The organism is Parasphingorhabdus sp. (assembly GCF_039977335.1).
Lineage (GTDB): Bacteria > Pseudomonadota > Alphaproteobacteria > Sphingomonadales > Sphingomonadaceae > Parasphingorhabdus.
Genome location: NZ_JBDWDI010000004.1, coordinates 169,473 through 284,815 on the forward strand (window position 1 = coordinate 169,473; position 115,343 = coordinate 284,815).

Here is a 115,343-nt window from a genome sequence, read left to right on the forward strand (position 1 = left end):
TTTTTTGGGAGATTAACCAGCGTTATTGGCTGCGTCATGCCCTTAAACCAGGGATTACCGGTCTAGCTCAAATTAGAGGTTTTCGCGGTGCTACCGACCGCCAAGAGGATCTTGAGGCAAGACTCCAATCCGATCTGGAATATCTGGAAGGGTGGAGAATGTGGCGCGATGTCACGATATTGTTTGGCACCGCGAAGGTGCTCGTCCATCCGAATGCTTACTAGATAGAAGCGATTAACCAGATCAGCGCGGGATCATAGTTCGAAACTTGCCTACGCGTTCAGACCACCGTGTCAGCATTTTCGTCATTGGCGCCTCTATTCTCAAGTGGAATATATGTGATACGCAAACCGCTATGGCGGTAAATATGGCTGTCATGACCAAGATCGGTATGAACGAAAGTCCTGCTGCCTTTGACACAGTTATTAACAGTGTAATGATCAAGATATGCGCCAGATAGAGCGTATATGAGCTATCCCCCAAGGGCGACAACTTCTCTACAAATTGCGGAAGATGATATTGCTCCATGATCACAACACCCAATATCAGAAATGCGCTTGGGATTCCCCAAATAATGATGCTGGGGAGGCTCTCATAACCGATTGCCACGCCTGCTCCAAACAAGCCTAACGAACAGATGGTAGCAATTACGCCAATCCATCTCGGTAGTTTCCTATTTATGGTAAGATACCCAATCCACGCACCGAATATAAACTCGATCAAAAGGCTGCTGGTCAACATTGCCAGGGGCTGCTGGAATGGCCCCACAACGACACCAAAGACAATCATCAGAGAGAAAACGACCGATAACATGAATATGCCGCGGAAAAGCCCGAACAGCATGGCTACACCAAATATCAGATAAAAATACATTTCAAATGACAAAGTCCATGCTGGCCCAATGATCAATGGCGCGTTGCCGGGGATCAGCAACAATGCTGCTATCAGTTCATAAGCGGAAAAATCATAACCGGGCCCCATGATTGAATTTACCAGTATGTAGAGCGCGGCCAACAGCCAGTAAATTGGATAGATTCTGATGATCCGCTTTTTGAAGAAGCGTGGAGCATCAAAACTCTTGCCTGGGCGGGAATTGGTCAACACCATTATATATCCGCTTATGACGAAAAATATATGGACACCGACCGCACCGAAACCGAACAGATAGAGTTCGTAGCTATCGGCAGGTGAGGGTAGTAATCGACTAGAAATCGCAAGATGTGCATGGAAGAGAACGACCAAGCTTGCAGCGACAAAACGCAAAAACTGGATCGAATGAATTTTGCGCTTATCGTCTGGCATCGCTGTTCCCCACTAAGCGCCCTGAATCGAACTGCCCGATTTTGGCAGAAACTTTATATGCTCTAAGCGCTAAAGTTAAACACCTGCAACCCCAGCTTTTTAAACGTGCCAATATGGAAATTAGATAATATCGGCTTTACATAATGATGAGAACCGGAATCCAATGGCTAATTCTGGAATATTTCGTCGTAAGCGGGCGCAATTTTTCTCGCCGTATGGACGGATAGGTGATTGTGATCAAAAAACACGGCATCGCTTCCATCAACAATTGGGCAATTTTTCTTGTCACATAGCATTTCATGCGGCCAGATAAACCTAACCGGTTGTCTTTCGGAGAGTTCGGCAAACATAGCCAGAATGACTGCATGTCTGCTTTCATAACTTTCTAGAGAAATATTCTCATCGACATCCTGAAGACCCAAATTCCGAAGATAGAGCCTGTAAGGGACGTTGAAATTCGGTTCAGGGACTGGCCCAACAATATAGATTTTCTTCCCTTTGCCGATAAGCTCTTCAACAAGATTGGTGAAACCACGTATGAATATCTGTCGATTATCTTGATTTTGCGCTGCTTCACCCAACTCATCTTTCAGCAAAATCTGCACATCACCTTCTGCTGGGTTATGAGCCTCACCTATACGCCAATTCGTCCAACGCGATGAGAAAACTATGGTTTCCAACTCTTCGTTGCTACTAGCCATTTCTAGCATTTTGGCATTGTAATCGTCGCAAAATTGGTACGATGGGCTAGACGTCAATTCACTCGTCGCGCGAATGGTGAAATCCGAACCAGGGGGACAGTCCGCTGTCGCGGCAAAGAGAAAAGACTGGTTATTACCAAGTGCAGCACTTTCCATCGAGGTCGCCGTTACCATGGCATGGGAATCGCCCCAGAGCAGTACATTTGGAACTTGGCTTTTGTTTCCCAATAGACATGCGTCAACCGGATCAACGATGATATTGTCGAGGCTCATACAAGTTTTGGGATGCCTTGTTTCATCATCGCTGACGCGGACATATTTGTCGGACCGTTCGTCAAGCCGTGATGGCACTCCTTGATAGGCATAGATTGTGTAAGATGAGATAGTGACCAAAATCAGGCCCATCACGGCAACAGGAACGGCAAAGCTCTTGCTGTCGCTCTGCTGCCGTCTCCTCCTGAAAGGACGTTCGACAAACTTCAAAGACAGCAATGACAATACAAGTGACAGCATGCACACCAGCAATGCTTCCACTGTCCCAAGCTCGCCACCGCGGGCATAGATCGCAAAGGCCAGCAAGGGAAAGTGCCAAAGATATAATGAATAAGATGCTTGCCCGCACAGAGTAAAAGGCCGCGACGACAATAGTTGATGAATGAAACCGCCGCCTGTCTTTCCGCTCCAGATAATCAACGCGGCACCAATCGTCGGCGGTAATGCAGCAATACCAGGAAAAACAGTCTTATCGGTATAAGTAAAAATCGGGACGATGATTAATATCACCCCTAAGAAGGCAGCGCCTTTCTGTATCAGCGGGGACCTAATATCGCGAACAATGCCCAGTGCAAGCAGTGCTCCGATAAGGAGTTCCCAGGCTCGCGTTGGCAAAAGATAAAAGGTTGCGCTTTGTTTGTAGAAAACCAAAATCGATGCCGCCAAGAATGAAAGGACAGCGACGGCCGACAAGAGCGGTATTTTTTTGTAATGTGCCCTTGCCAAAAATATCATCAGTAATGGAAAGAATATGTAAAACTGCTCTTCCACTGCCAGCGACCAGGTATGCAACATCGGCGCTTCTATGGATTCCGTCGCAAAATAGTTGGTACTTTTCCAAAAATAGATGTTTGAAACAAAGAACGACGCCGCAACGATGCTTAAAGCCATGTCGCTGAATTCAGTGGGCCTCTGAAGAAAATAGCCAATCGCCAAGGAGGCCGCGAAAACAACAACCAGCGCCGGGAATATTCGCCTGATCCTCCTTTCATAAAAACTTATGATCGAAAATTGCTGTTTCTCGAGGTCTGACTGGATCACGGTGGTAATGAGAAAGCCCGAAATCACGAAGAAAACATCAACGCCGATAAAACCGCCGCTGAAACCGGCAATACCAGCGTGATATAATACCACTGGAACCACCGCTACCGTTCTCAGTCCATCAATATCCGCCCGGTAACGCATTGTTTTAAATTCCAATCTTACAATCGGGCACGGTATTATTTGACATGAGTTTTGAAAAGCAAAAACTACTGTTACAGCCTTTGAAAACAGGCATGTCCCGTTTGTAGACTGTCTGCCAAAGAACCTTATCTTTAGGTCACACAAAGGTGGAAGAGTTTTGGGGAGTAATGAAATGGCTGGCGGACAGGGTGGGATTCGAACCCACGGAGAGCTTGCACCCTCGCCGGTTTTCAAGACCGGTGCATTCGACCACTCTGCCACCTGTCCGCGCTAGCCGAAAGGCCTACTAGCGTCCTCCCTTCAAAAGCGCAAAGATTTTTATAGCGAAAAATCCTAACGTTATCAGACACGCCGATATCAAAAATCTGAACTGACTCGAAAAGCTATGTTATAGCGTGTCATCCGCCAGTTTATCAGATAGCTGGTTTCTGAATTGCGACATTTAGGGATTCCCCTGAGGTTGAGTTTGTGCGACAACATATTGAAGAAGGGAAGCTTTTTATGCGTTTCACCACTGCGATTGCTATTAGCGCACTTGCATTTCTGACTATACCGTCCAGCCCCAGCAACAATAGCGCTGTCGCGCAGTCGGCGACAGGCTTTGACAATTATATGCAAGAGGTTGGCCGTAAAGCCTTGCAACAGGGGGTCAGCCAGAGAACTTTGGACAGAGTTTTACCGAGCCTTTCCTATAACCCTCGTGTAATTCAGCTAGATCAATCGCAACCGGGCGGGCGCCCTAATAGTGCTATCCCACCGTTTGCACCGTATAAACGCCGTCATGTCGATGCTGCGAGGATTAACGGCGGACAAGCTAAATATCGCCAGCTCGTTTCAAAACTGACTGAGGTAGAACGCGAAACAGGTGTTCCCGGCTCAATGATCATGGCCATTTATGGGCATGAGACAAATTACGGACGGATTACTGGTAACTTCGATATACCTAGAGCGCTGGCGACATTGGCTTATGAAGGCCGTAGACGCACTTTGTTTGAAGCAGAGTTTTTGGCTGTGCTGAAGATGATCGATAATGGTGTTCCGCAATCTGCGATGAAGGGCAGTTGGGCAGGGGCAATGGGAAAACCCCAATTCCTTCCATCAGTATATCTCAAATTGGCAAAAGATGGCAGCGGCGATGGCTATGCCGACATCTGGAACAGCGAATATGATGCCGTCGCGTCAATCGCCAATTACTTCGTCAATGCCGGTTGGAGAAGAGGGGAGCCATGGGGAATTGCTGTTCGCGTCCCAACATCGCTCAATCGTTCAGCGGTTAAGAACAAAACGAAAGCTGTTCGATGCCCCCGCGTCCATGAACGCCATAGCCAATGGAAAAACATGGCAGAATGGCGATCGCTAGGTGTTGTTCCGACAACTGGGCGAAGGCTTAAAGATGCTACTATGGCAACGCTACTCGAGCCTGACGGCCCTGGAAAAACGGCATATCTACTCACCGGCAATTACCGTGTGATATTAGACTATAATTGTTCAAATTTTTATGGGTTATCAGTGGGGTTATTGGCAGATGAAATTCGCAGGTAAACTGTTTCAGGCAGTCACACTTACGGCCCTTCTCGCCAGTTGCGGAACAATTGATGGCGTCAATGACAATGCCGATAACCGAATGCCTCCCGCTCCTTCGGCATCGGACATTGCTGGCGTATCAGACTTTCCGGTAAAGATTGGAAACCCCTATAAGGTTGCCGGTAAAACCTATACGCCGGCAGATGCCGCTAGCTATGACGAAGTCGGCTATGCCAGTTGGTATGGACAGGAACTTGCGGGAAATTCAACGGCTAATGGCGAACTCTTCAATCCTGACGGGATTAGTGCTGCACACAAAACACTGCCTCTACCAACCTATGTAGAGGTTACAACTCTAGATACAGGTCGAACAATCCTTGTCCGGATAAATGACCGTGGGCCGTTTGCAAATGACCGCTTGATCGATTTATCACATGGTGCGGCCAAACGGCTTGGCATTGATCGTCAAGGCGTGGCCGGAGTGCGTGTCCGGAAAGTGAATCCCAACGAACAAGAACGTGCGGTGCTTCGTACCGGTGCTGCCGCGACACAGCGCATAGACACTCCCGATTCATTGCTATCCATCCTCAGGAAAAACCTCTCCAAACTCCCTACCGCTAAAACACCGGTACGGCAGGTGTCTGCTCCAACTGCTGCAGCGCCGGTCAATAACACCGGGGTTGGGGCTTCTTACGTTCCAACATCTGGCGGCACGCCTGTATCATCGGGCAATCAAGACGGTAAATTCATTGTCGAGCAGGCAGGACGGCCGACCGTCTCGCAGAAAAGGTCGCCTACAGCTAAAGCAGCGGCAATATCAGGTAAATATGTCGTGCAGGTTGCTGCCTTCTCGAATAAAAAACGTGCCGATGCGATGGCGCGGAAAATTGGTGCTAAAGTAGTGTCCGATGGAGCTCGCAATATATGGAGGGTTCGCTATGGGCCTTATGCCAATGCCAATGACGCCAAAGCGGGACTCGCACAGGCGCAAAAGCGCGGCTATAACGACGCGAGAATCCTGCGCGCAAATTAGTTCGGTGCAGGATGCCATATCTAATTTGAAACCGGGATATTGATGAACAAGATTTTTTGGGCTTCATTGCCACTTATTGCCGTTTCGTCTGCTGTTATAGCGGCACCTAAATATCAAACGGAAGCACCTATTGCTTATATGACTGACCTGTCGTCGGGTGCAATTTTGTTCGAGAAAAACGCTGACAAACAAATTCCGCCTGCATCCATGGCTAAAATGATGACGGTCTATGTGGCGTTTGATCAGATTGCCAAAGGCAAATTAAAACTGGATGAGAAGGTCAATATCCAACGCGCTACATGGCAGAAATGGCAAGGGCAGGGGTCAACCATGTTCCTTGGCGTGAATGACAAGCCGACGGTAAAAGATTTGCTTCACGGGGTCATTACCCTCTCGGGAAATGACTCCAGCGTTGTTCTTTCCGAAGCAATTGCCGGTACTGAAGAAAATTTTGCGGACATCATGACCAAAACCGCAAAACGCATCGGTATGAAAAATAGCCGGTTCGGGAACAGTACCGGTTGGCCTGACGAAGGCAAAACAATGGTGACCGCCCGGGACCTTGGTACGCTAGGCAAACGCCTTTCCGACGACTTTCCAAAGCTTTACAAAGATTTCTTTGGGCTGACGGAGTTTACGTGGGGCAAAACAAATAGTGGTGATCCGATAACGCAACCCAATCGCAATCCTCTACTCGGAAAGATTGCCGGCGCAGATGGCCTGAAAACTGGCCACACAGAAGAAGCTGGCTTTGGTTTTACCGGCTCAGCGGAACAAAATGGGCGACGGATCGTCTCTGTTCTGGCTGGGCTGAACACCTATGGTGGCAGAAGCAACGAATCCGTTAAGTTCATGAATTGGGGATTTAACGCTTGGGAGACAAAGGCGTTATTCAAAAAAGGTGCCAAAGTCCAAAGCGCAGACGTTCAGTTGGGCGATTCCTCCTCGGTTGATTTAGTCGCTCCAAAGGATCTTTTTACAACGTTACCAAAGGGTTCTGACAGTAATTTCTCGATGAAGGTGCGTTATAACGGGCCAATTAAAGCGCCCATCACAAAAGGTCAGCAGATAGCAACCTTGATTGTTTCTACCGGAGATGCAGGCACCCAATCCATGCCGCTGGTTGCGGCAGAAACAATAGATGAGGCTGGGTTTTTTGGGCGCGTCTGGGCTGGATTGAAATCATTATTTGGTCTGGGATAGAAGAATGACAGGTCGTTTCATAAGTCTAGAAGGCGGAGAGGGCACCGGTAAGTCCACGCAGGCAAAAGCCTTGGCCCAGTCTCTCGAAAGTAATGGTATTACGGTTCATCTCACTCGCGAACCCGGCGGCACTCCAGGCGCAGAGGTGATCCGCAACCTATTGCTGACTGGGCATGAAGATAAATGGAACATGCGGACCGAAGCATTGCTATTTGCCGCTGCACGGGCCGAACATTGTCAGTCATTGATAGAGCCGGCCCTTAAGAAGGGTGAGTGGATTATAAGTGATCGTTTCATCGACAGCAGCCGAGCCTATCAAAGCGTTAGCGGACAATTGAACGACGAAGACATTATGGCCTTGCACAAAGTGGGTAGTCGCGGCCTCATGCCTGATCGTACATTCATCCTTGATCTGCCCGAGGAAGTGGCTGCACGTCGCGCTGATGCCCGGGATCGCGGTGATAGCGACCGCATTGGTGGCCGCGATAGCGACTATCATCATTCTGTCATGGCAAAATTTCGCGAATATGCAGAAGATGAACCCAATCGTGTCAGATTGATCGATGCTGCAATGTCTCCGAAGGATGTTACAGCGAATTTGCTGCATAATCTAAGCGATTTGCTGGGTTGACGGCATGACGTCATTATTAGGCCATGACAAAGCACAGCGCATATTCCGCCAGTCTTTTGATAAAGGAACGCTGCACCATGCCTGGATATTGGCGGGATCAAAAGGGCTCGGAAAAGCAGGTTTTGCTAAACAAGCAGCCCAGTTTTTACTGGATTCTAACGCAGCGACTGTAGGTACCGGCGAAGGCTTTGATCTTGATGATATGAGCCAAAGTGCTAGACTCTTGGCCGCTGGTTCTCATCCAGATTTCAGGCTCGTACAACGCGGTGGAAAAACGGACAAAGAAGAGAAAAAAGCACGCGAAGACGGCCTAGCTTCTCTTGAGGAACATGAACTCAAACGCAACATCTCAATTGCTCAGATTCGAAATCTACAATCGCTATTTGCGACGCAAGCTTCAATTTCACGTTATCGCGTCGTTGTCATTGACGCGATTGATGATCTTGAGCGCGGCGGCGCCAATGCATTGCTCAAAAGCCTCGAGGAACCGCCAAAAGACACGGTATTTCTATTGGTTAGTCATACACCGGAACGCTTGCTTCCAACGATAAGGTCACGTTGTCAGATATTACGCTTTGATCCATTGAGCGATGATCAGATGCAGCAAGCCCTTTCCGCCGTAGCTCCAAAATTGGAACAGCCGGAGCTCGATGCCTTGATTGCCGCCGGCGAAGGTGCTCCAGGCAAAGCTCTGCAATATATTGACGCCGGCCTCGCTGAATTGGAGAATCTTGCGCGCGATATCATGCGAACCGGGGACAAGAATAACCAAATTAAGAGCGACTTAGCGCGTAAATTATCATTAAAAGCCGCAACGCCGCGGTATCAGGCTTTTTTATCCCGTGCTCCCAGCTTGATAGCGCAGCATATTAAGGCTGAAGGATCCAGAGCTGCAACCAGGGCTTCAGGTAAGGCCATCGACACTTGGCAGGAGGCGAGCAATTTGGCTGCTATGGCTATTCCGAAAGCACTTGATAGTCAGGCGGTGATATTTCGCCTCGGTAGCTTGATGGGATCGCTTGCCGAACCCGACATGCGCGCATAAAGAGAAGCGATATTCGGTAGTTTTTTGCCGGGATTCGAGAAAGCAATTCATGTCCAAGCCTTTTTACATCACGACTGCTATAAGCTACCCCAATGGTCCGCCGCATATTGGCCATGCTTATGAAGCCATTGCTACCGACGCAATTGCAAGGTTCCAGCGTCTGTCAGGACGTGACGTGCGCTTTCAGACGGGGACTGACGAGCACGGCTTGAAAATGGCGCAAGCTGCCGCAACAAAAGGTATCGCACCTCAAGAACTGGCCGATGAAATGGCTAATCAATTCATTGTGATGTGCGATAAACTTAACATCTCATACGATCAGTTTATCCGTACTACTGAAGTCGATCACCACAAAGCAAGTCAAGCTATTTGGCAGGCCATGGCGGACAAGGATGACCTTTATCTCGATAAATATGAGGGTTGGTATTCTGTTCGCGACGAAGCTTATTATGACGAAAGTGAGTTGATTGAGGTTGAAGGCGAGGGGGGAGCAAAAGAAAAGCTGTCACCCCAAGGCACGCCCGTTGAGTGGACTGTTGAAGAAAGTTGGTTTTTCCGGCTCTCCAAATATCAGGAGCCTTTGCTCAAACTCTTCAAAGACAATCCAGAATTTCTAAAACCGGATAGTCGCCGCAACGAGATGATCAAATTCGTTGAAGGCGGTTTGAACGATCTTTCTATATCCCGCACTAGTTTTGACTGGGGTGTGAAGGTTCCGGGCAGCGAAAATCATGTCATGTATGTTTGGGTCGATGCCTTGACCAACTATCTCACAGGGCTCGGTTTTCCGAAAAAAAACGACCTCTATCCCAAATATTGGAACGAGGGCGGCGATATCGCGCATATTATTGGTAAGGATATTGTGCGCTTCCATACCATTTACTGGCCGGCCTTCCTGATGAGCGCGAATTTGCCGCTTCCCAAGCAGGTATTCGGTCATGGTTTCCTGCTTAATCGCGGGCAGAAAATGTCAAAATCAGTCGGTAATGTGGTCGATCCGATCGCGTTGGCCGATGCTTTTGGCGTTGATCAATTACGCTATTTCCTGCTGTCAGAGGTCATTTTTGGCAAGGATGGCAGCTATTCCGCAGAAATGATCGTCACCAAGACCAATGCCGATCTTGCCAATAATTTCGGTAACCTCGCGCAACGCAGCCTGTCGATGATTGCCAAAAATTGCGAAGGCAAAGTGCCTGTAGCCGGTCCAAAAACCGAAGCAGAAGAACAGCTTATCGGTGATTTGACAGCTTGTTTCACCAATATGACGACGCTCATGGAAAATGGCGAATATCCCATCCATGCAGCTATTGATCTGCTCCGCGAGCGGCTTAGCGCGACCAATCAATATTTTGCCGATCAGGCGCCATGGGCGTTGCGCAAAACTGATCCTGGACGGGCCGATACGGTGCTATATTACACTGCGGAATCCATCCGTCAGCTGGCGATCATGCTGCGTTGGGTGATTCCGGAAAGCTGCGATAAAATGCTCGATCTATTGGCACAAGATGCTGATAAAAGAGACTTTAATCATATGACGAATGCTATTGAACCTGGTTTAGCACTGCCTACGCCTAGCGGGATATTCCCTCGCCTGGAAATGCCAGCGGCCGAAGGGGAGGGGTGATCGCCGATGCTTGTCGATAGTCACTGTCATCTCAACTATAAGGGCCTGATCGAAGAGCAGGGCGCTGTGCTCGATCGTGCCCGCGAAAGCGGTGTCACCGCTATGCTCAACATCTCTACCCGTGAGAGCGAATGGCGGGATATCGTTGCGACAGCGGAGCGTGAAAATGACGTCTGGTCCAGCATTGGCATTCATCCCCATGAAGCGGATGCACATCCCGATATTGATCTAGCGAAGCTCGTCGACGAAGCGCAGCACCAGCGTGTTGTTGCTATTGGAGAAACGGGCCTCGACTATTATTATGATCATAGCGACCGTGACCGCCAGAGGCAGAGCTTTCGTACCCATATTCACGCTGCGCGAGAAACCGGTTTACCAATTATCGTACACACTCGCGATGCTGAGGATGATACGGTTTCAATCATGGCAGAAGAAATGGAGCAGGGCGCTTATACTGGCGTCATCCACTGCTTTACTGCTAGTGAAGATTTCGCCCATAAGGCACTGAATTTGGGTCTTTACATTTCCATTTCCGGTATCGTGACATTTAAAAATGCCAAGGATCTCCAGTCCACAGCAGCGAAACTACCAATAGATCGCCTATTGGTGGAAACCGACGCCCCGTTTCTAGCGCCTGTTCCTCATCGCGGCAAGACCGGCGAGCCAGCCTTTGTAGCCGACACTGCGAAGTTTCTCGCCGAACTGCGGGGTGAAGATTATTCTGAGCTTTGCGAAACAACAGCACAAAACTTCTACCGCTTGTTCAACAAGGCGCACCCATAAACTTGTCGATGAAACTCACCATCCTAGGTTGTGGCACATCTTCTGGCGTACCGCGGATCGGTAATGATTGGGGCGATTGCGATCCCAATGAACCGAAAAACCGGCGGAGCAGGGTTTCTATCATCGTGGAAAGTCCCACAACACGCATCCTGGTAGACACATCGCCCGATCTGCGAAACCAATTTCTGGATTGTGATATAGACACAATTGATCATGTTATTTGGACTCACGATCATGCCGATCATTGTCACGGTATTGACGACTTGCGGCAGGTTTTTCAGAAGAAACGTGAACCAATCTCGGCTTATGCGCGTTCATTTGCTCTGGAAAGTCTTAAGCAACGCTTCGCCTATGCATTTGAAGGCCATAAATATTATCCGTCTATTTGCGACGGGCGCTTGCTGGAAACAGAAACAGAAATTGGTGATATCGTTGTTAAAACCGTCGATATGCCTCATGGCGGCATATCGTCCGCCGGATTATGCTTCGAGCATAACGGAAAATCTATTTCCTATGCGACAGACTTTGGTGAAGTTACTGATAATATGCGAGAAACGTTCAAGGGTAGTGATATCTTTGTAGTAGATGCTTTGCGTGAAAAGCCGCATCCAACCCATGCTCATTTAGATATGACGCTAGATTTTATAGGCGCAGTAAAGCCGAATTTAAGCTTACTCACGCATATGGACAAGTCGATGGATTATAAGCAACTCTGTTCGATATTACCCAAAGATATCCAACCCGCTTATGACGGACTTGTGATAGAGACATAGACGTGACGGAAGATCAAAATATCAATCTTGTTTTCGCGATCGGCGCGTTGGTGCTTGTTGCAAGTGCGCTATTTTCGCGTCGCATCGGCTTAGGTGAGATTGTCCGGTCTGTATTGAGTTGGATCGCCATATTTGCGATATTCATAGTGATCTTTTCTTATCAGCATGAGATAGTTGGCGTTTGGAACAAGGTAACTGGAGAATTGACCGGTGCCAATGACCAACAAGTCGTCGGCGATACATTGAAAATACGCCGGTCACCAGATGGCCATTATTGGGCGGATGCAGAAGTTAATGGGATGCCTGTTCGATTTTTGATAGATAGCGGCGCTACGACGACCGCCATGACACTCAAAACCGCGCAAGCAGCAAATATTGATATCAACGAAGGCGGTTTTCCGACTTATTTGAATACGGCGAACGGCACAGTAGAAGCACAGCGGGGCACCATTCAATCGTTACGCGTTGGGCCAATGACGGCATTGGAATTGCCGGTTGTAGTTGCTGAAGCGTTTGGAGATTCAAACGTACTCGGAATGAATTTTCTCTCTGAAATGAAAAGTTGGAGAGTAGAACAGGGAGAAATGATCCTAGAACCTCCCGCACGTTCACGACAGTAATAATTTAACATAATATATATTATCAACCTAATTGATATGTAGGACCTATTAGAAACGATACGGTTGCCCCTCACCCTTTGGTTCAACTTTTCCGTGGCTTTTTCGGACCATACTGAGATGTGGTGCAAACGAGCCTCCATCGCACAATCAAGGAAACAGCTAGTTGGCGACGGTTCTCGGATATATCCGAGCGGTTCGACACGCTGCTTAGCAATTCCCTAACGGTATCTATCTGGCCATCAACGCCCCATGTCTCTCTGAATGGTTCGGCTTGCCATATAAAAGTGAAAAACAGACCAGATATAGAGACATTTGAAGATGATCATGGACCACTGAAGGCCCTCAGCATTAGCTGTGTCGCACGCGGCTTGAGCGGTTGAAGCCAGATTGGTTGCCTTGCATGCGTCTAATGTCAGCGTGGGATCAATGCCAGACAAGAACGTCGAATTTAATATGGTCGAAAGCCCGCCGATAAGCGGTGGACCAAGGCCGTAGCCCAATAAATTGACAATGAATAACGTTATGGCCACTGCCGTCGCTCGCATCCGGCTATCCACTACGCCGCTAGGCACCGCATATAGCGGGCAAAGATACGTATATAGCAGCATCTGACCGACCATCATCAGCGGTACAGCTAGCCACAGAGACTCCGCCAAATAGCCAGTTACATGCATGGGTATGACCCCAATTAGAGCAAGCATCGGTATCCAGGCCAAAGCTTTTGGAAAACGCTCCGAAAATTTGTCCGCCAAAAAGCCAGACATATAGGTCCCGATCGAGGCCATGACCGCTAGCGCCATTGCGATTTTCACCGAAGCGTCAAATATCGACAATTCATGCGTGCGGATTAGGAAGGATACCAAAAACTGGCCAACACCATAGTTGACGAACGATGCGATGGTAACACCCATCGTCACATGCCAATAGGATGGCTTCTTTGACAAAATTTTGAGCACTTCGCCAAAGCCAACCTGATCTTTGTTCTGCATCTCAGGTGGATCGGTGTAGCCACGCGGCGGTTCCTTGATCGTCATTTTTACGAACATAGCGACGATAATGCCGGGAATGCCGACCACGACAAAGGCGACACGCCAACCTTCGATATTCTGCCAATCCAGAATATTTGCTGCCCATGTCCAGTTCCAGCTGGTCAGCAACGCACCGATGGTCGCACCATCCAGACTGCCGACAATAAAGCCGCCGAAGACATAGGCCACCATACCGCCGAGAGGAATGCCCAGCGCATAGACAGAAACCGCGGTTGAGCGTTCGGCTGGGACAAAATAGTCCGCGATGATGGAATTGGCTGGCGGTGAACAACCGGCTTCCCCAATGCTGACGCCAATACGGAAAATAAACAACGCAATAAAACTGGTTGCAAACCCGCATAAAACGGTCATCAGGCTCCAAAGCGCCACCGACGCAGCAATAATCCAGACCCGGTGATGTTTTTCCGAGAAACGAGCAATAGGAATGCCGACAAATGTATAAAGGATCGCAAAAGCGGGACCACCAAGCAGCCCCATCTGCCAATCCTCGACCCCGAATGTTTCCTTGATGGGTTCGGTGAGGATGTTGATTATCGTGCGGTCGATGAAGTTGAAGACGTAAACCGTCAACAAAATCCCCAATATATAATTCCGATAACTGCGGCTGCCATATCCCGTTTCGGGCGTTCCATGACTGTCAGTTTGAGAGATGCTGCTTGCTGTAGCTTCGGCCAAATTCCAACTCCTGCAATATTTCCCAACTGATAGTTATCTATGGGTTTTTTGCACGATACCGAATTTTCAACTATTGTATATTCTATTATCTATATCTGATTTCGGGACTAAGCGGACATCTGTCTTGGACACGAAAGTGTACAAGGGCAAATGACGAGAGCTCCACTCTACCCTGCCCTTTCAGCAATCAGATTCACTGCTCAAAAAGCTCTACAACAACAGTTCAATGATAGGGTTTGCGTCTGTTTTGCGCCTGTAAACTAGCACTTTCTTAATCGTCACAGCGCATAAAATTAAAACCACGGTTCACAAAGCTGTAATAATCATTATACCAGCGCACGTTTTGAAGGCCAATATCGCAGGGGGCAACTTTTTGGCTTTGCAATGGGTTCGATAGGTCACTTACCGGTCGGATGTGTTTTTCCCTAGAATTTTAACAGAAACCACAAGAGGGTTATTTGATTTATTTAAAAACGGGCGCATCGCTTGCGGTCATCGCAGCTTTGGGCTGTGCATCGGCGCAAGCTCAAGAAACAGTTTACAACGAAGAACAAAAGGGCGTACAGGAAATTGTAGTTACGGCGACAAAACGTAGCGCAGATTTGCAAGATGTTGCGGTCGCTGTGCAGGCTTTGGGTGAAGAAACACTCGATCAGCTGGGCGTTACGGTCTTTGACGATTATCTCCAACAACTACCCGGCGTTACAGCTGGCGGCGGCGGTCCTGGTCAGAGCACGATCTATATTCGCGGTCTGGCATCGACTACACCCAACCTGACAACCGCTGGCGTCGCCGGCCTGGCTCCCAACGTGGCGCTTTATCTTGACGAGCAGCCGGTATCACAGCCGGGCCGTAACCTTGATGTTTATGCAGCCGATTTGGAACGCGTTGAGGTCCTGTCCGGGCCGCAGGGCACGTTATTCGGCGCTAGCTCGCAAGCGGGCACGGTGCGTCTGATCACCAACAAACCTGTCATCGGGCAGTTCCAATTCAAAGCGAAAGCTGGCGTTTCGTTCACCAAAAGCGGTGACCCAAGCAATAATATCGAAGCGATGGTGAACATTCCTGTTACCGATCGTTTCGCCATTCGTGCCGTAGGTTATTATGACAACAAGGGTGGTTATATCGACAATGTTGCGGGCACTCGCAGCACCGCCGAAAGCGCGCGTTTTCGTGCCGCTGGAACCGTCCGCGACAATGGCGTTCCTGTGAATGCCAACCGCGGCGGTTTGCAAGCGGGTGCTGATCTAAGCAGCGTAAACTTCATACTGGCTGACAATAGCGCTCTGGCCGAGAAGAATTTCAACGACACCCAATATCTTGGCTTCCGGGTCAGCGGTAAATATGAATTTTCCGATGACTGGAGTCTGACCGTCGCTCATGCCCGTCAGGGTCTGGATTCCGACGGCGTTTTCTTTGAAGACCCTACGCTGGGTGATCTGGAAATCGAACGTTTTGAACGCGATGAGGTCGAAGATGATTTCAGCAATACCAGCTGGACACTGGAAGGCCGGATTGGCGCGTTGGAACTGGTTTACACCGGTGCTTATACCAAGCGTGAGACATCGCAGCGGGTTGATTATTCCGACTATCTGTTTGTTGGCCAATATCTGCCCTACTATATCTGTGACGGGTCGGTTTCCTATCCAGGCGCCGCTCCGACAGGCACCTGTCAGGCACCCAATTTGTTCGTGAATTCCCGTACAGAAACCGAAGCAATGACGCATGAACTGCGCTTCAATACGCCGGAAGATTATCCGATCCGGTTGACGGCTGGCGGTTTTTACAGCGATCTGGAGCTGTTGGAGTTAAACGACTTCACTTATCCCGGCAGCACGGCGATCGATTTGTTCGGTGGTTCTTTCCCGCCCAATTTCTCACAGCCCAATGCATTTATCTCGGATACCAACGCTTATCCTGCAGGAGTGATATTCCGTAACGATATCCGCCGGACCGACAAGCAATTCGGCATATTTGGCGAAGCAACCTATGATATTTCGGATCAGTTCGCTGTCACCCTTGGTGCGCGCTATTATGACGTTGAAGTGGATCTGGAAGGCAGTGCTAACTCGTCTTTCTGTAATTCGAGCGGCGTAGACGAAAATGCCTTTGGTACGAACATCAGCGATCTTTATGATGGCGATGGCAGCTTCACATTCATCGGCAGTTGTAATGATGCCTTGCGCCAAACTTTTACACTCGGCCAATCGGTAGCAGATATTCAAGCAGCCGGGTTAAGTGCAGCACAGGCGCAGCAAGTGTTCAATGCATTGAACGCACCTGACAAAGCGACGACCGACGGCTTTATCTTCAAGGCCAACCTGACATGGACGCCAACCGACGATTTGCTATTCTATGCAACTTACTCCGAAGGCTTTCGGCCTGGACTGTTAAACCGTCCCGGCGGTGCGCAAGGCCCTAATGGCTTTAATGTACCGTTCGTGTTGGATACCGATGATGTGACCAACTATGAAATTGGTTGGAAAACGTCATTGTTCGACAATCAGGTGCGCTTCAATGGTAATGCCTTCTTTGTGGATATTCAGAATCTGCAAACCACCATCCTCGATCCGTCGATCACCAACTTGTTCTTCTCGGACAATGCGGCAGACGCAGAAATTAAAGGTGTCGAGGCTGATATCACCATAGCGCCTTATTCTCTGGATGGTTTAACGGTCAGCGCGGCTTTCTCGATCTTGGATACTGAAATTACTGATGTTCTGACACCGACCAATGACGTGGTTGAAGGCCGCAGTCTCGCCTTTGCTCCTAGTTTTCAGGGTAATTTACGGGCCCGCTATGAATGGAATATCTTTGGTGATTGGACCGCTCATGTCCAGCCACAGGTCACCCACTCTGCATCGGCAGCGACTGACATTATCGAGATTAACCGGATTAATCTGGACAGCTGGACAACATTTGCTCTGTCCGCTGGTATCACCGATGACAAATGGTCGTTCGAGATATTCGGCGAAAACCTGACTGACGAACGGGCTGAGGTTAGCGGCAATTTCGTTAATGATCGCGCACGCATCATTGTCAATCGCCCGCTGACTGTGGGTGCACGGGTTTCCTTCACCTATTAAGGTACAATACAACCGGGGGAGGCTAACCAGTTGGTGGGTCTCCCCTTTTTTGAAGGACGATATGCCGCGATTATATGTATGAAACTGGTCTTGATATCGCCGAACAGCTCAAACAGGCGCGCGCTCATATATATGAGGGGCGTTTTGAAGCGGCGCTGCAATGCGCCGCGGCGGTATTGCAGGATGAAGCAGTAAATATCGACGCACTCTACATGAAAGCGGTTTGCGAACGCTATCTGGGGAAATATGACACAGCTCTGGCGAGCGTTGACCGGCTGAAAGGCTTATCGCCTGATTTTGGCCGCGCGTATCAGGAAGAGGGGCATATTTTCAAAGCCATGGGCGATGATGAAAGGGCCATGACCGCTTATCGTCGAGCCTGCCAGTGTAATCCCGCGCTGCAAGCCAGTTGGAAAGCGCAAGGCGATATTCTCGAAAGCTGGGGCCGGCGAGATGCCGCATCAGAAATGCGCGGACAGGAACAACGTATAGCTACCATGCCCAAACCCTTGGTCGCGGTGTCCCATCTTTTGCACGAGGGCAAGCTGATCAAAGCGGAAAATGCTTGCCGGCACTTCCTGCAAAAAAATCCCAAAAATGTTGAAGGGATGCGATTGCTGGCGGATATCGGCGCGCGTTTGGGTATCTTGGAGGATGCCGATTTTTTACTCGAAAGCGCGATTGAATTTGAACCTGATAACATTCAAGTGCGAATTGATTACATCCAGATCCTTCGCAAGCGTCAGAAATTTGCTGAAGCCCTTCAACAAAGCGAAGCGCTCTATCAGCGCGATCCTGAAAACCCGGTCTTCCAATCTCTTTTCGCGATCGAATCCATGCAGACCGGCGATTATCAACACGCTTTGGATTTGTTCGATAAAGTCTTGCAGAAGCTACCTGGCGATCCAGTCACTTTGACGTCCAGAGGACATGCGCTCAAAACTTTTGGCCGCCATGAGGAAGCCGTGCTCTCCTATCAAAAATCATTTGAATCAGACCCCGGCTATGGCGATGCCTATTATGGACTAGCCAACCTCAAGACCTATCACTTCAGAGACGAAGAACTCAGCCTGATGGAATCGCAGGAGCAGGGTAACCAGCTCAGCTATCAAAACCGTATCCATATCTGTTTTGCGTTAGGCAAAGCCTATGAGGACCGGAAGGATTATGACACATCCTTTGGCTATTATCAGCGCGGCAATGAACTGAAACGTGTGCAGTCGCGCTACGACGCCGATCAGATGACGGCGGAATTGAACAGCCAGATCAAAGCCTGCACGCCCGCATTGTTTGAACAGCAATCTGGTAAGGGACATGATGCACCCGATCCCATTTTCATATTGGGTCTGCCGCGTGCGGGCTCGACGTTGCTTGAGCAAATACTGGCATCGCACAGCCAGATTGATGGCACACTGGAACTGCCCAACATATTGTCCCTTGCGCACAGATTACGGCGACGGAAACAAGCGAGCAATGACTCGCTATATCCGGACAACCTCCAGGATCTCGATGCCGCTCAATTATGCGATATGGGCCAGGAGTTTATCGATAGCACCCGCATCCACCGGCAAGCTGCGCCCTATTTCATCGACAAAATGCCCAATAATTTTCGGCATATCGGCTTGATCAAACTGATTCTCCCGAACGCGAAAATCATTGATGCCCGGCGGGAACCCATGGCTTGCTGTTTTTCCGGTTTCAAGCAGCTGTTCGCAGAAGGTCAGGAATTCACCTACGGATTAAACGAAGTTGGCCGCTATTACAGCGATTATGTGCGCTTGATGGACCATTGGGAAATGGTGTTACCGGGCGCTGTGCTGCGCGTTCAGCATGAAGATGTTCTAGACGATCTGGAGGGGCAAGTGCGCCGGATGCTGGATTATCTCGGCCTGCCATTTGAACAGGCCTGTATCGACTTTTACAAGACGAAACGCGCGGTTCGTACCGCCAGTTCCGAACAGGTGCGCCAACCCATTACCAAAGCCAGCGTCGATCTATGGCGTTATTATGAATCACATTTGCAGCCGCTGAAAGAAGCGCTGGGACGCAATTATTTGGAGCCTCAACAGTGAGCGGAACGGAAACAGCAACGGCCAATGCGGCGGTGGATGTAATCGAGATTAATTATGAAACCGATTATGAAGCCGGTCAGGATAATGTAAATCCATTCGGGCTGGAGATGCATAATCCAGTGTTTTTTGTCAGCGCCGCGCTGACCATAGCATTTGTCGTGTTGACGCTGTCATTTCCGGAAACGGCCAAGACCGGACTAGAGGCGACTAAGGCTTGGACGCTGGAATATTTTGATTGGTTCTTTGTTATTGCGTCTAACTTCGTTCTGCTTTTCTGCGTTGCAGTTGCCCTCTCCCCCTTAGGTAAAATTCGTCTAGGTGGGTCAGAGGCTAAGACGGAATTTGGAACCGCATCCTGGATTGCTATGCTGTTCTCAGCTGGCATCGGTATCGGTATGGTTTTTTACGGTTCGGCCGAGCCTGTGGCCTATTATACAGATTGGGGCGGCACACCGCTTAACATGGAACCGCGTACGCCTGAGGCGATGCGCCTGGCGCTTGGTGCCACGGTGTTTCACTGGGGCCTGACACCTTGGGCCATTTATGCGGTTATTGGTCTGGCTCTCGCCTTTTTTGCCTTTAACAAGGGGCTGCCGCTGACCATTCGTTCCGCCTTTTATCCCCTATTGGGCGAACGCATCTGGGGCTGGCCCGGCCATTTTATTGATATTCTTGCAGTCATTGCAACCATGTTCGGGTTGGCCACATCTCTGGGCCTAGGCGCACAGCAAGCCGCGACCGGCCTATCGTTTCTATTTGGTATAGAGGCCAATTTAACCTCTCAATTGTTGCTGATCGCAGTCATTACCGGGCTGGCTATCGTTTCGGTCGTGCGCGGAATGGATGGCGGCATAAAATTGCTGAGCAACATCAACATGGTTCTGGCAGCTGCTCTGCTGGCCTTTGTTTTTGTCGCAGGGCCGACGCTGAAGATATTCACCGGCTTTGGTACCGCTATCGCAAGCTATGCCGAATATGCCATCCCGCTCAGCGATTGGACGAGCCGGGAAGACAAGGCCTGGTATCATGGCTGGACGATCTTCTATTGGGCCTGGTGGGTGAGCTGGTCTCCTTTTGTAGGCATGTTCATTGCGCGTATTTCCAGAGGCCGCACCATTAGGGAATTTTTGGCAGTGGTCCTCATCGTGCCTGTGATTGTCGCAATCATATGGTTCACAACATTTGGCGTGACAGCAATTGAGCAAATCAAAGACGGTATCGGTCAGTTGCCCGCCGGGATCAGCGAAGCGCCACTGGTGCTTTTCCAGATGCTCGAGAATATGCCAATACCGTATATCGCTTCTTCCCTTGCGATCATTTTGTTGATCGTATTTTTTGTGACCTCATCGGATTCCGGCTCGTTGGTCATTGATGCGATAACGGCTGGCGGCAAAACAGATGCTCACGTTTCACAACGTATTTTCTGGGCGATATTGCAAGGCTTGGTCGCGGCAGCATTACTGGTCGGCGGTGGTGCCAGTGCACTGGGAGCGATGCAGGCGGGAACGATTGCCAGCGGCCTGCCGTTCACACTCGTTTTACTCGTATGTTGCTACAGCCTGTTCAAGGGTTTGATGTCAGAATATGCTATCCTGAAAACCAGAAGCGGTGCCGTTTGACGAAAAGTTGATTTTTCGTCCCTCGTCACCTCTCGTTCGATAATTAGAATCAAACCTCTTTTTCTGCGATGGACCTGTGCCGAAACACATCATCTAACATCTTGAAAAAACCCGGCGTCGCCGCTCCTATTGCCGGGCTATTTTTTCTTGCGGAAAGCAGGCGTTCGATGACATGAGAAAACCTGTGTTCAAACGGACGCCAACAGTAATATCAGAATGGATAGCTCAGTGATTACTCGCCTCCTTGAAGTTATGCGGCGCCTACGCGATCCCAAAACCGGGTGTGAATGGGATACGGTTCAAACCTTTCAAACCATCGCGCCTTATACAATTGAAGAAGCCTATGAAGTTGCCGACGCTATTCAACGTAACGATATCGAAGCACTGAAAGACGAATTGGGAGACTTGCTGCTACAAGTCGTTTTTCATAGCCAGATCGCATCAGACGAAGGCCATTTCGTATTTGATGATGTGGTCGATGTAATATGCGAAAAAATGATCCGACGGCATCCGCACATATTTGGTGAAGCTCAAGATACTCCGGGTTGGGAAGAGATAAAAGCCAAAGAGCGATCGGAAACTGGGAATTCGAGCGCATTGGATGGTGTCGCATTGGCTCTCCCCGCCCTGTTACGTGCGCAAAAAATACAAAAACGTGCAGCACGAGTTGGCTTCGATTGGCCCGACAAGGTGCCAGTGAAAGCAAAATTGCTAGAAGAGCTTGATGAAGTGGAACAGGCTGAAACCAAAGAGCATATCCATGAAGAGATTGGAGACCTGCTCTTCTCGGCCGTTAACCTAGCGCGTCACTATGGTGTCGATGCAGAGCGGGCACTTACCGACGCTACAGGGAAATTCTCACAGCGGTTCAACAAGGTAGAAAGCTCTGTTACTCGAGATATGAAAGATATGTCGATTGATGAGCTGGAAGAAGAATGGCAAAAGGCGAAATCTTCATCCTAAAGCGCGTGAAATCGCCCCCAATTCCGATTGGACATTTGTACAGCTATAACCCAATTATCATTGGCTTGTTCCGATTCCAAAACGCGGCCATGTTCATGCAGCCATGCCAATCGCCTACCATCAGATACTGGCAGCGTAACTGTTTCAACATTATGATTGCGCGACAAATTTTCTGTCACCATTTCTATGAGTGCATCGATACCCTGCCCCGTTACGGCTGACATAAGGCAGACATTGTCAGGTATATGCTCTGGTAATTTAACTGATTCCGGATCATCAGTATCGATCAAATCAATCTTGTTCCAAGCTTCGATGATCGGGGCCCCCTCCCCATCTTGCAACTCGACCCCTAATTCCATCAATATTTGTTCGACATCACTCGCCTGCCCATCGCTGGAAGAGTGCGAGATATCTCTTACATGGATAATCACGTCCGCCGCAGTCACTTCTTCGAGCGTGGCTCGGAAGGCTGCTACCAATTGCGTGGGTAGATCAGATACAAATCCCACTGTGTCAGACATTATTGCCTTGTCATAACCTGGCAAAGGAAATTGACGCATTGTTGGATCCAGAGTCGCGAACAACAAGTCCTCCGCAAATACATCGGCACCAGTCAAACGATTGAAAAGGGTAGACTTGCCTGCATTTGTATATCCTACAAGCGCTATGACCGGCCATGGTGCTTTCTGACGTCGTGATCGATGCAACGTCCGGGTTTTTCTCAAATGAGAGAGGTCTTTGCGCAATTTGGCCATACGATCTCGGATCATCCTGCGGTCCGATTCGATCTGGGTCTCGCCCGGACCTCCTAGAAAGCCGAAACCACCACGCTGCCGTTCCAAGTGGGTCCAGCTACGTACCAAGCGCCCGGCTTGATAATCGAGATGCGCCAATTCCACCTGCAGGCGTCCTTCAGCAGTTGCCGCTCTGGCGCCAAAAATCTCTAGAATCAGGCCAGTTCGGTCGATTACTTTGACCTTCAACTCTTCTTCGAGATTGCGTTGCTGTATCGCACTTAGAGTGCCATCAACAATCAGTATATTGGCGTTTTCCTGCGCCAATATGGTCTTGATTTGTCCGACCTGTCCGGACCCGAACAAAGTTCCTGGTTTTGGCGCGCGAACTGTAAAATATCGCGCAGATGTCGTTTCCAAACCGATTGCTAGAGCAAGGCCAACAGCTTCCTCTAACCTGTAATCCAGAGCATTTTGATTAAGCGCTCCTAAATCAGGATGAACAATGACAGCGAGATCTTTGGTCCCATCCAGCTCGTTTTTTTCAAATGGTATCAATGGGAGCCGTCATCTGTGTTGTTGTAATCGGCCAAATTGATAGCACCGCTAGGTTGAATTGTAGATATGGCATGCTTGTAGACCAGTTGCGCGAGACCTTCTCGTTCCAGCAATATACAGAACAGGTCATATGCTGCCACTTCACCCTGAAGCATCACACCGTTCACAAGGAACATTGTCACGGGATCATTGCTGTCGCGAACAGCTGTCAGAAACACTTCCTGCAAAACGCCGTTTTTGGCTTTGGCGCGCTCCATCAGATCAGAAAACGCCTGCATGTCGAGGCTTTGCGATGGCATGATAGTAGAGATGGCATGTTTGTAGACCAATTGTGATTGACCATCGCGACGCAACAGCACAGAAAAATTATCAAACCAAGTGACAATGCCCTGTAATTTTACACCCTTTACCAAAAACATCGTTACCGGCATTTTTGATTTACGGAGAGAATTTAAGAAGAGATCTTGTAAGTTATTTGATTTATCGGTCATTTTTGACTTCCGGTTTTTGGCAGCGCGAAGGCCGCAGACAGTTTCTAAATTGCGGCCTTAGGTCGTTGGGGGAGCCGCGTAACAGACATATATGAATTCGTTGCTGAAGCTACAACAGCAATCGGACAACAGGCTATTCGACGCTCTGTTTCTTTTTCGCTGCCAACCCTAGGATTTTGAGCTTTCTGTGTAACGCAGAGCGTTCCATCCCAATAAAATTGGCCGTTTTGGATATATTTCCAGAGAATCTTCTAATCTGGACTTTCAGATACTCTCGCTCAAAACTTTCCCGTGCTTCCCGCAACGGAGAGCCCATTAATGATGCGACGCCCTGATCCAAATCATCGTCATTACCCAATATTTCCGGCGGCAACATCTCAACTTCAATTTTGGCAAAATTGTCTTTGGGCGCCAAAATGATTGTTCGTTCTATGACATTACGCAATTGGCGAACATTGCCGGGCCAATCGCAAGCCTGCAGTGCGGCCATGGCTTCCGTAGAAATTTCTGGCGGGTTCAGGCGCTGGTCAGCGGCAAAACGGGCTGAATAGTGCTCTACCAATGTAGGGATATCTTCACGACGTTGGTTAAGGGGAGGCAATTCGACTGGTACCACATTCAGCCGGTAGAAAAGGTCTTCACGAAAACGTTTTTCCTGAATCTCTTCATCGAGATTCCGCGACGTTGCCGATACTACTCTTACATCTACCTTTACGCGTTGGGTACCACCGAGCCGAACGAAACTCTGCTCGGTCAAGACGCGTAGAATCTTGCCTTGGGTGTCCAGCGGCATGTCAGCGACTTCATCAATGAACAATGTTCCGCCATGAGCTTCCTCCAGCAAACCAATTTTTTCGACAACACCGCTTTTCTCGGTTCCAAATAGCTCCTCTTCAACACTTTCCGGAGACAAGCGAGCTGCACTGATCGTCACAAATGGCGCATTGGCACGCGTGCTCCAATTGTGCATCAGGCGTCCGGCAACTTCCTTGCCAACACCTGCCGGTCCGGAAATGAGCAACCGACTGCCCGTACCGGCAACCCGCTTCAGCGTCGCGCGCACGGCATTGACTGCAGGACTATTACCCGTGAGCTCATCGGCAAACCCGACCCGCGCTTTCAATATCTCATTCTCGCGGCGCAGACTTTCGGTCTCAGTAGCTCTCGCAACCAAGTGCATGAGATGCTCTGCTTCAAACGGCTTTTCGATAAAGTCTACCGCACCCTGAGAAATCGCTGCCACGGCCGTATCAATATTTCCATGTCCGGAAATCACAATAACTGGTAATTTTGCATCTATTTTCTTGATCTCAGTCAGAAGCTCGAGCCCGTCCAGACGAGAACCTCTCAACCAGACGTCGAGCAACACGAGAGACGGCTTGCGCTCCTTAACTGCTGCCAGCGCAGAATCGCTATCGCCCGCCACTCGGGTTTCATAGCCATCATCCTCTAAAACACCGGATATTAACTCACGAATATCCGGTTCATCATCAACAATCAGTATATCTAATGCCATATCTTCGACCTCTAAATTGGGGGTAATTTATCTGCTTGCGGACGCTTGCTGTCCTTTGTTGGGCTTGCTGTTCCGATGGATTGTTTCGACTGACCTACAGTCGAGCTATCTTGTATTGAGCCGTCTGCCAGACGCTCCAGCTTCTCGGGACTAAGCGTTATTGTGACACGCGTGCCACTCCCCTCGTCCACCGGCTGAGAGTCCGTGAAGGCGATCGTGCCAAAATGCTCTTCTATAATTTTCTTCACTATGGCTAAGCCAAGACCCGTGCCCTTATCTCGAGTCGTCATATAAGGTTCTACAATACGTTCACGTTCGTCAGGCAGACCGATACCATTATCATCCAATTGGATTTCTATATCGCCTTCACGTCGACGGACAGCCATGTTTATCCGACCATCTTCATATGAGAAGTCAGCATTTCCTTCTGCCTTTTGTTCAATGGCTTCGACAGCATTCTTGACGATGTTCGTCAGCGCTTGCCCTAACTGTCTGCGATCGCATACCAAGGACGACTTTTGATCGTCCGCTTCAAACCGGAATTGAATTTTGGGATGAGCAACTTCTTGCAAGAAGACTGCTTGTTTTACGATATCAGCAATGTTTTCTTCGCGAAAAACAGGTTTTGGCATCCGGGCAAAAGAAGAAAACTCATCAACAATATTCCGCAAGTCACCAACTTGACGAACAATTGTACCGGTTAACTGAGAGAAAACTGGGGCGCCTTCATCAATATTTTTTCCGAAGCGCCTCTGTAGTCTCTCAGCCGCCAGCTGTATGGGCGTAAGCGGATTCTTAATTTCATGCGCTATCCTACGTGCCACGTCTGACCAGGCAGCCCGGCGCTGATCCAAAAGCCGTTGCGTAATATCTTCGAACGTAATCACGTGACCCGACGTTCCACTGACAATTTTGACCTCCAGAGTGCGAACTTCATTGCTCGACGAAAACTGGATGATCGAATTTTCAACGCCATCGTCAATCAGGGCGGCAAACTCAGGCGCGACTTCAGATATTTGCGATTCAAGAAGATTTTCATTTTGTCTAGCAAGCAAAGCCTGTGCGCGAGAATTAAACAAACTAACACGCCCCGATTGATCCAGACTAATTATGCCAGCAGTTACAGATTCCAGTACTGTTTCGATAAAGGCACGCCGACTACCCAATTGTTCATTGGCTGTTAGCAAGGCTGTTGTTTGGGTCTCCAAGCGCTCCGTCATCCGGTTAAACGCCCTGCCCAACGTGCCTATCTCGTCCTTCTCAACAGGTGCAGGTACTCGGGTTGCCAAATCTCCTTCCGTGATCCGCTTTGCGGCATGAACCAATTCGCCTACCGGCCTCACCATTCGGTCGGCAACAGCAAGTGCAATCCATAACGCAAAACCAACAATGAAGAGAGACACTAGAAACAATGCGATGTTGAACTGCAGCTGCAGGCTACGGGAACGGGTGAACAGATTATCATAATCCTCAAGGACGGACTGCGCCCGCTCCCATTGACTAAGGGCCAACATATCTGAGTCACGCGCGGCATAGAGAAAAATACGCGAATCCAAATCCAGTGCCGTCACTGCTTCGATCTTGTTTGGCTTTGCAGTAACCACATAATTCTGCCCATTGAGCAACTGGCCAATAACATCCTCAGATATCTTTGTGTCTTGGTCTCCGTCGTCAGGGTTCACTGCTGCTGCTGTGCGTGCAACATCATCTTGGCCATATTGTATAATCGCAGATTCATTTAACTTTCGGGTAAGCACCTGAAAGGAATAGTTTTCTGCAAATTCAGGATGATTGATACCTTTTTCGGCCAGAAAGCTGCGCAGGTCACTTGCCATGGTGATAGTTTCTTCGCCGACATCTTTCCTGTTCTGATCGTAATATCCACGTGCCAGACTGTTGGCATTTTCCAACATTCCTCGCGCACGGTCGGAAAACCAAAATTCGACACCATATTGAAAAAGCAACGATGCAAAGATCACCACCAGCAACATTGGGATGCTGGCCACTAGAGAAAACAGAGCAACGAGGCGCACGTGCAAACGGCCACTGCTTCCGACCGCTGATTTTGCCGCCCTGCCCTTGGCCATCCGCCGACCCAGCAATACCAGAAGAATGATTGCTGGAATTAGATTTGCTACCAGCAAAGCCGCTGTCAGAGGGGGCGAGATAAAATCGGTTCGACCCGATTGAGAACTTAAAAGAGCATAGCTTCCCGCTGCCATAGCGAGAAAAACAAATATCACGCTCCACTCAACCCGTTTCATCGCTTTATCATCTTCAGAGAGAAGCGATAACCTCCTCAGCCACGCTGGAGATCGCTTTTCAAGAGTGGGCTGCGGAACATTCATTGTTGCCTTGATACAACAGATTCGTTGTAAAAACAGCACAAATGGAGCAAAAATGTCACGCTTTAGCGCATGAAAGAGTCAGTTCATCGCGATTGCGCTGGGTCAATGTCATACTCGGTCAGTTTTTTCCGCAAGGTGTTTCGGTTGATACCGAGCAAGCTAGCTGCCTTGATCTGATTGCCATTTGCTTTGCGTAATATTTCTTCCAACACCGGGCGTTCAAATTTCTCCAAAGCCCTCATATAAAGAGAAGTATTTTGATCTTTTTCCGCCATCAAGTCACCCAAAATTGCTTTCACACGATCCGAGAATCCGGATTCTGTAATCTGACCTTGTTCATCGCTTTGTTCGGATTGTATGATCTGCCTTACAGCTGTTTCGGAAAGCTCTTCTTCGCGAGCAGTGACGACAAGTCGATATATAAGGTTTTTCAGTTCTCTGACATTTCCTCGCCAACTATGGCGGGACAGCAACTCCATACCATCAGTTGTCAAAACCTTCTTTGGAAGGCCATCGGAAACGGCAAGATTGAGGAAATGATTAGCCAATGCTGGAACATCGCTGACTCGATCACGCAGCGGTGGTAATTCTATGGGCACGACGTTGATCCGATAATACAGATCTTCTCGGAATTTACCGTCTTCAATGAGTTTTACGAAATCCTGATTGGTTGCCGCAATTATCCGAACATCGAGTTTGATCGTCCCCCTGCCGCCTACTCGATTAATCTCGCCGGACTGCAAAGCCCGCAACAACCTTGTCTGAGCATGCATTGGCATATCGCCAATCTCGTCCAGAAAAAGTGTCCCCCCCTGCGCTTGTTCAAATTTACCTGCAGCGCTGCTCACAGCGCCGGTGAATGCACCTTTTTCGTGACCAAATAATTCAGCTTCGATAAGGTCCGTGGGAATCGCAGCCATATTAACCGGGATAAATGGTCCGGCTTTACGATGCCCCAAAGTATGAATAGCCTCAGCAACTAACTCTTTACCGGTGCCAGATTCACCCAAAATGAGTACTGAAAGATCGTTGCGCAAGAGCCTAGCGATCATTCGGTAAACCTCTTGCATCGCTGGACTACGGCCAACCAATGGAAGATTATCTTCCTCTAAGTTTTCTGTCGAAAGTCCGGAACTGCGCGGTTTCATAGCTTGTTGCACAACCTCGACCAGTTCATCGAGATCAAAGGGTTTGGGAAAATATTCAAACGCGCCCGTTTCGGATGCACGGACTGCAGTATTCAAAGTATTTTGGGCAGATATTACGATTATGGGTAGATCTGGATCTCGCGCCTTCACGGCGTCCAAAGTAGCAATCCCGTCTTCTTCACCCAAACCGACATCTGTGACCAGTAGGTCATATTTGCCGCTAGCAAGCAGTGCATCTCGATCCCCAACCGATTTGCAACTGTCAACGGCCATGCCTTCAGCCTTTAATGCGGTCGAAATAATATGACTGACTGACGGATCATCTTCGACCAATAAAACGGTTTGCTTAACCATCGAACTATCCTTGCTTCGCTACCGGTAAAAACAGTATGAACTGAGTATCCTTTGCATCGCCTGCCCGTTCATAGCGTACCCGTCCGTTCATATCGCTCATCAATTTCCGAACCAACGCCAATCCAAGCCCCTGCCCTTCCCTTTTGGTGGACACAAAAGGAGAAAAAATTTCTTGCTCAAGCTCCTTGGGAACTCCCGGGCCATTATCTTTGATAATGATCTCCACTGGTAACCGGAACATTTGCTCTGAACCATGAACGGAAAGGGAAGCTCCAAAACTATAACGGGTGGTGACCTCTATACTAGAGGTTTCGATGTCTTTTGTGGCGTCTACTGCATTGGACAAAAGGTTTGTTAAAACCTGCATCATCGCATCAGGGTCTACTAGAACCTCAGGTAAGGACGGATCAAACCGGTCCTTTATCTCAATGTCTCCGCCATAAGCGGTGACGATCGATTGTCTGGCGCGGTCAATCAAAGAATGTATGTTAACGGCCTCTACATTAGCAGGTTGTTTGGTAGAAAGACTCTGCATCCGATCTAGTAATTTTGCGATCCGCTCAACTTCACCCTTTATCATATGGGTTAACGGCCTCTGATCCTCTGCAAGGGAACGATCCAAAAGTTGTGCCGCACCTTTTATGGCAGCAAGCGGGTTCTTGATCTCATGTCCCAAAATATCAGGAGCACGCACCGAAAACGGCTCTTGCTCGCTCGACGGCTTTTCAGCAATAGGCCCGCCTGCTGGGAGCGGGGCAATTGAAACAATGCGCCAGCGTTGATCGGCTGGCACCGTGTGAATATCAAAGTTCACAAGTCCAGCGTCGCGGCCCTTCAAACTGATAGGAATGCGACGCGCTGCCATATTCGCATCCTTGTCAACCAAGGCTTTGACCAAGCGATCATCATGAAACTGAATGTGATCCGAAACATGTGCGCCAATCAAATGCCTGGCACTTTGACCCAAAAAGCTCTCCGCAACAGGGTTCACTTTTGCAATCTGATGATGCTCATCAATGATCAGTAATGCGTCTGGTAAGCCAGCAAATATCTGTTCTGCCGACGGCAAGTCCGTCATCAGGCAGCCGCTTTTTCGAGCCAAGGAGCGTAAAAGTCTCGCAACATGGCAAGTACTTTTGATGCATCCATTTCCTTATTTGCTTGGTTCCGGAAATCCGCGGATCCCGGAAGTCCCTTGGTGTACCAGCCAATATGTTTGCGCGCGACTTTCACGCCGATATCTTCTCCATAAAGATCCAGCATGGCACGATAATGTTCTTCCAGAACCGCATATTGCGACTGTAGATCAGGATCGGCGAGCGTAGTCCCATGTTCAAACCAGTGCATCACCTGTCCTAACAACCAAGGCTTCCCATAAGCGCCACGCCCAATCATCAGACCGTCCGCTCCGCTTTCTGCTAAGGCCCGTTCACAATCATCAATGGTACAAATATCGCCATTGACGATGACCGGAACTGAAACCGCGTCCTTTACCTGCTTCACGAAAGTCCAATCGGCGCTGCCTTTATACATCTGGCAACGCGTCCGGCCATGCACCGTGATCATCTTTGCGCCGAGATCTTCGGCAATATGAGCTAGTTCGGGCGCATTCAGGCTATTATGATCCCAGCCCATCCGCATTTTCACAGTCACCGGAACATTCACAGCCTTTACAGTTGCTTTGATAAGGGCTGCGGCGAGTGGCAGATCCCGCATCAACGCAGAACCGGCATCACCGTTTACAACCTTTTTGACAGGGCAACCCATGTTTATATCAATAATTTGCGCGCCGCGATCTTCGTTTAGCTTGGCCGCCTCTGCCATGGCTTCCGGCGAACAACCAGCCAGTTGCATCGACACAGGTTCTTCAGTGGGATCCCATGCGCATTTTTGTAAAGACTGGCGCGTTTCGCGGATCATCGCTTGACTCGCGATCATTTCGGTCACGTTCAAACCAGAACCAAAGCGCCGCACCAGTTTTCGGAACGGCAGATCGGTCACACCAGTCATAGGCGCCAGCAATACCGGGCTGTTGATTGTGATCTTGTCAATCGAGATGGGTTTCAATGTCATGTCATATGCCTAGAATTTAAGCAGCCTTTATCGTCAAAGCGACTGGCAGGCAAGAAAGGACTGGGCTAGATCACCCGAATGAGTGATTCTACCGTCTCTAACCAAGGAAACCATGCCCTGATTGTCGCCGCTGGCCAGGGTGAACGGTCGGGATTGGGGCTGCCCAAGCAATTTGCTTTGGTCGATGGACAACCAATGGTTCGTCACAGTGCGGCCAGCTTTCTTGATTATCAGGATATCTCCAAACTTTGGATCGTAATCGGGGATGGCCAGGAAGAAAAACTGGCCGAAGCGTTGGCCGGATTGCCAGGTTATGAAGTCGTGATCGGAGGAGCTGCTCGTCAGGACAGCGTGCGCAATGGTTTGTCAGCCATAGCCGCAGCTGGCGGCGCAAAAAATGTCTTGATCCATGACGCTGCCCGCCCATTCTTATCGCATATGATGATTGATAGTCTGCTCTCTTCTTTGGAACGGGAAACTGCTGCGATTCCTGTACTATCGACGATTGATACGACAATAAATATCGATAATGGCTATGCAGCAGACACTTTGGATCGCGGTAGATTGTGGCGCGTGCAAACACCTCAAGCTTTTCATTTTGAGGAACTGGTACAGGCTCATGCTATCTGGCCAAAAAACAGCGATGCGAGCGATGACGCTCAAATCTTCAAAGCCGCCGGACATCAAATAGCGGTTGTCGACGGCGACGAAAAACTCAACAAATATACTACAGCATCCGACTTCGCTAAACCATCAGGGCAGAATATGACACAGATACGTACCGGTATGGGTTTTGATGTCCACCAACTCGCTGCTGGTGAAGAGCTTTGGTTAGGTGGGTTGCAGATTGATCATGACAAGGGCCTTGCGGGGCATAGCGATGCTGACGTTCTCTTACATGCCCTGACCGATGCCCTACTGGGCGCCGCTGGTGCAGGAGATATTGGGGATCATTTTCCGCCCTCCGACCCGCAATGGCAAGGTGCCGCGTCTGATAAATTTGTCGAATTTGCCGCGTCGGTCATCAAACAGAAAGGTGGTCGCATCAATAATGTCGATATGACAGTGATTTGTGAGGCCCCCAAAATCAAACCGCGCCGGGATGCGATGCGACAGAATATCGCAAAAATGCTAGACATTCCAGTAGATCAGGTCAGTGTTAAAGCGACAACAACTGAAAGATTGGGCTTTACCGGGCGCGGAGAAGGCATTGCAGCGCAAGCCGTTGCAACAATATCGATGGAGTAAGAGTAATGTTCAAAAAAATATCGGCCGCATCGGCCATGATCGCCCTTACAAGTGCAACGTCGTTGCAAGCGGCAGAAACCAAGCAGTGCATCCCGGCGGAAACGGCGGAATCACTTATAACTTATGTTTTGCCGGGCGCTTTGGGTGCGGTGAGAACAAAATGTTCAGCAAGTCTTCCTGCTACTGCTGCATTGCTTCAGGTCGATTCAGAGCAGATGCGGCGATATGAAGCAGACTCTCAAAAAGCTTGGCCAGAAGCAAGCACCGCTATCGGATTATTGGTTGGACAGGATTTGCCTGAAAATATGGAAATGGATGCCATGCGTCCATTTGTCGACGCCATGATTCCTGCTATGCTGGCACAGGAAATCAAACCTAAAGACTGTCCTACAATCGATAAGGTTTATGACCTACTGGAACCAATGCCGACGTCGAATCTCGCAAGCCTCACCGTGATGCTGGCGCAGCTAGGCAGTAACGATAGCGAGAGCAGCCGAAAAGATCCGTTCAATATTTGCAAAGCACCCTCCTGATAGGCTAGCGGGGCCGCATGCAAAATCTATTGCCAGAAAAACTCGTCAATTTGGCGGAACAGGTTGTTGACGCCAATCGCAAAGCTGGTCGCCGCGTCGCTGTTGCGGAGAGTTGCACCGGCGGATTGGTTGCAGCAGCGCTCACTGAAATTACCGGCAGCAGCGATGTTTTTGAATGCGGGTTCAATACGTATTCGAACGAAGCCAAGCAAAAAATGTTAGATGTAAGTGATGACATGCTTGAAACATTTGGCGCTGTATCCATCGCTGTTGCCTGGGGTATGGCCCGGGGAGCTTTGGAAAAATCAGAATGCGATGTGGCAGTAGCCATTACCGGCGTCGCAGGACCTGGGGGCGGGACCGAAAAAAAGCCTGTCGGAACAGTGGTGTTTGCCAAAGCTGAAAAAGGGAAAAGTATAGATGACGTTGTGGCTGATCGCCATAATTTCGGCTCCGACAAAAGTCGGGCGGATATACGGCTTCAAGCTGCGCTAGTAGCGCTTGAACTATTGCTGCCAGATACATCTGAGTAGTTGCTGCCGTAAATATCACCGGCGCGCTCTTCAAACGCACTGGTCATTTTATGCAAGGCTTTTGCAAACATCTGCCCCGCGAGTTTTTCGAACATCCGGTTCTTGAAAGTAAACTCCACGTAGAAATCGACATTACTGCCGCCGCCATCAAGCTCCCGAAAAACCCATTCGTTGTGGAGTTGCTTGAGTGGCCCATCCAGATAGTCAACCTCGATTGTCCGGTTCGCGGGATCTTTAACCACACGAGAGGCAAACTGCTCGCGTAGTCCCTTAAAGCCCACAATCATATCAGCAACCATTTCGGTATGGCTATCACAACGTATCCGCGTTCCCACAACCCACGGCAGAAATTCCTCATAGCGTCCAACATCAGCGACAAGTGCATACATTTGGGCGGCACTATAAGGAAGTTGGCGGGTCTCTCTATGCGCCGGCACGGGCTAGCTTTTCCTCACGGGCCTGACGCATTTTTGCGAAATCATCGCCCGCATGATAGCTGGACCGGGTCAGCGGGCTGGAAGCAACCAGCAAGAAACCTTTAGCTCTTGCAATAGACGCATAGGCATCAAAGGCTTGCGGAGTGACAAATTCATCCACCTTCACATGCTTGGGTGTAGGTTGGAGATATTGGCCCATGGTCAGGAAGTCGATATCGGCAGACCGCATATCATCCATCACCTGATGCACCTCAAGCCGCTGTTCGCTCAGGCCCAGCATAATACCAGATTTGGTAAAAATAGAAGGATCGAGCCGCTTCACCTGCTCCAAAAGACGCAGCGATGCGTAGTAGCGCGCACCGGGCCGAATATTCGGATAGAGCCGCGGCACAGTCTCCAGATTATGGTTATATACATCAGGTCGGGCCTTAACAATCGCCTCTACCGCGGCGTCCGCCTTGTTACGGAAGTCCGGAGTCAAAATCTCGATTGTCGTATCTGGTGTCGTCCGGCGTAGGGCTTCGATCACTTTTACAAACTGGCTGGCACCGCCATCGGGCAGATCATCACGGTCCACCGAGGTAATTACAATATGTTCCAAGCCCAATTTCGCAGCAGCATCTGCTGTGTGCTGAGGTTCCAGCGGATCAACCTGCATCGGCATGCCAGTTTTAACATTGCAAAAAGCACATGCCCGCGTGCAGACATCGCCCAAAATCATGACCGTCGCATGTTTCTTGGTCCAGCATTCGCCAATATTCGGGCAAGCAGCCTCTTCACACACCGTGTTGAGTTTATGCTCACGCATGAGCTTGCGGGTTTCTTCAAACCCTTTTCCCATTGGTGCTTTGACGCGAATCCAGTCAGGCTTGCGTTGACGAACAGGTTTCCCGGACGGAGGTGGTATTTTCGTGATTTCGTTCATTTCTATCAAATAGCGATGACTAGCGCGCTTGCCAACCGCGATATGACTGCTAATCCCGATATCACCTGATTAGATAGTGGGTTTCCATGATCATCGATACACTGACTTCCCCCGTCATCCTGTTCTTCATTCTCGGTTTTTTGGCTGCCGTCATCCGTTCTGACCTCGCCATTCCGGAAGCCTTTGCCAAAGCTATGTCTATTTACCTGATGGCTGCCATTGGCCTGAAAGGTGGTGTGGAGGTCGCATCAACCGGCTTCTCTGTGGATTTGGCTGCTGCGGCCGTTTCCGGGATATTTCTCGGGTTTACCCTTCCCGTCCTTGCCTTTTTCCTGCTCCGGTCTTTCGCCAAGCTGGATGCGATAGATTCCGGCGCCGTTGCTGCCCACTATGGTTCCGTCAGCGTTGTAACCTTTGTCACCGCTATAGAATTGCTTACCGCACAAGGTATTCGCCCAGATGGTTTCATGGTTGGCGTCATGGCGTTGATGGAGATGCCTGCCATCATCACTGGTTTGCTCCTTGCCAGAGCCTTCTCGAAAAGGCTGGAAGAGGATAGTCCGGAAGGCGGTGGTCCGGGTTCTAACTTGATGCACGAGGTGCTGACCAACGGATCCGTCGTGCTGTTGCTGGGCGCTTTCATTATTGGTTTTGTCGCTGGTGCAGAGGGTTTTGCGCCGATTAAGCCGTTATTTGAAGTCGGCTTTAAGGGCGTTTTATGCCTATTCTTACTCGACATGGGACTGATCGCGGCCCGACGACTGCTTGAAACCCGTAAGATTACCATTCCGTTGGCGACACTCGCTATATTGCTACCAATCATCAACGGAACTATCGGAACGGTCGTCGGAACCCTGATCGGCCTTGATCCTGGCTCAGCCGCCATATTGGGTGTCTTATGCGCCAGTGCGTCCTATATCGCGGTTCCAGCGGCGATGCGCCTTGCCCTGCCTCAGGCCGATCCAGGCATCTATTTGGCCATGTCGCTTGGTATCACCTTTCCTTTCAACATCCTGTTCGGTATTTCTCTGTTTGCCGCAATCGCAAAATTTCTGGGGTAGAATATGGTCGCCACTGTCCAACGCAAACGTATCGAAATACTGGTCGACACACCACTGGTGCCCAAGATAATCGGCTATGCGAAGCAAGTCGATATTTCCGGTTGGAGTGCCATCAAAATTGCTTCCGGTGGCGGCCGCGATGGCCGATGGCAGCATGATGAAATTACCGGAGCCGCAGCAAAATCAATTATTCTGATGATTGCGAGCGAAGAAAAAGCTCAACAGTTGACGGATGCGCTGGCACCGCTACTGGACAGTCATAGTTTGTTATTGACCATCGCAAATGTGGAGGTCGTCCGGGGGGATCGCTTTTAATGTCAGAATTTCATGCACTGCTAGATGGATATAAACGTTTTCGGGAAGATTCTTACCCCAAACAACGGGCTCGTTATGATGCTTTGTCCAAAGAGGGCCAGGCACCGCCAATCATGGTAATCTCCTGCTGTGACAGTCGAGTTGACCCCGCAACAATTTTCGACACCAGCCCTGGTCAGATGTTTGCGCTGCGTAATGTTGCTAATTTGGTCCCACCTTATGACGATAGTGGCGGAATGCACGGGGCATCGGCTGCCATAGAATTTGGTGTCACAGGCTTGAACGTCAAGCATATTGTCGTTCTCGGCCATGGCCAATGCGGCGGTATTGATGCTGCGTTGAAAGGCGGAGAGCTAGGAGAATCGAATCACAGCTTCATTGACGAGTGGATGTCTATCATAACCGAAGCACGCGACGATGTGGTGGCCGCAGCCCCAACCAACCCCCAAAGGGAACTGGAGTTAGAGGCAATCAAAGTCAGTCTGAACAATCTCCGTAGTTTTCCATTTATCGCTGAACGTGAAGCGAAAGGAGAGATTAAACTCCATGGCGCTTGGTATGCAATTGGAGAAGCGACTTTGTTCACTCTCGACGAAGCAACTGGTGAGTTTGAAGCGGTAGAATGACAGGCGGTCTCGAAATGCCTTTTCTCAATGACCTACAGCTATCTTGGGAAGAGGCTTGGCGGCTGCTAATTGACGGATCACAAAACCGCAAATCTCCGTTGCATACGCCAACCGTAGCGACGATCCGAGACAATCACACGCCCAGCCAACGTATCATGGTGTTGCGGGAAGCGGATCGTGACAGTCGAACTCTTCGATTCAACACCGATTACCGGGCTTCCAAGGTTGCTGACATTGGCCATAGTGATTCGGTTTCAATCCTTTGCTATCATCCAGAAGCCAAAGTCCAATTGCGCTTGTCTGGTAGCGGACAGATCGATCAGGGCAGCCCAGCGTGTGACGCAGCCTGGGATGAAGCAACACTCTATGGAAAACGTTGTTACCTTGCCTACCCTGCGCCCGGTAGTTCCGTTGATACGCCCACTTCCGGCCTTGATCCTGAGGTAGAAGGTCGTAAGCCGGAAGGCTTCGAGGTAGCCCCTGCTCGCGATAATTTTGCGATATTGTTGGCCGATATCGAACAGATCGAGTGGCTTTATCTCGCTCATACCGGACACCGGCGAGCGCTATTTTCTTGGGATGGTGGTGAAAAATGCTGGAGCAGCCAATGGCTGGTACCGTGAGGGAGATAAAGCCAGCTTGTCTTATTTCTGCTTGTACCTGCCCTTCCCTGGGTTCATCACAGCAAATATGACAAAATCACATAATGATAACATTGCCTTGCTGATTGATGCAGATAATGCCAGCCATGCAGGGTTAGACCCAGTTTTAACTGCGTTGGCCGAACTGGGAACCGTCAATATCCGCCGTGCCTATGGAAATTGGAACAAGCAGTCGCTCAAGGGCTGGTCCAATATATTGCACAAATATGGTATCGAACCGCAACAGCAATTCGATATAACCAAGGGCAAAAACGCAACGGATATGAAGATGACCATCGACGCGATGGATATGTTATTCCGCGGCAATATCGGTGGCTTTGGAATCATGAGCAGCGACAGCGACTTCATGCCTCTGGCCATGCGCATCCGGCAAGACGGCTTGCCTGTCTACGGATTTGGCAGCGCCAAGACACCAGAAGGCTTCAGGCAGGCATGCAGCCGCTTTATCGATGTAGATGCGCTTATCAAAGCCGAGACGACAGATGATAGCGGCAAGGTCGATGATGAACTGTTAAAGCTTTTGATCGATGCTTACATGGCTAGTTCTCGAGATGAGAAAGGCTTTGCAAGCCTTAGCGAAGTCGGCAAGATTGCGGGAAACAGATCAAGCTTTGACGTCCGAAACTATGGTTTTACCAAACTGGTCGACATGTTCGACGCCGTATCAATCTTTGATATCCAACGCCGCGAAGGAGGCGGTGTTTGGGTGAAGCGATTGCGATAGACACCTGTGGAAACCGGAACCTTAATCTCACTCGCTCTGTATTTTGTTGGCATGATCGCCATCGGCTTTTACGCATGGAGAAAATCAACGGATAGCAGCGAAGGCTATCTACTCGGCGGACGTCAACTCAGTCCAGCGGTTGCGGCACTATCCGCTGGCGCTTCAGATATGTCTGGCTGGCTTTTATTGGGCCTGCCGGGCGCACTTTACGCGACTGGACTGGTCGAGGCATGGATCGGAATCGGACTTTTCGTCGGCGCGCTAGTCAACTGGATAGTCGTCGCACCCCGCCTGCGCGAACAGACCGAAAAACTGGGCAATGCACTCACCATCCCTCAATTTCTCGCCAACCGTTTTCCTGACAAGGCCTTGGCTCTACGCGTAACATCGGCAATCATCATCGTTCTCTTTTTCGCGGTCTACACCGCTGCAGGGTTAGTCGGTGGCGGAAAACTGTTTGAGAGCAGTTTTGCCGGCTTATTTGGCCAGGCCGGTATGAGCGACTACATGCTGGGCATCTGGATAACTGCCGGTGTGGTACTCGCCTATACAATGATCGGCGGGTTTCTGGCAGTCAGCCTGACTGACTTTGTTCAGGGCTGCATAATGGTCGTGGCATTGGTACTAATGCCATTGGTGGTGCTGAGTAACGATGGCGGTATCTCGGCCGTGGCATCTGAACTCAGCGCGATTGACCCCAGCTACTTAAGCTTGACTGCCGGACTATCGTTCGTTGGTTTTCTTTCAGCTGTAACCTGGGGGCTGGGCTATTTTGGACAGCCGCATATTATCGTACGCTTCATGGCAATCCGTTCGGTCGCAGAGGTACCTAAAGCGCGCAATATCGGAATGAGTTGGATGGGCGTGGCGCTACTCGGAGCTATTGGAGTGGGGATTACTGGCCGCGCTTATATCGAGATGAATGAGCTTGTACTCGACGACCCCGAGACAATCTTCATCTTGCTTGCCAATACACTGTTTCATCCCTTGATTACGGGTTTTCTATTGGCCGCTTTGCTCGCAGCAATTATGAGTACAATCAGTTCCCAACTACTCGTTTCTTCCAGTTCGTTGACCGAGGATTTCTATCGCTTATTCTTGCGCAAACAGGCCAGCGAGCGAGAAACAGTTAATGTCGGACGGTTATTTGTCGCCGTGGTTGCCTTGCTCGCTATCGTGATCGCCAGCGATCCGGGTAGTCAAGTCCTGGGGCTCGTAAGCAATGCTTGGGCTGGTTTTGGTGCTGCTTTCGGACCATTGATATTGCTTTCGCTGACTTGGAAAAAAATGACCGGTGCAGGCGCGGTAGCTGGACTGGTAACCGGAGCAGCCGTGGTAATTACTTGGATAGCGCTTGGCTGGAACGCAGATTTTATGGGTGGCCCGGGAGTTTACGAGATTATTCCGGGTTTTATGATGGCAATGGCAGCAATAGTTGCTACTAGTAAACTCTCAATTCGTCAGACAGCCGGTGCAGAAGCACCCTGAGGCTTCCTAAATCGACTGCGCTGTAGAGAATTTTCATCTTGATCACGGAAAACTCTCGCGCTGAACGGCTATTTCCATTTAACCAGTTTTAATCCGGCCAGCATCCCGTTGGCTTCTCTGGCATCCCGAATTTCAGTAAAGTCAGGCTTACCCTGGAGCGCACCCATATTAATTTTCATATCGAGAAGCGCCATTTCACCTTCAGCCAAGTTTAGTTCATGAGAAACGGCAGCCGATTTACTGCCGCTCGACATTTGCGCCGTGACTTCATGTGCGCCCGGCTCAACTTCCGCCATCAGGAAGTACTTGCTGCGGATCTGGCTATTAAACTGATCGCCAATGGTGATGTTCATGCCCTGTTGCCCAGCCACAAAGCCCTTACGCATCACATATATCCGGGCTTTCCCGGTAGCGGGGATCATTTTCATGGCTTCAGCCGTTTCCGCTGGATCAGCCTTTTCGCCTGACTTATTGCGCATAAGAATGACGACCACAAAAATAATTAGTGGAATGAGCAACCACGCGAAACCAGAAAACTGCAAACCCAAAAACAAGCCGATGATGATAGCTCCGGCGAAAATTCCAATATTTAGCGGTGTCATTTTCATGGTTTATATCCCCGATTTCGATAGATTGAATATATTAGCGAGTTAGTTTTTTGTAAGCAACGCGCGTCGGACGGTCGGCGGCATCACCAAGACGACGGCGCTTATCCTCTTCGTAACTCTCAAAGTTTCCTTCAAACCATTCCACATGGCTATCGCCTTCAAAGGCCAAGATATGCGTCGCAAGCCGATCAAGGAAGAAGCGGTCATGCGAGATAACCACGGCGCAGCCAGCAAAAGTTTCCAAAGCATCTTCGAGGGCGCGAAGGGTTTCGACGTCAAGATCGTTGGTTGGCTCATCGAGCAGCAGCACGTTGCCGCCTTCTTTCAGCATTTTCGCCAAATGCACGCGGTTGCGTTCACCGCCGGATAGCTGGCCGACTTTCTTCTGTTGATCAGTGCCTTTGAAGTTAAACGCTCCAACATAGGCCCGGGTCTGCACTTCGTTTTTACCGAATGTGAAGAAGTCATGGCCGCCGGAAATTTCTTCCCAGATATTTTTCGATGCATCGAGCGTATCGCGACTTTGATCAACATAGCCTAATTTCACGGTATCACCGAGTTCGAGCGACCCACTATCTGGTGTTTCCTGCCCCGTGATGATCCGGAAAAGCGTGGTTTTACCCGCGCCGTTCGCCCCGATAATGCCGACTATACCACCAGGCGGCAGCGAAAATTCGAGATTTTCGAAAAGCAACTTATCGCCGTAAGCTTTGGTCAAACCTTTAGCCTCAATAACCTTGGAACCAAGCCGTTCCGGTGTCTGGATCAATATCTGCGCTTTGCCAACTTGGCGGGTTTCCTGCGCTGCCACAAGATCATCGAACGATTTGATACGGGCCTTAGACTTGGTTTGCCGTGCCTTGGGAGACTGCCGCATCCATTGCAATTCGCTTTCGATCGCCTTCTGGCGGCTTTTGTCTTCCCGCTCTTCTTGCTCCATCCGTTTGGCCTTGGCGTCAAGCCAGTTGGAATAGTTCCCTTCAAACGGAATACCGCGACCGCGATCAATTTCCAGCACCCAGTTCACAACATTGTCCAAAAAGTAGCGGTCATGGGTAACGAGAATGACATTGCCGGCATAATCGATCAAATGCTTCTCAAGCCACGCAACGCTCTCTGCATCAAGGTGGTTGGTCGGCTCATCGAGCATCAGAATTTCGGGCTTATCGAGCAGTAAGCGGCATAGGGCCACACGGCGCTTCTCACCGCCGGATAGATCGGTTACCGGACTATCGCCTGGCGGACAGCGCAACGCTTCCATCGCTATTTCCAGCTGATTATCCAAAGTCCAGCCATCAACCGCATCGATTTTCTCTTGCAGCGTGCCCATTTCTTCCATCAAAGCATCAAAATCGGCATCTTCCGGTGGGTCACCCATGATGGTGGAAATCTCGTTGAAACGCTCCACAAGATCCGCAACAGGACGCACACCGTCCATAACATTCTCTTTGACGGTCTTGGTTTCATCTAGTTCGGGTTCCTGAGCGAGATAGCCAACACGAATGCCTTCGCCTGCCCAAGCTTCGCCTTGAAATTCGTCGTCCTGCCCGGCCATGATTTTCATCAGGGTCGATTTACCGGCACCATTCTTACCAATGATTGCGATTTTCGTGCCAGGTAGAAACTGAAGGTGAATATTGTCGAGCACTGGCTTGGGCGCTCCGGGGAAGGTCTTGGTCAGACCTTTCATGACATAGCTATATTGGACGGCCATCTGGCGGTATCCTTTGACTTCAATGTGGTTAGATTTGCGCACCGCCTAGCGAAATGAGCGGCAACTCGCAAGAGAGCATTGGCAAACAGCAAAAGGCAAGTTAGGCAGTGGCCTATGACAAAAACATCAATCTTGCTCGCGAGCGTATCAACGCTTCTATTTTCCACAGCAGCTCTCGCTGATTCACATGATCCAGCATCTATTCAAACAGAGGCACTGCAAGACAGTCTCGCCTATGAGATAACGGAAGGCCTTACTACAGAAGTTGGTCCGCGGCAGGCCGGAACTGAGGCAGAGGCGCGCGCTCGTGATTGGTCTGTTAAAAAACTGAAAGCTCTAGGTTTCCAGAATGTTCGCAACGAACCGTTCATGATGCCTACCTGGGTAAGAGGCGCAGAAACTGCGGAAGTAACGGCTCCCTACCCCCAAAAATTTCATGTGACGGCACTGGGTAATAGCGCGAGCACAGGAGAGGCAGGGATCGAGGCTGAAGTCGCCTATTTCGATTCCCTTGCAGCCATGCAGGCAGTGCCCGACGGCAGCCTGGCCGGCAAAATTGCATTTGTGACTCACGACATGCACCGGACCCAAGATGGATCCAGCTATGGTGCTTATGGACCTGTACGTTGGATTGGACCTAGCGTAGCCTCTAAAAAGGGAGCGGTGGCCTATGTAATCAAATCCATTGGGACCGATTACCACCGCAATCCTCATACCGGAAACATGAATTTTCAGGAAGGCGTCAAGCCAATACCGGCAGGGGCGCTATCACTTCCTGATGCTGACAATCTTGAGCGCATGATCAAGCTGGGTAAGCCGGTGACAATGAAACTGGTAATGACGCCTAGGAACATCGGTGAGCAAGAGTCCGGTAATGTCATAGCGGAAGTTACCGGGCGTGATCCTTCGAAAGGCATGATTCTGATCGCTTGTCATCTTGACAGCTGGGATCTCTCAACAGGTGCTTTCGATGATGCTGCAGGATGCGGCATCGTGACAGCAGCAGCCAAACATATCATGGATCATGGCAAACCACTGCGTACGATCCGTATCTTATGGGCAGGCGCGGAAGAAGTCGGCCTATGGGGTGGCAAAGCTTATGCGAAGGCTCATACAAGCAGTAAGCATGCAATCGCGATGGAATCCGATTTCGGTGCTGACAATGTCTGGCGGGTAGAATTTAATTTGCCGGACGATACGGGAAATCTCCAAAAACAAATTTCTCAGGCACTCTTACCCCTGGGCATCGGCGCTACGGGCCCAGCAGCTACAGGTGGTGCGGATGTGCGTGATATTATCGCTAGCAACAATCTCGCCGTGATTGATCTACAACAAAATGGCACACGCTATTTCGATCTCCACCACACACCTGATGACACTTTGGACAAGATCGACCCGAAACAATTGCGCCAGAATGTTGCAGCATGGAGCACCGTATTGTCGATTATTGCCAATAGCGATGTCGATTTCACTATGCCGGCCAAAGAATAGCATATGCGAAACCTTTGGACCCTTGTCATAGGCTTAGCCCTCCTTAGCGCCTGCTCTGATGCGCCATCGGAAACAGAGGGCGAAGAAGAAGTTACGGCGATTGAAAAGCAAATTGAAGGCGACGCCAAATCATTGGAAGCTGCAGCGGATGAAGCTGTCAAAGAGCTAAAATCCGAAATCGAAGCAGATTTGTCAGATGATGGGGTATCAACTCCAGACATATCCGCTCCAACTACCAGCTGACACCAAATCTTTACAAGAAGCGCGACGCCGCCCTTGCAGAATCGTTAAAATATGGCAGTTCTCATTAACCATATATCGCTATCCCGGTTTAGCGCAGGGCGACTATGTTCTTATTGCCGGACAAGTGCTGGTGCTGCTTGCCGGCCCTCTTTCCGGTAAATTTTGGAGAGCGAAATATGATTTACGGCGATTCATTACATATCGATGCCCATGTTAAACAGAGCAATTCGGCGGCGATTCCGTGCATTGTGACGACGATTTCCGATACTATCATCAAGATAGAATGCGCGGCTGAGCTTAATCCGGACATCGGACTCACGCTAAAAATACCCGAAATGAATATATTGACGGCCAGTCTGCTTTGGAAAAAACACGACGAATATGGGTGTCAGATCGACTATACATTCCATCCGGCGGTCATCAAAAGCATGATGGAACGGTTGGACCGCAAACGCATGGTCGCGCACGCTTGCTGAAAATATAAAAAGGCTAGCGATCCTTGCGCCGTCTAACCTTTCGCTCCCTACGTATTAGGAAAAAACCAGCAATGCATATTGCTACCAGCAATGCTATTAAACCATATCCAATCAATAGCTTAATGGGCATATAAACTCTCCAAACGCCCCGTCCAGATCACTATATACAGAAGGCTTGTAACTGTCGGTAAAATCAAAAAGAAATATGTGATATTTGCTAAATTCGCCCGCACAACCTTAGTTACAGCCTTTGCTGCAGCATTAAGCAAAACTTCGCATGAACTTAGGGATTTTTCGGTCGCCATTTTCTCTGATTGGTTTCAATCCGAGAAAATGGTCGGGGAGACAGGATTCGAACCTGCGACCCCCTGGTCCCAAACCAGGTGCGCTACCAGCCTGCGCCACTCCCCGACGCGCGCTTCCCCTAAGCTGTGAGCTAGGGAAAAGCAAAAGGTTTTTGCGTCTTTTTTGACCTAACGTAAAAAGGACGACCTGTCGCCCTGTTTCAAGCAAGGTTGGTGGGCCCGGAGGGACTCGAACCCCCGACCTAGCCGTTATGAGCGGCCAGCTCTAACCAACTGAGCTACAGGCCCCAGAACAACCGCATTCTAGAAAATGCCGCTCTTCAAGGATCGCTGCGATAGCGGAAGCATTGATGATTTGGCAAGCAGCTAAAACAAATAAATAACCACACCCCAATACCGGCAAGATTCAATTCCCGTATCTGCCTCTATTTGTGGGGCAAGGATGTAGCTGTCATTAAATCGTCAATGCCAATCGGTGACACCCCTCTTTCCAGCAAATGATCGATAATGGCTCGCCACCAGTCGTAAAAACGATCGAGATCACCACTCGTTTGCACATAGGGCGTGTGGCCAGGCGATAAGGAGGGCGAATGGAAAGAGAAAACCAGTAATTTCAGCTGATCATCCAGCGCAACGTCGATGGCTTCTTTGGCTTCTCTTGCAGACACGCCTTCGGGTGTTAACGGAATGCGCTCAAGCATCTTCGATTTTGACAAGAATGCCCTGAGTAAGCCTGATCGATTGAAGCTTGGCGACAGTAAATCAGCCTGCTTGCGTAAGAGGCCTGAAAACACCGTTGTCAAAGGCAATTCCAGAAGATGGTGATTTTGATCGAGCCAAAAAGGTTTAGGACCGATATGAGCGAAATCAGGTCCTGACTCATCACTATAGTCAAAACGGGAACGCACACTGCTGTCGATGGCAAATCCATGCTTCAACAGGATGTCTATGGTGTTTGGACCAACACCATAGCGCCCTGCCCGATATATTGTCGGACGCTTCCCTATTTTGTCTTCGAGAATATCCCTCAGCTTTATTATCTTTTTTTCTTCAAGTTCTTTGGGAAGGTTGCCCGCAAAGCTATTGTGGTTATTTAATTCTTCTTCAAATGGTGGATTAATCCAAGGATGCATATGCACGCCAACAGAAGCGCTATCATTCTTGACGGCAGATTTGAGGAAAGCAGCCGCCTCATCGTTTTGGACAATCGAATAATCAACGAAATATACTGGCTTGATGCCGTATTTCTCAACGAATGATTGAAAACGCTCAAGCTTGCCAACGGATACATTTGTATGCCCACTGCGCTGAAACGGTCCATCCCAGTCAAATTCTTCTTCAGTATCGATACTGATCAAAAACCGGCACCCAAGATCATCGGGCCATGCAATGTGGCTTTTAATTCTAAAGCTGTCAGTGGCTTGTTTCACGTTCGCAAACACAGCGGCCCCGCTTTTTTAAGATCAACCGATCAAGTTCGGCTATTCTAATTCTGTTTCCCTGAGACCAATTTCGCTAGTCGCAGCCGCAGGCAGGGTCAAGCCTATCCGATCATCGGAAATCGTTAAAGCCCCGTTTGCCGATTGAGCCAAATTTCGGACCAAGCGAAGAGAAAAGCCGAGTCCTAAAAGTGGAGTATCCGCGCTATCCCCTTCGATACCCTGGGAAGGGTCCAGCAATTGTTCTTCGGCAATTCCCTTGATCCGTGAAGGACGGGAAAGGCTAAAATAATTTACTGGCTGCCCGCCAATTTGCGTTCGTAAATCAGCGTTCAGCTCTTCACCATTTTCGCAGGCAATAATGGCTGCAGACAAAAGTCTAGCAAAGATGCGTTCGACCGATTCACTGTCTAGCGCAAAAGGTCGCACTGGCTCCGCCTTATTTATATGAAGGTCAACCGATTTGCTATCTGTCAGGCTCTGTAAACGCTGTGCGAGACGTTCCAACAACCAATCCGGTTCTGTCAGTCCCGATACAGTTTCCATCTGCCCCGCATCAATTTTGGCGGCGATATCAATATCTTCAAAACCGGTAAGTAAACGCTGCGCTTCGTCTGTGATACTGCGCGATAAAGTGCGATATTCGAAGGATGCTGGGCCAAATAATTGTTGCTCGATTATCTCGCTAAAACCGATGATTGCGTTAAGCGGCGTCCGCAACTCGTGGATGAGTTGCTGCAATTGTTCGCGCCGTTCTACATCAAGATCATTGTGACCGGCATCTTCGGCGGCGTTGGGGCGCCGCATCACACCGCGATACCCTTTAAACCTTCCTGTCTCGTCACCAAAATAAGGGATGGCCGACATACGCCAGTCTCCGGCGACAATCGGGGCTCCACAAAGCCGCATTCGCGCATTTTCCAGCGGCATCCTCTGACGAAATGCGGCCGCACCATATGCATCAGGGCCCGGTCCATCATCGAAAGTGGGTTCCGCGATGGTTACACCAACGATCGCCCCTTTTGGCGGACCTTCCGCCCATATAATGGTGCCACTATCGTCGGTTTCAAAATTTATCGCATCAATGGCTTCAACGAAATAGCTTCGGTGCTCCAAATCCTGAAGCGGTGTATCGACAGACCTTTTCTTTTGATAGTCAGCAATCTTGGCTACCAGCGCGCTGATTTGCGATGCTTCTTCCATTTCAGGTTCAGCAGATTCATCGACGACATCTTCAATGCTGGTATCTTTAACAAGAACCAGAATTCCCGATGACCCGTTCTTTTCTGATACATCATTGGCCAACAACTCTTTGGTTAGCGCGCCCAAATCTGATCGCGCTTTGAGTACCTGCTGACCATGAGGCGATAGCTGTGGGATCACATCTATCCACTCTTCATCCAATAAATCGGCCGCAATAATAGCGGCTTCACAAATCTGATCAGTATCAGCACAAAGATAGACCAAAAGCGGTGCAGATCGCAGTCGCCCGTTCAGCGCCTTAACTGCGGCCATGCGGTCTGCTTCATCTACCCGGTCATGCAAATCACGCAGCCGCGTCAAGCCAGATTGAACATCACTATTTACTAGCTGTCCGGGTTTCTGCGCCATCAGATCAGCCACTTGACGCCATTGCAAAGCCGCAGCAGTCCCTTCTGGAAAAGCCCCCTTGAGTACAGTTTTCAGGCGATCATCGTAGCGCAATTTTTGTTCCGGGACTTTGAGTTTTTGAATTGTTAACAAACTGATAACCGCAATATTTCTAAACCGTAAGCCCCGAAAACGCCGCGTCACAATGTGGGACAAGTAAGCAGCCATTGCGCGAACTACTAATTATATTATACCAATATCATGATTCGCGAACGGAAATTGCAAATACTATGGCTGACATAACTTTGGACGAGATTGACTTACAGATTCTGGAACGGCTTCAGAATGAAGGGCGCATCACTAATGTAGAGCTAGCCCAAAGCGTTGGATTAACCGCTCCTCCTTGTTTGCGGCGGATGCGGGCTTTGGAAGATAGCGGCATTATCACTGACTATCACGCGGCTATCGATCCCGCAAAAATGGGCTTCACTATAACTGTTTTTGCCATGGTAAGCCTCAAGAGTCAGGCAGAATCAGATCTTCAGGCGTTTGAAGAACATGTAGAAAAGCTACCCGAAGTTCGCGAATGCTACATGCTCAATGGTGAAATTGACTTCATGCTGAAGGTGGTCGCAAAAGACCTCCAGGAATTCCAGAAATTTTTAACCAGCGAACTGACCTCGGCTCCCAATGTTGCCAGCGTAAAAACATCACTTACGATTCGTTCTGCCAAGAACCTGCCTGGCGTTCCAATACAAGAATAACCGTCCTTACGGTCGCGCATAAAAAAGGGCGCGTGAAGCGCCCTTTTTCCAATTTCAAGTTATAGCCGTTAGCTTGCAGTTGGTGCAGGCTGTAGTGTAGTGGATCCAGCGCCTTGCTGATCAATCCACAAGGACCAGAAATCGGCAATGCTCTTTCGCGTTCCTGTCACGCTGGAGAACGCTTGCTTTGCTCCACTCCAGTTATTTTGTCCGACTTGGGCAATACCAAGTCCCATTTGAGCACGGGCCATATCAACACCGCCTTTGGTAATTGCGGATTGATACAAGCCTGCCGCTTTCGCATAGTCACCATAGCCCAACAGCGCATCAGCAGTTGCCAGCGCTATTTTACCATTGGCAGATTTGTTTGCATCGCGTTCAGAAGCACCAAGACTTGCTTTATCGGCAGCGACCGATCCACGGGCTGCAGCTAGTGTTTCTCGTACATAGCTACTGGATGATGGAACATCGCCTTTGGCTAGTCCCTCCTCTAACAATGAAACAACTTCGCCTGGCAGTCTGCGAGGATCAGCAGCGTCAGCATATTCAAAATAATCCCGTTCGCTCTCCATCGCGTCTGCTTTGCGCATCAACCGCATGAGTTCAAGATTCTCTTGGTTCGTTAGTTTCGGATTTGCGGAGTCCCGATAAACAGAAAGAGCGGCACGCCAATTTTCGCCAGTCGGATAAGCTTCGACAAGTTTATAAGTCCACTTGCCAGCAGCACCGTTGACGTTGTTTTTCATCGCCATGCCAGCGCCGCGCCGATACCAGTCTTGAGGCGCCTTGGCGCCATTGGCCTTTTCAGCCTCTAGTGCACGATCCAACGCCCCCAAGCCTTCTTGAATTTTATTCTCTTTGAAATAGGCTTCCGCGATCAACGCACCAATATTATTCTGGCGATAACCAGCATCGAAAGCCTGCTGAAGCTTTTGCTGTGCCTCAGCATAGCGGCCAGCGGAATATGCAAAATTACCCGAGAAAAACAGGAAAGATGGCTGCTGTTCGGCCGACGTTTTGCCGCTGGCGAGTGAAGCATTAATACCTTTTTCTTGTAGGTCTGTATCTTTCAGGGTCGTTCCCAACTGAATAGCAAGTTGACCGGCTACAAACTGGTCATCAGCAGCCAGGGGTTCCGCGAGAAGCGCTTCTACAAGAGGCCTGGCCGTGGCTGGCGCTTCACTGCCCATAGCTTCTTGAATAGCCGCCACTTTAGGCCTGACCTCTTTGCTTATCTTAACTTCAGATTCCTTGCTCTTTTTCTTCTTTTTCTGGGCATGCGCCTCTTGCGGCACGGCCGATACGGCTAATGTTCCAGCAGCAGCAAGAGCAACAGCCATAGAAAAATGAGATAGAAAACGCATAAAATTCCTCCGAATAAAAACTTTGTTGATACCGAACCGGTGCAATGGTCCCGAATATGGTTGCACCATAAACTGTCTTGGCTTTATTACCAAGTTTCACATGCTTTTATAGGGTGAATCCGCTGAATAGTGGTTGAACGGCGACATCTAAAACCGCAGTCCAGCGTCGATAAATTGTATAAGGGTGTAAATTCCCGAAATTATGAGGTTAGTATAACGTGATTGCCATTATCTCACCCGCCAAGTCATTAGATTTTGATAGCGCCCTTCCCGAGCATCAATCGACCAAAAACCGGTTCCCCGAGGAAACTGCTAGATTGGCTGGGGCCATATCAAACCTTACCAAAAAGAAGCTTAAGTCGATAATGCCGGTCTCCGACAATCTCATTGATCTCAACCACGGCCGCTACAGCCAGTTTTTTGATCAGACGGAACGCTCCGCGATCTTCGCGTATAATGGCGATGTTTATACCGGCTTTGAAGCGCAAAGCCTGAGCAAGGAAGGACTGGACTTTGCGCAGGGCCATTTGCGGATCCTTTCTGGTCTCTACGGCCTCTTACGACCCTTTGACCCTATCAGGCCCCACCGCCTTGAAATGGGCACCAAGTGGGCGCCCCGTTACAAAAAACTGACCGATTTTTGGAAGGACAAGATTGCTACAGAGTTATCCAAAGACCTTGATGAAACGAACGAACGCGTAATCGTAAATCTGGCGAGCAATGAATATTGGGCAGCTGTTAAGCCGCACACCGACAAATTAGATGCGCGGATTATCGAGGTTGATTTCCGTAAAGATGATCCGAACGGCCCCAAGTTCGTCAGCTTTGAAGCCAAACGCGCGCGCGGCATGATGGCGCGCTATATATGCGAAAACCACCTGCAAAGTGCCGAAGCGCTCAAAGGGTTTGATAGCGATGGTTATCAATTTGATGCTGAAGCCAGCACAGAGAGCAGCCTGCGCTTCGTGCGCTCATGACTGGCAAAACAGCTGTCGTCATAGGTGCTTCCGGCGGCATTGGGAGCGCTATGGCCGATATGCTGGAGCAAGAAGATGAATATACTCGGGTCATCCGCTTCTCACGCGGGAATGATGGTCCCGTATCATTAGATCTCAAATCCGAAGACTCCATTGCATCAGCAGCGATATGGCTCAAGCAACAGGATATCAGCCCCGATCTGGTCTTTGTCGCCACCGGGCTGCTCCACAGCGGTCAAAAAGGCCCTGAGAAGAGTATGAGGGAGCTAGACACTGACTGGATGCTCGAAAACTATCAGATCAACACTATAGGCCCTGCCCTGATTGCCAAACACTTCCTGTCGTTGATGCCAAAAGACAAGATTATCAAGTTTGCAGCCATATCGGCCCGCGTCGGCAGCATTTCGGACAATCGGTTGGGCGGATGGTATGGCTATCGCGCAGCTAAAGCGGCACTCAACATGATGATCCGAAATATGTCGATCGAATGGGCGCGCAAGAACAAGCGCAGCATTATTGTTGCCCTGCATCCTGGCACGGTGGACACAGGCCTTAGCAAGCCATTTCAAAGCAACGTTCCGCCCGGAAAGCTCTTCGACCCGGAGCGCGCGGCACTGCAACTACTCGACGTTCTGGATGGCTTGAAACCGGTTGATAGTGGCAAGATTTTTGCTTGGGATGGTGAGGAAATCAAACCCTGAAATCTGCCGCTGTTTTTTAATGTAAATTCAGCCTGAAAAGCTGGCTTTTACAAGCCACTTCCCCTAAAAGAATCACAATAAAAGAAACCAGCAAAAACCCAAGTAAAAAGGCCCGTTTGTGAACGAACAAACCACTGCTCCAGAACCGTCTGATATTGAACCTATTGATATCGTCGATGAAATGAAATCCAGCTACATGGATTATGCCATGTCCGTGATTGTCAGCCGCGCGCTGCCCGATGTCCGGGATGGCCTGAAGCCGGTTCACCGGCGAATATTATTTTCATCCCAAGAAGGCGGCTTCGTTGCTGGACGCCCTTATCGCAAATGCGCCAAAATTGTCGGCGATGTGATGGGCAATTATCACCCCCACGGCGACAGCGCGATTTATATGGCTTTGGCGCGGATGACGCAGGACTGGTCAATGCGCGTGCCGCTGATCGATGGTCAGGGTAATTTCGGTTCGATGGACCCCGATATGCCTGCATCAATGCGGTATACAGAGGCACGGTTGAACAAGGTGGCCAACAGCCTGCTCAACGATCTCGACAAGGATACCGTCGATTTTGTCGATAATTATGACGGCAGCCGCAGAGAACCCTCGGTTCTGCCTGCCCGCTTCCCCAACCTGTTGGTCAATGGCGCGGGCGGTATCGCTGTCGGCATGGCAACCAATATCCCGCCACATAATCTCGGCGAGGTGATCACCGCTTGTCTCGCTTATATGGATAATTCAGGGATTACAGTTGACGAACTGATCGACATTATTCCTGGCCCTGATTTTCCAACGGCACCTTTGATATTGGGTCAATCCGGTGCCAAATCAGCCTATAAAGAGGGGCGCGGATCGATCATGATGCGCGCGCGTCATGAAATTGAAGAAGGACGCGGCGACAAACGTTCCATTGTTCTGACTTCCATTCCTTTTCAAGTTGGCAAGTCAGGTCTCGTCGAGAAAATTGCCGAAGCAGCCAAAGACAAGCGGATTGAAGGCGTTTCCGACATTCGCGATGAATCAAGCCGTGCCGGTGTCCGCGTCGTTATCGACCTGAAACGTGATGCTACCGCTGACGTGGTGCTAAACCAGATCTGGCGCTTCACCCCCGCCCAATCGAGTTTTCCCGCTAATATGCTGGCGATTCGTGGTGGTCGGCCCGAAGTACTCAACCTACGCGACATAATCGAAGCGTTCGTCAAATTCCGCGAAGAAGTCATTACCCGCCGAACCAAGTTTGAACTGAATAAAGCCCGTGAACGCGCGCATGTCTTGCTCGGGTTGGTCGTAGCGGTCACCAATATGGATGAAGTGGTTCGTATCATTCGCGGATCATCAACCCCTGTGGAAGCTCGAGAGTCCTTGTTGGCCCGGGAATGGCCGATTGCCGAAATTGCTGGCTATATCAAACTGGTCGAAGCAACTGAAACCGAGGTTGAGGGCGATATTTACAAGCTCTCTGCCATTCAGGTCAAAGCGATATTGGATCTACGCCTGCAGAAACTGACTGCTCTTGGCCGTGAAGAAATTGGTGATGAATTAAAAGAGCTTGCAAGCGCTATTGAAGAATACCTCTCAATATTGGCCGACCGCGTCAAACTCTATGCCGTGATGCGGGAAGAGCTGGAAACGGTACGCGATGAATTTGCGACGCCGCGTGTCAGTGAAATTACCGCCGCCTGGGATGGTCTAGAAGACGAAGACCTGATGGAACGTGCGGAAATGGTCGTGACTGTGACTCATGGCGGCTACATCAAACGGACACCGCTGGACACCTTCCGGGCGCAGCGCCGCGGTGGCAAAGGCCGGGCAGGAATGGCGACCAAGGACGAGGACGCGATTACCGAATTGTTCGTCACATCAACGCATACGCCGGTGCTGTTTTTCTCTACTCACGGCAAGGTTTACCGCCTGAAAGTCTGGAAATTGCCAGAAGGCGGGCCTCAGACCAAAGGACGACCGATGGTCAACCTGTTGCCGCTGGCTGAGGGGGAAACCATTTCAACCGTTCTTCCATTGCCGGAAGATGAAGCGGAATGGGGTTCTTTGCATGTAATGTTCGCAACGGCAAAGGGCAGCGTGCGGCGTAACAGCATGGATAGTTTCACCAACGTCCCATCCAACGGCAAATTTGCTATGAAATTTGATGAGGATAGCGACGATCACCTGATCGGCGTGGAATTGCTCACTGATGATGATGATGTGTTGTTGGCAACCAAGAACGGCAAAGCGATCCGTTTTGCCGGAGATGCCGTGCGGTCTTTCCAAAGCCGCACATCTACCGGCGTCCGTGGGATTGCGCTGAAAGATGATGACGAAGTGATTTCCCTATCCGTATTGCGCGGGTTTGAGGCTACAACCGAGGAACGTGACGCTTATTTGAAAGCCGCGCCTTGGAAAGAGAATGAAAACACGTCCGAACTTTCTTCCGAGCGTTTGGCCGAGTTCTCGGAAACTGAAGACTTTATCCTGACGGTCTGCGCCAATGGCTATGGCAAGCGCTCAAGCGCCTTTGAATATCGCCAATCCGGACGCGGTGGTCAGGGCATATTGAATATCGACAATATCAAGCGCAACGGGACGGTAATCGCCAGCTTTGAGGCCAAGAATGAAGAACAGATCATGCTGGTCACCGACCAAGCCAAGCTGATTCGCATGAAAGTCGCGGACATGCGTGTGATTGGGCGTAATAGCTCGGGCGTAAAGCTCTTTGATGTCTCACCGGGTGAAACGGTGGTTGGCGCGGCCAAGATCGATGAAGAAGATGAACCGGAAAACGAAGCGGAGGAGTTGGTCGCCGAGGAATTAGCGGCTGATACTACACCAGAAACTTCCGCAGAATCCGAAACCGGAGATGACCCCGAAACATGACTGCCAGCGCGCCGAGCTTTTCAGTTAAAGACGGCGCGCTGAGCTGGCCAGAAATTGCGGATATGCGGGAACGCATCTACCCGCCTGAAAAACTTATCAACACACCAATGCACGGCATTGAATGGTCATATGCACAAAGACGCGTGTTGCTATATGCTGACAATGCCGTTCGAGCTGTAGCAGGCATCCATGAACGCGAAGTCTTGTGTGACGGCCACAAAACGGCGGTTGCGGGCATCGGTGGCGTCATGACTGAGCCTGAATTTCAGGGTCAAGGCTATGGCAAACAGGTCATGCTTCATCTGATGGATTTATTGCGAACCGAAGCCAATTGCGCCTTTGGCCTTTTGTTCTGCGAAGATCATAACACTGCTTTTTACGATAAACTGGGCTGGACTCCGTTTGAAGGCGACCTTGTAGTTGAACAATATGGCAAAAGCGGTCCATTTGCGTTTAGGAATACCATGGTGCTACCCATTTCCAAACCGGCCCAGATTAAGGGCCATATCGATTTATGCGGGCTTCCTTGGTGAAACCCTGCCACTTATTCGGGGATTGAGGAGAGGATCATATGTCCATCATTGCCACACCTTCTGGCCAGGCCTGTGGGGCCACTGTTACTGGAATTGACCTGTCAGGGCCACTAAATGACAAACAAGTGGCCGAAATCCGTGCCGCTTGGCTGGAGCATCATGTATTGTCCTTTCCGGGGCAAGACATGTCCGATGATGATCTCGAACGCTTTACGCTCTACTTTGGCGGCTTTGGCCATGATCCGTTTTTCGATCCGATTGAGGGTCGTGAACATATCGCTGCGATCCGCCGGGATGCAGATGAAACATCACCGCTTTTTGCCGAAAACTGGCATAGTGACTGGAGTTTTCAGGAGCATCCGCCTGCTGGTACCTGCCTGCGGGGCATCACAATACCGCCTTCTGGAGGCGACACGCTATTTGCCAATCAACATGCGGCACTTGACGTCATGCCGTCAGAGATGCGTGCGAAACTGGAAGGCAAGATCGCCATCCACAGCGCCAAAATGGCTTATGCGCCCGATGGGGCTTATGGTGAAAAGGATGAAGGCCGCAGTATGGCTATTCGTCCGGACGAATCTGCGCGAGAAACTCAGCTTCATCCGCTCATTCGTGCCCACCCAGAAACTGGCAGGCCTGGCCTGTTCAGCTGCATGGGCTATATTATCGGATTTGAGGGCATGACGCAGCAGGAAGCCCTACCCCTGTTAACCGAGCTTTATGCTTGGCAAAGTCGCGATGAGTTTGTCTATCGGCATAAGTGGGAGCCGGGAATGCTGGTGATGTGGGACAATCGCTCGGTGCTCCACTGTGCTACCGGTGGCTATGAAGGCCACGACAGACTGCTCCACCGAACTACTATAGCAGCCAGTAACTGATATCAGGGGTTTGGCACCGCCATCTCTTTACGCAAAGTCCGCACTACGCCGGTCACAATCAAAAACTGCCCGACATAATAAAGCGGCCATATGGTCCAATCTGGAATAACTGAATTTTCTAAAAATCCCATTCTGGAAAAGATAAATAGGTCAGAAATAATGAACATTAGCGCACCAATACCAACGCGATAGCGCGGAAAGCTGCTAGTCCATGCCATTGCTGCCATGACCGCTAGAAACAGGCTGTAAATCGCAAGGCCAAGAGCTTCCGTTCGATCAAAGGGTAGCGACCATGCGATGAACATAGTGATCGGAACCAATAATATGGCGAAGGTTTTTTGGCTGAAAGAGGTTTTTTCCCGCCGATGTCGGGCATAAAGCCAGATCGCAATACAATGACCGACGATGAAAGCGCCTGCCCCCGCCATGAGGTCAAATTCAATCAGCATATCGCCCAAAGCACCAAAGGCCATAACGGCAGCAATCAATCTACCTTCAAAATTATGCGCTCGCCGCATGGCATAGACGGCAAGAAAGCCAACCCCTGCCCCTTTCCAGAACATCAGGTACATGCCCGGTATATTGCCGTCTTTCACAAAGAAATAGCTGATACCAAACAACAGGCTCAGCAATAAATAGGGACGAGACTCAATGATCGCGCGTTTCATTCCACCCGCCTATCACGCTCTCCCACTCTCTGCCAGATTGACTTTTGCAATTTCCGGCAACACAGAGACGCCATGACACAGGTACATATTATTGGTGGCGGCCTCGCCGGATCAGAAGCAGCATGGCAATTGGCAGAAGCAGGCATAAAAGTGCGCTTGTCCGAAATGCGTGGCAGCGGCGATATGACGCCCGCGCATCAAACGGACGGATTGGCTGAACTGGTCTGCTCCAACAGCTTCCGGTCCGATGATGCTGAGAAAAATGCGGTTGGCTTGCTCCATGCAGAAATGCGCGATCTGGGCTCAATCATCATAGGCGAAGGCGACAAAAACCGCCTGCCCGCAGGTTCCGCTCTGGCGGTGGATCGCGATCATTTCTCTGATGGTGTGACCAAAGCACTCAGCGAACATCCAAATATTGAAATTGTCCGCGAACGGATCGACCAATTGCCCGAAAGCGGTTTGACCATTGTAGCGACCGGGCCGCTCACCGCCATGACGCTGGCACAAAGCATTGGTGCAGCAACCGGGGAAGATTCTCTGGCGTTTTTCGACGCCATTGCGCCGATTGCTCATAAAGACAGCATCAATATGGATATCGCATGGATGCAGTCCCGCTGGGACAAAATCGGTCCGGAAGGTGATGGCAAGGACTATATCAACTGCCCGATGAATCGACAGCAATATGAAGCCTTCATCCAGGGGTTGCTGGAGGGCGAAAAGACCGATTTCAAGGAATGGGAGAAAAACACACCCTATTTCGAAGGTTGTATGCCAATTGAAGTCATGGCGTCACGTGGTCCCGAAACCCTGCGCTTTGGACCGATGAAGCCCGTCGGCCTGACCAATGCACATACAGGCGAAAGTGCTTATGCTGTGGTTCAGTTGCGCCAGGATAATGCCCTCGGCACTTTATGGAATATGGTCGGGTTTCAAACCAAACTGAAATATGGCGCGCAAGCAGAATTGTTGCGATCTATTCCAGGTCTTGAAAATGCAGAATTTGCACGGATGGGGGGACTGCACCGGAACACGTTCATCAACGCACCCAAATTACTCGATCGGGAAATGCGTCTCAAAAAGGCACCGCATATCCGCTTTGCTGGTCAGATTACCGGCTGCGAAGGTTATGTAGAAAGTGCCGCAGTTGGGCTAATGGTCGGGCGCATGGTAGCAGCGGAAATTAGGGGCGAACCTTTCGCCTATCCACCACAGACAACCGCCTTTGGTGCGTTACTGTCTCATATTACCGGCGGTGCGGATGCGCGGGACTATCAACCAATGAACGTCAATTTCGGTCTTTTCCCACCGTTTGAGCAGCGTGTAAAAAAGAAAGAGCGAAAAGAAGCTTACACCGCGCGTGCCCGCAAAGACTTTGCGGATTGGCGACAATTATCAACTGGAGAGCCGCAAGCCGCCTAGGTTTGAACCTCTAACATTTACATCGGGCCGCTTTGCGCTTCGGTCGTGTTGTCCGGAATTCCTCTCTTGTTAACTGGCCATCTCCGTCTTTGTCCGCTCCGGCGAAACGATCGCTGGTTGCCACCGCCCATTCTTCAAAAGTCAGTAAATTATCACCATTCTTATCTAGGGCTTTGAATGCTTTGGTGCGGCTACTCATCAGTTCAAGCCGCGTGATAACTTCATCGCGATTGCGATCATAGCGATTGAATCGCCGTTCTTCCCGAGACGCTTTATAAGCTTTCGGAGGGGTTGGTGGTGGGGGACCAACAGCCGGAGCATTTTCATCGGCTTCTGGCAAACCCTCTGGCTCGCTCTGTTCCGGCGGCGGTGGTGGTGGTGCGTCTGGAAACACAACTTCCTGCCCGTTGGCGCCAATCCAGAAAAACAAGCCGGCGGCCATCAACAGCATCATAGTTCCAGCACCGGCGACATATCGTTTCATGTGCCGCCTGCTCCTTACCGCTATTTCGTCTGGTGTTAACAGCCGGTAACGCCGTGCCAGATGATCTTACTAGCGACCCTTGGCCGATAAAGATCGGCTGTTAACGAACCTTTTGTGGCATCGCTTTGTGCCAATTTACAGAAAATTGAGAGCGGCCGACCGCTACTGTCAAAATGAACCGACGGCGCGCGTTCAAAAAGTCTTTGGCATTTATCAAAAGCCTGCTCGCGCATATCAGGATCACTACAATGGCGCGCAAAATCCCAAAGTGCCCAGCCTTGCGCCACGGTTTTCTGATCATCAGTCAGATTATCATTGCCTCGAAGTGCAAACTGGAAGACCCCTTCTCCTCGTTTCGCAGCATATTGGTCAAATTGCCGGCAATCCCAAGGAAAGTCATCCAGCAGAAACTCCCAACCTTCCAATAAGTCCAATAAGGGTGTCAGATCGGTTCCTTGCCGCTCCGCTTGGTTTATCAACGCAACCAGCGGTTCCCCCTTCGGTCGCTCCGCGGCAGCCTTGGTTAAAATATCGCGCCACCAGGTTAACCGCATTTGTCCAATCAATGTTTCGGAGGTGGACCGGATAACCTCCGCCAATCTCGAATCCAGTGCAAAAGCAAGTGCATAGCGCGCGCGATCAGGGCGTTTTGCATAGGCCAAAACCAATCGTCGCAACGGATCCAATTGTAAAAGCGCGTCATTCATAGCGACGCCGTCGCCAGTTTTCCGTCGAAAATCAAGGTAAAGATCGCTTTAACCAAAGCCTTTGGTCAGCCGCTAACCCTTTTCTCTCTATCAGACACGCTGAATTGAAATCTATCGACATGATTTGTTGACGCAAAAACAAGAGGCCAGGGGCATGGTTACTAACAACGAGAAAAAATTGCAGAAGTCATTTTTGCAAAAATTGCGGTCGGATACGACTGGTAATACCATAGCCATGGCGGCGGCAGCAATTTTCCCTATTGTAGGAGTTATTGGCGGCGGCGTTGATATTGGTCGTGGATATATGGCTAAAGCCCGATTGCAACAAGCATGTGACGCGGGTGCGTTGGCTGGACGTCGATCTATGACGGCTGATACGATGGAGGATGCTGACAAAGTTCAAGCGCGAAAGTTTTTTGATTTTAACTTTCCAGAGGGAAGCTTTGGTACGGACCCATTTGTAAAAATAAATGGCGAAGACAATCCTCGGTTCGTTGACGGTGTCGAACCAAGGACAGTTGATGGGTTCGCACAAACCCAAATTCCAACCACGTTGATGAAGGTTTTTGGCAACGACTATATGACAGTCAAAGTGTCCTGTGTGACACGTTTGGACGTCGGCAATGTCGACGTCATGATGGTGCTCGATTTGTCGGGATCGATGGACTGGAAGCCTAACGGACAAACCACCAGTGTCGAAACGGAAAAAAGAATTCATGGCCTTCGTGAAGCTGTGAAAGATTTCTACGGAACGCTCGGTACGGGCGGCGGCGGTGGAGCGGTGAACAATCAGATACGATATGGCTTCGTAAACTATAACTCTCATGTAAACGTCGGCGAACTTCTACACAAAGAAAACGCTGCCTGGCTCGTTGGCGGAACCGGCGTCGAAGCAGATGATCGTTGGTCATACCAAACCCGCCGGGGCACATGGGAGGTTCCGAATCCCAACTACATTCCGCCTGATCCCAATTATGATCCACGTACGGATTCTGCTGCTACGCCGATATCGACTACGACTGATACCGACTATGAGCTTTTGACCCAGTTAGATGGACCAGAATGCACGACACAATTTGGACAAAACCAAAGTGTGCCAGGGTATTGGACCGCAAATCCAAGTGGTAATCCAATCGTAACGCTTGATACAAGCGGCCAATATTCAGTGCTGACAACAGTAACCTATTCGTACCATAGTTGGGACGGTTCGACAGGTAATCCACCTTCGAATGCCGTTGGCTCAGCTTACTGGAAAGACTGTGAGCGCGAAGTTGTTACCGACGTCGAAACCTATGAAAAACAAGGTGGGAACGGTGAGCCCGAATTTATAACTGTCGATAAATGGCAATCCGATGCCGTCAGCTTTAGCGGCTGGGAATACGGGCAATTTACCCATGATGTCTCGGAATATGTTGCCTCGATTGATTCGAACGAAGATCCTGTTCAACGTCCGACAGAGAACGGTTTACGGCTTGATCGATGGGCCGGGTGTATTGAAGAACGCGATACAGACGCCACAATCACCAAGGATAGCACAGTTATAACCGATGCTGCGCTTGATCTGGATATCGATCTAGTACCCACCGATACAGCATCACGTTGGCGCCCGCTTTGGCCGGGTGTTGAGTATAAAAGAAACGGAGATAGTGTCGGAGGGTCGCAATGTACGACACCATCAAGACGCTTGGCTCAATATGACTCGATCACATCGCCGGGGCTCGATAGCAATGGAGATGAAGTGGGAGGAAATCTAACCACTTATATTGACAATTTGACCGCTACCGGCGCGACAAACCACACCATCGGAATGATCTGGGGTGCAAGACTGCTGTCCGAGAATGGCCTATTTGCTACCGAAAACCAATATACCGGAAACGGCTTTCCTATCGGTCGTCATCTCGTTTTCATGACCGATGGAGCGATGAACTTCAATGGCGATAGATATAATGTCTATGGTTACAATCAGCTGGATGGCAGGATTGCACCAACTGGGACAAACAACAACAATATGGATGACATTCAAGAAAATCGTTTTCAATTGATATGCCAAGCCATCCGCAACCAAGGTGTTACAATTTGGGTAGTCCAATTTGGTGTGAACAACGTCACCCAAGCCATGGAAGATTGTGCATCAAGTGCTGATCACGCCGCGCCGGCAACGGACAATGATTCGCTGCAGGCCGCATTTAGCAATATTGCCAAAACCATCGGCGGATTGAGGGTATCACAATGATCGATCGTAAAAAGCTCGAAAGCCTGTTTTGTAAGGATGAGGAAGGCGCCACGCTGATGGAATTCGGTTTGGTAGTAGGGCCCTTAATGATGATCCTACTGGGTGTGACGGACCTTGGTTATCAAGGATATTTGGACACACTCGCCAAGTCTAAATTGCATGAGATATCACGGCAAGCTTCGACCGGTGCGTTGACGGTAACTCAAATCGAGCAAAAGGTGGAAGAAGAGTTAAAACCGCTGCTGCTCAAAGGTGTCGAACCGAAAGTCTTTGTTAAAAGCTATTTCGATTTTACCAGCATTGGTAAACCTGAAAAGTTGCTTACGGATGACAATGGTGATGGAAACCTTGATCCAGGCGACTGCTATCTAGATGGCAATCGCAATGGTGAATTTGATGTGAACTTCGGTAATAGCGGTACTGGTGGACCCGATGACATTGTGAGTTACACGATTGAGATCGAGTCACCTCGCCTTTTCCCATTGGCAAAAATGTTCGGATGGAGCGAGACGATGAAAACCACAAACACCACCGCTGTTCGCAACCAGCCCTATGGCGATCAAACCGACGTCCCAGAAATATGTGAGCCTATCGTATGATTTACAACAACATTTTTGACTCATTAGAAAACGCAAAAAGTAAATTTAGCAAGCTTTCGCTTGTGAAAGACACCAGCGGCCTCGCTTTAGTCGAATTTGCCTTTACAGCACCGCTGCTACTAACATTTGGGTTAGGTGGTTTGGAAACAGCGAATCTAGCAATTGCTCACCTTCAGGTAAGCCAAGTTGCCATGTTGGCTGCGGATAACGCCTCACGCGTGCGAAGCACAATCGATGAGGCTGATATTCGTGAAATATTCACTGGCGTCCACCTTACCGGTAACAGCATCGACTTCTCACCAAACGCCAGAGTCATTTTGTCCAATTTAGAACATAACGGACTATTAGGTTCTGACGCCGGGCAGTGGATCCGTTGGCAAAGATGCTATGGTAGCAATACGAACTATACTTCCAACTATGGCGCCGAGGGCGATGGTCAGAACGATTCATCGCTTGCCGACGGCATTGGTCCAGTTGGAAAGAAAATCGAAGCCACAGCAGCAACTGCAGTAAATTTTGTCGAAGTAATATATGACTATAAGCCGCTCGTATCGGACAGAGTTTTCGGGAACGTGGTCATTCGATATCAAAGCGCTTTTGTGGCCCGAGAACGCGCTGACCATGCTTTGAGAAATGCAAGCGGCATCGCCAACTCTGACCTTTGGACATGTAATCGTTACGATACCATCAGCTAACGATAGCAAACCTTCTTAGCGGCTGCGATAATCCGATCACTGTCGATCAACGCTGCCTTCTCCAAGTTCGCAGCATAAGGGAGCGGGACATCTTCGTTGGTGACGCGTACAACTGGTGCGTCGAGGTTATCGAAGCCTTGCTCCATACAAACAGCGATAATCTCGCTGGCGATGGAACAGGTCGGCCAACCTTCTTCAGCAACCACCAAACGATTGGTTTTCGCAAGACTTGTCAAAACTGTTTCGGTGTCGAGTGGACGTAGCGTGCGCAAGTCGATGACTTCGGCATTAATCCCCTCGCCCGCTAGCGCGTCTGCTGCCTCCAACGCAAGGCCTACTCCAATGGAGTAACTTACGATTGTGACATCCGAGCCTTCACGCATGATCCGTGCTTTGCCAATAGGCAGGACATAATCTTCGATATCAGGAATTTCAAAAGAACGACCGTAAAGCAGTTCATTCTCCAGAAACACCACCGGATCAGGACATCGGATTGCAGCTTTCAGCAAGCCTTTGGCATCGGCAGCATCATAGGGCGCGATGACGATGAGGCCTGGAACACTCGCATACCATGGTCCGTAATTCTGGCTATGTTGTGCACCGACACGCGATGCAGCACCGTTTGGACCGCGAAAAACAATTGGGCAGCGCATCTGGCCGCCGGACATATAATTAGTCTTGGCTGCGGAATTAATGATGTGGTCAATCGCCTGCATCGCGAAGTTGAACGTCATGAATTCCACTATGGGTTTCAATCCCCCCATGGCCGCACCAGCACCAATGCCGGCAAAACCGTGTTCCGTGATAGGCGTATCTATTACCCGCTTAGCACCAAATTCATCCAGCAGACCTTGGGTTACTTTGTAAGCGCCCTGATACTCAGCGACTTCCTCGCCCATAACAAAGACGGCATCATCCGTCCGCATTTCTTCGGCCATGGCATCACGTAGCGCTTCACGGACAGTAATGGTGGCCATAGCCGTGCCTTCGGGAATGGCTGGATCATCAGCGCGAGACACAGGAGCAGCTGGAGCATCTTCCGGAGTTGGCTCTGGAGCAAGTTCGGTCGCTGCCTTAGGTGCCGGAGCTGGCGTTGATGCAGCGCTTTCTTCTTCATCTTCGCCGATCATCTCGGCAATAACTGTTCCGACCGCCACTTCATCTGTGCCGTCAGCAATTAAAATTTTGGAAATCACACCTTCATCGACCGCTTCAAATTCCATTGTGGCCTTATCAGTTTCAATCTCAGCCAAAATATCGCCGGAGCTTACTTCATCACCCTCTTTGACCAGCCATTTGGCAAGCGTACCTTCTTCCATCGTCGGCGACAGCGCGGGCATTTTCAATTCGATCGCCATTAATATTGCTCCACCAACACGTCAGTATAAAGTTCAGAAGCCTCTGGCTCGGGAGATTCCTCAGCAAAATCAGCCGCCTCCATCACAGTCTTCCGCACTTTTTTATCCAGTGCTTTCAGATCCTCTTCCTTGACGCCTTGTTTCATCAACATGGCTTTCACCTGCTCGATCGGATCGGATTTTTCACGAACGCCCTGCACCTCATCACGGCTGCGATATCTTGCCGGGTCGGACATCGAGTGACCGCGATAGCGATAAGTTTTGAGTTCCATCAAAACTGGCCCCTTGCCGCTGCGCACATATTTCAAGGCTTCTTCAACCGCGCCGCGCACCGCCAATACATCCATGCCATCAACCTGCATACCCGGAATGCGGAAACTTTCCCCGCGACGGTACAACTGGTCCTCCGATGAGGATCGATTGACGCTGGTCCCCATCGCATATTGATTATTCTCGATCACGAAAATGACTGGCAGTTTCCAAAGCTCCGCCATGTTGAAACTCTCGTAAACTTGCCCCTGGTTCGATGCGCCGTCTCCAAAATAGGCCAAGCAAACGCCGCCGTCTTCCTTATATTTATGTCCGAAAGCCAGACCTGTACCGAGCGACACCTGTGCACCGACGATCCCGTGCCCACCATAGAAACCATGCTCAACGGAGAACATGTGCATCGATCCGCCCTTACCTTTGGAAATACCGGATGCACGACCGGTTAACTCAGCCATGACAACATTAGGATCGATACCGCAAGCCAACATATGACCATGATCGCGGTAACCGGTAATCACACTGTCTTTCCCCGGCTCAATCGCCGATTGCAGTCCGGTCACGACAGCTTCCTGACCGATATAGAGATGACAGAAACCACCAATCAGACCGAGGCCATATAACTGCCCTGCCTTTTCTTCAAAGCGTCGGATGAGCAACATCTGCTCATAAAAGTCCATCAACTCAGTCTTGTTGGCTTTGTACATTGGCGTTTTTATTGTCGGCAATCGACTAGCCGCCTTTGCCGTTGTTTTCTTTGGCGCTCTTTTAACGGGCGCTTTTGATTTTGATGGGGCTTTCTGGGGAGATTTTGCCACGCTTGCAGTTTCCTGTCCTTCTGGTTTCACAACACCATAAACAGATAGGGCTAATTTCCCAAGCCTAATACGTTGGAAATAGCACAAAAAATTGAATTGGAAATCGGATGCTATTTTAGCGGAACGATAATCTCGTCCGGGTGAACAAAATTGCCTTCTTTGCGCAGCAATTCACCGACCAGATCAGGGTCAGCACCATTGGGATCAAGCAGCTCCACGCGGTTCTTCAACGCATCCCGCTCTGCTTCAAGAGCAGCAAGCTGTGTACCCCGTTCATCAAGCGTGGTACGATATTCGCCCCAAGCCAAAACTCCGGTCGGACCAAGCACCGCATAACCAGCAATGGCAAGCAGAGTCAGCAGCGCAAAGCCGGGTCCAAGCGCCGCTTTGATCAAACCACCAATTTTCTCTTTATGTGCCATATTTACTCTTGAATCAGAATATTGATTCGCTGGCAAGCGCATTAACACTTTTATTTCAAATTAGCTGTTTCAAGCCGTCGAAATGCCCTTTAGCCAAGACTATCTCAGGAAAAAATCGATCGCCCCGCATAATGTGCGACCGTATCGAGTTCTTCTTCAATCCGGATCAGTTGATTATATTTAGCGAGCCGGTCTGACCGTGCAAGGCTGCCTGTTTTGATCTGCCCACAATTTGTGGCGACTGCCAGATCAGCAATGGTCGCATCTTCGGTTTCGCCAGAACGGTGCGACATCACGGCCGTATAAGATGCATTATGCGCCATACGAACAGCTTCCAACGTTTCCGATAGCGTGCCAATTTGATTGACCTTCACCAGCAAACTATTGGCCAAGCCATCTTTAATGCCCTGTGACAGCCGCGCCGGATTGGTGACAAACAAATCATCTCCGACCAGTTGAACGGTATCGCCGACGGCATCAGTCAGCAGTTTCCAGCCTTCAAAATCATCTTCAGCCATGCCATCTTCGACCGATTTGATCGGGTAGTCTTTGCAAAGTTCCGCGAGATAATCAGACATTGCGGCAGGAGACAAAACCTTGTTCTCGCCAGAAATGTGGTATTCGCCGTCCTTGAAAAACTCGGTCGCAGCACAATCCAGTGCTAGAACAACTTCATCGCCAGCTTTGAAACCGGCCTTTTCAATCGATGCCATAACAAAATCAAGTGCGTCGCGGGTCGACCCTAGATTGGGTGCAAATCCGCCTTCATCACCGACGGCTGTCGCCAAGCCTTTTTCCGACAAGCCGGCTTTTAGCGTGTGAAAAATCTCTGACCCCCAACGTACTGCTTCCGCAATGCTGCCCGCGCCCACTGGCATGACCATGAATTCCTGAAAATCAATCGGATTGTCAGCATGCTCACCACCATTGATGATATTCATCATCGGTACCGGCAACACCCGAGCTGACACACCGCCGACATAACGATAAAGCGGGAGGCCACGCGCATCGGCAGCAGCCTTGGCCGCGGCAAGACTGACGCCCAATAGAGCATTGGCACCCAGACGGCTCTTATTCTCAGTGCCATCCAGCGTGATCATGACCGCATCTAGTTCTTCCTGATCTTCGGCGTCGATACCCAGCAGCGCATCGCTAATCTCTCCGTTAACAGCTTCAATAGCCTTGAGCACGCCCTTGCCGAGATATTTGCTCTTGTCGCCATCCCGCAATTCAACAGCTTCATAAGCACCGGTTGACGCACCCGATGGGACTGCTGCACGTCCAAAACTGCCATCTTCCAGCAATATGTCGACTTCAACAGTTGGATTGCCTCGGCTATCCAAAATCTGGCGGGCGTGAAGATCTAATATGGCTGTCATTTTCGGAAAGACTCCTGCGGAAGATTGCGTATCGCAAAGCCCTTATCGTCATGATAGGCTTGTGGCAATCGCCAGCTTTACAAAACGTGACATGAATACGGTGATTTACCCTTGAATCATAAGGATTAGACACCATCTGTGTTTAAGGGAAAAACCGATCGATAGCATTATCGATTACATTGAAATGGCAAGGGTTTTTGAGGAAGGAATTTTGAATATGGCCGCCGATCAAGGAAAGAAACCAGCAGCGCGCAAGACAACAGCCAAGAAACCGGCTGCAAAGAAGCCGGCAGCCAAACGCACTGCAGCCAAAAAATCTACGCCTGCCAAAGGGGTTAACGTTAAAAAGGCTACCAAGGCAAAACCATCTGCCCCGCTGAAAGCTGGAGCAACCCGCGCCGCCGCTTCCAAATCAAATGCTACAAGCGATCTGAAAGATCGTGCCATAGATAAAGCGCGCTCCACCGCCAATGATGGGAAGACCAAAGCTGGTGAAGCAATTGGCACTTTCAGCGAAATGATTGAGAATAGCGCAAAGACCATCGACGAAAATGTTGGTGAAAAATATGGCGACTATGCTCGCTCTGCCGCTGATGCGGTTTCTTCCTTTGCTGAGAAGGTCAATTCAAAAGATGTGGACGAAATGGTTGATGACGCACGCAGCTTTGTCCGCAAACGGCCTGCCGTTGCTATCGGCGCCGCTGCTGTTGTCGGCCTGCTTGTCTCACGCCTGATCAAGTCAGGGATGGATGATCGCAGCTAGAGTGTGTATCACCAATTCCAAATTGATCGCGATGGGTGATAATGTTGGACAGTAAGAATGCAGCGATAGAGGAAGCGATAGAGGATCAGCCGTCTCCAGATGAAGGTGAAACGGTGCAAACCGACGCGCCCGTATCCAGTACGGACGACAAACCACTCAAGCTGCAGGTCAGTGATCTGGTCGATGATGTCCGCAAGTTGGCGGAAGCAGAAATCGAATATTACCGCGTGAAATTATCCGTCAATATGGCGGCGACCAAGACCGTATTGGTTCTGTTCAGTGTCGCCATCATATTGGGGATTACCACTATGGTTGCCCTGATATTGGGAATTTTGTTGATATTATCACATTATTGGGGACCAGTAGCGGCAACGGGGCTGTTGACGGGTGGCGCTTTGCTGCTGACAACGGTTCTGATGACTATGGCAATAAAACGGGCGCGCAAACTACCTTTGGATGAAAATGATCAATGACCCAGAAAAATGATGATATCTTCAAGCTACGCAACCTTGCGATTGACAAAAAAGAAGCACGCGAAAACCTGAAGGAAGATATTTCCGAGACGAAAGAGCGCTTGCGACCGGCAAATCTTATTCAGGAAGCGAAGGACAAGGCCCTAGACCGCGTTCAAAAAACGGGTGAAAGCGCCTTGCAAGGGGTGAAAGACAACCCTGGAAAGGTCGCGTCAGTGGCCGCTGCTGCCGCATTGCTGGCGCTCCGCAAACCGTTGACCAACTATTTCACCAATCGCAAAGCCGCCAATGACGGCGAGAATGGTGCAGATTCCGAGGAGTGAGTGATGAGTAATTTGTCTGATAATATTGAAAAAGCGCGGGCCGCTTCCCGGGAACGACTGGAAAGTGCCAAAGAAATGGCTGGCGAAGGCACAGGAATAGCTTTGGAGAAAATGTCTGAAAGTAAGCAACGGGCTGCCGCCTTGTTGGGCGACGGTAAAGCGAAAGCCGCAGAAGGCGTAGCCGCGACCAAGCAAATGGCAAAAACCGCTGCGAATAAATCGGAAGAGACTATTACCAAAAGTCCACTAGCCGTGGTTGCCGGTGGATTGGCGCTTGGTGCGTTGGTCGGAGCCTTACTACCCAAGAGCAAAACCGAGACCAAATATGTCGGCGGTGCCGGTAAGAAGATCAATGAAACTGCCAAAAAAGCATATGTTGCGGCGAAAGAAGCAGGACAGGAGCAGATTGAAAATCTCGGTCTCGATAAAGACAGTGTGCAGGATCAAATCAAAGATCTGCTTGGCAAAGCCGCCGAAGCTGCTAAGAGCGCCGCCGAAGCCGCTACCGATGCGGTAAAATCGGAAAAACCAGGCAAATAATCCAAAGATTGGGGCACATATGAGCGAGCGCAGCAAAATTCATCTGGTAATGGGCGGACGGGTCAAGGATCCGCGCGGGCTTGATTTTGAGAATCTCGACCAAGTCGATCTTGTTGGTGTGTTTCCCAATTATGAAGAAGCCGAAGACGTCTGGCGCTCCAACGCTCAGCGTACGGTTGATGATGCCGAGATGAAATATGTTATCGTGCACCTGCACAAACTGCTCGAGCCGGAACTGCCCGCCGAAGACTGATTGCAATGATTAGGCGTTCTTGAAGCGCCATTGCAGCAAGGGCCGGGTCAGAACCAAGCCAGCAACAAATCCACCAATATGGGCAAAAATCGCGATACCGTTGAGGCTACCGCGTGAGGCAACGCCAATCATCAACTGGATACCGATCCAGGCCAATGTCAGCCATGCAATTCGCACGATATGGCCCGGAAATGGCCCGACAGGCTTCACCTCATTGCGCGCAAATAACAACGCATAAGCACCGATTATCGCTGATATTGCGCCACTCGCGCCAACCACTGGGATCACCGACTGGCCATTAACCGCAAATTCCGCTAGCGATGCTGCATAGGCGCCAACTACATAAAGAACCGCCATCAGCTGCGGCCCCAAAGCCTGCTCCACAAAACGCCCACAGAACAGCAGCATCAGCATATTAAACGCAATATGCATCAATCCGCCATGTAGAAAAGCAGAAGACATTGGTGTCAGCCATGCCGGGACCAACCCGCCCATGGCATCAAGCTCAGGCAGACCTTCCCCTAGCCGTATCGGGAAAAACCCCCCGCGCAGAACAGCTTCATCCTGCAATCCGGAAATCCATAACAACAGGTAGATCACGACATTGGCGATGATCAGCCCGTTGGTTAGTTTTCCGTTCGGCAGGTTCATATCAAATCAGATGAACTCGATTTTTTCGAGAAGATAATATTTGTCGCCCGCAGGAACGGTCACTTCAATTTCTTCGCCGACGCTGCGACCGATAAAGGCACGGCCAATCGGGCTGTTATAGCTGATTTTACCGACTTTCGCATCGGCCTCGGCCTGACCCACAAGCTGATATTTCACTGGCTTGTCATCTTCGTCGAGTAAGGTCAGCGTCGCACCAAATACGGCTTTGTCACCCGACAAGGTCGTCGGATCAATCACCTGTGCGCGGCTCAACTTATCCTCGATATCAGCAAGAGTCGCCTCGACCTGACCCTGACGCTCTTTTGCAGCGTGATATTCGGCATTTTCCGATAGATCACCATGGGCGCGCGCTTCCTCAATCGCATCAACAATGCGCGGCCGCTCTTCCTTGAGCGCCTTCAGCTCGGCTTCCAATTTGGCATGGCCCTCGGCCAGCATCGGTACTTTTTCTACAGCCATTTTTGGCCTTTCTTCGTCAATTCACAGCGGTTTTTAGCACCACTGCGTCAAAAATAGGTTCCCGGCGCCCCTCCCTGTGAAGGCTCGCCCGCAGTGTGACAGATTGTCGGGGATTTAAGTCTGCGAAGTCTTATAATAAGACTGAAGCGCACGAACTTCAAGAGTCTCATCACGCATGGCCGCAATTGCCTCCATCGCAGCAACACTTGCCGTCGCAGTTGTATAGTAAGGAATCTTGCCGTTCAGCGCCCCCGCCCGAATAGATTTGGAGTCTTTCAGCGACTGCCAGCCTTCGGTCGTGTTGAAAATCAGATCAACGTCGCTATCGATAATCCGGTCCACTATATGCGGCCGCCCCTCGGCTACTTTATTGATTTTTTCAACGGAAATGCCTCTTTCGCTGAGATAATCCGCAGTTCCGCTGGTCGCGATGATCTTGAAGCCCAATTTCTCTGCCAATCGCGCAGCTGGCTCAATCACTTTCTTGTCCGTTTCTTTCACAGAAACGAACAGCGTCCCGCCATCCGGCAAATGATTATTCGCACCCAGTTGCGCCTTGCCGAAAGCAATCGCAAAGCTCTTATCAATGCCCATAACTTCACCGGTAGACTTCATTTCTGGTGACAGTATCGGGTCAATGCCAGGGAAACGATTGAACGGAAAGACCGCTTCTTTCACAGCGATATAATCGATATGCCTATCAATTGATGGCAAGTCTTTGAGCTTCTCTCCCGCCATCACGCGCGACGCGATCTTGGCAATCGGCACACCAATAGCCTTGGCAACAAAAGGCACCGTCCGGCTGGCGCGCGGATTGACCTCAATGAGATAAACTTCGCCATCTTTTACGGCGAATTGAATGTTCATCAAACCGCGTACTTTCAAACCAAAGGCCAAAGCCTCTGCCTGGCGCTCCATTTCGGCAATAATCTCGTCAGAGAGATTATAGGGCGGGATGGTGCAAGCGCTGTCGCCGCTATGGACGCCGGCTTCCTCAATATGCTGGAGCACGCCACAAACAACGACTTCATCGCCGTCGCAAATCGCATCGACATCAACTTCAACCGCATCGCGGAGATATTGGTCGACCAGCACCGGACTATCGCCCGAAACCTGTACAGCTGTGTTGATATAATCTTCCAGTTGCGCTGGACCGTCGACAATTTCCATAGCACGACCACCAAGCACGAAACTAGGACGGATCAGCACCGGATAACCGATACGTTCAGCGATTTTCACCGCCTCTTCTTCTGTCCGGGCCATGCCATTTTCAGGCTGCTTCAACTTCAAATCATTGACCAGCTTCGCAAAACGTTCGCGGTCTTCGGCCAGATCAATGGCGTCTGGCGTTGTACCAAGGATCGGAATCCCCGCTTCTTCCAACGCATAAGCCAATTTCAACGGCGTTTGTCCGCCAAATTGGACAATCACACCGACCAATTCGCCCTTGCTCTGCTCCACAGTCAGAATTTCGAGTACATCTTCGGCAGTCAGTGGCTCAAAATAAAGCCGGTCGGACGTATCATAATCGGTCGAAACCGTCTCCGGATTGCAATTGACCATGATGGTTTCAAAGCCAGCATCGGCCAGCGCGAAACAGGCATGACAGCAGCAATAGTCAAACTCAATCCCCTGCCCGATCCGGTTCGGACCGCCGCCTAAAATCACGACTTTCCGACGATCAGAAGGCATGGCCTCATTTTCCGGCTCCCCGAAAATCGGCGCTTCATAGGTGGAGTACATATAGGGCGTCTTGGCCTCAAACTCCGCCGCGCAGGTATCGATCCGCTTGAATACGGGCCGGACGCCCAACTTGTGGCGCAATGCGCGCACTTCGGCCTCAGTTGTCGCGCCGGCCATGGCGGCAACGGCATCATGAACCAAGCCGTGTCCACCAGCAACCGCGCGCCCTGCCCCGCCAGCGACGTGGACAGCATCCACAGCCAGCTTCGCAAGCCGTTCATCGGAAAAGCCCATGGATTTGAGTTTGCGTAGCTCCTTTTCGTTATTGGGAAGGCCATTGTCCAATATGTCTGTTTCGGCATCGATAATTTCGCGAATGCGCGCCAAAAACCATGGATCATAATGAGCAATGTCAAAGATTTCTGTATCGCTAAAGCCCTCGCGCATCGCCTGCGCGGCTACCAACAGTCGGTCCGGCGTGGCGCGCGCCAGTTCGGCAGCAATCTCGTCTCGCGGCGCACCGATAAGGTCTTGGACCCGATTAAAACCATCTAATCCGGTTTCGAGGCCGCGCAGCGCCTTTTGCAGCGATTCATGGATATTGCGGCCAATGGCCATAACTTCACCGACGGATTTCATCGCGGTGGACAGCAAAGGCTCAGCGCCCTTGAATTTCTCGAACGCAAAGCGCGGAATTTTGGTTACTACATAATCGATGGTCGGTTCAAACGACGCAGGCGTCGCGCCGGTAATGTCGTTATCAATCTCATCGAGCGTGTAGCCAACAGCCAGCTTCGCCGCGACTTTGGCAATCGGGAAGCCGGTTGCCTTGGACGCCAGCGCAGAACTGCGCGAAACCCGCGGGTTCATTTCGATTACAACAAGCCGTCCATCCTTCGGATTGACTGCGAACTGTACGTTGGAACCGCCTGTTTCGACTCCTATTTCCCTCAGTACCGCCAAAGAAGCGTTGCGCATGATCTGATATTCTTTGTCGGTCAGCGTCAGCGCGGGGGCCACGGTGATCGAATCGCCAGTATGCACACCCATTGGGTCAACATTTTCGATAGAACAGATGATGATGCAGTTATCCGCTTTGTCGCGCACAACCTCCATCTCATATTCTTTCCAGCCTATGAGCGATTCATCGATCAGCACTTCATTGGTTGGAGAGGCTTCCAAAGATGTTCTGATAAAGTGAATAAACTCTTCGCGGTTATAAGCCACACCGCCGCCGGTGCCGCCCATGGTAAAGCTTGGCCGCATGATCGCGGGCAGCCCGATATCTTCAAGAATCTCCAGCGCTTGTTCTTCGCTATGCGCAACGGCAGAACGCGGACTTTCCAGACCGATTTTATCCATCGCAACTTTAAACTTCTCGCGATCTTCTGCTTTATCGATGGCTTCGGCATCCGCGCCGATCATCTGGACGTTATATTTTTCAAGAACACCCATTTTATTGAGCGTCAGCGCCGTGTTCAGTGCCGTCTGTCCGCCCATGGTCGGCAGAACCGCATCCGGGCGTTCTTTGGCGATAATCTTCTCAACAATTTCGGGCGTAATCGGTTCGACATAAGTCGCGTCCGCCATGTCGGGATCGGTCATGATCGTCGCCGGATTGGAGTTCACCAGGATGATCCGGTACCCCTCCTCTTTCAGCGCCTTACAGGCCTGTGTCCCCGAATAATCAAATTCGCAGGCCTGTCCGATAACAATCGGGCCAGCGCCAATGATCAGGATGGATTTTATGTCAGTTCTTTTGGGCATTATGCAGGATTCTCATCAGAAATCGGTCCATTCTCGTTACAGGCAAAACAACCCCAACCGTCATGATCAATGTCATAATCCTGCTCAATTTCAAGGCATTTGCGCGTCAGCTGTCGGATAGTTTCCTGCCGCGTATCGGCGTCGATTTGCAGCTCGATTTGCCACTCGCCCTCGTCCTTTTCGACCAAGGCTGATTGGAAACCGAGCTTTTTGGCGTCGTTTTTCAGCTTGTTCAGGTTCGCAACAGCCCCGACAAATTGCACATTAATCTCTCTGATCACATGCGCTAAATCGCCGCCTGCTGCCATATTCTCCAATATCTCGTCATCGGTCGCCCATTCTTGCGCCAGATATTCGGGATCAACGCTGCTCATTTTTCTGGCTCCTTGCTGTTCATGGCATCCTTGATCATCAGTTCGACCGGATTGGCAAGGATCATATCGGTATGGGCCGAGATAATCTTCGCCATACAATGCAGGCCATTTGATTCCGCAGATGGCGCAGACTCTGTCCGGCTCGCGATCGCACACATTTTGTTGCTATAGTCAGTTAAAGCCAGCTGCGCTTGCTCGACAAAGCCCTTATCGATACCGAGCATGTCCATTTCAGCGAAGACATTGATCATTACACCATCCAAGCGAGCAAGTTGCAAAGATACGTTCATCGCATCACAGGTTGTGCGCTGCCCGCCCGGCAAACCCGTAAAGTCAATCTGGTCATAACAGCTCTGGATATCTTCTTTCGCAGGCCACTTGCCATAGGGAGCAAGCGTGAAATCGATCCCATAGGTTCTGGCCCCCCGCATAGCGCAGTTGAACTTTTCGCCCAGTGCCGGATTGGGTAGCACCCATAAATAGCTGCCGGAACCGTCAGCAGCTTTGTCGTAAAGTACGACATTCTCATCCAACTTACATTCTTCACGAATGACACCGACATAGCGTTCCCCCGCCGATGGATATTCTTCGGCATGGGCAGCAGAACCAACAGAAATTGGCGTAATTAGCAGCGCCGCTATCGCAATCGCAGTGCCAAGCTTTGCCGATTTGCTCAGCATGGCGCAATTTCATGCGGGCGTTGGTGAGCGGTGAGCGGACCACCCGCCTCGACGACAAAACAAAAGCTCTCCCTGCCGGAATGGCAAAGAGAGCTTTTATATGATGATATATCCGGGTTTATTCGGCCGCCGATGAACTCTCGGCGCTTGGCAGTCCGTCCGACAGCATATCCCCAACCATTTCGCTGGCGCAGGCCTGCATGCTGCCCATCATGGCTTTTTCTGCATCCGCTACATTGGCGTCCTCGGGAATATCCTTGGTCATGCAGGTGCAGAGTTTTTCGGGGTCTACGGAGCCCGGAAAGCCATCCGCTTGCTTCATGCATTCCGTCATCGCTTGTTCTTTGACAGGGGTGCAAGCCGCGAACAAAATCGTGGCCGAAATTACGAGAAATTTCCGCATTATGTTTTTCCTTAATATTTGCGTAGATCTCATCACATAGAAAATGTGAATAGAACGGCACGAACCCTGCCCGATCCCCTTCGCAATTTTTAAGGTGGTTTGTCACTATTAGGATTTTACTCTTCCGGCCAATTTTTCATTATTTGCATGATTTATTTTTGTTTTTTACATTCCTGATCACCGCAGCATGTCGACGAATTTCTGAAACAAGTAAAAGCTGTCCTGCGGTCCGGGACTGGCCTCTGGATGATATTGTACACCAAAGGCGCGTTTTTCCTTGAATGATATGCCGCAATTGCTGCCGTCAAACAGGCTAGTGTGGGTTTCCTCTAAGGTATCGGGAAGCGTTGCGCTGTCGACCGCAAAACCATGGTTCATGCTGGTAATCTCAACCGTGCCGTCTTCATGTCTCTGCACCGGATGGTTGGCACCGCGATGCCCCTGAAACATTTTGACGGTCGCAGCACCAGCGGCCAGCGCCAGCATCTGATGGCCCAAACAGATGCCAAATATCGGTACATCCTTGTCGAGCAGCCCCTTGATCACCGGTACAGCATATTCACCCGTCGCCGCCGGATCACCAGGACCATTGGACAGAAACACCCCTGCTGGATCCAACGCCATGATGTCATCAAGCGTTGTTTGCGCAGGAACCACAGTAACTTTTGCGCCGGCCTTCACAAGGTTTCTAAAGATATTCCGCTTCGCACCAAAGTCCAAAGCAACAACATGCGGTCGTGACTCCATTTCATCGAATGGCGTATAGCCATGGCCAAGGCGCCAGACACCGCTGTCCCAAATCTTGGTCTGATGACCTGTAACCTCTACCGCCAGATCCATGCCCTCAAGCCCGGCCCAATCCCGTGCCTTTGCGAGCAGATCATCAATATCAAACTCACCATCAGGGTCATGTGCAATAACCGCATTGGGTGCGCCGGCTTCCCTGATCCGGCGCGTTAACGCCCGCGTATCAACACCGGCCAATCCAATGCGGCCATTGTCAGCCATCCATTGATCAAAGGGCTTGTTATTCCGGAAGCTGCTCGGCTCCGTAACGTCTTCGCGCACGATACAACCCAGCGCGTGCGGGTTATCGGCCTCAACATCCTCGTCATTGGTACCGACATTGCCGATATGGGGGAAGGTAAAGGTGACGATCTGCCCCGCATAGCTGGGGTCCGTCATGACCTCCTGATAGCCGGTCATCGCGGTGTTGAAACAGACTTCACCCACCGCAGAGCCAGTCGCGCCGAAGCCCCTGCCCCACACTATAGTGCCATCGGCCAATACCAATATCCCAGTGGCGCCCTTGGGAGCGGCGGGGATGCTGGTGTCGGTCATGGGCATTGTCCTTTAATATGGCGGGAGCCCCATGCTCCTGCGCTTCAAGCAAATTTCGCCGTGACTAGGTGTAGATTTTTGACGTCACAATCTATGAAAAAAAATAAGTTGCGGCTATGTTGGTAGCTTATTCCAAAATTACGGGGAACGCTATGATTCGCGATGACGTGAAAGCGGCACAAATTGCGGCCATGAAAGCTGGCGACAAGGATCGCACGGCTGCCACACGCGCCATGCTGGCAAAGATCAAGGACAAGGATATCGAGCTGCGCACCAAGGACAGCAAGCTCGATGACGATGTCATGGTCACCGACGTGCTCCAGAAAATGGCCAAGCAACGGCGCGAATCGATTGAGATGTTCGAATCGGGTGGCCGCGATGAATTGGCCAAGGGCGAGAGGATGGAGCTTGCCGTGATCGAGGAATTCCTGCCCACGCAGCTGAGCGAAGCCGACACGGCGGCGTTGATCGACGGAATCAAGACAGAACTTGGTGCGGAATCGATGAAAGATATGGGCCGAGTGATGGCGGAACTGAAATCTCGTCACGGCACCGAAATCGACATGAGCAAGGCTAGCGGCCTGGTAAAGGCAGCGCTCAGCTGATCCAAGGCTTATGACTCTTTCTCCGCAATGGCTTGATGAACTGCGCAGCCGGATCACTTTGTCCACGCTGATTGGCCGGACGGTGAAGGTGCAAAAGGCAGGGCGCGAGTTTAAGGCCTGCTGCCCGTTTCACAACGAGAAGACGCCAAGCTTTACCATCAACGATGAAAAAGGCTTCTACCATTGCTTTGGTTGCGGCGCGCATGGCGATGCGATCCGTTGGATGACTGACCAGCGCGGACTGGGGTTTATGGACGCGGTCAAAGACTTGGCCGCTGAAGCACAAATGGAAGTCCCTGCCCCTGATCCGCGCGCGGCACAGCGTCAGGAAGCCCGAGCAACATTGCATGACGTCATGGCCGCAGCACAGGATTGGTTTGTTACACAATTCAATGGAATTGAGGGCGCCGCCGCTCGGGAATACCTCAAAAATCGCGGTATTTCGGAGAAGACCATCCGCGAATTTGGCTTTGGTTTTGCGCCAGATTCACGCGGACGGCTCAAAGAAGCGCTGTCAGTTCATGGGGTCGACCAGTTGGTTGAGGCTGGACTGTTGATCAAGGTCGATGATCGCGATCCCTATGATCGTTTTCGCGGGCGATTGATGATCCCGATCCGCGATCCACGCGGCCGGGTCATTGCCTTTGGCGGACGGATATTGGGCGATGGCGAGCCTAAATATCTCAATTCTCCCGACACACCGTTGTTCGACAAGGGCCGCACGCTCTACAATCTGGATAAAGCCTCCCCTGCGTCACGTCAGACCGGGCGGATATTGGTGGTCGAAGGCTATATGGATGCCATTGCGCTGGCGCAGGCCGGTTTTGAGGATGTCGTGGCACCACTCGGCACCGCACTTACGGAACATCAAATCGAACGCATCTGGAAGATGGTGGAAGCGCCAATTCTCTGCTTTGATGGGGACAATGCCGGGCAAAAGGCGGCCATGCGCGGCGCGCTAAGGGCGCTACCGATCCTGCGCCCGTCTCACAGCCTGAATTTCATCGCCTTGCCGGCGGGACAAGACCCTGACGACCTGATTCGCTCCGATGGACCGCAAGCTTTTGCCGAATTGATCGACAAGCCACAAATGCTTGGTGACAAAATCTGGCAAGTCGAGTTTGAAGCTGAACCGCTCAACACACCAGAAACCAAAGCGGGCCTTAAAAAGCGTCTGTCCGATCATGTGCGCGACATTGCGGATCAGGACATTGCCCAGCATTATCGGCAAGATTTTCAAGAACGCTACGAAAATGCCTTTTTCGCAAAGCGCGATAGTCAACCGAGACGCGGGCCATTCGAACGCTCAAAGGGCGGATTCAAATCCCAATATGTTTCCTTCAAACCAATGGACGATACAAAATCCGTTTTGGTCGAAGGACATGACCTACGCATTGCCAAAGCCATATTGGGGGGATTGATCCGCCATCCTTCGCAGATTTCCAAGCATTTTGAAGAACTAACCGTGCTGCGTCTCGCCGATTCGCAGATGCAGGCCTTGCTGTCCGAGTTAATAGGTACGGCAATGCGTAAAGAAATGCTTGATATGCAGGCCCTTCTTACCATATTGGAACAGACAGATTGTTATAATGTCGCAAATGGGCTGTTACGGGCCGATGCGCTGAATTTCACTTTCAACCGCAAACTGCCAGATCCTGCCCCGTCGGATTATATCGAACGGGCGCAGAATGATTTGGCAGAAGCGATAAAAGTGATCACAGCGCGTCCCGGACTGGAAGCGGCTTTGGCGGAAGCAACACGGCGGGTGCAGGATAATCTTGATGAAGACAGCTATGCTGAGCAGCAACGATTGCGGCGGGCAAAGCAGGAATTTCATGAACGGTTGGTTGAGCTCACCCAGATTGACGATGTCGTGTGAATTGTGTGAACTTTGAAGATTAGTTTTTAATTTTAGGGGCCTTGAAACTTGGCAAGCAAAGCAAAAAAATCAGCGGTAACCGAAGATGCGCCGCTTATTGATATGAATGACTCAGCCGTTAAAAAGCTTCTCACGAAGGCAAAAAAACGCGGCTACCTAACGTACGACGAATTAAACACAGCCCTGCCGCAGGATCAGATGTCCAGCGAACAAATTGAAGACGTGATGTCATCCATTTCTGACATGGGCGTCAAAATCGTCGAAAATGACGATGAAGCCGCCGAAGAAATGGGCGGCGATGAAGTCGAATCCATTGACGGTTCCGATAAAGATAAAAAGACCACAGCAGCAGCGGCACCGAAAAAGGCCGCCGGCGACCGTACCGATGATCCGGTGCGCATGTATCTCCGCGAAATGGGCGCTGTCGAACTACTCAGCCGTGAGGGTGAAATTGCCATCGCCAAGCGTATTGAGGCTGGCCGCGATACCATGATCTGGGGCCTGTGTGAGAGCCCGACAACTTTCAACGCTATTATTGAATGGTCTACGGCCTTGAACGATGGCGAGATGCAGCTGCGTGAGATTCTTGATCTTGATGCCATGCTCTCCAAAGACCCTGTGCCGGAAAATCTTGAAGACGAAGATGATGATGACGGCGAAATCAGCGAGAAAACCGCGGGTCCTTCGTTCAAAGATGACGATGAAGTTGAAGATGAACCGGAAGCCGCTGAAGGCGAAGGCGATGATGAAGATGAACTGACCGAGCGCCGCACCAAGCGCGTTGTGGAAGAAGAGGAAGAGGATAACACGCTTTCTCTTGCTCAGATGGAAGAAGCGCTCAAACCAGAAGCTTTGGAAAAATTCGCGACCATCACGTCCGTATTCAAGAAATTCTCCAAATTGCAAAATACCCGGATGGAAGCCTTTGCCGTTGGTGATGATTTCCCCGCTGCATCAGAGAAAAAATATCACAACCTGCGCGAAGAGCTGACCGCTTTGGTTGAAAGTGTGCAATTCCACGCAAACAAGATCGAATTCCTTGTCGATCAACTTTACTCTTTTAACCGTCGCCTGACGGCACTGGGCGGCCAAATGCTTCGTTTAGCTGAGCGGCATAAGGTCCCGCGCCGCGCCTTTTTGGAAGGTTATGTCGGCCATGAACTGGATGATGGCTGGCTGGCAAGCATGGCCAAGACAGACAAAAAATGGGCAGCTTTTGCTGAGAAAGAAGCCGTTTCAGTCGAACGTATCCGCGCTGAGATTTCTGATATTTCGGCGGCAACCGGGACATCGCTCGAAGAATTCCGCCGCATCGTCAACATGGTGCAAAAAGGCGAGCGCGAGGCCCGTATTGCCAAGAAGGAAATGGTGGAGGCCAACTTGCGGCTCGTTATTTCCATCGCCAAGAAATATACCAATCGCGGCCTTCAATTCCTCGATCTGATTCAGGAAGGCAATATCGGCCTGATGAAAGCCGTCGATAAGTTTGAATATCGTCGTGGGTATAAATTCTCGACCTACGCAACCTGGTGGATTCGACAGGCGATCACACGATCAATCGCGGATCAGGCACGGACGATTCGTATTCCGGTCCATATGATCGAAACGATCAACAAATTGGTCCGCACGTCTCGTCAATTCCTTCATGAGCAAGGCCGTGAACCGACACCGGAAGAAATGGCGGAACGCCTGTCAATGCCACTTGAAAAAGTACGCAAGGTCATGAAAATCGCCAAAGAGCCGATCAGTTTGGAAACGCCTATTGGCGACGAAGAAGATTCGCATCTGGGTGATTTCATTGAAGATAAAAATGCGATCATCCCTGTCGATGCTGCGATTCAGGCCAATTTGAAAGAGACCGTAACACGGGTTCTGGCCAGCCTGACTCCTCGGGAAGAACGGGTTTTGCGTATGCGCTTTGGTATTGGCATGAACACTGATCACACATTGGAAGAAGTGGGACAGCAGTTCAGTGTGACGCGCGAACGTATTCGTCAGATCGAAGCAAAAGCGTTGCGGAAACTGAAACATCCTAGCCGCAGCCGAAAAATGCGCAGTTTTCTGGATCAATAAAGCCCAGATTCACAGGCTTTCTGATACTATGGTTTGCACTTAGCTAACGCGGCGTAAACCGGACCTTTAGAATTACGTTCTATATCCTGAATTCAATGAGGTTTGCCCGACTTGCAAAGGTCGGACGAATCAACCCGAACTCTTATGTGATGTGAGCGCAATGCCAGAAACCAGTTTAATACCATCCGCGCGACCGTCTCTGATGGATCACGTAATCGAACATGGCACGCAATCGGCCAGTTACGTCCAAGCAATTGACGATGATTTTTCCATTCTGGAAGGAATCGATATTGCCGATATTGCTCATTTTCTATGCGTGCTACACGGTCGTCATCCTGGTGTTGTGGACCATGCTGCAACCAAGACCGCAGATGTAGTCGCACGCGAATGGCTAGTTGAAGCCATGAATGGCTTCACAGCAGAAAGAGCCTTTCTGACCAGATTAACCGTCGCAGCGGGTCCGATATCAGGTGTTCGCACCGAAGATCAGAGCAATGCCACCGTTCTGGCACAGCGCAAAGCGCTGGAAATGCTCTCACAGTCTGATCGCAATGGTTGTGCCCTCGGTGCTTCTTTCGCATTGGTTCTGGATTGGCAGGCGATCCGGCCTCTGCTTGAACAAATCGCCATAAAGCTTGGCGTTGAACCACGTGCAGCAGTCCTGCCATCATCTGAAGCGACAACAGTCCTCAACGCTAAGTTGTCGCAATCCAGCTCGGTGGAACGGGCCATTAATTTCGGTGTCGACCAAATATTGACCCAGCATCGTGGTCTTTGGCAGCTGTTGGAAGCCCGCAGAAATGCGCGTAACGTGGACTGATCAGCGATATCGCATCTTTGTTTGATTAACTAAATGATTAACTTGCCTCAAAACGGCCTTTTCCCTATCGCTAATCCATTGACGTTTACGGCAAGGGATTATGGAATATGCGTTTTGACGGTACAAAAGACTATGTAGCAACCGATGATTTGAAGGTTGCGGTCAACGCTGCCGTTACGCTTCGCCGGCCCCTTTTGGTGAAGGGTGAACCAGGGACTGGTAAAACCGTCCTCGCTCACGAAATTGCCAAGGCAACCGGCGCGCCATTGATCGAATGGAATGTCAAATCGACAACCAAAGCGCATCAGGGACTCTATGAATATGACGCCGTTGCAAGGCTCCGCGATGGCCAGTTAGGCGACGAGCGGGTTCATGATATTTCCAACTACATCCGCAAAGGCAAACTCTGGGAAGCCTTTACCAGCAAGGAATTACCGGTCCTGTTGATCGATGAGATTGACAAGGCGGATATCGAATTTCCGAACGATTTGTTGCAGGAACTCGACCGCATGGAATTTCATGTTTACGAGACCAAAGAGACCATCAAAGCGGCGGAACGTCCGATTGTTGTTATAACGTCCAACAATGAAAAAGAACTGCCTGATGCATTCCTGCGCCGCTGTTTCTTCCACTATATCAAATTCCCTGATCGCGAGACGATGCAGGAAATTATCAACGTGCATTTCCCAGATATTCAAGGAATTTTGGTCAAAAAAGCGATGGATATTTTTTATGATGTCCGCGAAGTTCCTGGCCTCAAGAAGAAACCAAGCACATCCGAATTGCTCGATTGGTTGAAACTATTACTGGCCGAAGACATGCCGCTCGAAGTACTACAATCTCAGGATCCCAGTAAGGCGATTCCACCTTTGCACGGTGCATTGCTCAAAAACGAACAGGACGTCATGCTATTCGAACGCCTGGCATTCATGGCGAAGCGCGAAGCGCGCTAAACGGAGCGACAGTCAATGTTCTTCAACTTCATGGACGAACTCAGAGCTGCGGGCATAACCGCATCGCTAAAAGAACATCTGGTACTTCTGGAAGCATTGGACAAAGAGGTTATCCAGCGTAGTCCAGAAGAGTTCTATTATCTCTCCCGCGCAACTTTCGTTAAAGATGAAGGACTTTTGGATCGCTTTGATCAGGTTTTCTCCAAAGTCTTCAAAGGCATTGAAACCAGCTATGGTATGCAGGAAGAGGAAATCCCTCTTGACTGGCTCAAGGCGGTCGCCGAAAAATATCTCACCGAAGAAGAGATGGCAGAAGTCAAAAAGCTTGGTAGCTGGGATGAGATTATGGAGACGCTAAAAGAGCGTCTCGCCGAGCAAGAAAAACGTCATGAAGGTGGCAGCAAATGGATCGGCACCGGTGGCACCTCGCCTTATGGAAATAGCGGATATAATCCAGAGGGTGTTCGTATTGGTGGTGAAGGCGGCCAGAAGAAAGCCGTCAAAGTTTGGGACAAGCGTGAGTTCCAAAATCTCGACCATACAAAACAGCTCGGCACGCGCAATATCAAGGTGGCTATGCGCCGCCTGCGTCGGTTTGCTAGAGAAGGCTCGGCTGACGAGCTTGATATAAACAGCACAATCAACGGGACAGCCAAAAAGGGATGGCTAGACATCCATATGCGCCCGGAACGCCATAATGCTGTGAAATTGCTGTTATTTTTGGACGTCGGTGGATCGATGGATCCCTTCATCAAATTATGTGAAGAGCTTTTCTCCGCTGCAACGTCTGAATTCAAAAATCTCGAATTTTTCTATTTCCACAACTGTCTTTATGAAGGCGTATGGAAAGACAATCGGCGGCGTTTTTCAGAGCGGACCAACACATGGGATATTCTCCACAAATATGGTCATGATTATAAACTGATTTTTGTCGGTGATGCGTCGATGAGTCCCTATGAAATCACCCATCCGGGTGGTTCTGTTGAGCATTTTAACGAGGAAGCCGGCGTAACTTGGCTTCAACGGATGACCAATACTTATCCCGCTACAGCATGGCTCAATCCAGTGCCTGAAAAGCAATGGGGCTATTCGCAGAGCGTCAAAATCGTCAAGGAATTGATGAATGACCGGATGTATCCGCTTACACTGGAAGGCTTGAGCGACGCCATGAAGGAATTGACCCGCAAACACGGATCTTGAAGGCTTAAGCTTCGACCACCAGCAAAGTCGTTCCCTCATATTTTTCGGCCGTAGCATCGAAAAGCTCAGACAATTCAAACTGCCGATCTTCTACCACCACGTCTTTCAAGCCAGAAAGCTTGAATGTTCCAAGCTTCGGCTCGCGAGGCGGTTGCCCTTCCCGCTCGATTGTTACGGCATCAACATGCATTTCATCATGGCGCGTATAGAGGATGTGGGGTGCAAGCATAACTTGCATCCGATTATAGGTAGCGGTCACGCATTTCCTCAATGCAACGCCTTCAAAAAATTCTTTACTGGGTAACATCCGTGCAAAATATCAAAAATGTCGAACGACGCAAGAACTATGTTGCAATGCAGCATTGGCAATCCTTTGTCTAAAGCGGCCACCCCAGTTTCTGACAGCCCTCAAATATGCTAAGGAGAGAACAAGGAGGTTGCTGATGCACAAAATATTTTTGCTCACCACATTACCTTTGGTAGCCGCAGCGAATCCTGCTCACGCAGCGCCGCTCAACTCCGAATGTAAGGATCATGTTGAAAATATTGATCTAGACAAAACGGTCAAACCAACCGTGCGTTCGCTGGGCAGCGAACCGCCGGCAGCACAAATCGCAGCGGTTGACCGACGAATTGATAATTGTTCCGTTTTGGTTGTTATTAATCCGCAATTAGCTGGTGAGCCACGTTGGACAGCTCCCACCGAATCTCCAGCAGCAGAGAAATATCACACCTTTGCTGACTGAGCGTCAGTAAATCAGAAAATCTTTTAGCATCTGCCCCCACATCCGCTCATCCGGCGCGGTTATGGCTTCCAGATCATTCGCAATTGTTGACGGACTCTCGATCCATTCACGCAATCCAGGACCGCCGTTAATAACATCAAACGCCAGCTTGCCTTCTTCATATTCATAAGCAAAATCGCGCCAAAGCTCATATCCAAAATATAGTTTGCTGATTGCCTTGAGCGCCAATGCTTGCAACCGCCAAGGACGGAATTTGGCGTGATTGTAAGATGGACCTTCGGCATGAATCTGTACGCCATTACAAAGCATTCCAACATGTTTGTGAAAAGTTGGTTCAAACCAACATTCACGCAGGGTGCAACCTTCTAACCATTGCGGTGCCTTGCGCTGCATTTCAGCGATTACAGCCTTCGCATCAATATCCGGCGCACCAAATAGCTCAAGCGGCCGCGTAGTCCCTCGCCCTTCCGACAATGTCGTACCTTCCAACATCACTGTACCTGCATAGGCCCGCGCCATTGATAGATTGGGGGCATTGGGGCTTGGGTTGATCCAAATTCGATCGGTTGGCCAGCCTAAACCCGGGCCTTCCGGCTGCCATCCCTGCATTTCGACGACATGATATTCGACATCGAGATTGAAGTAGCTAACAAACCAGCGCCCCATTTCACCCATGGTCAGTCCGTGGCGCATTGGCATCGGCGCAGCACCGACAAAGCTTTCCCAACCTTCCTCTAGCATCATGCCCTCAATTGGACGGCCCGCCGGATTGGGACGATCAAGCACCCACACAGCTTTGCCATGCTCGGCCGCCGCCTCCAATATATAGCGCAAGGTCGTGATGAACGTATAAATTCGGCAACCTAGGTCCTGTAAATCGATCAGAATGATGTCGAAACTATCCATCATCTTCTTGGTCGGCCGGCGTACTTCGCCATAGAGGCTGAATATTGGAATTCCCAAAACCGGATCATCATAATCCGGTGATTCGATCATGTTATCCTGTTTGTCGCCACGCAGGCCATGTTGCGGTCCAAAAGCAGAACTTAACTCTATGCCATCGCACTGCGCCAGAGCATCCATCGAGTGAGTCAGGTTTTCGGTCACGGATGCCGGGTGCGCCAATAGTGCAATCCGTTTTCCGGCCAGCGGTGCACGCAATTCCGGTTCAGCGAGAAGTCGATCAATTCCAAATTTCATAAATTACCTGCTGCCTTCAGTTGATGCGTAAAGCAATCCCTGTGATGAAAATCCGGTTTACCGGGCGGGTGCGACAAAGCCCAATAGGATTTCGGGCCACTATTTTCAGCAATTACAGCCGAAAACGCAGCGTTAAGGGAAGCTTCTCCCCAGATATCAGGTAAGCCAAGAGTTACCTCCATTGCGAAATGAGAATCGCTCAAATCAAGCACAATATCGGGCGGCGTCGGCAATTGGAGATTTCGCATTCCATCACGATAGCCGGAAAACTGATAGGCAGCCCAGCGACTCGACGGCGAAAAGTTAAACTCACAATATCTGTTCGCTGATGATTCCTGAAGAAATAGCTCGAAACAGGTAGTTTCCCACAAACCGTCGGCACGCTGTGGGTTGGTCGAAACCGGCAAATCAAGGTCGTGAAGCAATCCCTCGGCATGATATCTCATCCACAAGCTGCCATGCGCCTGCCATTCATAGGTCAGCGAAATTTCGTCCACCACTGAAACAGGAGTCAATGGATGGCATTGCAGGTCTAAACGCATATTGCGAGTTTCCTCTGCTGCATGTAACGAACCACTCCATGACCAATTATCAATCTGATCTCCTGCGCTTACTGAATGATCGCGGCTATATCCACCAATTAACTGACGCAGATGGGCTGGATGAGCTCTCCAGTGAGACGGTTGTTCCCGGCTATATCGGATTTGATGCAACTGCCAACTCGCTACACGTTGGAAACCTTGTCTCCATCATGCTTTTGCGGCGCCTACAACAGGCTGGGCACAAGCCAATTGTTGTGATGGGTGGTGGGACAACAAAAGTCGGCGACCCTTCTGGCAAAGATGAAGTTCGCAAGCTGCTCGACAATGACGGAATCAATGCAAATATTGCATCGATAAGGTCCTGTTTCGAGCGGTTCTTGACCTTTGGTGATGGACCAACCGACGCTATCATGGTCAATAATGCTGATTGGTTGGATAGCCTCGAATATATTCCATTTCTCCGCGATGTCGGTCGCCATTTCACGATCAACCGGATGCTGACATTCGACTCAGTCAAATTGCGCCTTGATCGGGAACAACCCCTCACCTTCCTCGAATTTAATTATATGATATTGCAAGCTTATGATTTTCTTGAATTGTCGCGCCAGCACGCTTGTCGTTTGCAATTGGGCGGTTCAGATCAATGGGGCAACATCGTCAATGGGATCGAACTTGGCCGCCGCATAGACGGCGCAGAGCTTTTCGGCCTGACGACGCCTCTGATCACCAAGGCAGACGGCTCGAAAATGGGTAAATCTGTAGATGGTGCCATCTGGTTAAATGCCGATCGATTGAGCCCATATGACTATTGGCAATTCTGGCGCAATACCGACGATCGCGATGTTGGCAAATTCATGCGGCTATTTACCGATATCGATCTCGCTGAGATCATGCGGTTGGAAACCCTTGAAGGATCCGAAATCAATGAAGCCAAAAAAGTCCTCGCTGATGCAGCGACTGCTATGGCGCATGGCGAGGACGCAGCGAACAATGCGGCAAGTACTGCTCAAAAGACTTTTGAGCAAGGTCAGTCGGGTGGCGACCTGCCGGTGTTAGAGGTTTCCGATGAACAGATTTCAATCCTTAACGCCTTGGTTGATATTGGTTTCTGCGCATCCAAAGGAGAAGCAAAACGAATGATCGCAGGCGGCGGCGCGCGGATCGATGATGAGCAAGTTAAGGATGCCGGTACAATGGTTGCACTGGCGGACGTTGATGTCAAAATATCCGCTGGCAAGAAAAAGCACGGTCTGTTGCGGCGAACGTGATAAAAGTTTGAACATTGTTACGCTAATTTACCATTTGTTCGGAAAACTAAGTTAATGAAGGGTTTCACCGAACGACGGAGCGTCTGTAATGCCAAGCACATCGAAGCCAAAAGCACCAGAAATGCGTCGTGCGACGCGTTTTCCTGTTGACTTCGAAACGATTTGCGAAACTCGCAAAGACGGTGAGTTTTCGGTAAAATTGAGTAATATTTCAGCCCATGGGTGCCAGTTTATCCATGAAGTGGAGTTAAACAAAGGTGACCGGGTTGTCGTTCGTTTACCCGTCGCAGGACGTATTGAAGCGTTTTTGGTTTGGTCTCACAGTGGCCGATCTGGTTTTGAATTTGAACGGGTCATCCGCGAACCTGATTTCGTCGCATTGCTCGACCAAATGGGACATACGGATAGTTGATAAGGCTATCCGCTGCGGAGCAAACTCACTCCCCAGTCCCGCTCAAACAAATATAGAGCAATCCGCGCTGCTTGGCCGCGCTCACTATCCAACCCGCCATCACGGTCCAGCAGCAAGCGGGCATCATCGGTGGCCGCTGCAATTAATTGCGATATCTGGTCTGGCGTTGCTATCCGAAAACCGGCATCGCCAGATTGCCGGGTGCCAAGTAACTCTCCTGCACCACGCAAGCGCAGATCTTCTTCTGCGATTTTGAAACCGTCATTGGTTTCTCTCAACAGGGAAAGCCGAGCCCGTGCCGTTTCGCTGAGGGTGTCGCCACGCAAAAGTAAGCAATTGGATTTCACATCTCCCCTGCCCACGCGCCCGCGAAGTTGGTGAAGTTGGGCTAATCCAAAACGATCAGCGGCCTCGATAATCATCAAGCTTGCATTTGGCACATCGACCCCGACTTCAATCACTGTAGTCGCGACCAGCAATCGGATATCGCCTCGTTGAAAGCGCTCCATAACGGCGTCTTTCTCGGGGCCCTTCATCCGTCCATGAACCAGACCAACTTGATCGCCGAACCGCGCTTTCAAAACCGCCGCTCGTTCTTCGGCCGCGGCCAAGTCACTTTTCTCGCTTTCTTCCACCAATGGACAAACCCAGTAGGCTTGGCCATTTGCCGCGATATGCCTGGCAAGACCATCAACAACCTCTGGCAAGCGAGCGTCCGAAATGACTCTGGTTTCTATAGTCTGCCGACCCGGCGGGAGCTCGTCGATGCGCGAGACATCCATCTCGCCATATTGACTGAGGGTCAGCGTTCGCGGAATCGGAGTGGCCGTCATAGCTAGGAGATGCGGTGTATGATCCGCCTTCTGGGTCAGCATCAGGCGCTGAGAGACACCAAATTTATGCTGCTCGTCAATAATCGCCATAGCCAGTTTCTTATACTGCACTTTTTCCTGAAATATCGCGTGGGTGCCAACCAATATATCAATCGAACCATCGGCTAGTCCGATCAAAGTTGATTCCCTGATCTTGCCTTTGTCGCGTCCAGTCAGGATGGCAATGTTCACCGGCAGCCCGGTCAGCAGCTTTTGCAGACCTTCAAAATGCTGGCGTGCCAATATCTCGGTCGGGGCCAGAAAAGCGCCTTGATAACCAGCTTCAACCGCATTGAGCAACGCCATCAGCGCCACCAAGGTTTTCCCGGATCCCACATCGCCCTGTAACAACCTCAGCATCGGAGAAGATTGAGCCAGATCGCCTTCAATCTCTGAGATACAGCGTTTCTGTGCTCCAGTAAGTTCAAAAGGCAGATTGATCTGATCTCTTAAACGCCCGTCCCCCTGAATCGATACGCCTTTTTTGCGGCGATTGCTGGCCCGCACCAACATGAAAGCCAATTGATTGGCGAAAATCTCGTCATAAGCGAGCCGGTCTGATTGATCAGCGCTTTCCTGACCATGCAAGGAAGCAACATTCGTTCGCCAACCATCCCATTTCTTTGATTCCAGCAAGCTCGATTCAATCCATTCCGGTAGTTCCGGTGCCAATTCCACAGCTTGCGTGATCAATTGCCCCATCCGCTTGTTGCCTAGGCCGTCGGCCAAAGGATAAATCGGTTCTACCAGCGCGATATCTTTCTCTTCCGCCAGCTCCAACACATCCGGATGCAGCATCTGCAGCTCGTCACCATAGCGTTCCAACTTGCCGGATATGATCTTACTCTCACCTAGGGGAAGTAGCTTCCGTGGCCAGCCTGTATTTCTGCCAAAAAAGATCAGGCTTATATAATTGCCTTGCACATCTGTTGCCTGCACCCGAAACGGGCTGCGCGGACCGCCGCTACGATAATCGACTGGGGTCACTTCTGCGATTATTGTTAGACCGACATCTCCCTCATCCAACTCTTGCACGCGCTTTCGCCGCATCCAGTAACTGGGCTTATGATAGAGCAAATCTTTCACTCGCATCAGGCGCAGTTTTTCGAGCGGCTTGGCAAGGGCTTTGCCGACGCCTTTGAGCGACTGTGTTTCGCCAAATAATGGATTGAGTATCTCGGGCCGCATGTCTATCCGCCTATATACGCAAGCGGGGCCGATATACCAGAAAGACTCCGCACATCATTGCGTAACGACAAATCTTTAATCAGGAGCAGACATGGAACGCGAAGTCAGGCTGAAACGATTGCATTTTCGTAGCTGGCATCGTGGTACGCGCGAAGCCGACAATATGATTGGCGGGTTTTTCGATAAATGGGGTCAAAGTTGGACAGATGCCGAGATTAATTGGTTTGAGAAACTGCTGGAAGAAGAAGATGTCGATATAATGGCTTGGGCGATCGGCAAACAGCCGCCCCCTGCCCCATTTCAAACCAATCAAATGGTCGCTATGCAAAAGCTCGACTATTTCGATTTCACCAAATGAGCGCTCCGCAATCGAACTGAACAGAATATTTAAGTGTCATATCTAGATAAATTACTTTCCGCTGACAGCGGCTTAACGCTGGCCGGAGCCACGGCCGGTTATCGACCCTATTGTCTTGCAGATATCGCGGTTCAATCAGGCAGACGGACCGTATTTATCGCTACCGACGACGCTTCGATGAGTGCCGTGGCGCAAGCAGCTCGATATTTTCAACCCGAATTGGAAATCATCGAGTTTCCTGCCTGGGACTGCCTGCCTTATGACCGGGCATCGCCGGCACTCCATACCACATCAGAACGGTTGGCGGCCTTATCTCGTTTGGCCGAGCCTACATCAGATGGCCAATTGGTAATCACCACAGCCAATGCTGTTACCCAGCGTGTATTGGAACCAGCACGGATAAAGGAATTGGTTACGCGGCTTGCTCCCGGCAGCATGGTAGAGCAGGAGAAATTGATCTCCTTTCTCTATGCCAATGGATTCGTCCGGGTTGACACCGTGGCCGATAGCGGCGAATTTGCTGCGCGGGGTGGACTGATAGACCTTTTTCCACCCGGCGCCGATATGCCGCTACGCATCGATCTTTTTGGCGATGAGATCGAGACATTGCGCCAATTTGATCCGGCAGACCAACGCACAATTGGAAAAGTTGACGGATTCGATCTTCTCCCGGTTTCAGAGGTTTTGCTGGATGAGACCAGTATCACGCGCTTTCGCACACGCTATCGCGAGCTTTTTGGAGCCGTCGCTACCAGCGATCCTATATATCAATCCATATCCGAAGGCCGCAGGCTTTCTGGCATGGAACATTGGTTGCCGCTGATTGAGGATCGCCTGGTCAGTTTCTTCGATTATCTATCGGACGATGCAATCATTATTCGTGATTCGGCTGTAACAGCGGCGGCAGATGCGCAATTTGCTTCAATCGCCGATTACTACAAAAACCGCCAGGAAGCGGACAAAGCAAATTTGTCGAGCTACCGACCGTTAACACCGGACATGCTCTATCTCGAACCGTCAGACTGGCGGGCTCAACAGTCAAATGGCCCGATCCACGTTATCAGTGAATTTGACGAACCAGAGTCAGCATCCGTTCTCTCCTTGTCCGTATCGTCTCCACGCGATTTCTCTCCGGAACGCGCGCGAAACGAGAATATCTACAAAGCGCTGGCAGCACATCTCAATACACTGACAAAAGCCGGAACTACCGCAATAGTGGCGAGCTACAGTAACGGTTCACGGGCAAGACTGTTCGATTTGATTCAAGATCATGGCGTCAATACAGCGACGATTTGTGATGATTGGAAATCTTGCGGTGAAGCAGGCGCAACCGTCGCGTTGACCGTTTTGCCGATGGCCTCGGGATTCCGCGCCGAAAATATTGCGCTGCTTACCGAACAGGATATTTTCGGTGATCGGCTCGTACGCAAGTCAAAACGGCGCAAGAGCGGTGATGCTTTCATTGAAGAATTGTCGGCCCTCAGCCAGGGCGATCTGGTGGTTCATCTGGAACATGGCATCGGGCTTTATGAAGGTATTGTCTCAATTCCCGTCGGTGAAAGTCCGCATGACTGTGTGGCGTTAAAATATGCTGGCGGCGATAAACTATTTGTCCCGGTCGAGAATATCGACGTTCTTAGCCGCTATGGAGAAGGCGGCGAAACAGTTGTTCTCGATCGATTGGGCGGTGAAGGCTGGCAAAGGCGCAAGTCGAAGCTCAAAGAGCGCATTAGAGCGATCGCACATGAACTCCTGAAAACCGCTGCAGCGCGGGCGTTACAACCCGCCACACCTGCCCGAATGGAAGCGAGTGAGATGGCCGGTTTTGTTGATCGCTTTCCATATCAGGAAACCGACGATCAACAGCAAGCGATTGAAGAAGTGCTTGGCGATATGGCTTCTGGAAAAGCCATGGACCGTTTGGTCTGTGGTGACGTCGGGTTCGGCAAGACCGAAGTCGCCATGCGCGCCGCCTTCGCAGCTGCGATGGGAGGTATGCAGGTTGCCATTGTCGCGCCAACCACGTTGCTAGCACGCCAGCATTTTAGCAATTTTGAGGAGCGTTTCCGGCCTTTTCCAATCAATCTTGGTCGGTTATCGCGCCTGGTACCTGCTGCCGAGGCAAAAAAGACCAAAGAAGGTCTGACAAATGGCAAAATTGATATTGTCATTGGCACGCACGCATTGCTGGCTAAATCGATCGAGTTTCAACGGCTTGGTCTTATCATCGTAGATGAAGAACAAAAATTTGGTGTGACGCATAAAGAGCGGCTCAAGGCAATGAAAGCTGATGTCCACGTTCTAACGCTTACAGCAACACCTATCCCGCGCACATTACAAATGGCGATGACGGGATTACGCGAGCTGTCCGTTATTCAAACACCACCTGTCGATCGCTTGGCCGTGCGCACTTACGTGATGCCATGGGACCCGATCCCCTTACGCGAAGCATTAATGCGCGAACATTATCGTGGCGGGCAAAGCTTCATAGTTGTTCCACGCATTGCTGATCTGCCCGAAATTCAAGAGTTTCTGAAAGAATATGCACCCGATATCAGCTTCGTCGTCGCCCATGGCCAAATGCCTCCCGCACAAGTTGAAGAGAGGATGTCGGCCTTTTACGACAAAAAATATGATGTGCTTCTGGCGACAACCATTGTGGAAAGCGGCCTAGACATTCCCAGCGCGAACACCCTGATTATTCATCGTGCAGATCGCTTTGGCCTTGCTCAACTTTACCAATTGCGCGGCCGGGTCGGGCGTTCGAAGACGCGTGCATACGCCTATATGGTCACACCAAAAGACCGGATTGTGACCGAAAAGGCTGAAAAACGGTTAAAAATTCTCGGCGATCTGGACAGCCTTGGCGCAGGCTTTGAACTCGCGAGTCATGATCTCGACATTCGTGGTGCTGGCAATCTGCTTGGCGATGAGCAATCTGGGCATATCCGTGAAGTTGGTTTTGAACTCTATCAATCGATGCTGGAAGACGCGATTCTGGAAGCGAAAGCCAAAGGGGCAGGACTGGATTCCGTCGCCGAGAGCTTCTCGCCGCAAATTACGGTTGATGCACCAATTTTGATCCCAGAAAATTATGTGCCCGACCTATCACTCCGAATGGGCCTATATCGGCGCATGAACGGCCTTCAAACTCATCAGGAAATTCAAGCCTTTGCCGCGGAAATGATTGACCGGTTTGGGGATTTGCCAGTCGAAACCGACAACCTTCTCAAGCTGATGGAAATTAAAATGAACTGCGTTAAGGCTCATATCGCGAAGATCGAAATGGGCCCGAGAGGGGCCTTGGTCAGCTTTCACAACGATAAGTTCCCCAACGTTCCCGGCCTGCTCGCTTACGCCGAGCGTTTGAAAGGAACAGCCAAGATCAGGCCGGATAACAAGCTGTTTATTGAACGACGCTGGCGTGATCCGCGGTCACGGCTTCACGGCCTCACACAACTCAGCAATGGATTATCAAAATTGGCTCAGCAGAAACAAAGCTGATTTCATTCGCGTCAATTGCTCCGCAACGCGTATATTTCAAATTCTTCTGCTGAAATCGGCCCAGACCTCAGAAAGCCCTGAAAATACTCGCAACCTTGCTCTGCGAGCGTTGCCAGCTGTGCTTCTGTTTCGACGCCTTCGGCAATGACGGACAGATCCAGACTATGGGCCATTTCAATGATAGATTTCACGACCACCTGGTCTTTTGTCGAGCCACTGATATCCGCCGTCAAACCGCTATCAATCTTGAGATAATCTAGCGGCAGGTTCTTCAGATAGGAAAGACTGCTATAACCTGTCCCAAAATCGTCAATCGCGATACGTAGCCCTAGTTCTCTGAGCGCTCCAAGCCGTTGTGCAGCGCTTGTAATATCGCCAATTAACTCGCTTTCCGTTATCTCCAAGGTTGTTCGTGCCGCTTCAAACCCCGCATCTTCAATGCCCAGCATCATAGCTTTGACAAAGTCAGCATTGGCAATATCACCAGCAGTAACATTTATGGACAAGCGCAAGAAAGAGAGGCTCTCAGGCCAATGTGCCGCTGTTTTAAAGGCTAGCTTGTGGATATGCGAAGACAGTAATTCCATTAAACCAGCGCGCTCTGCTACTGAGAACAGCGTCGCGGCACCCAAAAAGCCGAGCTCCGGATGGTTCCAACGCGCCAAAGCTTCGGCGCCTGTCAATTGCCCGGTGTCCACCTTAATTTGCGGTTGTAGAGCGATTGTTATGTCACCACGCTCAAATGCATGGAGCAAATCAGCCTCTAACTGCTGCTCCAGCAGTATGTTCTTTTCCGACGAGGCGCTGATCTTCAATGGCAATGCATCGGAAGCCATCGCTTCTGCTAAAGCAAGTGTTGCTTGCCTAATGAGCAAAGTTTCATCCGCAGAGTCGCCTGCAATCGCTACCCCCGCCCGCGCGACTAATCCTATCTCACGCGCTTCAACAGAAATCGGTTCAAAGACGCGGCCGAGCAATTTTTCGGTATAGCGCTCAAGATTTTGTACTAAACCCTCTCGGTCGTGCTCGAAATCCATAACCACAACAAAATTTTGCCCATCCATCCTGGCCACCAGACAATCATCGGCAGAATGATCGATCGTTTCAGTGATTAGTCGTTGGCCGATGCGGCGCATAATCTCGTCGCCAATAGCACGTCCATAGGCTGCGTTGATCGTCGCAAAATTCTTCAGACCAAACATGATCAAGCCAAGACTACGTCCGGTCTCAAGGCGACAGCGCATCCAATTTCTAGCCGCAGAACCGTTTCTCAGGCCCGATAACAGATCTCGCCCAGTCCAACCAAGCTCCGCATCATTGTCTACAATATACTCCAAACGGCCATGAATGCGCTCGCCCGAATCATGCAGATGATGGATAATTTTATCGCCATTCCTTACATGTGCGATGGCGGTCTGGGCAGCTCCAGAGCGCAGACGTCCCATCGCCCCCCGAACACGGGCGCGTTCTTCGACTGACAGCAATCGATAAATTCCAGTGGTTGGGTAAGTGTCGAAATCAACTTCAGGCATATTCGATTTCAATTTCTCACTAACCCAGTTCTTACTGATATCGCCCTTCGAAAATGACCATTGTTCTCCAACTTGTGTCAGTAGCCTATTGAGATCATGCGTAGCTTCCGCTCCGCCATGTACATTCTCAACATAACGATAAGCAAAGTTTATGGCCTGCTCGAGATTGGCTTGAGGATTGGCAATATCCAAAAAATGAGTGGCCCCGGCATGGTAACATTTTGCAGCAATATCGTCCTGCGCTCCTCCATCCGCTAAGGCGAGAATCGCGATCCCGGAGTTTTCATCCAGATTAGCCAAATCGACAATTGCAGCCAGCCCATCATCAACCGCATCGCGCAAGTCAATCATTGCAATCAAGGCGTTAGACGACAAAAAACGACCTCTTAGACGATCTTTACGCCGAGCCGAACTCACGTGCCAACCACCAGCAGAAATTCTTGCAGCCAGGGGATCCCGGTCATGAAAGGACAATAGAAACAGGTTTTTTATAGCTGCTTGTCCCGATAATGATTGCGACTTTTGAATGACTTTTGGTTTCCCTGTTTCGTAATATTTGCCGCTTTAACGAACAACAAAATCCCTATCCTTTTCCATAGCGGCTAAATCTTTATAGGCCGTTGCTTGCATCTGAACAAAACGCTAGGATTTTTACCAGCAATTTCACGGGATATGATGATGTTCGACGGATTTGGCCGTAAAATAGACTATCTAAGAATATCGGTTACCGACCGCTGCAATTTTCGCTGCCAATATTGCATGTCGGAAAAAATGACTTTTATGCCGAAATCCGAGCTACTCACATTGGAAGAAATCACACTGATTGCCGAGCGTTTCATCGGTCATGGCGTGAGAAAAATTCGGCTTACGGGCGGTGAACCCTTGGTCAGACGTGATATGAGCGAAGTGATCCAAAGGCTTGGACGCAAAGTTAAATCTGGTGAGTTAGAAGAATTAACTCTTACGACAAATGGAACACTGCTGAGCGAATATGCCAGTCATTTGGCCACGCATAATGTACGGCGCATAAATGTCAGCATGGATACGCTTGATCCCACCGATTTCGCAGAGATTACCCGTGGCGGAAAAGTGGAACAGGTTCTCGACGGTATTGATGCCGCAAAGCAGGCCGGGATCCAGATCAAAATCAATATGGTGGCGTTGCGCGGATTTAATCAAGATGCTTTATTACCCATGGCAGAATATTGCGCCAGAAACGGGCATGATCTGACAATCATTGAAACGATGCCATTGGGTGATGTTGGAGCGGACAGAAAACTGGAACATATTCCCGTAGAGGAATTTACAGCACCCTTATTGAAACAATATTCATCCAATCCAATTGACCACGAAAGTGCTGGACCAGCTCGTTATCTGGCCGTTGAGCCCTTGGGACTACGCCTTGGCTTGATAACGCCACTCAGTCAGAATTTCTGTGATAATTGCAATCGCTTACGCCTAACAACAGATGGCAAGATATTTATGTGCCTTGGTCACAATGCGCATGTTGATTTACGCGCCGCAGTACGCGATGAAGGCATTGAGGCTGTTGATCGGTTGCTTCAAAAGGCTTTGAAGCTCAAACCGTTACGACATGATTTTAATGCGCAGTTAGACGGGTCCGCAGAGATATTGGAGCGTCATATGAACGTCACGGGCGGATGAGTGAATCAAAATGGGCACTGGTCGTGTCACCTACCCCGCAAGCACAGGAAGCGGGCGAAAAGCTCAAACCATTGATGGAGTGGGTTCCGATTGAAGAAGCGGATCAGGCTGTCGTTCTCGGCGGCGACGGCTTTATGCTGCAAACACTGCATCAAATGCTCAATCGTCGGAAAATCATGCCAGTATATGGGATGAACCTGGGCACAGTGGGTTTCCTGATGAACAACTGGCATGAAGATGATCTGGTTCGGCGCATTGAGGGTGCGCGGCCGTTCAAGGTTCGTCCGCTCAAAATGGAAGTTGAAACAATTTCTGGCGCCAATTTTGTGCTGCCAGCGATTAATGAAGTTTCCCTGCTAAGAGAGACACGCCAAACCGCAAAACTTGAAATTCAGGTCAACAACCGAATCATGTTGGAAGAACTGGTTTGCGATGGCGTGTTAATCGCGACGCCAGCGGGCTCAACGGCCTATAATCTGTCAGCCAACGGACCAATATTGCCCTTAGGTTCAAATTTGTTAGCCCTCACACCGATCAGTCCGTTCCGCCCACGGCGATGGAAAGGGGCCATTTTACCAGACAAAATGCCGATCAGCATTAAAGTACTAAACGCCGAAAAACGACCAGTCAGCGCGGTTGGTGACCAACAGGAAGTCCGTGATGTTGCCAAGGTGACGATCTCCATTGACCGCAATCAGACACTCACGATGCTGTTTGATCCAGAACATGCTTTGGATGATCGGATAGCTATGGAACAATTTGTTGTTTGATGACTTGCCGGGTGCGAATGACGTTGCTATAGCCGCGCTCGTTGTGATGCAAATCGCTTCTATTCCCCGGTAGCTCAGTGGTAGAGCAATCGACTGTTAATCGATTGGCCGATGGTTCGAATCCGTCCCGGGGAGCCATTTTTTCTTTTCCTACATTCGCAATATACTCAGTCCGCAAAACATCTTGCGGTCAGGTGCTCGCATCTATCTAGCCAAATTGCTGCCAGAGGATGCGTATTGCTACGTAGAGAATCAACAGCGCCGTCAGTCGCTGAATCCATTGTTCCGGTAGTATTTTACTTGCCAGAAAACTGCCGATTTGTCCGCCAATAAGCACAGCAACAAAAAGCGGCCAATAGGATAATATTATACCGCCGCCCTGCTCCCATTGGGATTTCATAAGCTGCCCAACAAGGCCGCTGATCGAGTTCACGAGAATGAATATACTCGCAGTAGCCGCTATCCTGCGGCTATCTGACCAGTTCGTAAGAAACAAAAGCGGCGCGAGGAATATGCCGCCACCAATCCCTACCATTCCGGAGATAAATCCAATTGCTCCGCCGGCAGTTGGCGCGAACCATATCTGCTGTGTCTGCGTTGAATGCGATGCGGCTTGACGATTGCGATAAAGCGGCTCTGCCAAGAGTAAAAGCCCGGCAACGACTAATGAAATGCCCAATAAGATCAGAAAGCTATCACGATCAATTACCAGGCGGCCACCTGCCCATGCAGCGGGCACCGATAACAGCAAGATCGGCCAAATCCGCAGCCAATCAATTAATCCGCGCGCGTGAAACCGCAAGCTACCGCCCATAACCACAATGATATTGCAGACCAGAGCGATAATCGGCAGCGTCCGATAGTCGATATCGGCCAGTGTAAGCAGCGCGATGTAAGTAGAGCCACCTCCAAAACCGACAGATGCGTAAAGCACAGCTGTCAGAAAAAAGAGCAATGCGAGACCGGCAATGCCAAAAGCCATGTCAGGTCTCGCCCAGCACGCGGCTCACCGGATCAATATTTACCGTGGCAATGCTTATACTTGCGACCAGAACCGCATGGACATGGCGCGTTACGACTGACTCCATCAAAATTGACATCATTGGGCGCCGCGCCGCCGGACTGACGTGGCGGTAGCGTCGAGGAAACCGTACCCAATGTGCCACCATCGATGTCATCGCTGTTATCTTCGCCGGTAAGCGGATCGATGTGCGTCGTCAGGAAATCTGGTAGTTCCGGCAATTCTGGTACTTCGATTTCTTCCTGACGATGGAACTGGCTCACCGCGATGGTTTTCGTCACGCTCTCACGGATGACTTCCAACATGCGTTCGAATAAGCCGAAGGCTTCTTTCTTATACTCATCCAACGGTTTTTTCTGGGCGTAAGCGCGCAGGAACACCACCTGTCGCAGCGCATCCAGAGTAGCCAGATGCTCTTTCCAGTTATGGTCGAGCGATTCTAGGAGGATGGATTTTTCAATCTGCACCCAGATTTCCGGATCAATCTGTTCCACTTTTGCGTTGAAATCGGCATCGGCCAATTCGGCAATCCGCGTCTCAAGAATTTCCGGCTCAACGGCATCTTCTTGAAGCCAAGCATCGATATCGGGTGTGAGGCCAAAAACCGTTTCCACCCGCGTTTTGAGTGTTTCCGTCTCCCATTGCTCCGGATAGCTGCCCGGAGGACAGCTGTCGGCAACAATGGCGTTTACCGTTTCAAGACGCATATCCTCAACAACATCACCAACCGTTTCGGCATCCATGATTTCGGCGCGTTGTTCGTAGATCACTTTCCGCTGGTCGTTCATTACGTCATCATATTCAACGACTTGCTTCCGCGCTTCGTAATTGCGCGCTTCGACTTTTTTCTGTGCCGTCTCAATGGCTTTCGAAAGCCATTTACCACCAATAGCTTCGCCATCTTCAAGATTTTTGTTCATCATTTTGGCGAACATCGTCTCGGTACCAAAGATACGTAGGAGATCATCTTCCAGGCAGAGATAGAAGCGGCTGAGGCCCGGATCACCTTGACGACCGGAACGGCCACGTAGCTGGTTATCAATACGGCGGCTTTCATGCCGTTCTGTACCCAATACAAACAAACCACCCGCAGCACGAACCTCTTCGCGCAGCGCACGGACTTCTTCCTCGATCTTGGCAATGGCCTTATCGCGCTCAGGACCTTCTTCTATATCGGCGAGTTCTTGTTCGACGCGAAAATCAATATTGCCGCCTAGCTGAATATCCGTGCCGCGGCCTGCCATATTGGTTGCGATGGTCACTGCACCGGGGCTACCGGCCTGCGCAACAATATGCGCTTCCTGCTCATGAAAACGCGCATTCAGCACATTATGCGTCACGTCTTCTTTTTTCAGAAAATCCGACAAAAGCTCTGATTTCTCGATCGAAACCGTACCAACAAGCACGGGCTGACCTTTGTCACTATGTTCTTTGATTTTCTTTGCGATCGCTGCGAATTTATCGATCGTATTTTTATAAAATTCGTCGTTCTCGTCGAGCCGCTGGATCGGCTTATTGGTCGGAATTGTAACAACATTCATCTTATAAATTTCAAAGAATTCTGCTGCTTCCGTCGCTGCTGTACCGGTCATACCCGACAATTTTGGATACATCCGGAAATAGTTCTGGAACGTGATGGATGCCATCGTCTGGTTCTCAGGTTCGATCTGAACACCTTCTTTCGCCTCCACCGCTTGATGCAGTCCATTGGACCAACGGCGACCATCCATCATACGGCCAGTAAACTCATCGATAATGACGACTTTGCCGTCCTTGACGATGTAGTCCGTGTCCCGCTTGCGCATGACATTAGCCATCAAAGCCTGGTTCAGGTGGTGAACAACTTGGGTATTTTCAAAATCATAGAGGTTATTGCCTTCCAACAACCCTGCCTCTTCCAACAAGCGTTCGGCTTTCTCAGTTCCCTCTTCAGTCAGCGATATTTGGCGACTTTTCTCGTCTTTTTCATAGTCTTCTTCGGTAATGTTCTGAACAACCTCGTTCACCGAAACATAAAGCTCTGACTTGTCGTCCGTCGGTCCAGAAATAATCAACGGCGTCCGCGCTTCGTCGATCAGAATTGAATCCACCTCATCAACAATCGCGAAATTGAACGGCCGTTGGACCATCTGGCCGCGATCATGTTTCATATTGTCGCGCAGATAATCGAAGCCAAATTCATTATTGGTTCCGTAGGTGATATCGGCGGCATAAGCCTCACGTCGTTGTTCTTCGCTGATGTTGGGAATGATTGTGCCGAGGCTCATGCCAAGGAAATTATAGACCTGACTCATCCATTCGCCATCGCGGCGGGCAAGATAGTCATTCACGGTAACAACATGAACGCCCTTCCCTTCGATCGCATTAAGGTAACAAGCCAGCGTTGCGACCAGAGTTTTACCTTCACCGGTCCGCATCTCGGAAATTTCACCGCGATGCAATACGATTCCGCCAACCATCTGCACATCATAATGACGCTGTCCCAAGGTACGTTTCGCTGCTTCACGCACAACTGCAAATGCTTCCGGCAAGATGTCATCCAGCGTCTCGCCATTGGCTACCCGCTCCCGGAAATATGGCGTTTTGGCCGCCAGTTCTTCATCGCTAAGCGGCTCAATTTCTGGTTCGAAAGCGTTGATCTTATCAACCACTTTCATGATGGATTTAACGTAACGGTCGTTAGAAGACCCGAAAAGGGATTTGGCAAAGCCGCCGATCATGATGATTTCCGATATTTCTTATGGTGTTGAGCGAAATTAACGCTCAGTCTTGTCTGCATTTGGGGACGATTGGGGACAATTCAATGCGAGTGATTGTCCAGAAGACGGCTAAGGTGCGCCTTCTTCATGCTCCAGCTTGTCACCAATGGTCGAAAGGACCGGCAATACCGACCACACAGAAGTGGTATCGCGGCCGCCAGACACACGAACTGCAAAGGGTGTTTCGCTCTGAATGAAGGCCCGGGCAGCTTTGTTCCAGTCTGATGGCGTCGCCAATTCAGCCTCGGATGCGACTTCATTGCCAGTCGTCTCTGTTGCCATAGCAGTAGCCGGCGCATTAACGCCCACTGCATTGAAAAGCAGCAACATAAAACTTGCAATATAGACGTTCATCAATAAGCCCTGTGAGAAGAACTTCGCTTTAGCAAACCAATAGATAAAGGCAAGTTAAGTGTCAGAAACTATATCGCCCCTTGCTCCCGCAGATATCCCAGAGCTCCCGGAAATTTCGGGCGTCACCTGTCGCATCGCTCAGGCGCGGTACAAGGAATGGGATCGCTGTGACCTCACTTATGTAGAACTGATCGGCGGCACATCAGTCGCGGGCGTGCTAACCCAAAGCAAATGTCCGTCCACAGAGGTGGAGTGGTGCCGCAAAGCCTTGCCGGGTGGCAAGGCACGGGCGCTGGTCGTTAATGCCGGTAACGCAAATGCCTTTACCGGTGCGCGCGGTATGGAAGCGGTGCAACGGATATTATCGCTCACCAGCGATCATTTGGGTTGCACCGAGGAAGAGATATTCGTCTCCTCTACCGGCGTGATCGGTGAACCTTTGCCCAAAGACCGGGCTGAAGCTGGGTTAAACGCCGCTTTCACCGCCGCGCCTTGTAGCTGGGAAGAGGCTGCCGCGACGATTATGACAACCGATACCTTCCCCAAAATGGCGACCACGAGCGCCATTATCGGCGGAAAGACCGTTCATCTGAATGGTATTATTAAAGGATCCGGGATGATCGCGCCGGATATGGCTACGATGCTCGGCTATATTTTTACCGATGCGACTGTGGATGCTGGCTTGCTGCAGGAAATGCTGAATGCAGCGACTGCGAAAAGCTTCAACTGCATCACCGTCGATAGTGATACATCAACCAGTGACACTGTCTTGGTCTTTGCCACAGGGCAAAATGAAGCCCCTGCCCTTGAGACATTTGACGACGGCGGTGCAGATGCGTTTCAAGCGGCCTTGAGCGATTTGTGCATGCAATTAGCCCATCTCGTGGTCTGTGATGGTGAAGGTGCCAGCAAGTTTATCGAAATTGCAGTGACCGGAGCGCAAAATGATGAAAGCGCCAAGCGTATCGCTCTCTCGGTCGCCAATTCACCACTGGTCAAAACCGCGATTGCCGGAGAAGACGCCAATTGGGGCCGTGTGGTCATGGCGGTCGGTAAAGCCGGAGAGCCAGCAGACCGCGACAGATTGTCTATCGGATTTGGCGGCACCACCGTTGCGCGCGATGGCCTGGTTATACCTGATTATGACGAAGCTCCGGTCGCAGAACACCTGAAAGGCGACGTAATTGACATCAGCGTTGATATCGGGATCGGTAAGGGTCAGGCCACCGTCTGGACCTGTGACCTGACCCACGGATATATCTCAATCAACGCCGACTACAGGAGCTAAGATGACCGAAGTCTTATTGCATCACTATGAAAACTCCCCCTTTGGACAGGCCATGCGGCTTGCCTTGGGTTTGAAGGGCATAGACTGGAAGTCTGTCCAGCAGCCTGACATTTGCCCTAAACCCGACCTGAGCGCCCTGACCGGCGGTTATGAACGCATTCCGGTGCTGCAAATCGGATCGGAAATCTATTGCGACACAGCCGTCATCGTCGACGCGCTGGAAGCATTTAAACCTGAACCGAGCCTCTATCCAAAGCCCCTCGGCTTTGCCGGTCGGATGATTGCTTTATGGTCAGGCGGCCTGTGGTTCATGCCAGCGGTGGGGGTCGCTCTGGGTACCAATCCTGAAATTGTCAGTGATGAATTTTGGGAAGATCGTGCCAAGCGTTTCGGAATGGACCGCCGGAAATTCTTGCCAATGGTACCCCATCTGACGGGGCAGTTTGATGCCGGCGCGGCATTGGTCGCCGAAACGCTGGCTGATGGTCGGGACTATATTAGCGGCGATACAGCCGGTCACGCAGACTTGATGCTATATATGAATATTCGCTTCGCCAGCTTTGCTGGTAAAAAGCCATCGGACTTTGGTGCTGATGTTACCGCCTGGTATGATCGGATCGACTCAATAGGCTATGGCAATTTCGAGGAATGGACGGGGCAGCAGGCGATCGACTATGCCAAGGCATCACAACCCGTAAGCGGTGGAACGGTGGATCCTGCATCCGGTTTTTCAGCCGGTGACAAGGTTTCCGTTAAAACTGAAACGCCGGATCCAGCGGCTGTCATCGGTACATTGATGGGCCTCAATGATCGAGAGATCATTATCAAACGAGAGGATGATCAAGTCGGTTCTTTGCACGTGCATTTCCCACGTCTGGGTCAGGTTTTGTCCCCCGCATGATCCATTCCGCCCTTAATCTGTCGGTACAGAATATCCTTAGGGATGTGGCGAAAGAAGTCGTGCTCCCGCATTATCAAAATCTCAAGACTGCGGATATTGAGGAGAAGTCGCCAGGCGATCTGGTGACTGTGGCTGACAAGTTGAGCGAAGAGATGCTCAGTGAGAAGCTAGGCGCCCTCCTTCCCGATGCCGCTATTGTGGGTGAAGAGGCCAGCGCCGCCGATCCGTCGGTCATGGATCATCTGGGTGATAATCAGGCTTGGATTATTGATCCGATTGATGGAACCGGCAATTTTGCAGCAGGCAAGCCCCCTTTCGGAATGATAGTCGCGCTGTCGGAGGAAAATGAAACCGTTGCTGGCTGGCTTTATGATCCTCTGAAGGATCGGCTGTGTTACGCCGCGAAAGGGCAAGGCGCGTTCATCAATGGCGAAAAGCTTAGCGTATCGGCCGATCCAGATGGCAAACCGGTGGCTGCTTTGGCCACTGGCTTCATGACGTCAGAGCAGCGGGACAAGCTTTTGGCCGCGGCTGACGGGCATTATGAGATTGTGGATATTCCGCGCTGTGCGGCGGAGCAATATCCGCGATTAGCGCTCGGTACCAACCATATTTCAACTTTTGAACGCAGCTTGCCCTGGGATCATGCCGCGGGCATATTGTTCCTGAACAAAGCGGGTGGGAAAGCCGCTCGCTGGAATGGCGATGCCTATCGGCCTGCGGATCGCAAAACCGGATTGCTCGGGGCCTCATCGCCTAAATTGTGGGATGAGGCCGCCGAGCGTCTGGGGGATGTTCTTAGCGATTAAGCCAGTCAATAATTAGGCTGGCAGGCTTTCTTCAAGCCAGGATTTGAGCTGGCTCTTGGGCGCTGCGCCGACTTTGGTTTCAACCGGCTCACCATTGTTGAACAGGATCATTGTCGGAATGCCGCGCACGCCATATTTGCCTGGCGCATCCGGGCTGTCATCAATGTTAAGCTTGGCGATGGTCACCTGTTCGCCCAATTCATCGCTGATTTCTTCCAGCGCAGGACCGATCATCTTACAGGGGCCGCACCATTCCGCCCAAAAATCGACAAGCACGGGGCCGTCGGCTTTCAGGACATCTTGTTCAAAACTCTCATCGGTAATTGCTTTGGTAGCCATAGGGAATCTCCTTTGCTTGTTTGAATGTAATCTAGGCTCGCATGACCCATTGCTCAAGTCTTTGCCCGAAAAGGATTTTCATGGGCGCTCCAAGTCTGTCTTGTTCGCCGGCTTGTGCCGTTCGATCAGATCGGCAGAAAGCTGAAGCAAAATTGGCCCCTGCGTATACAGTAGAGCCGCCTTGATAGGGCGGCCGGGGAATATCTTCTCCAGAGCAGCGACATAGGCGGCCATTTGACGCAGATAGGCGCGCGGCGATTGCGCTGCCTCTTTCGGCACAGCACGACCAGTTTTGAAATCAACGACAGTGATCAGATCATCCGTCACCAGCAAGCGATCCACGGTTCCGGAAACGACATGCTGATCGACAACCGCAGCGATCGGCGCCTCGGCAAAACTATCGGGCGAGAACAACGCCGACCAATCGGGATTATCCAACACCGTTTGTACTGTATCAATCAGGCTCCGACGTTGCCCCGGATCGGTTATCTGCTTTTGCTTCAACAACCAGCTATCCGCCACTTCGAACCGCTTTCCGGGGGCAATATCGGGCAATCGTTCAAACAGGCTGTGGAGCAGCTTTCCGCGCTGCGCTGCATCACGCATGATCTGGTCCGGTGGCGGATTAGCGGCATCATCGGGACCAAGGTCAGATGGCGTTAGCGGACGGGGTGGTCGTGCTTCCTTGGGCGCCGGAGCGAATAGCCACTCGGGCAACATCTCAGGCTCCTCACCCACCGAAACGCCACTTTTTTTTGCACCAATGACGGGACTTTCAGATGGGTTATCAACAATATAGCGCCTTTCGGCCAACCAACGCACATTGTCTGTCCAATCCGTCTCGAGTCCGGCCAATCCCCTTTCAACCGCAGCATACCAGCTGCGCTCCGGCACTTCACCGCGCGCTTTGGGGCCCAAAATGCCGGTGACAACCAAATGTTCTTCCGCCCGCGTCATCGCGACATAGAGCAACCGCCAATGTTCCTCCATATCCCGCGCATCGGCCAAGGTGGCGTAGGCATCCAGCAACCCCACCCGCTCTGCCTTGCGAACCGGGACGACTGGAAATTCCGGCTCCCCTTTCGGCCTGTCGGGGTCAGGTATCTCAAAACCACCGCTTTTCTTGTTCGCCGGATCAAACGTCGCGTTGGCTAGGATGACAAGAGGAGCCTGCAAACCCTTGGCACCATGGACCGTCATCAAGCGCACTTCGTTGCCGCCTTCTACTTGGTCCCGCTTGATCTCAACATCACCGCGATCGAACCAGTCGAGAAAGCCTTGCAACGTCGGGATATGATCTTGCTCAAAAGCCAGAGCGGTGTTCAGCAATTCCTCCAAGGGGTCCAGCGCGGCATGACTGAGCCGTGCCGTTAATTTCTTACGCCCCTCCATCGGTCCGGAAGTAATCATTTCCATAAACTGATAAGGCGTGTTGAAATCGGCCATTTTGAGCAATGTCCGCAAAGGTTCGATATGCTCTGCGACATCAGCCTGCGTCCGCAAAAATTCCCACAAGCTTTTGTCTTTATTGGCATCACCGCGATATCCTCGCGCCATTAAGTCTTCCTGCGTCCAACCCAAAAGCGGTGAGACCAATAATGACGCCAAGTTTAGATCATCATTCGGCTGCAACACAAAGCGGATCGCCGCCAGCATGTCCTGCACAACCAAAGGTTGATTCAGCCTAATCCGGTCAATCCCAGCGACAGGTACATTTTCTGCAAATAGACGCGCCACGATCAACGCACTCAAATCATCCCGCTTGCTGACCAGGATCATGATATCCTTGGGTTCCAGCGGGCGGTCTTGCTGGCTTAACCAAAGCGGGCTCTTAGGAGAGAGCCATTCTTTAATCTGAATTGCAAGCTTTTGGGCAAAAACACGTTTTTCATCACTCAGCCAGTTTTCTTCTTCATCAGCATTGCTAACCGCACCATGGGCAACGGGTCTCCACAATCGGACACTTCCGGACTTTCCGTCATAGTTGCTTTCGTGTCTGGGAATGGGCTGATCGAGCCCCAATTCCTTTTCGCCAATATGGTCGAGCACCTGATCGACCACCTCAAGCACAGGCGGCGTCGAACGGAAGCTACGGTCGAGCGACAAATCGCCAAAGGCACGTCCTGATGCTTCTGCACGCGCAAAGAAATCATCGCGCGCACTGACATAGTTATAGGGGCTGGTACCTTGAAAACCAAAAATTGCCTGTTTGAAGTCACCAACCGTAAACAACGTACGGATTTTTTCGGCACTGGCACCCAATCCAGCAAAAAACTCGCCAGCCAAAGCCCTTACGATATCCCATTGCGCAAGGTTGGTATCCTGCGCTTCGTCGACCAATATATGATCGGTGCGTTGATCCAGTTTGTAGCGGATCCATTCCGCCATATTGCCTTGATTGAGCAATTTCGCGGTCATCCGGATCATGTCATCAAAATCGACCACGCCATTGAGCTTTTTAGCGTCTTTATAGCGGTGATAGAAAGCGCGACCGGCATCCAATGCGCCTGCGAACAGGTCTGCATAATCAAACAACGCCTTGGTTTCGATCAACTGGCGGCAATGATCATATAGCGCAACGCTGAGTTCCTCATATTGCGGCGCAACCTTTGCCAATCCCTTTGGAACGGACCGCCATTCGCCATCAGCCTTCGCCCATATCTTGTGAAGTTCCGGCAATAAGGTCGCTCGCTGCGCAATATCGGCCGCGATCCAGGTCTGTATCTGGGCAACATATCCCGTCGCTGTCTTGGTGCCCCAAGCCGCCAAAGCGTCGATCATATGTTGCAGACTTGCAGTATCAAACAGATCATCACCACATTGCTGTTCCAGCCAGTTTTGTGCGTCGCCGTCCAAGGACAAATTTAACAAGCGCCGGACAAAAGGAAGAACGGCACTCGGCAGATTCTCCATGGCTTCTGCTTTGGAGGCACATGTCAGAAGATATTTTTCTGCCTCTTCCTCACCCATTCTAATACTCAGTGCCTGAATGGCCTGAATGATAGCGATATTTCCAGCGGCTTCCTCTTCTAGCAGCAAATCACCCAAAGCCTGCCGCGCCAATATCTTTTGGTTGCGCTCTTCAATTGGTTTGAACAGAGCCGGAATGGCTGCCTCTTCAGGGAAACTCGTGAGCAGCGCCTGACAAAAGCTGTGGATCGTCATGATCCGCAGCCCGCCGCCGCGCGCATCCAAAACCCGTGCGAAAAGGGTTCTGGCATATTCGCGTGTTTCGGGGCTCACTGGCGCACCGATGGCCGACAGATCAGCGGCCAGACTCGCATCATCAAGTCGGACCCAACTGGCGAGCTGGCGATGAATACGATCCGCCATCTCGGCCGCGCCTGCCTTAGTGAAGGTTAGGCATAATATATGTTCTGGATCGACATTCTCACGCAGCAAGAGCCGGAAAACGCGCGCTGTTAAGACCTGCGTTTTTCCGGTACCGGCGGATGCACTCAGCCAGATATTCTCATCAGGCTGTACTGCATCATTTTGCTTGTCAGCGAGTGGATATAGAACGGGATGACTGGTGGAAGCCTTACCCATGATCGCCCTCCCCCGCAGCTATTACCGATCGGCCATACCATTCCTCAAGCCGCATCAGCTGATCATAATCCCCATAAGGCGCATATTCAGGATGCAGCTTGGCAATCATGGGTTCGTTGCCCAGAATATAGTTGTTCACGGCATCCGTGAACGCCGCCACTGCATGATTGACGACCTGATCGGTCTCGATTCTATCTGGGCTGCGCGGGTTGGTCGGCGTCGCGATATAACCGAAACTGTCCTTCCCGCCCTGTTTCGCCAGCGACCAATATTCAAAACCACTCGCGTTGCCGGACAGTCCACCAAAATCGCCGCGTTCGGCAATGGCGCCGAGCAATCCAAGTTGCAGCGAGAACCCTTCTTTCACGGCCTTGTTCGAAGGGGGACCACCGGTTTTATAATCGATGATTCCCAATCCACCGTCAGGCATTCGATCAATCCGGTCGGCGACGCCAAACAGATCAATACCCGCAATATGTGCGGCTCCTTTCTGCTCGGATTTCAAAGGTAAGCGCTGGTTTTCGCCTTGTTGCACGACCGTTTCCGCCACCCACAACAAACCTTCCATCAATCGCGGCGCCCATAATGTCCGCATCAGCGGATGGGAGGAACGCTCGTTGAGAAATTCCAGTGCCCGGCGCTTTAGCGCGTCGGGGTCATAGTCATCTTCTTTCGCCCAGCGGTCCAAAATATCGTGAATGATCGAACCGCGCCACGCTGGACTTGGTTCAGCATCAATCATATCGAGCGATCCCAAGCCCATGATCTTTAGGGCATAAAACGCATAGGGATCGGCAATCAAACGATCCACATTGGTCACCGACAGTTTGACCAACCGCTGTTCCGCACTGGGTTCCGGTGCGGGTTGTTCTATACGGATCAATATATCAGGTTGATCAATCTCTTTCGCCAAATGTTGAGCGGAGAGATGTTCTTTCAGATTGTCTCCGCACATTGCTTTCAGCCGCAGCAAAAAGCGAGAGGCAATAGCTGGACCGGAGCCATCGCGCTCGGCCCTCGTCAGTATGACATTCTGGGCGCCCATAGCGCCGACAAGATCGTGCGCCGACAGACCGATTTGTCTTTCCTGGGCTGGTAGGCCGAGAGACTTGCGTACCATCGGAGCAAGCCAGGGATCGGGGGTAATGGCCTGCGGCCAGCTACCTTCATTGAGACCGCAACAGATAACGAGCTCCGCCTGTTGCAAACGCGCTTCCAGCAATCCGTAAAGCGCGATACGCGGATGCCCGGCATAGGGCGGACGAACGGGCATATCCGACAAGAAAGTTTCAAAATAGCTGGCGATTTCTGACGGTTGAATTTTCCTTGGCCCCAATGCCGCCCGTTCTTCCATATCGGACAGAAAATCGGCCAGTTGGCGTCCGGCTGGGCCAGCCCATAGCTGCCCATTGGTTAGTCGATCAGCGAGAGCCCGAATTTCGGCCAATATAGTCGGCCAATCCATCGCGCCGCTAAGCGCCTCTGCTGCCGATTCAAAAATATTGCGGGTGTTTTGCCACCACGGATTGAGCTCGTCACGCAAAGCCTTGGTTCTATGATTTTCGCCATGGAACAGACTATCGAGACCAGAAAGACCCGGTGCAGGTCGAGGGCCGCGCATGAGCAAGTCAAGTTTGCGCACCGCCGCAAGCCATTCCAAACGCTCTTCCCCTGCCATGACCAGCGGATGTTTCAACAGAGCCAGAAATTCAGCGGGTGGAAATCCATCTGTCACAGCAGATAGCAGGGCAAGAAAAACCACGCCTTCCGGCTTTTTCGATAACGGCTGACCTGCCGTATCATCAGCCGTTATCGTCCAGCGTTCAAGATGCGCTGATATCCGACCAGCCAGCGCGCGGTCTGGCGTGACAATCGCCACACGGCGTTCCGGTGTTTCGAGGGCTTCTCGGGCCAATAAAGCTACCACTTGCGCTTCCTCGGCGCTGTTCCTTGCTTCCACAAGCTGCACGCCTGCCAGGCTACGCTCATTCGTCTCCAATGATTGCCAGCGTGATGTCAGTTTAGGGATTGTGAAAGCATTGCTCAGCGCCCGGCTTCGCTTTGCTGCCGCGCCGCTCGGTCCCGTCCGTGGCCAGCGAGATATTTCGCCGCGCGCGATGGACATGCGTTCCAGCAGCAATTTCATGTGATATTGCGGATGGGTTTCCTGTGCTCGCTCGGCACGGCCGATGGCTTCATCCTGCTCGAACGGGCCCAACATCTCCCATTCATCATCGGCCATGACCATATCCAGATCTGGCAACACAACCATGCCATTTTCAAGAAACGCTATGGCACGCAGAAAACGCGCAATGGCTGGCGCAGACGTTGTAATACCAGCTGCGACAACAAAGTGCCGGGGTGGATTGGTGTTCCAGCTTTTGACGCTTTGATCGAAAAGAGCGTTGCGGCGGGCCGCCTCATCAACCAGCCCCATATTGTTCAACTGCTCTTGCCACTTTTCCGCAATCAACCGGAAGAAGGACAGGGATTTTTGCCAATGGCCGGAAAGCTCGGGTTCGACTTCAATGTCAAATAACTGCTTCAGGGCAATTTCTTCGACCGTCAGCTGGTCCAGTGTTCGCGCAAATTCACGGGCCAGCCGCAGCGCTTCTTTCGCCAATATCGGGCTACCCATTGCCACGCTTTCGCGTTCAATCAGTCGCGCTATTGTCAATAACCGGTCAAGGGGATCAATTGCAGGAGGGATATCCAGCGCCAGCTCGCCGCGATCGAGCGCGACGCCAATTGATTCATCCAGCTCCAGATCACCAATCACCGCCATTTGTGGTAGTAAAAGGCCGTTTTCGCTGAGCCTGACAAAAGCATCATGCACCGCTCGCCGCGCACGGTTATTAGGCAATATTATCAGGCCGCGAGCCAATTCCAGAGGATTTTTTGCAAACCGATCAATCAACCCCTGCGCTAACGCATCCGCAAATCCGCCATGCGCGGCTATGTTATATACTTCAGGCGCCGACCGCCGGGTCATACCGGCCTAAACACGTGTTAATGCCGCCTCAGTCGGAGCAATCGCATCAGGCGAGCCAACCTCGAACCAGTTCCCTTCATGGACCAGCCCAAAGAGCCGCTCCTCCTCTATCGCCCTGCTCCACAAAATATTGGTCGAAAAAGGCCCTTCCGGCGCATCGCGCAGCAGGCGTTTGGAAAGAAGCTGGATGCCTGTATAGATGAAAGGCGCTTGGCGATCCGGCAAGCGCCGCGAAACCCGGCCATGGTCATCGAGCTTAAAGTCACCAGAACCTTTGTAGTTATGCGCTGAGCTTTGCGGTACCAACAACAATAGGGCATCCATTTCTGTGTCGTCCCAGCGCTCTTCCAATCTCTGCAAACTATTGGTTGGTCCGTCAGTCCAAAGATTATCGCTGTTTATGGAAAAAAACCTATCCTCATCGATAAGCGATGCGGCCTGTACCATACCGCCGCCGGTTTCCATCAACTGCGCCCGTTCGTCCGAAATCCTGATATCAAAGGGATAATTAACCGCGTTGAGATGCGCTTCCAAAGCATCCGGTAAATAGTGCGCATTCACCACGACCTTCATCACCCCCGCTTCCCACAGCTTATCAAGACAATGATCGATCATCGCTTTGCCTGCCACTTTCACAAGCGGCTTAGGGCGGGTTGCGGTTAGCGGCCGCATGCGCTTTCCAAGACCAGCGGCCATGACCATCGCGGTTTCGACCTTGCTCATGCCTGTGCCGCCACAATTGGTTTGCTCCGGACATCATCGGGAATATTTTGATCAAACCATACTGCAACAGGAGCAAGGTCGGAATGAGCAAGATCTTTTTCCAGCAATCGCCACATCCTCGGCAGGAAATCAAGATAGCGTGCTTTACCATCTCTGGCATAGAGCCGGGTAAAGATGCCGATAATCTTCGTGTTTCGTTGCGCGCCTAAAATGGCATAATGGCTGCGAAACTGGCTTGCTTCCCTTTCCGACAGACCATCAAGATAATATTGCAGCATCGCCTCTTCCAAAACATCCGATACATCGCGGCGAGCATCCTGCAACATTGATACAAGGTCATAGGCTGCGTGGCCCGCAAGAGCATCTTGAAAGTCTAGAAGCCCCAGACGATCATCATCCAACAACATGATGTTTTCAGCATGATAATCGCGCAGGACAGTCACCGGCGACGTCTGGGAAGCGATCACTGGCTCTAACACGGCTTGCCATGCATCAACAAAACCGGTCAGATCCACATCCAGTGATTGCACAGGACAATACCATTCGGGAAGCAGGTTAACCTCTCTCAAATATTGCTCCCAGTCATAATGCGGTAAATCGGCAGCAGGCTTTTGATGCAGCGCCTTTATGAGATCAATGGTCTGCCGATAAATCGCCTCTTCATCTTCCGGATGATGATCAAGATGTTCCCGCATCCGATGGTCACCGAAATCCTCCAGTAGAACCAGGCCGTGCGTTAGATCCTCCCCAAAAATTTCCGGTGCAGCAAATTGCTGAGCTTTCAAATGCCGTGCAATATGAATGAAGGGACGCGGATCTTCATGTGGCGGCGGTGCGTCCATTAATATCGCCTTGCGATCCCCGGCGATCACCCGAAAATAGCGACGAAAAGATGCATCTCCGGCCACGGGCAATATCTCCGCCCCTTCCCAGCCGTGATCATTCAAAAAATCCTTCGCCGCGGCGGGTGGTGTCATGTTATTGGCCATCTGTCTTTCCAAGCGGTACCAGCTGTCCAAGTCAACCGGCGACTATCATCATTTTGTATTTCTAACGTAATTTGCAGACCATCGGTCCAGAATTTATCCGGCATTCGATCTGGCCATTCGGCAATAATTGCACCGTCATTCAAGATATCGTCTAACCCGAGTTCCTGAATTTCATCCGCATCCTCGATCCGATAAAAATCCACATGGGCTACTGGCAGTTGTACGTCTGGTTTTTCATATTGCTGGACGATGGCAAAGGTTGGACTGGGAACATCATCCTCAAAGCCCAAGCCGCGCAATATGCCGCGAGCCAACGACGTTTTTCCTGCTCCTAGAGTTCCGGACAAGGCGATCTTGTCACCCGGCTGCAACATGCCGGCGAGCTGTTTACCTAAAGCCATAGTCGCTGTTTCGCTGTCCAAAATCACGATATGCCCCGCTTACTGTCGCGGAAGATGAATGGTGACCAACGTTCCCTGACCAGGTTCCGAGGTCAGAGTAAGTTCACCGCCATGAGCAAGCAATAATTGCCGGGCGAGTGGAAGGCCAAGCCCGCCGACTGTCTCACCGGTTTTCTTGCGCGACCGCGCAAAACTATCAAATGCTTTGGATTGCTGCCCCGCGCTCATGCCCGGACCATTATCGGAAATATGGATGACGGCCTGTTTCACATTGCCGCTACCGTTAATCAACAAACGCCCGTCTTCGCCCGTATAGCGGATGCTGTTATCTACAATCTGTCCGATCGCTTGGGACAGGCGTTTTCTATCGGCCAAGGCTGATCCCAGCGTGTCATCAAGCTGCAATTCCAGCTCAATATTCTTGGCTTGTGCATCGTCGGCATATTGCTCTGCGACACCCTTTACCAGTTGGTTAAGGTTCACCTTCTCCTTGGCAATCGGCAAGGCCCCTGCCTCACTCTGGCTGAGGTCGAGAACGTTATCAATCTGCATTCCAAGCCGTTTGACCGATTGCAGGATCGCCCTAGCATATTCATGGCCCTGTTCGGTTAATGGCCCCGCCACTTCATTGTCCAGCAATTCAGCAAAGCCGCCGATTGACGTCAGTGGGGTCCGGAATTCATAACTCATATTGGACAGGAACGAAGCCTTGATCGAGTCCGCCTCTACCAGCGCTTCATTCCGTTCGCGCAGTGCCAGCTCGATCCGCCGGCTATCCGATATGTCGAGCATAGTGAATAATGCATTGCCATCAGGCAGCGGTATTGCCGCATATTGAAAACGACGCCCGTCGGCAAAGGTCATTTGACCGCTTTGTTGTTCCCGTTCAGACGTCGCAGCACGAACCATCGCGCGGACTTCGGAAATCCGGGCCGGCTGTTTCAACTGCACGGCCATTTTTTGC

General features: G+C 50.6%; 102 protein-coding genes, 4 tRNA genes and 1 pseudogene (2 of these 107 cut by a window edge). 58 read left to right on the forward strand and 49 right to left on the reverse strand.

Translation table 11 applies throughout. The features are described 5' to 3' along the window. On the forward strand, nucleotides 1-224 hold the end of the coding sequence (locus ABJM21_RS08100; protein WP_348301640.1) for a sugar transferase. Its footprint begins 1,030 nt before the window's first position; 224 of the gene's 1,254 nt are visible here — the last part of the coding sequence; the start codon falls outside the window, past its left edge; the stop codon is at nucleotides 222-224. A 19-nt stretch (nucleotides 225-243) separates the two neighbouring features. On the opposite strand, the gene ABJM21_RS08105 is transcribed toward ABJM21_RS08100, so the two are convergent. The 3 genes from ABJM21_RS08105 to ABJM21_RS08115 form a co-directional block, all read right to left on the reverse strand. Further along, nucleotides 244-1,302 (reverse strand): acyltransferase, encoded by a 1,059-nt coding sequence (locus ABJM21_RS08105; RefSeq protein ID WP_348301639.1) that lies wholly within the window; start codon nucleotides 1,300-1,302, stop codon nucleotides 244-246. Between the two features lie 167 nt (nucleotides 1,303-1,469). After that, nucleotides 1,470-3,476, reverse strand: a complete 2,007-nt coding sequence (locus ABJM21_RS08110; protein ID WP_348301638.1) for an acyltransferase family protein — start codon at nucleotides 3,474-3,476, stop codon at nucleotides 1,470-1,472. Between the two features lie 162 nt (nucleotides 3,477-3,638). Next, nucleotides 3,639-3,728: transfer RNA gene (locus ABJM21_RS08115), tRNA-Ser, on the reverse strand. 234 nt (nucleotides 3,729-3,962) lie between these two features. Between ABJM21_RS08115 and ABJM21_RS08120 the strand changes: the two genes are divergently transcribed. From ABJM21_RS08120 to ABJM21_RS08160, 9 genes are read left to right on the forward strand one after another with little or no spacing between them, the layout of a single operon-like run. After that, nucleotides 3,963-5,003, forward strand: coding sequence for a lytic murein transglycosylase (locus tag ABJM21_RS08120; protein ID WP_348301637.1), 1,041 nt, complete (start codon nucleotides 3,963-3,965; stop codon nucleotides 5,001-5,003). After that, nucleotides 4,987-6,018, forward strand: a complete 1,032-nt coding sequence (locus ABJM21_RS08125) for a septal ring lytic transglycosylase RlpA family protein (RefSeq protein WP_348301636.1) — start codon at nucleotides 4,987-4,989, stop codon at nucleotides 6,016-6,018. The genes ABJM21_RS08120 and ABJM21_RS08125 overlap by 17 nt, the downstream gene beginning before the upstream one ends. A gap of 42 nt (nucleotides 6,019-6,060) precedes the next feature. After that, entirely contained in the window at nucleotides 6,061-7,221 is a 1,161-nt protein-coding gene (locus tag ABJM21_RS08130) for a D-alanyl-D-alanine carboxypeptidase family protein (RefSeq protein ID WP_348301635.1), read from the forward strand. A gap of 4 nt (nucleotides 7,222-7,225) precedes the next feature. Beyond that, nucleotides 7,226-7,852, forward strand: coding sequence for a dTMP kinase (gene tmk, locus ABJM21_RS08135; protein ID WP_348301634.1), 627 nt, complete (start codon nucleotides 7,226-7,228; stop codon nucleotides 7,850-7,852). Nucleotides 7,853-7,856: 4 nt separating this feature from the next. Continuing rightward, on the forward strand, nucleotides 7,857-8,897 hold the full coding sequence (locus ABJM21_RS08140) for an AAA family ATPase (protein ID WP_348301633.1): 1,041 nt from the start codon (nucleotides 7,857-7,859) through the stop codon (nucleotides 8,895-8,897). A 49-nt stretch (nucleotides 8,898-8,946) separates the two neighbouring features. Beyond that, nucleotides 8,947-10,521 (forward strand): methionine--tRNA ligase, encoded by a 1,575-nt coding sequence (gene metG / locus ABJM21_RS08145; protein ID WP_348301632.1) that lies wholly within the window; start codon nucleotides 8,947-8,949, stop codon nucleotides 10,519-10,521. Between the two features lie 6 nt (nucleotides 10,522-10,527). Then, a complete protein-coding gene (locus ABJM21_RS08150) occupies nucleotides 10,528-11,304 on the forward strand; it encodes a TatD family hydrolase (protein ID WP_348301631.1) in 777 nt (258 codons plus the stop codon). Between the two features lie 2 nt (nucleotides 11,305-11,306). Continuing rightward, complete coding sequence (locus ABJM21_RS08155; protein ID WP_348301630.1) at nucleotides 11,307-12,077, forward strand: MBL fold metallo-hydrolase; 771 nt, start codon at nucleotides 11,307-11,309, stop codon at nucleotides 12,075-12,077. A gap of 2 nt (nucleotides 12,078-12,079) precedes the next feature. Next, nucleotides 12,080-12,697 carry a TIGR02281 family clan AA aspartic protease gene (locus tag ABJM21_RS08160; RefSeq protein ID WP_348301629.1) on the forward strand — a complete coding sequence of 206 codons (618 nt, stop codon included), beginning with the start codon at nucleotides 12,080-12,082 and terminating at the stop codon, nucleotides 12,695-12,697. Nucleotides 12,698-12,936: 239 nt separating this feature from the next. Here ABJM21_RS08160 and ABJM21_RS08165 read toward each other — a convergent pair whose 3' ends face one another. Continuing rightward, nucleotides 12,937-14,421 (reverse strand): MFS transporter, encoded by a 1,485-nt coding sequence (locus tag ABJM21_RS08165; protein ID WP_348301628.1) that lies wholly within the window; start codon nucleotides 14,419-14,421, stop codon nucleotides 12,937-12,939. Nucleotides 14,422-14,879: 458 nt separating this feature from the next. On the opposite strand from ABJM21_RS08165, the gene ABJM21_RS08170 reads away from it, so the two are divergent. The 4 genes from ABJM21_RS08170 to mazG all read left to right on the forward strand — a co-directional run bounded on the left by ABJM21_RS08170 (nucleotide 14,880) and on the right by mazG (nucleotide 22,161). Next, nucleotides 14,880-17,507 (forward strand): TonB-dependent receptor, encoded by a 2,628-nt coding sequence (locus ABJM21_RS08170; protein WP_348301627.1) that lies wholly within the window; start codon nucleotides 14,880-14,882, stop codon nucleotides 17,505-17,507. A gap of 74 nt (nucleotides 17,508-17,581) precedes the next feature. Continuing rightward, on the forward strand, nucleotides 17,582-19,579 hold the full coding sequence (locus ABJM21_RS08175; protein WP_348301626.1) for a sulfotransferase: 1,998 nt from the start codon (nucleotides 17,582-17,584) through the stop codon (nucleotides 19,577-19,579). After that, on the forward strand, nucleotides 19,576-21,198 hold the full coding sequence (locus tag ABJM21_RS08180) for a BCCT family transporter (protein WP_348301625.1): 1,623 nt from the start codon (nucleotides 19,576-19,578) through the stop codon (nucleotides 21,196-21,198). Before ABJM21_RS08175 ends, ABJM21_RS08180 begins: the two co-directional genes overlap by 4 nt. A 228-nt stretch (nucleotides 21,199-21,426) precedes the next feature. Beyond that, complete coding sequence (mazG, locus tag ABJM21_RS08185) at nucleotides 21,427-22,161, forward strand: nucleoside triphosphate pyrophosphohydrolase (protein ID WP_348301624.1); 735 nt, start codon at nucleotides 21,427-21,429, stop codon at nucleotides 22,159-22,161. Here the strand turns inward: mazG and hflX are convergent. The 7 genes and pseudogenes from hflX to dusB form a co-directional block, all read right to left on the reverse strand. Beyond that, the gene (gene hflX / locus ABJM21_RS08190) at nucleotides 22,158-23,453 is read right to left on the reverse strand and encodes a GTPase HflX (protein ID WP_348301623.1); all 1,296 of its coding nucleotides are present in this window, start codon (nucleotides 23,451-23,453) and stop codon (nucleotides 22,158-22,160) included. The genes mazG and hflX overlap by 4 nt on opposite strands. After that, a pseudogene (gene hfq, locus ABJM21_RS08195) lies at nucleotides 23,450-23,959 on the reverse strand (RNA chaperone Hfq); the annotation flags it as partial. The pseudogene hfq and the gene hflX, both read right to left, overlap by 4 nt. Before the next feature lie 118 nt (nucleotides 23,960-24,077). Then, the gene (locus ABJM21_RS08200) at nucleotides 24,078-25,460 is read right to left on the reverse strand and encodes a sigma-54 dependent transcriptional regulator (protein ID WP_348301622.1); all 1,383 of its coding nucleotides are present in this window, start codon (nucleotides 25,458-25,460) and stop codon (nucleotides 24,078-24,080) included. An 11-nt stretch (nucleotides 25,461-25,471) separates the two neighbouring features. After that, complete coding sequence (locus tag ABJM21_RS08205; RefSeq protein WP_348301697.1) at nucleotides 25,472-27,844, reverse strand: ATP-binding protein; 2,373 nt, start codon at nucleotides 27,842-27,844, stop codon at nucleotides 25,472-25,474. 47 nt (nucleotides 27,845-27,891) lie between these two features. Continuing rightward, complete coding sequence (ntrC, locus tag ABJM21_RS08210; RefSeq protein ID WP_348301621.1) at nucleotides 27,892-29,310, reverse strand: nitrogen regulation protein NR(I); 1,419 nt, start codon at nucleotides 29,308-29,310, stop codon at nucleotides 27,892-27,894. 4 nt (nucleotides 29,311-29,314) lie between these two features. Beyond that, nucleotides 29,315-30,388, reverse strand: coding sequence for an ATP-binding protein (locus ABJM21_RS08215; protein ID WP_348301620.1), 1,074 nt, complete (start codon nucleotides 30,386-30,388; stop codon nucleotides 29,315-29,317). Then, nucleotides 30,388-31,383, reverse strand: coding sequence for a tRNA dihydrouridine synthase DusB (gene dusB / locus ABJM21_RS08220; protein WP_348371991.1), 996 nt, complete (start codon nucleotides 31,381-31,383; stop codon nucleotides 30,388-30,390). Before dusB ends, ABJM21_RS08215 begins: the two co-directional genes overlap by 1 nt. A gap of 78 nt (nucleotides 31,384-31,461) precedes the next feature. Here dusB and ABJM21_RS08225 point away from each other — a divergent pair, with 78 nt between their 5' ends. The 3 genes from ABJM21_RS08225 to ABJM21_RS08235 are packed head-to-tail and all read left to right on the forward strand — an operon-like array spanning nucleotide 31,462 to nucleotide 33,697. Beyond that, entirely contained in the window at nucleotides 31,462-32,631 is a 1,170-nt protein-coding gene (locus ABJM21_RS08225) for a bifunctional 2-C-methyl-D-erythritol 4-phosphate cytidylyltransferase/2-C-methyl-D-erythritol 2,4-cyclodiphosphate synthase (protein WP_348301618.1), read from the forward strand. Nucleotides 32,632-32,636: 5 nt separating this feature from the next. Next, nucleotides 32,637-33,164: a hypothetical protein gene (locus ABJM21_RS08230; RefSeq protein WP_348301617.1), complete on the forward strand. Its 528-nt coding sequence runs from the start codon at nucleotides 32,637-32,639 to the stop codon at nucleotides 33,162-33,164. Between the two features lie 17 nt (nucleotides 33,165-33,181). Beyond that, a complete protein-coding gene (locus ABJM21_RS08235) occupies nucleotides 33,182-33,697 on the forward strand; it encodes a CinA family protein (RefSeq protein WP_348301616.1) in 516 nt (171 codons plus the stop codon). On the opposite strand, the gene ABJM21_RS08240 is transcribed toward ABJM21_RS08235, so the two are convergent. Together ABJM21_RS08240 and lipA are read right to left on the reverse strand one after the other, a co-directional pair. After that, nucleotides 33,646-34,134 (reverse strand): type II toxin-antitoxin system RatA family toxin, encoded by a 489-nt coding sequence (locus ABJM21_RS08240; RefSeq protein ID WP_348301615.1) that lies wholly within the window; start codon nucleotides 34,132-34,134, stop codon nucleotides 33,646-33,648. The genes ABJM21_RS08235 and ABJM21_RS08240 overlap by 52 nt on opposite strands. Further along, on the reverse strand, nucleotides 34,121-35,059 hold the full coding sequence (gene lipA / locus ABJM21_RS08245) for a lipoyl synthase (RefSeq protein ID WP_348301614.1): 939 nt from the start codon (nucleotides 35,057-35,059) through the stop codon (nucleotides 34,121-34,123). Before lipA ends, ABJM21_RS08240 begins: the two co-directional genes overlap by 14 nt. Before the next feature lie 86 nt (nucleotides 35,060-35,145). Here lipA and ABJM21_RS08250 point away from each other — a divergent pair, with 86 nt between their 5' ends. The 6 genes from ABJM21_RS08250 (at nucleotide 35,146) to putP (ending at nucleotide 39,935) form a co-directional block, all read left to right on the forward strand. Beyond that, nucleotides 35,146-36,120: a sodium-dependent bicarbonate transport family permease gene (locus ABJM21_RS08250; protein ID WP_348301613.1), complete on the forward strand. Its 975-nt coding sequence runs from the start codon at nucleotides 35,146-35,148 to the stop codon at nucleotides 36,118-36,120. A 3-nt stretch (nucleotides 36,121-36,123) separates the two neighbouring features. Beyond that, entirely contained in the window at nucleotides 36,124-36,435 is a 312-nt protein-coding gene (locus ABJM21_RS08255; protein WP_348301612.1) for a hypothetical protein, read from the forward strand. After that, on the forward strand, nucleotides 36,435-37,061 hold the full coding sequence (locus tag ABJM21_RS08260; protein ID WP_348301611.1) for a carbonic anhydrase: 627 nt from the start codon (nucleotides 36,435-36,437) through the stop codon (nucleotides 37,059-37,061). Before ABJM21_RS08255 ends, ABJM21_RS08260 begins: the two co-directional genes overlap by 1 nt. Beyond that, complete coding sequence (locus ABJM21_RS08265; RefSeq protein ID WP_348301610.1) at nucleotides 37,058-37,684, forward strand: pyridoxamine 5'-phosphate oxidase family protein; 627 nt, start codon at nucleotides 37,058-37,060, stop codon at nucleotides 37,682-37,684. Before ABJM21_RS08260 ends, ABJM21_RS08265 begins: the two co-directional genes overlap by 4 nt. Before the next feature lie 67 nt (nucleotides 37,685-37,751). After that, nucleotides 37,752-38,447 (forward strand): NYN domain-containing protein, encoded by a 696-nt coding sequence (locus ABJM21_RS08270; protein ID WP_348301609.1) that lies wholly within the window; start codon nucleotides 37,752-37,754, stop codon nucleotides 38,445-38,447. Between the two features lie 6 nt (nucleotides 38,448-38,453). Further along, complete coding sequence (gene putP, locus ABJM21_RS08275; protein WP_348301608.1) at nucleotides 38,454-39,935, forward strand: sodium/proline symporter PutP; 1,482 nt, start codon at nucleotides 38,454-38,456, stop codon at nucleotides 39,933-39,935. Nucleotides 39,936-40,003: 68 nt separating this feature from the next. On the opposite strand, the gene ABJM21_RS08280 is transcribed toward putP, so the two are convergent. Together ABJM21_RS08280 and ettA are read right to left on the reverse strand one after the other, a co-directional pair. Next, entirely contained in the window at nucleotides 40,004-40,543 is a 540-nt protein-coding gene (locus tag ABJM21_RS08280) for a hypothetical protein (RefSeq protein WP_348301607.1), read from the reverse strand. A gap of 34 nt (nucleotides 40,544-40,577) precedes the next feature. Then, nucleotides 40,578-42,257, reverse strand: coding sequence for an energy-dependent translational throttle protein EttA (gene ettA / locus ABJM21_RS08285; protein ID WP_348301606.1), 1,680 nt, complete (start codon nucleotides 42,255-42,257; stop codon nucleotides 40,578-40,580). Between the two features lie 114 nt (nucleotides 42,258-42,371). Between ettA and ABJM21_RS08290 the strand changes: the two genes are divergently transcribed. The 3 genes from ABJM21_RS08290 to ABJM21_RS08300 all read left to right on the forward strand — a co-directional run bounded on the left by ABJM21_RS08290 (nucleotide 42,372) and on the right by ABJM21_RS08300 (nucleotide 44,467). Further along, entirely contained in the window at nucleotides 42,372-43,748 is a 1,377-nt protein-coding gene (locus ABJM21_RS08290; protein WP_348301605.1) for a M28 family peptidase, read from the forward strand. A gap of 3 nt (nucleotides 43,749-43,751) precedes the next feature. Beyond that, the gene (locus ABJM21_RS08295; RefSeq protein WP_348301604.1) at nucleotides 43,752-43,991 is read left to right on the forward strand and encodes a hypothetical protein; all 240 of its coding nucleotides are present in this window, start codon (nucleotides 43,752-43,754) and stop codon (nucleotides 43,989-43,991) included. 176 nt (nucleotides 43,992-44,167) lie between these two features. Then, nucleotides 44,168-44,467, forward strand: coding sequence for a hypothetical protein (locus ABJM21_RS08300; protein ID WP_348301603.1), 300 nt, complete (start codon nucleotides 44,168-44,170; stop codon nucleotides 44,465-44,467). A 334-nt stretch (nucleotides 44,468-44,801) separates the two neighbouring features. On the opposite strand, the gene ABJM21_RS08305 is transcribed toward ABJM21_RS08300, so the two are convergent. The 4 genes from ABJM21_RS08305 to ABJM21_RS08320 form a co-directional block, all read right to left on the reverse strand. Beyond that, a tRNA-Pro gene (locus tag ABJM21_RS08305) sits at nucleotides 44,802-44,878 on the reverse strand. A 105-nt stretch (nucleotides 44,879-44,983) separates the two neighbouring features. Continuing rightward, nucleotides 44,984-45,060: transfer RNA gene (locus ABJM21_RS08310), tRNA-Ile, on the reverse strand. A 137-nt stretch (nucleotides 45,061-45,197) separates the two neighbouring features. After that, nucleotides 45,198-46,130, reverse strand: coding sequence for a polysaccharide deacetylase family protein (locus tag ABJM21_RS08315; RefSeq protein WP_348301602.1), 933 nt, complete (start codon nucleotides 46,128-46,130; stop codon nucleotides 45,198-45,200). Nucleotides 46,131-46,253: 123 nt separating this feature from the next. Next, nucleotides 46,254-47,915 (reverse strand): HAMP domain-containing sensor histidine kinase, encoded by a 1,662-nt coding sequence (locus ABJM21_RS08320; RefSeq protein ID WP_348301601.1) that lies wholly within the window; start codon nucleotides 47,913-47,915, stop codon nucleotides 46,254-46,256. Between the two features lie 176 nt (nucleotides 47,916-48,091). On the opposite strand from ABJM21_RS08320, the gene ABJM21_RS08325 reads away from it, so the two are divergent. Next, nucleotides 48,092-48,565, forward strand: a complete 474-nt coding sequence (locus tag ABJM21_RS08325; protein ID WP_348301600.1) for an Lrp/AsnC family transcriptional regulator — start codon at nucleotides 48,092-48,094, stop codon at nucleotides 48,563-48,565. A 68-nt stretch (nucleotides 48,566-48,633) separates the two neighbouring features. Here ABJM21_RS08325 and ABJM21_RS08330 read toward each other — a convergent pair whose 3' ends face one another. Then, nucleotides 48,634-49,929 carry a hypothetical protein gene (locus ABJM21_RS08330; RefSeq protein ID WP_348301599.1) on the reverse strand — a complete coding sequence of 432 codons (1,296 nt, stop codon included), beginning with the start codon at nucleotides 49,927-49,929 and terminating at the stop codon, nucleotides 48,634-48,636. A gap of 218 nt (nucleotides 49,930-50,147) precedes the next feature. Between ABJM21_RS08330 and yaaA the strand changes: the two genes are divergently transcribed. The 5 genes from yaaA to ABJM21_RS08355 all read left to right on the forward strand — a co-directional run bounded on the left by yaaA (nucleotide 50,148) and on the right by ABJM21_RS08355 (nucleotide 55,884). Next, entirely contained in the window at nucleotides 50,148-50,906 is a 759-nt protein-coding gene (yaaA, locus tag ABJM21_RS08335; RefSeq protein ID WP_348301598.1) for a peroxide stress protein YaaA, read from the forward strand. Further along, the gene (locus ABJM21_RS08340; protein WP_348301597.1) at nucleotides 50,903-51,607 is read left to right on the forward strand and encodes an SDR family NAD(P)-dependent oxidoreductase; all 705 of its coding nucleotides are present in this window, start codon (nucleotides 50,903-50,905) and stop codon (nucleotides 51,605-51,607) included. Before yaaA ends, ABJM21_RS08340 begins: the two co-directional genes overlap by 4 nt. Before the next feature lie 118 nt (nucleotides 51,608-51,725). Next, the gene (gene gyrA, locus ABJM21_RS08345; RefSeq protein ID WP_348301596.1) at nucleotides 51,726-54,473 is read left to right on the forward strand and encodes a DNA gyrase subunit A; all 2,748 of its coding nucleotides are present in this window, start codon (nucleotides 51,726-51,728) and stop codon (nucleotides 54,471-54,473) included. Further along, nucleotides 54,470-55,006: a GNAT family N-acetyltransferase gene (locus ABJM21_RS08350; protein WP_348301595.1), complete on the forward strand. Its 537-nt coding sequence runs from the start codon at nucleotides 54,470-54,472 to the stop codon at nucleotides 55,004-55,006. Before gyrA ends, ABJM21_RS08350 begins: the two co-directional genes overlap by 4 nt. A gap of 38 nt (nucleotides 55,007-55,044) precedes the next feature. Beyond that, complete coding sequence (locus ABJM21_RS08355; RefSeq protein ID WP_348301594.1) at nucleotides 55,045-55,884, forward strand: TauD/TfdA family dioxygenase; 840 nt, start codon at nucleotides 55,045-55,047, stop codon at nucleotides 55,882-55,884. 2 nt (nucleotides 55,885-55,886) lie between these two features. Here ABJM21_RS08355 and ABJM21_RS08360 read toward each other — a convergent pair whose 3' ends face one another. Continuing rightward, nucleotides 55,887-56,552, reverse strand: coding sequence for a lysoplasmalogenase (locus ABJM21_RS08360; protein WP_348301593.1), 666 nt, complete (start codon nucleotides 56,550-56,552; stop codon nucleotides 55,887-55,889). A gap of 72 nt (nucleotides 56,553-56,624) precedes the next feature. On the opposite strand from ABJM21_RS08360, the gene trmFO reads away from it, so the two are divergent. Continuing rightward, the gene (gene trmFO, locus ABJM21_RS08365) at nucleotides 56,625-57,974 is read left to right on the forward strand and encodes a methylenetetrahydrofolate--tRNA-(uracil(54)-C(5))-methyltransferase (FADH(2)-oxidizing) TrmFO (protein ID WP_348301592.1); all 1,350 of its coding nucleotides are present in this window, start codon (nucleotides 56,625-56,627) and stop codon (nucleotides 57,972-57,974) included. A gap of 10 nt (nucleotides 57,975-57,984) precedes the next feature. Here the strand turns inward: trmFO and ABJM21_RS08370 are convergent, their stop codons facing one another. Together ABJM21_RS08370 and ABJM21_RS08375 are read right to left on the reverse strand one after the other, a co-directional pair. Beyond that, complete coding sequence (locus ABJM21_RS08370; protein ID WP_348301591.1) at nucleotides 57,985-58,458, reverse strand: EF-hand domain-containing protein; 474 nt, start codon at nucleotides 58,456-58,458, stop codon at nucleotides 57,985-57,987. Nucleotides 58,459-58,493: 35 nt separating this feature from the next. Next, nucleotides 58,494-59,165: a squalene/phytoene synthase family protein gene (locus ABJM21_RS08375; RefSeq protein WP_348301590.1), complete on the reverse strand. Its 672-nt coding sequence runs from the start codon at nucleotides 59,163-59,165 to the stop codon at nucleotides 58,494-58,496. A gap of 154 nt (nucleotides 59,166-59,319) precedes the next feature. On the opposite strand from ABJM21_RS08375, the gene ABJM21_RS08380 reads away from it, so the two are divergent. From ABJM21_RS08380 to ABJM21_RS08390, 3 genes are read left to right on the forward strand one after another with little or no spacing between them, the layout of a single operon-like run. Further along, nucleotides 59,320-61,398 carry a pilus assembly protein TadG-related protein gene (locus ABJM21_RS08380; RefSeq protein WP_348301589.1) on the forward strand — a complete coding sequence of 693 codons (2,079 nt, stop codon included), beginning with the start codon at nucleotides 59,320-59,322 and terminating at the stop codon, nucleotides 61,396-61,398. Further along, the gene (locus ABJM21_RS08385; RefSeq protein WP_348301588.1) at nucleotides 61,395-61,997 is read left to right on the forward strand and encodes a TadE family protein; all 603 of its coding nucleotides are present in this window, start codon (nucleotides 61,395-61,397) and stop codon (nucleotides 61,995-61,997) included. The genes ABJM21_RS08380 and ABJM21_RS08385 overlap by 4 nt, the downstream gene beginning before the upstream one ends. After that, a complete protein-coding gene (locus tag ABJM21_RS08390) occupies nucleotides 61,994-62,692 on the forward strand; it encodes a TadE/TadG family type IV pilus assembly protein (RefSeq protein WP_348301587.1) in 699 nt (232 codons plus the stop codon). Before ABJM21_RS08385 ends, ABJM21_RS08390 begins: the two co-directional genes overlap by 4 nt. Here ABJM21_RS08390 and ABJM21_RS08395 read toward each other — a convergent pair. From ABJM21_RS08395 to eno, 4 genes are all read right to left on the reverse strand, one after another. Beyond that, complete coding sequence (locus ABJM21_RS08395) at nucleotides 62,689-64,050, reverse strand: pyruvate dehydrogenase complex E1 component subunit beta (protein ID WP_348301586.1); 1,362 nt, start codon at nucleotides 64,048-64,050, stop codon at nucleotides 62,689-62,691. The genes ABJM21_RS08390 and ABJM21_RS08395 overlap by 4 nt on opposite strands. Continuing rightward, nucleotides 64,050-65,045: a pyruvate dehydrogenase (acetyl-transferring) E1 component subunit alpha gene (pdhA, locus tag ABJM21_RS08400; protein ID WP_348301696.1), complete on the reverse strand. Its 996-nt coding sequence runs from the start codon at nucleotides 65,043-65,045 to the stop codon at nucleotides 64,050-64,052. The genes ABJM21_RS08395 and pdhA overlap by 1 nt, the downstream gene beginning before the upstream one ends. Nucleotides 65,046-65,245: 200 nt before the next feature. Continuing rightward, nucleotides 65,246-65,557: a septum formation initiator family protein gene (locus ABJM21_RS08405; RefSeq protein WP_348301585.1), complete on the reverse strand. Its 312-nt coding sequence runs from the start codon at nucleotides 65,555-65,557 to the stop codon at nucleotides 65,246-65,248. 104 nt (nucleotides 65,558-65,661) lie between these two features. Then, on the reverse strand, nucleotides 65,662-66,936 hold the full coding sequence (gene eno / locus ABJM21_RS08410; protein ID WP_348301584.1) for a phosphopyruvate hydratase: 1,275 nt from the start codon (nucleotides 66,934-66,936) through the stop codon (nucleotides 65,662-65,664). A 217-nt stretch (nucleotides 66,937-67,153) separates the two neighbouring features. Between eno and ABJM21_RS08415 the strand changes: the two genes are divergently transcribed. The 5 genes from ABJM21_RS08415 to ABJM21_RS08435 are packed head-to-tail and all read left to right on the forward strand — an operon-like array spanning nucleotide 67,154 to nucleotide 69,288. Further along, on the forward strand, nucleotides 67,154-67,699 hold the full coding sequence (locus ABJM21_RS08415; RefSeq protein WP_348301583.1) for a hypothetical protein: 546 nt from the start codon (nucleotides 67,154-67,156) through the stop codon (nucleotides 67,697-67,699). A 41-nt stretch (nucleotides 67,700-67,740) separates the two neighbouring features. Next, entirely contained in the window at nucleotides 67,741-68,172 is a 432-nt protein-coding gene (locus ABJM21_RS08420; RefSeq protein ID WP_348301582.1) for a phage holin family protein, read from the forward strand. Next, nucleotides 68,169-68,495: a hypothetical protein gene (locus tag ABJM21_RS08425; protein WP_348301581.1), complete on the forward strand. Its 327-nt coding sequence runs from the start codon at nucleotides 68,169-68,171 to the stop codon at nucleotides 68,493-68,495. The genes ABJM21_RS08420 and ABJM21_RS08425 overlap by 4 nt, the downstream gene beginning before the upstream one ends. Nucleotides 68,496-68,498: 3 nt before the next feature. Beyond that, entirely contained in the window at nucleotides 68,499-69,035 is a 537-nt protein-coding gene (locus ABJM21_RS08430; protein WP_348301580.1) for a hypothetical protein, read from the forward strand. 19 nt (nucleotides 69,036-69,054) lie between these two features. Beyond that, on the forward strand, nucleotides 69,055-69,288 hold the full coding sequence (locus ABJM21_RS08435; RefSeq protein WP_348301579.1) for a DUF4170 domain-containing protein: 234 nt from the start codon (nucleotides 69,055-69,057) through the stop codon (nucleotides 69,286-69,288). A gap of 9 nt (nucleotides 69,289-69,297) precedes the next feature. Here ABJM21_RS08435 and ABJM21_RS08440 read toward each other — a convergent pair whose 3' ends face one another. The 7 genes from ABJM21_RS08440 to carA form a co-directional block, all read right to left on the reverse strand. Continuing rightward, nucleotides 69,298-69,939: a rhomboid family intramembrane serine protease gene (locus tag ABJM21_RS08440; RefSeq protein WP_348301578.1), complete on the reverse strand. Its 642-nt coding sequence runs from the start codon at nucleotides 69,937-69,939 to the stop codon at nucleotides 69,298-69,300. Nucleotides 69,940-69,945: 6 nt separating this feature from the next. Continuing rightward, entirely contained in the window at nucleotides 69,946-70,419 is a 474-nt protein-coding gene (greA, locus tag ABJM21_RS08445) for a transcription elongation factor GreA (protein ID WP_348301577.1), read from the reverse strand. Between the two features lie 114 nt (nucleotides 70,420-70,533). Further along, a complete protein-coding gene (carB, locus tag ABJM21_RS08450) occupies nucleotides 70,534-73,869 on the reverse strand; it encodes a carbamoyl-phosphate synthase large subunit (RefSeq protein ID WP_348301576.1) in 3,336 nt (1,111 codons plus the stop codon). Then, a complete protein-coding gene (locus ABJM21_RS08455) occupies nucleotides 73,869-74,243 on the reverse strand; it encodes a ribonuclease E inhibitor RraB (protein ID WP_348301575.1) in 375 nt (124 codons plus the stop codon). The genes carB and ABJM21_RS08455 overlap by 1 nt, the downstream gene beginning before the upstream one ends. Beyond that, nucleotides 74,240-74,923, reverse strand: a complete 684-nt coding sequence (locus ABJM21_RS08460) for a hypothetical protein (RefSeq protein WP_348301574.1) — start codon at nucleotides 74,921-74,923, stop codon at nucleotides 74,240-74,242. The genes ABJM21_RS08455 and ABJM21_RS08460 overlap by 4 nt, the downstream gene beginning before the upstream one ends. Nucleotides 74,924-75,041: 118 nt before the next feature. After that, nucleotides 75,042-75,326 carry a hypothetical protein gene (locus ABJM21_RS08465; RefSeq protein ID WP_348301573.1) on the reverse strand — a complete coding sequence of 95 codons (285 nt, stop codon included), beginning with the start codon at nucleotides 75,324-75,326 and terminating at the stop codon, nucleotides 75,042-75,044. A gap of 177 nt (nucleotides 75,327-75,503) precedes the next feature. Further along, nucleotides 75,504-76,667 carry a glutamine-hydrolyzing carbamoyl-phosphate synthase small subunit gene (gene carA, locus ABJM21_RS08470; protein ID WP_348301572.1) on the reverse strand — a complete coding sequence of 388 codons (1,164 nt, stop codon included), beginning with the start codon at nucleotides 76,665-76,667 and terminating at the stop codon, nucleotides 75,504-75,506. 152 nt (nucleotides 76,668-76,819) lie between these two features. Between carA and ABJM21_RS08475 the strand changes: the two genes are divergently transcribed. The 6 genes from ABJM21_RS08475 (at nucleotide 76,820) to ABJM21_RS08500 (ending at nucleotide 84,197) form a co-directional block, all read left to right on the forward strand. Beyond that, on the forward strand, nucleotides 76,820-77,272 hold the full coding sequence (locus ABJM21_RS08475) for a GatB/YqeY domain-containing protein (RefSeq protein ID WP_348301571.1): 453 nt from the start codon (nucleotides 76,820-76,822) through the stop codon (nucleotides 77,270-77,272). Nucleotides 77,273-77,282: 10 nt separating this feature from the next. Continuing rightward, nucleotides 77,283-79,151 (forward strand): DNA primase, encoded by a 1,869-nt coding sequence (gene dnaG / locus ABJM21_RS08480; RefSeq protein ID WP_348372016.1) that lies wholly within the window; start codon nucleotides 77,283-77,285, stop codon nucleotides 79,149-79,151. 48 nt (nucleotides 79,152-79,199) lie between these two features. Beyond that, nucleotides 79,200-81,224: an RNA polymerase sigma factor RpoD gene (gene rpoD / locus ABJM21_RS08485; protein ID WP_348301569.1), complete on the forward strand. Its 2,025-nt coding sequence runs from the start codon at nucleotides 79,200-79,202 to the stop codon at nucleotides 81,222-81,224. Nucleotides 81,225-81,426: 202 nt separating this feature from the next. Beyond that, nucleotides 81,427-82,044 (forward strand): hypothetical protein, encoded by a 618-nt coding sequence (locus ABJM21_RS08490; protein ID WP_348301568.1) that lies wholly within the window; start codon nucleotides 81,427-81,429, stop codon nucleotides 82,042-82,044. 107 nt (nucleotides 82,045-82,151) lie between these two features. Then, a complete protein-coding gene (locus tag ABJM21_RS08495) occupies nucleotides 82,152-82,997 on the forward strand; it encodes a MoxR family ATPase (protein ID WP_207987983.1) in 846 nt (281 codons plus the stop codon). A gap of 15 nt (nucleotides 82,998-83,012) precedes the next feature. After that, nucleotides 83,013-84,197 carry a VWA domain-containing protein gene (locus tag ABJM21_RS08500; protein WP_348301567.1) on the forward strand — a complete coding sequence of 395 codons (1,185 nt, stop codon included), beginning with the start codon at nucleotides 83,013-83,015 and terminating at the stop codon, nucleotides 84,195-84,197. A 4-nt stretch (nucleotides 84,198-84,201) separates the two neighbouring features. On the opposite strand, the gene ABJM21_RS08505 is transcribed toward ABJM21_RS08500, so the two are convergent. Further along, nucleotides 84,202-84,504 carry a hypothetical protein gene (locus ABJM21_RS08505; RefSeq protein ID WP_348301566.1) on the reverse strand — a complete coding sequence of 101 codons (303 nt, stop codon included), beginning with the start codon at nucleotides 84,502-84,504 and terminating at the stop codon, nucleotides 84,202-84,204. Nucleotides 84,505-84,634: 130 nt separating this feature from the next. On the opposite strand from ABJM21_RS08505, the gene ABJM21_RS08510 reads away from it, so the two are divergent. Next, the gene (locus ABJM21_RS08510) at nucleotides 84,635-84,943 is read left to right on the forward strand and encodes a hypothetical protein (protein WP_348301565.1); all 309 of its coding nucleotides are present in this window, start codon (nucleotides 84,635-84,637) and stop codon (nucleotides 84,941-84,943) included. A 3-nt stretch (nucleotides 84,944-84,946) separates the two neighbouring features. Here the strand turns inward: ABJM21_RS08510 and ABJM21_RS08515 are convergent, their stop codons facing one another. Continuing rightward, nucleotides 84,947-86,143: a DUF1343 domain-containing protein gene (locus tag ABJM21_RS08515; RefSeq protein WP_348301564.1), complete on the reverse strand. Its 1,197-nt coding sequence runs from the start codon at nucleotides 86,141-86,143 to the stop codon at nucleotides 84,947-84,949. Continuing rightward, nucleotides 86,140-86,685 (reverse strand): DOMON-like domain-containing protein, encoded by a 546-nt coding sequence (locus ABJM21_RS08520; protein ID WP_348301563.1) that lies wholly within the window; start codon nucleotides 86,683-86,685, stop codon nucleotides 86,140-86,142. Before ABJM21_RS08520 ends, ABJM21_RS08515 begins: the two co-directional genes overlap by 4 nt. Nucleotides 86,686-86,723: 38 nt before the next feature. Here ABJM21_RS08520 and tyrS point away from each other — a divergent pair, with 38 nt between their 5' ends. Both tyrS and ABJM21_RS08530 read left to right on the forward strand, forming a co-directional pair. Further along, on the forward strand, nucleotides 86,724-87,953 hold the full coding sequence (gene tyrS / locus ABJM21_RS08525; RefSeq protein WP_348301562.1) for a tyrosine--tRNA ligase: 1,230 nt from the start codon (nucleotides 86,724-86,726) through the stop codon (nucleotides 87,951-87,953). An 88-nt stretch (nucleotides 87,954-88,041) separates the two neighbouring features. Beyond that, on the forward strand, nucleotides 88,042-88,365 hold the full coding sequence (locus tag ABJM21_RS08530; RefSeq protein ID WP_348301561.1) for a PilZ domain-containing protein: 324 nt from the start codon (nucleotides 88,042-88,044) through the stop codon (nucleotides 88,363-88,365). Nucleotides 88,366-88,370: 5 nt separating this feature from the next. Here the strand turns inward: ABJM21_RS08530 and recG are convergent, their stop codons facing one another. Continuing rightward, nucleotides 88,371-90,425: an ATP-dependent DNA helicase RecG gene (recG, locus tag ABJM21_RS08535; RefSeq protein ID WP_348301560.1), complete on the reverse strand. Its 2,055-nt coding sequence runs from the start codon at nucleotides 90,423-90,425 to the stop codon at nucleotides 88,371-88,373. Between the two features lie 91 nt (nucleotides 90,426-90,516). On the opposite strand from recG, the gene ABJM21_RS08540 reads away from it, so the two are divergent. Then, complete coding sequence (locus ABJM21_RS08540; protein ID WP_348301559.1) at nucleotides 90,517-90,783, forward strand: succinate dehydrogenase assembly factor 2; 267 nt, start codon at nucleotides 90,517-90,519, stop codon at nucleotides 90,781-90,783. A 33-nt stretch (nucleotides 90,784-90,816) separates the two neighbouring features. Beyond that, entirely contained in the window at nucleotides 90,817-94,287 is a 3,471-nt protein-coding gene (mfd, locus tag ABJM21_RS08545) for a transcription-repair coupling factor (protein ID WP_348301558.1), read from the forward strand. An 11-nt stretch (nucleotides 94,288-94,298) separates the two neighbouring features. Here mfd and ABJM21_RS08550 read toward each other — a convergent pair whose 3' ends face one another. Beyond that, a complete protein-coding gene (locus ABJM21_RS08550; RefSeq protein ID WP_348301557.1) occupies nucleotides 94,299-96,194 on the reverse strand; it encodes a GGDEF domain-containing phosphodiesterase in 1,896 nt (631 codons plus the stop codon). A 303-nt stretch (nucleotides 96,195-96,497) separates the two neighbouring features. On the opposite strand from ABJM21_RS08550, the gene moaA reads away from it, so the two are divergent. The 3 genes from moaA (at nucleotide 96,498) to ABJM21_RS08565 (ending at nucleotide 98,392) form a co-directional block, all read left to right on the forward strand. Beyond that, nucleotides 96,498-97,484 (forward strand): GTP 3',8-cyclase MoaA, encoded by a 987-nt coding sequence (gene moaA, locus ABJM21_RS08555; RefSeq protein ID WP_348301556.1) that lies wholly within the window; start codon nucleotides 96,498-96,500, stop codon nucleotides 97,482-97,484. Beyond that, nucleotides 97,481-98,254 carry an NAD kinase gene (locus tag ABJM21_RS08560; RefSeq protein ID WP_348301555.1) on the forward strand — a complete coding sequence of 258 codons (774 nt, stop codon included), beginning with the start codon at nucleotides 97,481-97,483 and terminating at the stop codon, nucleotides 98,252-98,254. Before moaA ends, ABJM21_RS08560 begins: the two co-directional genes overlap by 4 nt. 63 nt (nucleotides 98,255-98,317) lie before the next feature. Further along, nucleotides 98,318-98,392 (forward strand) — tRNA-Asn (locus ABJM21_RS08565). 70 nt (nucleotides 98,393-98,462) lie between these two features. On the opposite strand, the gene ABJM21_RS08570 is transcribed toward ABJM21_RS08565, so the two are convergent. The 3 genes from ABJM21_RS08570 to ABJM21_RS08580 form a co-directional block, all read right to left on the reverse strand. Continuing rightward, the gene (locus tag ABJM21_RS08570) at nucleotides 98,463-99,236 is read right to left on the reverse strand and encodes a sulfite exporter TauE/SafE family protein (protein WP_348301554.1); all 774 of its coding nucleotides are present in this window, start codon (nucleotides 99,234-99,236) and stop codon (nucleotides 98,463-98,465) included. 32 nt (nucleotides 99,237-99,268) lie between these two features. Then, nucleotides 99,269-101,995, reverse strand: coding sequence for a preprotein translocase subunit SecA (gene secA / locus ABJM21_RS08575; protein ID WP_348301553.1), 2,727 nt, complete (start codon nucleotides 101,993-101,995; stop codon nucleotides 99,269-99,271). 108 nt (nucleotides 101,996-102,103) lie between these two features. Beyond that, nucleotides 102,104-102,388 carry a hypothetical protein gene (locus ABJM21_RS08580; RefSeq protein ID WP_348301552.1) on the reverse strand — a complete coding sequence of 95 codons (285 nt, stop codon included), beginning with the start codon at nucleotides 102,386-102,388 and terminating at the stop codon, nucleotides 102,104-102,106. 58 nt (nucleotides 102,389-102,446) lie between these two features. Here ABJM21_RS08580 and argJ point away from each other — a divergent pair, with 58 nt between their 5' ends. The 3 genes from argJ to ABJM21_RS08595 are packed head-to-tail and all read left to right on the forward strand — an operon-like array spanning nucleotide 102,447 to nucleotide 105,386. Then, nucleotides 102,447-103,676 (forward strand): bifunctional glutamate N-acetyltransferase/amino-acid acetyltransferase ArgJ, encoded by a 1,230-nt coding sequence (gene argJ, locus ABJM21_RS08585; protein WP_348301551.1) that lies wholly within the window; start codon nucleotides 102,447-102,449, stop codon nucleotides 103,674-103,676. A 1-nt stretch (nucleotide 103,677) separates the two neighbouring features. After that, the gene (locus tag ABJM21_RS08590) at nucleotides 103,678-104,577 is read left to right on the forward strand and encodes a glutathione S-transferase family protein (protein WP_348301550.1); all 900 of its coding nucleotides are present in this window, start codon (nucleotides 103,678-103,680) and stop codon (nucleotides 104,575-104,577) included. Next, nucleotides 104,574-105,386, forward strand: a complete 813-nt coding sequence (locus ABJM21_RS08595; RefSeq protein WP_348301549.1) for an inositol monophosphatase family protein — start codon at nucleotides 104,574-104,576, stop codon at nucleotides 105,384-105,386. Before ABJM21_RS08590 ends, ABJM21_RS08595 begins: the two co-directional genes overlap by 4 nt. A gap of 12 nt (nucleotides 105,387-105,398) precedes the next feature. Here ABJM21_RS08595 and trxA read toward each other — a convergent pair whose 3' ends face one another. The 7 genes from trxA to ABJM21_RS08630 form a co-directional block, all read right to left on the reverse strand. After that, the gene (gene trxA, locus ABJM21_RS08600) at nucleotides 105,399-105,725 is read right to left on the reverse strand and encodes a thioredoxin TrxA (RefSeq protein WP_108809917.1); all 327 of its coding nucleotides are present in this window, start codon (nucleotides 105,723-105,725) and stop codon (nucleotides 105,399-105,401) included. Between the two features lie 78 nt (nucleotides 105,726-105,803). Further along, nucleotides 105,804-109,274, reverse strand: a complete 3,471-nt coding sequence (gene addA, locus ABJM21_RS08605; RefSeq protein ID WP_348301548.1) for a double-strand break repair helicase AddA — start codon at nucleotides 109,272-109,274, stop codon at nucleotides 105,804-105,806. Beyond that, a complete protein-coding gene (gene addB, locus ABJM21_RS08610) occupies nucleotides 109,267-112,266 on the reverse strand; it encodes a double-strand break repair protein AddB (protein WP_348301547.1) in 3,000 nt (999 codons plus the stop codon). Before addB ends, addA begins: the two co-directional genes overlap by 8 nt. 6 nt (nucleotides 112,267-112,272) lie before the next feature. After that, a complete protein-coding gene (locus tag ABJM21_RS08615; protein ID WP_348301546.1) occupies nucleotides 112,273-112,989 on the reverse strand; it encodes a nucleotidyltransferase family protein in 717 nt (238 codons plus the stop codon). Continuing rightward, nucleotides 112,986-113,978: a phosphotransferase gene (locus tag ABJM21_RS08620; RefSeq protein ID WP_348301545.1), complete on the reverse strand. Its 993-nt coding sequence runs from the start codon at nucleotides 113,976-113,978 to the stop codon at nucleotides 112,986-112,988. The genes ABJM21_RS08615 and ABJM21_RS08620 overlap by 4 nt, the downstream gene beginning before the upstream one ends. Then, entirely contained in the window at nucleotides 113,963-114,406 is a 444-nt protein-coding gene (gene tsaE / locus ABJM21_RS08625) for a tRNA (adenosine(37)-N6)-threonylcarbamoyltransferase complex ATPase subunit type 1 TsaE (RefSeq protein ID WP_348301544.1), read from the reverse strand. Before tsaE ends, ABJM21_RS08620 begins: the two co-directional genes overlap by 16 nt. A gap of 12 nt (nucleotides 114,407-114,418) precedes the next feature. Further along, a protein-coding gene (locus tag ABJM21_RS08630) for a PAS-domain containing protein (RefSeq protein ID WP_348301543.1) crosses the window boundary here: on the reverse strand, nucleotides 114,419-115,343 show its final stretch. The gene runs 1,424 nt beyond the window's last position; only the last 925 of its 2,349 coding nucleotides appear in the window; its start codon lies beyond the right edge, outside the window; it ends in the stop codon at nucleotides 114,419-114,421.

Coding starts and splice junctions, on each gene's coding strand:
- ABJM21_RS08105 (WP_348301639.1), bottom strand. CDS start 1,302: ATGCCAGACGATAAGCGCAAAATTCATTCGATCCAGTTTTTGCGTTTT.
- ABJM21_RS08120 (WP_348301637.1), top strand. CDS start 3,963: ATGCGTTTCACCACTGCGATTGCTATTAGCGCACTTGCATTTCTGACT.
- ABJM21_RS08125 (WP_348301636.1), top strand. CDS start 4,987: ATGAAATTCGCAGGTAAACTGTTTCAGGCAGTCACACTTACGGCCCTT.
- ABJM21_RS08130 (WP_348301635.1), top strand. CDS start 6,061: ATGAACAAGATTTTTTGGGCTTCATTGCCACTTATTGCCGTTTCGTCT.
- tmk (WP_348301634.1), top strand. CDS start 7,226: ATGACAGGTCGTTTCATAAGTCTAGAAGGCGGAGAGGGCACCGGTAAG.
- ABJM21_RS08140 (WP_348301633.1), top strand. CDS start 7,857: ATGACGTCATTATTAGGCCATGACAAAGCACAGCGCATATTCCGCCAG.
- metG (WP_348301632.1), top strand. CDS start 8,947: ATGTCCAAGCCTTTTTACATCACGACTGCTATAAGCTACCCCAATGGT.
- ABJM21_RS08150 (WP_348301631.1), top strand. CDS start 10,528: ATGCTTGTCGATAGTCACTGTCATCTCAACTATAAGGGCCTGATCGAA.
- ABJM21_RS08175 (WP_348301626.1), top strand. CDS start 17,582: ATGTATGAAACTGGTCTTGATATCGCCGAACAGCTCAAACAGGCGCGC.
- ABJM21_RS08200 (WP_348301622.1), bottom strand. CDS start 25,460: ATGGCATTAGATATACTGATTGTTGATGATGAACCGGATATTCGTGAG.
- ntrC (WP_348301621.1), bottom strand. CDS start 29,310: ATGGTTAAGCAAACCGTTTTATTGGTCGAAGATGATCCGTCAGTCAGT.
- ABJM21_RS08215 (WP_348301620.1), bottom strand. CDS start 30,388: ATGACGGACTTGCCGTCGGCAGAACAGATATTTGCTGGCTTACCAGAC.
- dusB (WP_348371991.1), bottom strand. CDS start 31,383: ATGACATTGAAACCCATCTCGATTGACAAGATCACAATCAACAGCCCG.
- ABJM21_RS08225 (WP_348301618.1), top strand. CDS start 31,462: ATGAGTGATTCTACCGTCTCTAACCAAGGAAACCATGCCCTGATTGTC.
- ABJM21_RS08230 (WP_348301617.1), top strand. CDS start 32,637: ATGTTCAAAAAAATATCGGCCGCATCGGCCATGATCGCCCTTACAAGT.
- ABJM21_RS08235 (WP_348301616.1), top strand. CDS start 33,182: ATGCAAAATCTATTGCCAGAAAAACTCGTCAATTTGGCGGAACAGGTT.
- lipA (WP_348301614.1), bottom strand. CDS start 35,059: ATGAACGAAATCACGAAAATACCACCTCCGTCCGGGAAACCTGTTCGT.
- ABJM21_RS08250 (WP_348301613.1), top strand. CDS start 35,146: ATGATCATCGATACACTGACTTCCCCCGTCATCCTGTTCTTCATTCTC.
- ABJM21_RS08255 (WP_348301612.1), top strand. CDS start 36,124: ATGGTCGCCACTGTCCAACGCAAACGTATCGAAATACTGGTCGACACA.
- ABJM21_RS08260 (WP_348301611.1), top strand. CDS start 36,435: ATGTCAGAATTTCATGCACTGCTAGATGGATATAAACGTTTTCGGGAA.
- ABJM21_RS08265 (WP_348301610.1), top strand. CDS start 37,058: ATGACAGGCGGTCTCGAAATGCCTTTTCTCAATGACCTACAGCTATCT.
- ABJM21_RS08270 (WP_348301609.1), top strand. CDS start 37,752: ATGACAAAATCACATAATGATAACATTGCCTTGCTGATTGATGCAGAT.
- ABJM21_RS08280 (WP_348301607.1), bottom strand. CDS start 40,543: ATGAAAATGACACCGCTAAATATTGGAATTTTCGCCGGAGCTATCATC.
- ettA (WP_348301606.1), bottom strand. CDS start 42,257: ATGGCCGTCCAATATAGCTATGTCATGAAAGGTCTGACCAAGACCTTC.
- ABJM21_RS08290 (WP_348301605.1), top strand. CDS start 42,372: ATGACAAAAACATCAATCTTGCTCGCGAGCGTATCAACGCTTCTATTT.
- ABJM21_RS08295 (WP_348301604.1), top strand. CDS start 43,752: ATGCGAAACCTTTGGACCCTTGTCATAGGCTTAGCCCTCCTTAGCGCC.
- ABJM21_RS08300 (WP_348301603.1), top strand. CDS start 44,168: ATGATTTACGGCGATTCATTACATATCGATGCCCATGTTAAACAGAGC.
- ABJM21_RS08325 (WP_348301600.1), top strand. CDS start 48,092: ATGGCTGACATAACTTTGGACGAGATTGACTTACAGATTCTGGAACGG.
- ABJM21_RS08330 (WP_348301599.1), bottom strand. CDS start 49,929: ATGCGTTTTCTATCTCATTTTTCTATGGCTGTTGCTCTTGCTGCTGCT.
- ABJM21_RS08340 (WP_348301597.1), top strand. CDS start 50,903: ATGACTGGCAAAACAGCTGTCGTCATAGGTGCTTCCGGCGGCATTGGG.
- ABJM21_RS08350 (WP_348301595.1), top strand. CDS start 54,470: ATGACTGCCAGCGCGCCGAGCTTTTCAGTTAAAGACGGCGCGCTGAGC.
- ABJM21_RS08355 (WP_348301594.1), top strand. CDS start 55,045: ATGTCCATCATTGCCACACCTTCTGGCCAGGCCTGTGGGGCCACTGTT.
- ABJM21_RS08360 (WP_348301593.1), bottom strand. CDS start 56,552: ATGAAACGCGCGATCATTGAGTCTCGTCCCTATTTATTGCTGAGCCTG.
- trmFO (WP_348301592.1), top strand. CDS start 56,625: ATGACACAGGTACATATTATTGGTGGCGGCCTCGCCGGATCAGAAGCA.
- ABJM21_RS08370 (WP_348301591.1), bottom strand. CDS start 58,458: ATGAAACGATATGTCGCCGGTGCTGGAACTATGATGCTGTTGATGGCC.
- ABJM21_RS08375 (WP_348301590.1), bottom strand. CDS start 59,165: ATGAATGACGCGCTTTTACAATTGGATCCGTTGCGACGATTGGTTTTG.
- ABJM21_RS08380 (WP_348301589.1), top strand. CDS start 59,320: ATGGTTACTAACAACGAGAAAAAATTGCAGAAGTCATTTTTGCAAAAA.
- ABJM21_RS08385 (WP_348301588.1), top strand. CDS start 61,395: ATGATCGATCGTAAAAAGCTCGAAAGCCTGTTTTGTAAGGATGAGGAA.
- ABJM21_RS08390 (WP_348301587.1), top strand. CDS start 61,994: ATGATTTACAACAACATTTTTGACTCATTAGAAAACGCAAAAAGTAAA.
- ABJM21_RS08395 (WP_348301586.1), bottom strand. CDS start 64,050: ATGGCGATCGAATTGAAAATGCCCGCGCTGTCGCCGACGATGGAAGAA.
- ABJM21_RS08405 (WP_348301585.1), bottom strand. CDS start 65,557: ATGGCACATAAAGAGAAAATTGGTGGTTTGATCAAAGCGGCGCTTGGA.
- eno (WP_348301584.1), bottom strand. CDS start 66,936: ATGACAGCCATATTAGATCTTCACGCCCGCCAGATTTTGGATAGCCGA.
- ABJM21_RS08415 (WP_348301583.1), top strand. CDS start 67,154: ATGGCCGCCGATCAAGGAAAGAAACCAGCAGCGCGCAAGACAACAGCC.
- ABJM21_RS08420 (WP_348301582.1), top strand. CDS start 67,741: ATGTTGGACAGTAAGAATGCAGCGATAGAGGAAGCGATAGAGGATCAG.
- ABJM21_RS08425 (WP_348301581.1), top strand. CDS start 68,169: ATGACCCAGAAAAATGATGATATCTTCAAGCTACGCAACCTTGCGATT.
- ABJM21_RS08430 (WP_348301580.1), top strand. CDS start 68,499: ATGAGTAATTTGTCTGATAATATTGAAAAAGCGCGGGCCGCTTCCCGG.
- ABJM21_RS08435 (WP_348301579.1), top strand. CDS start 69,055: ATGAGCGAGCGCAGCAAAATTCATCTGGTAATGGGCGGACGGGTCAAG.
- ABJM21_RS08440 (WP_348301578.1), bottom strand. CDS start 69,939: ATGAACCTGCCGAACGGAAAACTAACCAACGGGCTGATCATCGCCAAT.
- greA (WP_348301577.1), bottom strand. CDS start 70,419: ATGGCTGTAGAAAAAGTACCGATGCTGGCCGAGGGCCATGCCAAATTG.
- carB (WP_348301576.1), bottom strand. CDS start 73,869: ATGCCCAAAAGAACTGACATAAAATCCATCCTGATCATTGGCGCTGGC.
- ABJM21_RS08455 (WP_348301575.1), bottom strand. CDS start 74,243: ATGAGCAGCGTTGATCCCGAATATCTGGCGCAAGAATGGGCGACCGAT.
- ABJM21_RS08460 (WP_348301574.1), bottom strand. CDS start 74,923: ATGCTGAGCAAATCGGCAAAGCTTGGCACTGCGATTGCGATAGCGGCG.
- ABJM21_RS08465 (WP_348301573.1), bottom strand. CDS start 75,326: ATGCGGAAATTTCTCGTAATTTCGGCCACGATTTTGTTCGCGGCTTGC.
- carA (WP_348301572.1), bottom strand. CDS start 76,667: ATGACCGACACCAGCATCCCCGCCGCTCCCAAGGGCGCCACTGGGATA.
- ABJM21_RS08475 (WP_348301571.1), top strand. CDS start 76,820: ATGATTCGCGATGACGTGAAAGCGGCACAAATTGCGGCCATGAAAGCT.
- dnaG (WP_348372016.1), top strand. CDS start 77,283: ATGACTCTTTCTCCGCAATGGCTTGATGAACTGCGCAGCCGGATCACT.
- ABJM21_RS08490 (WP_348301568.1), top strand. CDS start 81,427: ATGGATCACGTAATCGAACATGGCACGCAATCGGCCAGTTACGTCCAA.
- ABJM21_RS08495 (WP_207987983.1), top strand. CDS start 82,152: ATGCGTTTTGACGGTACAAAAGACTATGTAGCAACCGATGATTTGAAG.
- ABJM21_RS08500 (WP_348301567.1), top strand. CDS start 83,013: ATGTTCTTCAACTTCATGGACGAACTCAGAGCTGCGGGCATAACCGCA.
- ABJM21_RS08505 (WP_348301566.1), bottom strand. CDS start 84,504: ATGTTACCCAGTAAAGAATTTTTTGAAGGCGTTGCATTGAGGAAATGC.
- ABJM21_RS08515 (WP_348301564.1), bottom strand. CDS start 86,143: ATGAAATTTGGAATTGATCGACTTCTCGCTGAACCGGAATTGCGTGCA.
- ABJM21_RS08520 (WP_348301563.1), bottom strand. CDS start 86,685: ATGCGTTTAGACCTGCAATGCCATCCATTGACTCCTGTTTCAGTGGTG.
- tyrS (WP_348301562.1), top strand. CDS start 86,724: ATGACCAATTATCAATCTGATCTCCTGCGCTTACTGAATGATCGCGGC.
- ABJM21_RS08530 (WP_348301561.1), top strand. CDS start 88,042: ATGCCAAGCACATCGAAGCCAAAAGCACCAGAAATGCGTCGTGCGACG.
- recG (WP_348301560.1), bottom strand. CDS start 90,425: ATGCGGCCCGAGATACTCAATCCATTATTTGGCGAAACACAGTCGCTC.
- ABJM21_RS08540 (WP_348301559.1), top strand. CDS start 90,517: ATGGAACGCGAAGTCAGGCTGAAACGATTGCATTTTCGTAGCTGGCAT.
- moaA (WP_348301556.1), top strand. CDS start 96,498: ATGTTCGACGGATTTGGCCGTAAAATAGACTATCTAAGAATATCGGTT.
- ABJM21_RS08560 (WP_348301555.1), top strand. CDS start 97,481: ATGAGTGAATCAAAATGGGCACTGGTCGTGTCACCTACCCCGCAAGCA.
- ABJM21_RS08570 (WP_348301554.1), bottom strand. CDS start 99,236: ATGGCTTTTGGCATTGCCGGTCTCGCATTGCTCTTTTTTCTGACAGCT.
- secA (WP_348301553.1), bottom strand. CDS start 101,995: ATGATCGGCGGCTTTGCCAAATCCCTTTTCGGGTCTTCTAACGACCGT.
- ABJM21_RS08580 (WP_348301552.1), bottom strand. CDS start 102,388: ATGAACGTCTATATTGCAAGTTTTATGTTGCTGCTTTTCAATGCAGTG.
- ABJM21_RS08590 (WP_348301550.1), top strand. CDS start 103,678: ATGACCGAAGTCTTATTGCATCACTATGAAAACTCCCCCTTTGGACAG.
- ABJM21_RS08595 (WP_348301549.1), top strand. CDS start 104,574: ATGATCCATTCCGCCCTTAATCTGTCGGTACAGAATATCCTTAGGGAT.
- trxA (WP_108809917.1), bottom strand. CDS start 105,725: ATGGCTACCAAAGCAATTACCGATGAGAGTTTTGAACAAGATGTCCTG.
- addA (WP_348301548.1), bottom strand. CDS start 109,274: ATGGGTAAGGCTTCCACCAGTCATCCCGTTCTATATCCACTCGCTGAC.
- addB (WP_348301547.1), bottom strand. CDS start 112,266: ATGACCCGGCGGTCGGCGCCTGAAGTATATAACATAGCCGCGCATGGC.
- ABJM21_RS08615 (WP_348301546.1), bottom strand. CDS start 112,989: ATGAGCAAGGTCGAAACCGCGATGGTCATGGCCGCTGGTCTTGGAAAG.
- ABJM21_RS08620 (WP_348301545.1), bottom strand. CDS start 113,978: ATGGCCAATAACATGACACCACCCGCCGCGGCGAAGGATTTTTTGAAT.